Consider the following 111,729-nt stretch of genomic DNA (forward strand, 5'->3'; position numbering starts at 1 on the left):
TCGCGACACGACGCTGGTGCTCGTGCCTCTCGGATACGCCGACGGGGTACCACGGAACGCCTCGGGGAAGCTCCCGGTCTCGATCGGCGGACGCCGCTTCGTGAACGTCGGGCGGATCGCGATGGATCAGTTCGTCGTCGACGTCGGCGACACCCCGGTCTCGATCGGCGACGAGGTGGTCCTGTTCGGCGACCCCACCCTCGGGGTGCCGTCCGCAACGGACTGGGCGGATGCCGCCGACACCATCAACTACGAGATCGTCACCCGCATCGGACCGCGCGTGCCCCGGCGGGCCTCATGAGCGTGGACCCCGCGTTCCTCGGTCGCCGGGAGATCGCGACCGCCGAGGAGATGGAGCAACTGGGCCTGCGGATCGGTGAGCAGCTGGAAGCCGGCGACCTGCTCGTGCTGACGGGTCCGCTCGGTGCGGGGAAGACCACGTTCACCCGCGGACTCGCCGAGGGGCTCGGCGTGCGCGGCCCCGTGCAGAGCCCGACCTTCGTCATTGCCCGAACCCATCCTTCGCTGGTCGGCCGGGCGCCGTTGGTGCACGTCGACGCCTACCGTCTCGGTTCGGCGGCGGAGCTCGATGATCTCGATCTCGACCTCGAGCATTCCGTGGTCGTGGTCGAGTGGGGACGCGGCATGGCCGAGGAGCTGGCCGACTCCTGGTGGGACATCGAAGTGGAGCGACCGGTGGGCTCCTCCGACCTCGACCCGTCAGAGCTCGACGCCGACGCACCGCGGATCGTCACGATCGTGCGCGAGAGCGTCGTATGACCACGGCCACGGATCGCGCCCTGGTCGCCGTGATCATCGAGGACGACCCCGACGTGCGATCCCTCCTGGAAGAGGTGTTCCTCGCCGCCGGCTTCGAGACGATCCTCACGGGCTCTGGGCTGGACGGGCTCGCCGCCATCGAGCAGCACCACCCGGTGATCACGACGCTCGACATCAACCTCCCCGGCATCGACGGCTTCGAGGTCGCGCGACGCATCCGGCGGATCAGCGACACCTTCATCATCATGCTCTCCGCGCTCTCCGAGGAGTCGGATGTGGTTCTCGGGCTCACGTCCGGCGCCGACGAGTATCTGGTGAAGCCGTTCCGTCCTCGTGAGCTCCGCGCACGTATCGAGGCGCTCCTGCGGCGCCCCCGTGTCGACCCCCGCTTCTCCGGACCCCGCTTCACCGACCCCCGGCCCGCGGACATCGGCCGGGCGTCGGCCGAACCCGAACCGGCGGCGGACGGTGCGACCGTCCTCACCTGGCGGGGCCGCGTGCATCGGGACCTCAGCCTCGACCTCGACACGCGTATGGTCCTGATCGGGCAGCGGCGGATCGACCTCACGCCGACCGAGTTCGACCTGCTCGCGATGCTGCTCGGAGCCGGTCTCCGCGTGTGCAGCAAGGCCGATCTCGCCCGTGGGCTGCGCGGGGCGCCCGAGGGGTCGAACGAGTACGTGAGCGAGCCGGACAAGCGGGCGATAGAGACGCACATCGCGAATCTGCGGCGCAAGCTCGGCGACAGCACCACCACGCCGCGCTACGTCGAGACGGTGCGCGGTGTCGGCTATCGCCTCACGCCTGCCGACGGGCCGTGAAGCCGAGGGGCGGGGCCGCGGCTCCCCAGCCGCGGCCCCGGTTGCCTGCGAATCCCCACTCGCGTGGCCCCAGCGTCTGCGTTGTTCCCCAGTCGCAGTGTCGGCCCCCACTCAGAATGCTAGGGGCGGCAGGGCACCTGAAGAGCGGGCTGCACCGATCTTTGAGTAATCTTGCGGCAAAGCTGAGGTTCGACGGGGAGGGTGAGCGCTGATGGTCCGCACTGTGTCTATCTGGCGCTGGCAACTCGTCTTCACCGGCAGCATCGTCGCGATCGTGGTGATGATCACCGCATTCAAACCCCAGACCTTCGCCAACCCGCTCGTCGTCGCCGGTGCCGGTCTCGTGATCGTCACCACGCTCGTCACCCTGGCAGTGCCCTGGCACCGGCTCCCGCGCACCGCGGCGACCGTCGTGCCGCTCCTGGACGCGCTCGCCGTGGGGTTCACGACCAACGCCCCCGACCTTCGGCTCGGCTTCCTCTGGGTCTTTCCGGTCGTCTGGCTGGCCAGCTACTTCACGATGCCCTGGGTGCTCGGCGGCATCGCCTTCATCAGCGCCACCCTCGTGCTGTTCGCCGATCAGAGCGGCACGCCGGCCGACATCCTGCTGCGCCTGCTCACACTCGTGATCACCCTGGGCTTCCTCGGTGTGACGGTGCGCATCGGTGCGCAGCGCTCCCGGGCCGCGCGTCGACTCCTGCAGCGACGTTCCGAGCAGGTCAACCGCGCCGCCGAGCGTGCCGAGGCGAACCAGCGACGCGTCACGCAGATCGTCGATGCGTTGAGCGTGGCACTCGTGGTCGTCACGTCGGGCGGACGCATCCTCCAGATGAACGACGCCTATCGCACGCTCTACGGTCGTGATCGCTTCGGTGCGGCGCTGCCCTCGGCTGCCGTCGAGTACGACGGCAGGCGCGGCACGGCCCTCCCGCCGTCGCGCACCTCGTTGGCTCGGGCCGCCGCGGGCGAGCAGCTGCACGCCGAGCGGGTGTGGCTGTTCGACGGCACGGGCCAATGGCGTGCGCTCGAGGTGAGCACGCAGTCCATGGCCAGCGTGGGGGAGGGGGAGGACATCACGCTCGTCGTGATCGACGACGTGACCGCGCTGCTCGAGGTCGACGAGGAGCGACGCACCTTCAACGCGGTCGTCTCGCATGAACTGCGCAATCCTCTCACCGCGATCATCGGCCACGTCGACCTGCTCCGTGAGCGCGACGACCTGCCCGGGCGGGTACCGGCGCAACTCGACATCATCGCGCACGCGGGCGAGCGTATGCAGGACCTGGTGGCGAGCATCCTGCAGCAGACCAGTCGCGCCGCTCAGGAGCCGTTCGCCCCCGTTGATCTGCGCGAGGTCGTCGAGGCGGCGGCCGCCTCGTACGCGCCGGTCATCTCCGGCAACAGACAGGAGCTCGGGATCGGAGGCGCGGCGAGCCTCGTGATCTCGGGAGACCCCTTCCGGTTGCGACAGGTGCTCGACAACCTCCTCAGCAACGCCGCCAAGTACACTCCCGCCGGTGGACGCATCGACGTCGGCCTCGACACGGCGACCACGGGGCAGGCGGAGGTCACGATCGTCGATGACGGGTTCGGGATGACCCCGGAAGATCTGTCGCGCGTGTTCGAGCCGTACTTCCGCACCGAGAGTGCCGTGCGCGCCGGCATCAGCGGCACGGGGCTGGGAATGGGGATCGTCCGCGAGATCGTCGCCGCGCACGAAGGCAGCATCGACGTGTCCAGCGAGATCGGGGTCGGCACCCGGGTGACGCTCCGCTTCCCGCCGCGTTCCCCGGAGGAGGTGCAGACGTGAACCCGCTCGTTCCCGTCAACGTCGACATCACGACGAGCATGGTGGCCGTCGTCACCGTGCTCACGGTCATGGTCGTGGGTCTGGGCACCCTCGCCCGCCCGACCAGGGCGACCGTGACCTGGGGAGCCGCCTTCGGCCTGGGGATGCTGGGGGCCTACCTCTGGCTCGCGGGGCAGCAGACGGACGAGCCGGTGCTGCGAGGAGCCGCGTCCGCACTGCTGCTGTGCTTCGAGCCACTGGTCTGGATCGGTCTGCGGATGCATCTGGAACGCCGGGCGCGCTGGTGGCCGGTCGTCGTGTTCGTCCTGATCGCACCCACACTCCTGGTGTCCACGGCCGGCAGCGTCTGGTATCTGCCCTCGTTCCAGCTCGTCTTCCTCGGCAGTGCCGTCTTCGCGGGCCTGGTGGCCTACGAGCTGCTGCGCGACAGGTCGACCGTCAAGGACATCGTGCTGCCGCTGGCCCTCGCCTCGTGCGGCTTCGTGGTGGTGGCCGTCGTGAGTGCCGCATCCGCCCTGGTCTCCGGTGGAGCCGGTACCGAAGCGCAACTGAGTGCACTGCGCGGCATGAACGCCGTCGGCACGGTGGTGGTGAGCACCTGCGCGGCGTTCACCCTGGTGCTGATGGTGCGATCGGAGCAGAAGAAGAAGGATGCCGACGACATCGCCGAGCGTGCACGACGCCGGCTTCGCAAGGCCGAGGAGCAGAACGACCTGCCGTGGTCGATCCTCGACATCCGCCTCGACGACCCGGCCGACCTCCGAGAGGCGTCCACGGGTTCTGCGTTCGCCGTGATCGTCGATCGCTTCCACCACGACATCCAGGAGGCTCTGCCGGCGTCGGCCGACGCCGATCGGATCGCAGACGGCCGTGCGATCGTCGTCATCCGCGGCAGCGACGAGTCGGTCCGTCACCACCTGCGCGGCATCCTGACACGCATCTCGGTGATCGACAGGGAGACCGCGGTCACCGGCATCCGTTCCTCGGCGAGCATCGGCTGGGCGACGGCATCCGTGGTCGGATACGACTATGACGCGCTCGTCGACGCAGCGGCCAGGGCGGCGGCCAGGGCGCGGTCCGCCGGCGGCGACCAGTGGAAGCGGGCCACAGCGGCGGATCTGACGCCCGCCTGAGACCGAGCTCCGGTTCTAGGCCAGGCGGGATTCACGGCCGCGCGCGAGGGCAGCGGCGATCGCCCCTTCGGCCGCGGCATCGGTCTCGGCCGCGGCCGACACGTTCTCGGCGACGACCGCCTCGATGATCTCGGTGCGCTGGATGCGCGTCTCACGCGGTGCCTTCACACCGATCCGTACGCTGTCGCCCTTGATCTCGAGCAGCGTGATCTCGATGTCGCCGTCGATGCGCACGCTCTCACCGATCCGCCTCGTCAAAACCAGCATTCGTTCAGCCTAGTGCTGCGGGGACGACGCCGACCGACGGCGCGGGGATGTCTCGCACGACCCCGACGGTCTCGATCGTGAGGGCGGCGGCGGTGGCCTCGGTGTACGACAGCACCGGAAGGCCGTCGGTCTGCGCCGAGACGAGGCGCCGCACGGCAGGCCGCAGCGACGGCGCGCACACCAGCACCGGCTCGCCGCCCTCCTGGACCGAGGCGACGGCCTGCTTCACGGAATCGACCACCGCCTCCATGCGCTGGGGATCGAAGACGATCTGACTGCCGTCGTCGCCCGGGCGCAGGCTCTCGAGCATCGCCTGTTCGAGCATCGGGTTGATCATCACCACGCGCAGGGTCCCGGCGTCCGCGAACCGGGCGGCGATAGCGGGCCCGAGCGCGGCCCGAGCGGCCTCGATCAGGCCCTCGGGGTCGGTGGAGACCCTGGCGCGCAGCGCGAGCGCTTCGTAGATGCGGCTGAGGTCGTTGATCGGCACCCGCTCGGCGAGGAGTCCCTGCAACACGCGCTGGACCTCGGCCAGCGACATCAGCGCGGGCGTGAGCTCCTCGACGGCGGCGGGCGAGACCTGCTTGAGGGCGTCCGTGAGCTGGCGCACGTCCTCGCGGCTGAGCAGACGCGCCGCATGGGCATGGACCACGCTGGAGAGATGGGTGATGATCACGCTCGCCCTGTCGATGACGGTCGCCCCCGCGAACTCGGCGCTGTGGCGCATCTCCATCGGGATCCATTTGCCCTCGAGCCCGAAGACCGGGTCGAGCGTCGCGGTGCCGGGAAGGCTGTCCAGTCCCTGCCCGAGTGCGAGCACGGAGCCCACCGGCGCCGTGCCGCGGCCGGTCTCGACGCCGGCGATGCGGATCACGTAGGTCGCCTGGGGCAGCTCGATGCTGTCGCGGGTGCGCACGGGAGGGGCGATGAGGCCCAGGTCGAGGGCGATCCGGCGCCGGAGGGCCTTCACACGCGCGAGCAGGTCGTCGGGGCCCCCAGTGACCAGATCGATGATGTCGGGGGCCAGCAGGATCTCGAGCGGATGCACGCGCATCTTCTCGATGAGCTCCTCCGGCTGGTCGGTCGGGACGGTCGCCGGGTTCTGCGCTGCGGCGGCCTCCTGGCGCTTCTGCGTCGCCTTGATGCGCTGCGCGATGAGCAGGAGCACCGCGCCGATCGCGACGAACGGCAGCATCGGCATGTGCGGGATGAGCGACATGATGATCGCTGCGCATCCGGCGATGATCAGCGCGTTGCGGGACTGACCGAGCTGTGCGGAGGCCGCCGTCCCCATCTCCGCCTCCGCCGTGGAACGGGTCACGATCATGCCGGTGGAGACCGCCATGAGCAGGGCGGGGATCTGCGTGACCAGGCCGTCGCCGATCGTGAGCAGGCTGTAGGTGCTCACGGCCTCGTCGATGGTCATGCCGTGCTGCACGATGCCGATCGCGATGCCGCCGACGATGTTGATGATGATGATGACGAGTCCGGCGATCGCGTCGCCCTTGACGAACTTGGAGGCACCGTCCATCGCACCGTAGAAGTCGGCTTCGGCGGCCACCTCCGCCCTGCGCTCACGGGCCTCGGCGTCGGTGATGAGTCCGGCGTTGAGGTCGGCGTCGATGGCCATCTGCTTGCCGGGCATCGCATCGAGCGTGAATCGTGCGCCGACCTCGGCGACGCGCTCGGCGCCCTTCGTGACCACGACGAACTGGATGACGACGAGGATGAGGAAGACGACGGCACCGATGATGAGCGAGCCGCCGACCGCGATGGCGCCGAACGCTTCGATCACCTGCCCCGCGTACGCCTCGCCGAGGACCAGACGGGTCGAGGCGACGTTCAGTCCCAACCGGAACAGGGTGGCCACGAGCAGCAGCGAGGGGAAGACCGAGAAGTCGAGCGGCTTCTTCACGAACATCGACGTGAGCAGGATCACGAGCGCGAACATGATGTTCAGGATGATGAGGATGTCGAGCAGGAACGGCGGCACCGGCACGACGAGGAGCATGATGATGCCCACGACGCCGATCGGCACCCCGAGCTTGGGAAGCAGCTGTCTCATGCGGTCCTCCGGTAGGGAAGGGAGTGGATGCCACGGGCGGCCCCGCGTCGTCGCAGCGAGTCGACGAACACGAGCACGCGTGCCACGGCGTTGTAGAGGTCTTCGGGAATCTCATGGCCCAGCTCGCACGCGGCGTGCAGGGCCCGGGCGAGGGTGATCTCGCGCACCAGCGGCACCCCGGCGCGCACGGCCTCGTCGCGGATGCGCTCGGCGATCACGCCGCTGCCCTTCGCGACCACCTTGGGGGCGGCGCGGCCGGGCTCGTATCGCAGCGCGACCGCGATGTGGGTCGGATTGACCACCACGACGTCGGAGCCGGCGACGGCGGCGATCATGCGGTTGCGGCTGACGGCGAGCTGACGCGAGCGTCGCTGCTGGCGGATCAGCGGATCGCCTTCGGAGTTCTTGCTCTCGTCGCGGATCTCGCGCTTGGTCATGCGCGTGTGCTTGCGGTTGCGCCGCATCACCACGAACATGTCGATCGCGGCGAGGGCGAGGCCGACCCCGATCGCAGTCTGTAGCAGTGCGGTCGTGCCTTCGCTCGCGACGCCGAGCAGGCGAGAGATCGAGTGCGCGCCGCTCGCGGTCAGCACAGGCATCAGGCTCGCGATCACGAACCAGAGCGCGATGCCGATGGCCGCGGTCTTCATCAGAGCCTTGGCGCCCTCCCAGAGAGCCTGCATGCCGAACACCCGTCGGATCCCGGTGACGAGGTTGAACTGCTCGAAGCGCCCGGTGAGCGGCTTCAGGTGGACCCCGCCCTGGACGACCGCACCGATCAGGGTGACGATCGCGACGGCTGCCAGCATCACGGCGAGTGTCGGCATCACCGAGGCGAGGCCGCGGCCGAGGGCGGCCAGTGCCGCCTCCGGAGTCGGGGCGTCGACCAGGGAGGTCAGGGTGAGCAGCTGCTCGGTTCCGGCCGACGCTCCCAGCGCGATGGCGGCGGGCATGGTGACGGCTGCCGCGCCGATCCCCAACCAGGCGGTCAGATCCTGGCTGCGCGACAGCCGCCCCTTCTTGCGAGCCTCACTGAGGTGCTTGTCCGTCGCCTTCTCGCTGCGTTCGCCGCTGTCCGTGCCGCTCACTCGTGCACTCCCTGCATCATGCGCAGGGCCTGCGCGGCGAGGGAGTCGACGATGCCGGGGAGCACTGCATACACGGTTCCGGCGAGCAGCAGCGTCAGCAGGATCTTCACCGGGAAGCCCATCGCGAACGCGTTCAGCGCCGGGGCGACGCGGGTGATGAGCCCCAGCCCGACGTCGGCGAGGAACAGCACGAGCACCAGGGGGCCCGCGATCTGCACGGCGGCGAGCACCATCTGCGAGACCCCGTCGACCAGGATCTCTGCCGGACCCGCCGCCTGGAACATGCCGTCGACGGGCACGGCCTCGAAGCTGCGGGCGAGGCCGGCGAGGATCAACTGGTACCCGCCGGAAGCGAACAGCAGCGTCAGCGCTGTCAGGTGGAAGAGCCGGGTGAACTGGGCGCCGTTCACGAGCGAGTGCGGGTCGAAGGCCTGGGCGAGCTGGAACCCGCCGAACACGTCGATCAGGCTGCCCGCCGCCTGCAGTGCCGAGAAGCACAACAGGACGAGGAAGCCGAGCAGGGCACCGGTGACCAGCTGCAGCACCAAGGCGCCGAGGAACGGCCCGGTGTCGAGGTTCTCGTAGCCGGGGGCCACGGCCGTGCCCACCGCGAGGGAGAGCCCGATCGCGAGCATCGCCTTCACGCGCACCGGGATCGCCCCGTACGAGAACGGCGGGGCGATCATGACGAACGCCGTGATGCGAACGGCGGCGAGCATCGTGGCCTCCAACCAGGCGAAGTCGATCGGGATGTACACGCGGTCATCCGCTCAGCAGCGAGGGGATGCGCGCGAACATCTCGTTCGTGAAGGCGATCATCTCTGCGATCATCCAGTTGCCGGCGATGAGCAGGGCGATGCCGACGGCGACGATCTTCGGCACGAACGACAGCGTCACCTCCTGCACCTGGGTGATGGACTGCAGCAGCGAGATGGCGAAGCCGACCACGAGGGCGGTGACCAGCACGGGGGCGGCGAGCTTCGCCGCGATGATCAGCCCCTGTGTTCCGATGTCGATGACGGCTTCGGGACTCATCCGACCCCTCCGTAACTCTCCAGGAGCGCCCGGATGATGAGCCCCCACCCGTCGACGAGGATGAACAGCAGGATCTTGAACGGCAGCGAGATCATCACGGGCGGGAGCATCATCATGCCCATCGACATCAGGGCCGCGGCCACGACGAGGTCGATGACCAGGAACGGGACGAAGATCACGAAGCCGATGATGAACGCGGCCCGCAGCTCGGAGATCATGAACGCGGGGATGAGCGTGTACATCGGGACGCTCGAGGGGTCTTCGGGGTTGGGCTGACCCGCCATCCGGGTCATGAGGGCGAGGTCCTCTTCGCGAGTGAAACGGAGCATCCACTCCTGCAGCGGCAGCTGACCGACGTCGATGGCCTGCGTGAAGGTGAGCGTGCCGTCGATGTAGGGCTGCACAGCGACCGTGTTGATCTCGGTGAGCACCGGCCACATGATGAACAGCGACAGGAACAGCGACAGGCCGGCCAGCACTTGGTTCGGCGGGATGGTCGGCAGCGAGAGGGCGTTCCTGGTCATCGCCAGCACCACGAAGATCTTCGTGAACGACGACATCATCAGCAGGAGTGCGGGGGCGACCGAGAGCAGGGTGATACCCAGCAGGGTCAGGATCGAGCCGGAGGGGCCGCCGTCGACGCCGTTGATGTCGATCGTGACGCCCTCGCCCGGGTCGTCGGGCGTGACCTGCGCCTGGGCAGCGGTGCCCGTCAGGAGCGTCATCACGATGACGAGCGCCGCGGCCGCGGCGACGATCAGCGCGATTCGTCGCAGCGCTCGCCCGTCGACGACCCCACGGGGCGCGCTCATCGCGTGCGCCGGATGGCCTCGGCGGTCTGGCGCCAGGTTTCGGGGGAGAGGATGGATCCGCGCAGCGGGTCGTTCCGGTGGCGTACCCGGCGCTGAGGCGCCGATGATGCGGGAGAGGCGGTCGCCGGCTCGGTCAGGGCGGTGGCGGCGAGGATGCGATCGAACTCCTCGGCGTCGGACGCCGCGTCGGAGGTCGCCTCCGACCACGTCGACCGCGCGGTCTCCTCCGGCTGATCCGTTGGCCTGACCGGCAGACGATCGACGACGTTCACGCCGTGCTCGGTGACGCCGAGCACATACCGGGCGTCCTCCGTCTGGATCACGACGATCTGTGCCTTCGGGCCGACCCCCTGGCGCCCGAGCACCGTGATCGCCTCGCTGTCGCGACGACGTGCCTGCGTGCGCGCGACGCGGCGCTGCAGGAACCACAGCACCCCGAGCACCGCGGCGAGCGAGAGCACGACCCGTAGGCCGAGCAGGAGGTCGTCCAGGGTCAGGCCTCGACGTTCTCGAGGATGCGGGTGATCCGCACCGCATAGTCCTGATCGACGACGACGACCTCGCCGTGCGCGATGATGCGGCCGTTGAGCTTGATGTCGGCGGGAGCACCGGCGGAGCGGTCGAGCTCGACGATGCGCCCCGGCTCCAGATCGAGCACATCGCGAACCGCCATCCTGGTGCGTCCGATCTCGACCGTCAGTTCCATCTCGACGCCGGCGATGCGGTGCAGTCGTCGCGAGGAGTGGGAGACTCCCGCCGGTGCACGGGTGACGACGACGGCGAGGCGGCCGACCGTGTGGTCGGCGTCGTCCTGCAGATCGAAGAGCTGCACCGCCGGGTCGGCGAACAGAGAAGAGGCATCGCCGATCGTGGCTTCGCCCAGAGCCCCGGAACCCAGTGCGCTGGTCGCGCTCTCGAGGGCGTCGCCCAGTCGATCGGCCAGGGGTGTTCCGCCGAGGCCGTCGACCAGGATCTCCGGCTCGAACAGCTGTACAGCCAGTTGCGCGCTCGCCTCGCCCACGAACCGCACGATCAGGGCGTCGCCGGTGTCGCCGGAGACCTGCGAGGCGCGCGCGACGAGAGGGGAGGCCGTGGGCAGCGATGCGGCGAAGGCGGCGGCGACGGCCGACTCGTAGGTGGTGGTGCTGGTCACGCGGGCTCCTCGGCGAAAGCGGGATCGGGGACGGTGGTGGTGACGACGCAGGCCAACCGTGCTCCTGCGCTGCCGACCGCCGCGGTGGCGACGATCTGATCGCCGACGGCGAGGACCATCGGGCGGTCGGCGGAGTGCGGGAACGCGATGACGTCGCCGACGGACAGGTCCAGGACCTCACGGGGCAACACGGCGCGCGGTGAGAGACGCAGCGCCACCTCGACCGGGGCGACCTCGACCTGGCGACGGATCCGTGCGGGGGCGGTGGAGCGCTCGTCGTCGGAGGGGCGCACGGTGAAGCCGGCGAGCACGGAGGCAGGCAGCATCACGCTCGTCGGCACAGTGCGACCGGCGAGGCGCATCGAGAACCGTGCGACGATGACGGGTTCGCCGGATGCCGCCACCTGGGCGAACTGCGAGCTGTACTGGATCCCGCTGAAGGTGACTCCGGCGGGGAGGAGACCGTCGAGTGCACCGGTGAGGTGGTCGATCGCGTCAACGATCAGCGAGCGGATCAGGGCCTGCTCGATCGGGGTGAACGTGCGGTCCTCCGAGGCTGCGGATGCACGTCCGCCCACCATCTGCACGATCCAGGCGGTCGCGGCCGACGTCGGCAGCTGCACGATGAGGCGCTCGTCGGAGTCGGGCAGGGCGCACACGATCATCGTGGTCGTCGTCGGCAGCGACTGGGCGTACTCGCCGTACGTCATCATGCCGACATGTTCGACGGCGATGGTGGCACGCACGTGGATCTTGGCCGAGAGCTGTGCGGACCACTGCCGGGAGAAGGTCTCGAAGGCCAGTTCCAGGGCGCGGGTGTGCTCGCGCGACAGGGTCGCCGAACGACCGAAGTCGTACACCTCGACTTCGGCGCTCTTCGTCGCCGCCCCTGCGCGCACTTCGGAGCGCACGCTGTCCTCGATCACCACGAACCGGACTATCGGGCGGTGAACGGCGTGCGTTAGGTGAGAGCGTGGGTCAGGAGGACGGCTTTCCCGCCTGTGCCTGGGGGATGAGCGCGCGCACCTCCTCGCTCGCTCCGGAGAGCACGACGATGTCGACTCGCCGGTTCTGGGCCAGTGCTTCGGGAGCATCGCCCGCGGCGACCGGCCTGGTGTCGCCGAATCCGACCGACTTCAGGTGCGCCGGCGGAAGCCCGGATGCCTCGACGAGGTGCCGCAGAACCTGGGTGGAGCGACCGGAGGACAGCTCCCAGTTGGTGGGGTAGGGCGCGACTGATCCGCGCACGTCGGCGTGACCCTCGACCGAGATCTCGTTGGTGGTGGTGATCAGCACCGATCCGAGGGCATCGAGCACCAGGACCGCCTTGGCGCTGAGCGTCGTGCTGTTCGTGTCGAAGAAGGTCTCGGCACTCACGAGGCCGATCGTGAGGCCGCGCTCGTCGATCGTGAAGGTGACGTCGGCTTCGAGCCCGTTCTGGGCCAGCACCTGACGCAGGCGCTCGCGCAGGGCCGTCAGCTCGTCGAACTCGGTCTGCGCGGCGGCGAGGTCGATGTCGGCGAAGTCCTCGCCCTTCTCGTCGACCAGTTCCGGGGGCACGACCACGCCCGTCGTCGCGTCGATCTCGTCTGAGGGCTCCTGGCCGAAACCGGTCGCGAGGGAGGCGCTGAGCGCCTCGAACTTCTCCTGGTCGACGGTCGACATGGCGAACAGGACGATGAACATGCACATCAGCACGGTGACCATGTCCATGTAGGACGCCATCCACCGCTCGTCCGGACCGCTGTGCTCCTCCTGCGGCACGCGACGACGGGCACGGACGCTCATGACGCCTGCTCCGTCTCCTCGGCTGCTCGGGTGCGGGCCTTCCGGCCGGAGCGGGCGGAGGAGCGCTCGGACACGAGGGCTCGCAGGCGCTCTCCGACGAACTGCGGCGGTGCGCCGGCCTGGATCGCGAGCATGCCCTCCATGAGCACGGTCATGCGTTCGAGCTCGAGCTCGCCGAGACGCTGGAGGCGTCCGCCGATGGGCAGCCAGATGAAGTTGGCCGAGAGCAGACCCCACAGCGTCGCCACGAATGCTGTCGCGATCATCGGACCGAGCGTGTCGGGTTTGTCGAGCTTCTCCAACACGTGCGTGAGGGAGACGACGGTGCCGATGATGCCGACCGTTGGCGCGAAGCCGCCGAGCGTCATGTAGAAGCGTGAGGCGGTGCGGTTGCGGGCGGCGGTCGAGGTGAGTTCGTCCTCCAGCAGCGTTCGCAGGTCTTCGGCGTCGGTGCCGTCGGCGATGCTCTGCAGTGCCTGGCGCAGGAACGGGTCCTTCTCGTCTTCGAGTCCCTGCTCGAGGGCGAGGAGCCCTTCGGCGCGCGCCTTCTCGGCGTAGCCGACCACCGTGTCGATCATGCTCGACGCAGTGCGGCGCTCGCCGCGGAAGGCGCGGGGGAGCGACTTGACCGCGTGCAGCGCATCGCGCATCGTGCCGCTCGCGATGCCGACGGCGATCGTGGCTCCGAAGACCAGCACCATCGGGGCGGGGATCAGCAGCGATCCGATGGTCGCGCCTTCGAGGTTGATCATGGCGATCAGGGCGCCGAACGCGAGGACCAGTCCGAGGATGAGGGATGGATCCATCAGAGACCGACCTCGGAATCGGGGGCGTCTGAATCCGTTCCGGCGGTGCTGATCAGAGCGGCGGCCGTGGCGAGCACTCCGGCGCGGAACCGGGTGATCTGGGCGATGACGTCATCCATCGTCTCGGTGACGACGAAGGTCGCACCGTCGACCATGATGAGCGTCGTGTCCGGCGTCGCCTGGACACGTTCGATCAGGTCGGGGTTCACCGCGAACCGCGAACGGTTCAGGCGCGTGAGGACGATCATGGGCTCCATCCTGGAAAGATCCGTCCGTGTTCCGGGGAGCACGGACCCGACGGCCCGTCCTGGGCTGTCGGGGGTGACTGTCGGCTGGCGGCGGTCGGACGTTAGTCGAGCCCGGTTCAGGGAGGTGCGCGCGACGAAGTTTCCGTCGGCGGGGGGAGCAGAAGCGCGACCAGTCCGAAATTACTCGTCTTTAATAGATATAAACCTTAGTAACGAGTGCAATACTCGTCTTTGTGGACACTGATGCACGTACGCCGGGAACCGGGTGGCCGGCACATACCGTGGAGACGCTTCCGTGGCGCCAACAGGTCCGTGGCGGCACTCGGGAGGATCGGACGCTGGCATCCGTCGACCCCACGATCCCTCCGATGATCGCGGGTCTCGACTTCGCCGCTCCCACGGCGACGGTCGTCGCCTCGGAGGGTGCTCTGCTTGCTATCGCGCAAGCGGATACCGACGCAGAGGGGCATTCGGCGGCGCTGAGCCGATTCATGATGCGCACAGAATCCGTCGCGTCGTCGAAGATCGAGCGGATCACCGCCAGCGCGACCGACTACGCCAGGGCGCTGGCCGGCAACCGTTCGAACGCGTCGGCCACGAGCATGGTGGCGGCGAGCACGGCGCTGCATGGCCTCGTCGCCGGAGTCGGCGACCGAGGTCGGTTCGCGGTCGAGGACCTTCTCATCGCTCATCACGACTTGATGAAGGACGATCCCGTCGAAGCGGCGTATGCCGGTCGTTTGCGTGACATGCAGAACTGGATCGGGGGAAGCGACCACTCACCGCGAGGTGCGCTTCACGTGCCACCGGCGCCGCAACGAGTCCCCGCGTTGATGGACGACCTGATCACTTTCCTCAACCGAGACGACATCCCGGTGATGGTGCAGGCGGCGATCGGACATGCGCAGTTCGAGTCCATCCATGCGTTCACGGATGGCAACGGTCGTCTCGGCCGCGCTCTCGTGTCGGCCGTGCTTCGTCGCCGTGGCGCTGCCGTCAACGCCGTCGTTCCCCTGGCGAGCGGGCTTCTCGCCAGACGGGACGAGTACTTCGCCGCGCTCGGCGACTATCGGCTGGGTGAGCCGTCGCCGCTCATTGCCCTGTTCGCCCGGGCGGCTCGTGCAGCGGCTTCGTGCTCGCGCGAATCCATCGCCCGCATCAAAGGTCTTCCCGACGAGTGGGCGAACGAGCTGCGCCCGCGGGCCGGTTCTGCGGTCGCTGCGCTGATTCCCGGGTTCTACGATCACCCCGTCATGGCAGCAGGCGAGATCGAGCAGCGCTCAGGTTCGTCGGAGCAACAGGCCTACAAGGCCATCGCTCAGCTCGAAGCGGCAGGATTCGTGCAAGAGATCACCGGACGCAAGCGGGACCGTGTCTGGGTCGCCGCCGAACTGCTCGCGGAGCTCGACGACCTCGACCGGCGGATCCAGGCGGAGATGGGCAACTGAAGGACCAACCGGCGGGACCTGCGCTCACGTGGGCATCTCTCCGAGCTGCTTCGTGCGCGACCGCGACCGCGACGGGTCAGCGGTCGGCGAGCAGGCGGTCGCGCACCTGACGACGCAGTACCTTGCCGATGAGCGAGCGGGGGAGGTCGTCGACGGCCGTGATGCGACGAGGCACCTTGTAGGGGGTGAGGCGGGTGCGGCAGAAGTCGCGCAGCGCATCCACATCGAGAGCGGCGCCTTCGCGGAGCACGACCGCGGCGGCGACCTCTTCACCACCGTGGGGCCGCGGCAGGCCGACGACCGCGGCAGCGACCACATCCGGGTGGGCGACCAGCGCGTCTTCGACTTCGCTGGGCGACACGTTGAAACCGCCGGTGATGATGAGCTCCTTGAGACGGTCGACGATGCTCACGAAGCCGTCGGATGAGACCTGGGCGATGTCGCCGGATCGCAGCCAGCCGTCCGGCAGCAGGGCATCGGCCGTCTCACCAGGACGCCCCCAGTACCCCTGGAAGACCTGCGGCCCGCGGATGAGAAGCTCACCGGGCTCGCCAGGTGGCACGTCGACCGTCGGGTCCGCCGGATCGACGACGCGGATCTCCGTGCTCGGGAAGGGCACCCCGACGGTGCCGGGGCGACGCGTGGGACCCATCGGATTGCCGAGCGCGACCGGTGAGCTCTCGGTCATGCCGTAGCCCTCGACGAGGAGGCCGCCGGTCGCCTCCTCCCAGCGCTTCACCGTGGCGACCGGAAGGCTCATGGCTCCGGAGATCGCGAAGCGGACCGTCGAGAGGTCGATGGTCCCGCGGGCGGCCGCACGCGCGAGCGCGTCGTAGATCGGCGGCACGGCGGGGAGGAAAGTGGGCGGCGTCGAACGTGCCGCCGCGGTGACCAACCCCAGGTCGAATGTCGGGAAGAGGACGAGCCGGGCGCCGATGCTCATCGCGAAGGTGAGGCAAAGGGTCATGCCGTAGGCGTGGAACAGCGGCAGCACGCCGTAGAACGTCTCCTCGCCGTCGACGAGACCCGGCACCCACGCCCGCCCCTGCATCGCATTGGCCCGGAGATTCGCGTGCGTGAGGATCGCCCCCTTCGGAACGCCCGTCGTCCCGCTCGTATACTGCAGCAGGGCGATGTCGTCCAGCCCCGGTCCCGCCACTCGTCGGGAGATGCGACGGTGATCGGCGAGACCTTTCCACGCGATCAGGTGCCGCGCCTTCGGGGTGCCGGTGAGCTTCGCGCGGGCCTCGCGGGCACGGGGCAGGGGCAGGCGCAGCGCGAGGCGCTTCGACAGCGGCATCGCCGCGGTGATGTCGACGCTCACGATGTGCTCCACCCTGACATCGGCGGGGAACCCGGCGACCGTGTCGACCGACTTGTCCCACACGACGGCGACCCGTGCACCGTGATCCTCGAACTGATGCCGCAGTTCGCGCGCGGTGTAGAGCGGATTGTGCTCGACCACGACCGCGCCGAGTCGGAGGATCGCGTAGAAGGCGACGACGTGCTGCGGGCAGTTGGGCAGCACCAGTGCCACCCGGTCACCGTGGCGGACGCCGAGGCGCCGCAGACCCTCGGCCGCCCGTTCGACCTGCTCCCCGAGTTCGCGGTAGGTCGTGACCGCGCCGAAGAAGTCCAGTGCCGGGCGCCGGCCGAACGACTTCACACTCGCCGACAGCATCTCCGGCAGGGTCTGCGACGGATCCGCGATCTCCGCGGGGACACCCTCCGCATAGGAGTCGAGCCAGGGGCGTGAAGCGAGAGGGGAGTCGGACATGTCTCCATCCTGCCCGGGATCCCTCTCAGCGGACACCGTACCCGTCAGCCGACGAACAGGAGCACGATCGACATGGCGACGGCGGCCGCGCCGACACCGGCCAGAGTGATCCCCAGCACCTGGAAGGCATGCAGCAGGGGGCGTCGGGGTTCGAACCGCATCAGGCTCGGGTGCCGCTCACTGAGGAACGCGTCGGCTTCTTCCCGCCCGTGCCAATGGGCCGACTCCTCCGCGCGGAGTGGGCGCTCCCAGAAATCGCCGGCGGCGAACCAGCGTGCACGCGCCCGGCCGCCGCCCTCGTCCACGATGACGACCTCATGAGGTACCCAGGGGCCGTCGTGCACCTTGACCAGGAACACGATCACGAGCAGGGGGAGCCCGAGCCCGAGTCCGATCCACGAGAGGACCTCGGCGATGGTGCCGACAGCGTCGACCGCGTTCATGACCGGCTCCGTTCTCCCTCAGACGACAGTACCGGCGAAACCCGGCGGCCTAGGCTGGCGAGGTGAACGAAGACACGCGGAACGTGCAGGCGGCGCTGGCGACCATCACCGAGCATTGGCAGCCGCACCGGCTGACGAGCATCAACGACTACGACGTCAAGGTGGTGAAACTGCTCGGGGAGTTCGTCTGGCACACCCACCCCGACACCGACGAGCTCTTCATGGTGGTGCACGGGCAGTTGACGATCCAACTGCGCGACCGCGATGTGGTGCTCGGACCGAACGACGTCTTCGTCGTTCCGAAGGGCGTCGAGCACTGCCCGCGCGCGGATGCCGAGGTGCACGCGATCCTCTTCGAGCCGAAGGGCACCGTCAACACGGGCGATGCGGGCGGTGAGCTGACCTCGGAGCTCCGCGAGTTCGGATAGCCGGACGACGCACAACCGCCGTATCGACTGTCAGCTCGGTTCGAAGAGGATCGCGGGGAGCGCTACCCTCGCCTGGCTACTCCCGCGCGAAGGCGGCCTGTGCTTCGAGTTCGAGATCGAGGTACTGCTCCTCACTCACATCGACCGCGACGCCGCGGATCGTTCCGCCTGTGAACGTGAAGGGAGCGCGGTAGGACCGGCTCACCGAATCGGCACTGTCGTACCCGATGCACAGTCCATCCCCGCACAACGTGAACTTCCCCACCTGGGCGCGCATGGGGCCGCTCGCCACCGCCTGGTCGTCGACGTAGAGGGTCGTGGTGCCGATGGACTCCTTGTACTCGCCCGCTCCTTCTCGATCGAACTCCATGCCGAGGGCGTGCTTCCCCGGGCTGAGCTTCTCCGACACGAACGTCTGCTCCGGTTGAATGCCGAGGAAGTTGTAGACGTAGTGCAGCCTTCCGTCCTGGAGGAACAGCGCGTGGCCTCCGAAGCGCGACCCGTGGGCGAAGAGGACGCCTTCGGCACCCTCTTCGATGTCGACGTCGGCGATGATCTTGAACGACCGGCCGCGCACGTTCACGGCGACGCCCTCCGGAACAGCTCCGCTGTCGGGGTAGTAGATGTAGCGGTGACGTGGAGGTTCGGAAGAAGGGCGCTCGATGGTGAGCTGCTCCAACGCGGTGCGGTCGTCGATGGGGAGCCCGTAGTTGACGTCGGCTTCTTCGAACCAGGCGTCGACGAGTTCTCTGACCTTCTCGGGGTGGTCCGCGGCGACGTTCTTCGATTCCGAGCGGTCTTGGTCGACGTGGTACAGCTCCCAGTCATCCTCGTCGAAGTGGCCGTGTCCGCTGATGGGGGCGTGCGTTGCGGCGACCTTCCAACCGTCTTGCCATAGTCCCCTGGTGCCGATCATGTTGTAGTACTGGCGCTTCTTCCGAGTGGGCGCATCGGGGGCCGCGTCGAACGAGTACCGCATGGAAACCCCGGGCAGCGGGGCCTGTTCGACGCCGCGATACACCTCGGGCATCTCCAGGCCCGCGACGTCGAGGATCGTGGGCACGATGTCCGTGGCGTGGTGGTACTGGTGGCGGATCTCGCCCTTCGCCGTGATGCCGGCGGGCCAGTGGATGATCATCGGGTCACAGGTACCGCCGGAGTACTGGCTGTAGCGCTTGAACATCTGGAACGGGGTGGAGAAGGCCGCGGCCCAGCCCGTCGGGTAGTGGTTGTAGGCCTCGGGCCCTCCGAGGTCGTCGATGCGGGTGAGGTTCTCTGCGAGGTCGTCGGGGTAGTTGTTGAAGAACTTGTTCTCGTTCACGGAACCGTCGGATGATCCCTCGCCGGAGGCGCCGTTGTCGGCGCAGTAGAAGATGATCGTGTTGTCGAGCTGGCCGGTCTCCTCCAGGTAGTCGACGATGCGTCCGATCTGAGAGTCGGTGTACTCGCTGAACCCGGCGAAGACCTCCGCCATACGACGGAAGAGCGTCTTCTCGTCCTCGCTGAGCGTGTCCCAGGGCTTGACATGGTCGGCAGCGTTCGCCTGATCCTCGGGCATCGGATTGAACGGCGTCAGATCGGTGTCCGCAGGCATGATGCCGCGCTCGATCATGCGGCCGAGCACCCATTCGCGATAGGCGTCGTATCCGTCATCGAAGGCGCCCTTGTACTTGTCGATGTATTCCTGCGGCGCCTGGTGGGGCGCGTGGTTGGCCCCCGGGCAGAACCACATGTACCAGGGCTTGGACGGGTTCGTCGCCTGCTGGGCGCGCAGCATCTGCAGTGCCTGATCCGCGAGGTCTTTGGAGAGGTGGTAGCCCTCTTCGGGCGTGTACGGCTGCTCGATGAAGTGGTTGTCCTCGGCGAGGTCGGGATACCACTGGTTCGTCTCTCCGCCGAGGAACCCGTAGAAGCGGTCATAGCCCAGCTGCAGCGGCCACTGGTTGCGGCTGCCTCCGGCCGCGTTGTCCTGTTCGGGGACGTTGTGATCCTTGCCGAGCCAGAACGTCGAGTAGCCGTTGTCCTGCAGGATGTGCGCCATCGGTGCGCAGTCATCGGGGATCCGACCGGAGTTCCCGGGGAATCCGTTGGTCGACTCCATCAGTGAGGCGATGCTGTTGCGCGTGTGGTTGCGCCCCGTGAGGAAGACGGAACGCGTCGGCGAGCACAGCGCGGTCGTGTGCCACTGCGTGTAGGTGAGTCCGTTCGCGGCGAGCCGGTCGAGGGTGGGCATGTTGATCCGGCCGCCGTAGGGCGACCACGATGCCATCCCGGTGTCGTCATAGAGGATCACGAGCACATTCGGGGCCTTCTCGGCTGCGGCCGGCAACAGATACGGTTCCCAGTCCGGCACCGAGTCCCGCACATCGAGCGCGATCTTGCCGTTGAACTGTTCAGCCATGCCGATACCCCTGTCTCGAGATGCGGCGGTGAACTCGCCGCCATCGGCGACGCTACCCAGACGACTGCGGCTTGTGGAACGCGCATCACCTCCAGGGGGTGATCCCAACGACCTCCCCTCAGATCTTGATGGGGAAGGTCAGCAGTGTCGCGATTCCGGCGACGACGATGACCCCGCTCAAGCCGAGGAAAACCCAGCGCCGCCACGGAGCCGCCTGGTGCTGCGAGAGAGCAGCGAAGAACAGGACGAGCGCGAAGAGCACCGTGAGCAGGGAGTAGTCATCGCCGCGCTGATTGTTCGCGAGAGCCTCGTCGAATTTCGCGTCGGCGCGGGTGCTCGGTCCTCGGGCGGTGCGACCTTCGGCCGTCCACGCGTCGAACGCGACGGCGAACTCTTCGGTGAATCGTTCCTCGACGAACCGGACCAGGTCGTCGCGTCCCTCGGCTTCGGCCAGCACCCACTCGGTGTAGAGCGTCAGGTCATACTGGCGCGCGGCTTGCGCCGTCGACTGCGCTGAGGCCGCTTGCACGCGGGCGCTCGATGCCTGACTGAAGGCGATGGACATCTCGCCGCCCCATTTCGAGGCTTCGAACCCGCACCACGCCGTCAGCACTGCGGTCACCGAGAGCAGCACGACCGTCACGATATCGAGCACGCGCGTCGTGCGGACGGACTCTTCCCTGGCTTCGTGCGGCATGGCCTGATCCTCGTGCTTTCCGCCGGGGCACGGAAGCGGTCGTTCATCCCGCCCGGGTGAACCGCTTCAGACGCCCTGCTCTCGTGGACGGTTCGCGGCGAGAGGCGTGGACGCTCACCAGGAAAGGGTGAGGGAGTGCGCATGCACACCGTGGCCGCGCGTAACGTGCACCCCGTGGACGAGAGCATGCATGCACCCGGCCCGGAACGAGAGGGCCGACCGAAGCCGTCGCGGCTTCAGCTCGTGCTGCCCGCGAAGCCGCTGGTGTCGGGCTTCTCCGTCGCGGTAGGGGTCCTGCTCGCGATCGCCCTGGCCGCCACCGTCGCTGGAATCTCGACGGTGCTCATCTCGATCTTCCTCGGCATGTTCCTCGCGCTCGGTCTCGACCCGTCGGTTCGCGCCTTCGAGCGTCGGGGGATGAGCCGGGCGGCGGGGGTCACGATCGTGGCCGTGATCGTCCTCCTCGTCGTGGCGGTGATCCTGTTGGTGCTGGTACCGGCGACGGTTCGTCAGATCTCGGCGGCGATCGAGGCAGCCCCGGAGACCATCGCGGCGGTGCAGCAGAGCGGATGGTATCTGTCCCTGGAGGAGAGCCTCGGGATAGATCTCTCGGCCGTGATCGCAGAGGGTATCCGTTCGCTCACGACCCTTTCCTCCTTCCTGGCGATCTCCGGAGGAGTCCTGAAAGCGGGATTCGGTGTGATCGGGGCCGTGTCGAGTTTCGTCATGGTGGTCGTGCTCACCCTGTACTTCGTGTCCTCGCTGCAGAGCATCAAGGCATCGGCAGCGCAACTCGTTCCGCTGTATCGGCGGGCTCGGTTCGCCGAGGTGCTGGAGGAGATCACGCAATCAGTCGGAGGTGTGGTCGCGGGCGGCGTCACCCTGTCGGCGATCAACTCCCTCGTCGTCTTCGTGATCCAACTCGCCGTCGGTTCGTCGGTTCCGGCTGTGATGGCGATCATCGCCTTCTTCGTCACGCTGGTGCCGATGATCGGCTCTCTCGTGTTCCTGATCATCGGCGGTGTCGCGACCCTGTTCGTCAGCCCGACGGCCGCGCTGGTCTTCGTGGTCGCGTACCTCGTGTACATCCAAGTGGAGGCGTACGTCGTCACGCCGCGGATCATGGGCAAGGCGGCCGCAGTGCCCGGCGTCCTCGTGATCATCGGTGCGATGGTGGGGGCGACGCTCCTCGGCCTGCTCGGGGCGCTCGTCGCCATCCCGTTGACAGCGTCGCTTCTCATCGTCATCCGCAAGGTGTGGATTCCGCGCCAGAACAGCCGGGTCGCGCCTCCCGACGACGAAGCGGTCAGGTAAGGGCCGGCCGCTGTCGCCGACGGCGGATCAGGATCCCACCGGCGAGGATGAGCAGCACGCCGATCCCTGCGAACAGAGATACGGCAGGCCCGTCGATCCCGGTGGACGGTAGTGCGCCGCCGTCCGGAGTCGGATCCGGGGGCAGAGCCGGGTACACATTCGTGATCGCCGCGATCTGGGAGGTCGGCGGTTCGCCTCCGGTGCCCGGAGCGGTGATCGTCACGAGCTGACCGTCGTTGAGCCTCGAGGCCTCCCCGAAGGTTCCGACCGCGCCGGCCTCGGACACGCGGCACACCGACCCGAGCGGGAGCCCGTCGAGGCGCGTGCGAAGGTCGCCCGCGTTCGACACGGTGAGGGTGCCGCCAGCGGGCAGCACGAGGGGAACGCCGGCGACCGTGCACTCGATGAGGAAGTCGAAGCTGTCCGGGGCTTGCCCCGTCTCGCCGACCAGCACCTTCTGTACTCCGAGATCGCCGTCGAGCAGGGTGACCCCGGCCTGCACAGGCGCCACGGAGTACTCGCGCCCGCCCGCATCCGTGCCCACGGCGCCCATCTGGTTCCAGGCGAAACCTCCGGCATCGGGAACGGTGATCGGAGCGAGGTCAGGATACTCCGGCGATTCCGGCACGTTCTGCGTCTCGTAGTGCAGCGACAGCACTTGGCCCGGCGCGAACGACCCTGCTGCCGTGGCGGTGAAATCGATCGTGACTCGGATTCCGGTCACTTCCTCCCACGCGCCGGCGTAGGAGAGCACGGGCACCCAGGTCGCGGTGGTCTCGCAGAGCAGGTCGCCGAACCATGCCGAACTCGAACCCGTGCCCACACACGGCGAGGCCGAGGTCGTCACATCCAGCGTGAGCGTCGCTCCGGCAGGCAAGATGTTCGCGGTCAGAGACTCGGGGAGCAGTACCGGGTCGAAGGTGGTGTTGCGGGCAGCGCCGGTCGCCAGCAACCGGTCACCGATCCGCGGCAGGGGATCGACGATCGATACGGTCTCGAAGCCGACCGTGCCGCTGTTCACGACGGAGAGGCGCCAGTCGTCCGTTGCGCCGACCGCGGTGTAGGCGGCGCAGGGCGTGCGGGTGTAGCCATCGGGGTCGAGCGGGCAGGCCGCGTCGGGGTTGTTCAGGTTGACCTCGCCGTCGACGAGGTCGCCGTCGACCTCGCCCTTGACGTACTTGTACGCCGCGAGGGCGCCTCCGGGTGACGGCTGGACGTAGTTGGTCGTTCCGCACTGGTCGACGTCGAGGCCGGACACGGTGCCCTCCCCGTTGCCCGAGGCGTTGGTGCAGGCGGTGAGCTCCTCATCGGTCGTGACGACGAACGTGTTGGTCGTGAACTCATCGAGGGCGAGCCCCGGCGCAAGCACCAGGTTCACGGTGATCGTGAAGACCTCACCCGGCGACATCCTGTTCCCGCCCTCCGGCCACGTGAAGGTCACGTTCTTTCCGGTGTCGTCGATCAGCGCCGACACGTCTGTCGACAACGTGCCGCCCGCCGAGGTCTGGTAGGTCGGCGGGGAGAAGTCCCAGTCGAGGTATTCGGGAAGCGTGTCGACCAGCTGGTCGATCGTGAGGAAGCCGGTGCCCGTGTTCGTGAACTGCAGCGTCCATGGGAGGCTGGCGCCGATGGACACGACGTGGCTGGTTCCGGGCTGCGACTTCACGACGTCGATCTGATGTGTGCCGGGGTCGATCGTCAGGTCGGCATCGGCGTCCGCATCCGCGTCCGCGTACAGTCCGTCGAGTCGCTCGCTCACGACCGTCGCCGTGTTCGGGAGAATCGTCGGCAGAGCCAGATCGGTGCCGTCTCGCCCGGTCGTGAGCGCGACGATGTCGAACGCGAGCTGTGCGGTCCAGTCGTCCGGCGGTGCGTTGCGCGAGAACACTTCTCCCGCGGCGTTGCGGAACACCGCCCGGAGGCCGACGATCGCGGCCGGATCCGCAGCCGCGGGGAGTTCCGCAGTCGCACCGAACGCCCCTTCCACCCAGGCCGATCCCACGAGCGCGTCGATGCGCACCTGGTCGGCACCAGCCGGCAACACGACGCTCAGCGCGGGAACAGGGGCCAGCTGCACGGCGTTCCAGAAGTCGGCGTCCGCATCCGTGATGGTCACCTGCTGAGTCGCCGCGGTGGAGGCGCCGTCCGTAGCATCGAGTGTCACGGTGACCGGGTCTTGCAGCTGGGTCTCGAGAACCGAGTCCGGATCGATGGTCTTCGCGAGGGTCGCGTTGAGCAGCGCGCTGACGAGCACCACGGTGTCGTTCGCGGTGTCGCTCGGCGTCGAGGCGTTGCCGGAAGGGGTCAGGACCGGGTCATAGGACTGGGCGATCACGTCGTTTCTGACGGTGCCGGGCTCCACGAGCTGATCGGCATCCGAGCGCTCGTACTGCCGCACCTTGGTGACGATCCCGATGCTCAGGTCTTCCCCGGCGCGGATGCTGCCGCCCTCGGTCGTGGGGTCGATGCCGTGGAACACGACGCTGACCCCGACCACGGTGGCCAGATCGCCGGCGGCGAGCGTTCCCGCGTCGGTCACAGAGAGCGTGCGGGTGCTGAGGGTGCCATCGGCCGCACGGTCCCAGAGCGTGACGGTCGACGTGGCGGGGTCGACCTGGTCGACCGGGAACGTGAAGGTGAGCGATTGCACGGTGAGGCGCTCGTAGGGATTGGTGTCCGCGTCGTAGTCCGCGTCGTCGAACGGGTCATCCGCCCAGGCGCCGGGAGCGCTCACGCACTGGTCCGCCGCTCCGGCCGCGCAGGGGATCGGATCGGTCACGCGCACGTACGAGGCGCGTGCGGTGCTGTCGTTCCTGGCATCGATGTCGAAGGTCACGTCCGGATAGTTCGCGGGGTCGACGTCGGCGGACTCCGGGATCGTGACGCTCGACGGCGTGACGGTCTTCTCCACCGAGACGAGCGGCGGCTGGTCGATCAGGGTGATGTTGTCCTGCTCGGTGTCGCTGCCGTTCCCCGCAGCCGAGGTCCAGTCGCCGCGGAGGCTGTTCCAGACGATGCCCTGGTCGGGATCGTTGAAGGTCTCATCTGCGCTCACCCAGCGGTCGCTCGTCGCCGTGTCATCGCGCACGACGTTGCGAAGCTCCCAGGTGAGGAAGGTCGGCCGGTACTCTCCGACGGCAGAAGTCGCGAGGCCGGAGCCTGCTTCAGGTCGGGTCGGATCCGTGCTCGCAGTGCGGGCGGCGTCGTCCGGCTCGTACACCAAGCGGACTCCCGTCGTTCCGGCGGTCTGCGCGGGCGTGAGCGTGTAGCCGAGGAATCCGTCCGCTCCCATCCAGCTTCCGCCCGGCGCGGCGATCGGGGCCCATGCGCCGTCGACGAAGAGCCAGACTTCGGTGATGTCGTCCCACGCGAGCAGGGGATCGTCGGCGAGAGTGATCGGGTCGATGCTCAGCAGGTCGAAGGCTTGGAACACCGTGCTCGCCGCGCCAGCGGGATCCGCACCCGGTGCCGTCGCGGGATCGGCGAGGACGAGCGTGTCGATCCCGCGGGTGCCGGTCCGCCACTCGTTGCGCGTGGAGACGATCGCGCCGGACTGTGCATCGAGGAAGTCGACATCCGTGGTCTTGTCGTTCGTCTGGACCCACCGCTTGTTCGCGTCGACGCCCACGCCCTCGCCGGTTGCGGGGGTCTGCACACCGATCGTGTCCTGGTCGGTCACGACGTCGCTGTCGATCCCGTCCGGGAGGCCGTCGACCTCGCCGTGGCTCTGTGCGCTCGCTTCGTTCTCATAGACCGTGGGCTCCTGCGCCGACTGCTCATCCTCGGGGTCATCCCGCGGGTCGGTGGGGCCGGAGCCGTCGCGCAGGTCGGTCCGCGCATCGAAGACGACGTTCGGGACGACGCTGAACCCCTGGGAGAATCCATCGGGGTTGTCGAAGGTGAACCGCACTCCCGTGACGTCGGAGGGGACATCGGGCGGCGTGAGTGCGGCTGCGAACTCCGCACGGCTCATCTGGAACGTCTGCGCGGTATCACCCGTGCTGACCGTGGCGAGCGTCGCCCACGATCCGTCCGGCCGCTGGTACTCCACGGTCGCAGTGGTGTTCGGCGGGACCTGGGTGGGTGCGATCGCCACGATGTCGAACGCGTTCCAGAAGTCGTCCGCCTGGTCGTCGCGCCAGGAGTCCTCGACGACGATCTGGGTCGGATCCACCTGTGCGACGCCGGTCTCCGTGGTCGCGGTCAGGCTGGCGACCACGCTGTTGCCCGGTTCGACCGCGCCGCCAGGTGTGATCCGCTTGTCGAGTGCGACCCCGATCTGGGGGAAATAGACCGTGATGTCATCGGCGGCCTCGTCGTCAGCGGTACCCACGTCGTTGGTCGCCGTGACGTCGATGTTGTTCGTGCGTTGGTGCGTCGGCGCCTCGGTGCTGACGAGCGCGAGCGAGGGCTCGATTGCCACGTCGATCGTCGCGACCGTGCCGGCAGGGATCTGGCCGGTGAAGTCGATGACGAAACCGGTGACGGTTCCCGGGGGCGCAGTCGGTGCGTCCCCATCCGCGAAGGGGACGGCGGGCTGCGCGACGCCGTCGATGTACCAGGTGATCGTGCCGCCGGTGGCTCCCTCCGGGTACGGGATGCCGGAGGGGAAGCCACCGAAGAGCATCTCGGCGTCGAAGAAGCCGAGATCGGAGATGGTGAGGCTCTGCACAGGGCCGTTCGAGGCGTTCGTCGCCGTGAGCTCGGCCAGCGCGTCGGCGCCGGCGGGGAGCTCGGCCGGAGTGATCGTCTTCCCCGCGAGCACGTCGACGGTCAGCGGACCGATCTCGTAGGGCGCGGTCGCCTCGTCACTCGCCGTCGCGCCGCCTGGTGCGTTCACTGTGGACGTGATGCCGTTCGTGACGGAGGCGCCCGTGGCGAGTGAGCTCTCGTCGTTGCGATCCGTCGCTCGCTGCTCCACGGTGAAGTCCGTGGAAGCGGAGGCATCGGAGGCGATCGTGCCACCGGCATAGGTCAGACGGATGCCGCCGACCTCACCGGGGTCGACGCCGGCCGGCAACCCCGGAGTGATGCCCGGTGTGCCGCTCTGCCAGCTCCATGTCCCCGTGCCCTCGTCGTAGACGTATGCGTCGACCTGCACCGTCGTGGCATCCGCGGGAAGGGTCGTGGAGACAAACCCCTGGAAGTCGACGATGCGGAACGGGTTGTCGGCGCTGAGGGTCGCCGCTCCATCGACGGCGCCCGTCGGCTCCTGGATCACGAGCGAGTCGCCGCCGGTGTTCGACTGGTTCTGGGCTCCGATCGTGATCTGCGATGTCGCTCCGGGGTCGAACTGCTGCGAGGCGGGCGACCAGCTCTTGCTGGCCTCGACCCCGATGACGGTGTCGATCGTGACGACCGCGTCCGCCGTGTCGGAGATGGTCGCGGGCACATCTCCCGGCCCGTTGTCCCAGTCCGCCGTCGCGGTGTTCGTCACCGTGTCGCCGTTGTACTCCCAGTCGGCGGGCAGGTCGAGCGGCGCGCGCAGGACCACGCTGAGCTTCAGGGTTCCGCCGGCTTCGAGGCCGACTCCGCCATCCACGGGCTGCTCGAAGACGACACGGATCGAGCAGTTGTCGGTGACCTCGACGGGCACACCGCCTTCTTCCACGCATCCGGTCGTCGTGACCAGCAGCGGCAGAGTGGAGGGGGTGTACGACGAGCCGACGAACTCGAAACCGGCGAACTCGGCCGGAAGGGTGTCGGTGAGGACCACGTTGAGGCAGTCCACGTCGTCGCAGACCAGATCGACCGTGTAGGTGAACTCATCGCCGGGCTGCAGGGTGTCCTGCGTATCGAGCCCGTCGACGAGCTTGTCGATGCGGAGCGAGGACTCTGCGGCCTGAGCGGCGAGGGGCACGACCAGCCCGGCACCGACGAGCCCGAGGATCGCCACGAGAGCCAGGAGAAGGCTGCGCAGCCGGTTGTCGGTGGGTCGAGACGTCCGGGACATGGTGCTCGTTTCCTGAGGAAGCCACAAGGGCAACGAAGGAGTACAGGCTGCCGATGCCGCGTGAGCGGATCAGACGTGGAGCGACATCGGAGCCCACGTGGTTATGTCCTGAGGAGTCTAGAGAGGAGCACATCCCCGGTCCAGGGTTTGCGTCGTCTCTTTCACCCGCAGCGGGTGAGAGAGACGACGCAGACGCGTGGTCCGGCGACGACGTCAGCGCTTGAGGTTCGTCAGCTCCTGCAGCACCTCGTCGCTGGTGGTGATGATGCGGGCGTTCGCCTGGAAGCCGCGCTGCGCGACGATCAGGTTGGTGAACTCCTGCGACAGGTCGACGTTCGACATCTCGAGCGCACCGCTGATGATGCCGCCGAGACCGTCGGTGCCGGCCTGGCCGAGCGTCGGCTCTCCGGAGTTCCCGCTCGGGCGGTACTGCGAGGAGCCGGCCTTCTCGAGTCCGCCGGGGTTGACGAAGCCTGCCAGCGCGACGCGGGCGAGCACCTCGGTGTCGCCGTTGCTGAACGTGCCGACGAGGCTGCCGTCGTTCATCAACGCGTACGAGCTCAGGGTGCCTGCCGGCTTGCCGTTCTGCTCCTTGATCGCGACGTCGCTGACGTCGGCGAACCCGGTGACCGCCGAGAGGTCGACGGTCACACCGCCGGAGACGATGGACGACGCGGCAGGCTGCTTGCCGTCGGTGAACGTGAGGGCGGTGTTCGTCCCACCGGGCTCGGTGACGTTCCACCCCGTGGCGGTGCGGGTGAAGGTGAGGCGGAGCGAGGTGGCCGTGCCCTCGGCGTCATAGGTCTTGATGTCGCGCACCAGCTGCTCGCCGACGGCCGCACCGGAGGGCAGGTTGCCGGTGACGCGGGCCGTGGTGGTGGCCGTGGCGGGGCTCAGCGCTCCGACCGGGAGGCGGATGTCACCGATGCCCTGACCGGGGACGATCACGCCGTTCTGGGCTGTCCAGCCCTGCACCAGTGCGCCGTCGGCCGAGACGAGCTTGCCGCTCGCATCGAACGAGAAGCCGCCGTTGCGGGTGTACAGGGTCTCGCCGCCCGAGCGCACGACGAAGAACCCGTCGCCGGCGATCATGAGGTTGGTCGGCACGCCGGTGGGCTGCGGCGCTCCGGAGGCGAAGTCGGTGCTGATGCCGGCGACCTGCACGCCGAGACCGACCTGGGCGGGGTTCTGACCGCCGGCGGCCTGCTGCGGCATCATCGAGTTGCGCACGAGCTGGGAGAGCGAGTCCTGGAACTGCGCGGCCGAGGCCTTGAACCCGGTCGTGTTGACGTTGGCGATGTTGTTGCCGGTGACGTCGAGCATGGTCTGGTGCGAACGCAGACCCGAGATTCCGGCGAACAGAGAGCGGAGCATGGTGATGCCTTTCTGGAAGGGACTGGTCAGGACTGCGAACGGGGAGCGAGGGCGACGCCGGAGACGGCGTCGAGGGGGATGGAGGCGTCGCCGATGGTGACGAGGGGGACGGCGCCGGCGTAGGACACCGAGGTGACGATGCCCTTCTGCGTGACGCCCTTCTCGTCGACGTACTGCGCCTCGTGGCCGATCAGCGCGGCCGCGGTCTGACGCATGCTGAGCGCGAAGCTCTCGGTCGAGGTCGCCGTGAGCGCGGTCAACTGCTCCATCGAGGCCAGCTGCGTGGTCTGCGAGATCATCTCGTTGGTGTTCATGGGCGAACTCGGATCCTGATTCGTCAGCTGCGTCACCAGCAGCTTCAGGAAGACCTCGGAGTCGAGCGTCTTCTTGCGCTCGGTCGGGGGCGTCGTGCTGCCCGTCTGCACGCCGGAGGGCGGGATCGTGCCGGAGATGGGGTCGACCGTTGTCATGGGTTCCTCTCGGATCAGGCGAAGACTTCGATGCCGCCGTGCGGCGCGACGAGGGAGGGAGGCGATGTCGGGTCCGCGGGCGAGGACGGATCGGAGGGCAGCCCGCCGTCGGGCACCGGGCGCCCGGCGTTCGCGTCTCGCCCGGAGGGGGTTCCGGTTCCCGACTGGCCGTGGGTCCCGGCGGCGGTGCCGCTCGCGGAGCCGTTCCCGTTGCGGGTGCTGTTGCCCGGGCCGGAGTGCTGCGGATTCGACGATGCGGGTCCGTCGTCCGCGCTTGACAGCAGGAGCGAGGCGTGCGGCGCTGCGGCGGCCAGGTCGCGGCGCAGGTCGACGAGGATCGCGCGGAGCGCCTCTCGACCGAGATCGTTCGGCGCGTGCAGCTCGATGTGGATGGCACCGCCGGAGATGTGTGCACGCACAGTCACGGGACCGAGGTTCTCCGGCGATACCGTCAGAGTGAGACTGTGGTCACCGTCCGAAGCCTGGGCGAGCGACACCACGGGCGCGGTGATCTGCGGGAGCAGCGTGGGTCGGACGGCCGGGACCGCGGCCGGAGCCGCGGCAGAGGTGACGGGCGCAGGAGCGGGTGTGCCGCCGACGGCGACCGGGGACACCGGCGTGTCATCCGCCGAGGCTGCCGGGGCGGGAGAGGCCGGGGGAGCGGATGTCGAGGCGACGGGGGCGTGCGTCGCCGGTGACGGCGAGCCGTCGGAGGCCGCCGTGTCGGTCTCCGACGGCCCCGACGTTGCCGCCGGGGGCGCGCCGGTCGGTGCTCCCGTGACGCCTGCGGCGCCAGTCGTGGCTCCGCCCCCGACGCTGATGCGCGTGGCCGTCGAGGCGGACGGGGCGCCGGTCGGCTCCCCGTCGCCCACGGCAGCCGTCGAGGCGAGCGTGGCGCCGTGCGGGGAGGGGGCGCCGGGCGCTTCGGGGGTGGAGGCCGTCACCGCTGCGAGCATGCGGGGCTGCACCGTCTCGGGCGCGGAGAGCCGGGGTCGCGCCGCGCCGGCGGCGGGCGAGACGGCGGTTCCCGCTTCGGAGCCGGGCGCGAGGATCGAACCGGCGTGCAGGGCGAGAGCGACGGCATCGGCCGGGTCGGCGACTGTTCCCGCACCGGGATCCGTCGATATCGCGCCCCCCGGAGTGGGCAGCGGGGCGGCGGGCTCAGCGCCCGTCGCATCGACGACGGCGGTCACGCCCTCGTGCGGGGAGGGCACGGGAGCGGTCTCTGGTGCGGGGAGGGTCACCGGCGGGAAGGCGGCGGTGAGCGCGGAGGGTGTGGTCGGGGTGTCCGCCGGGGCCTCGTCCGTCGATGCGCCGGTGGAGGCGCCATCCGTGTCGTCGGGGGTCACGCGCGAGGCGTCGAGGATCACGTCGGCGAACGCCGCAGCTCCCGGCGTCGCCTGCCGGGAGTGCGACGGGGAACCAGGTGCGCGCTGGACACGCGCATCGAGCAGGTCCACGATGCCGAGATTCGTCATGAGGTGCCCTCCGTGGGGGTGTTCGTGCTGCTGCGCGAACCGATCTCGTCGAGCTCCGCCTGCTCGGCATGCAGCTCGGCCGCCCGCACCTGCAGAGCGTGCGCCTGAGCGAGCCGGTCGAGTCCGCGCATCGCCCGCCGAGCCTGTGCGTGCTCGGTCCGTGCCTGATCGACCGTCTGCTCCTGCAGCTCCGAGAGCGTCGTGAGGTCGGCGAGCAGAGTCCGACCGGCCACTCGGGCCGCAGCGAGAGCGGCGAGGGAGCGGACGTCGACGGCCTCGCTCCCGACACCCGAGAGGTGAGCGCGCAGGGACCGGTCGCGGGCCTCGGTGTGCTGGGCGTCGATTACAGCGCGGGAGAGACGCTGAGCCGCCGCGCGCTCCTGGATCTCGCGCACGCGGAGGAGACCCGCCAGAGAGAAGGAGCGCGTCATGAGACTCCTCCGAACCCGGCGACGAGCTCGTCCAGCCGCCGCCACGATTCGGCGATCTCGCTCGTCTCGTCGAGGGACTGGGTGAGGAAGGAGCTGATGGCCTTCTCATGGGCGATCGCTGCGTCGATGCGTGCGTCCGCTCCGGCCTGATAGGCGCCGATGTCGATGAGGTCGTTCGCGCGACGGCGGGCCGCGAGCACGGCGCGCAGCGCGGCCGCGTGCGCTCGGTGCTCGGGACCGGTGACCTTGCCGGCCACCCGTGACACCGAGCCGAGCACGTCGATCGCGGGGTGGTGCCCCGAGAGGGCGAGGGAGCGGTCGAGCACCACGTGGCCGTCGAGGATCGACCGGACCGTGTCGGCGATGGGTTCGTTGTGGTCGTCGCCGTCGACGAGCACGGTGTAGATGCCGGTGATCGAGCCGCGCGTGTCCGTGCCCGCCCGTTCGAGAAGACCGGCGAGGAGGGAGAACGTGGAGGGCGGATAGCCCCGGGTGGCAGGAGGCTCCCCGGCGGAGAGACCGATCTCGCGTTGCGCCATCGCCACGCGGGTGAGCGAATCCATCATGAGGATGGCGTGGGCGCCGTCGTCGCGGAAGGCCTCGGCGATCCTCGTGGCGGTGTAGGCCGCACGGATGCGAGCCATGGCCGGCTGGTCCGATGTCGATACGACGACGACCGAACGCGCGAGCCCTTCGGGCCCCAGGTCGTCTTCGATGAACTCACGCACCTCGCGCCCGCGCTCGCCGACGAGGGCGATCACGGTGACCTCGGCTTCCGTGCCGCGCGCGATCATCGACAGCAGCGAGGACTTGCCCACACCGGACCCGGCGAAGAGGCCGACGCGCTGCCCGCGTCCGACGCTCACGAGAGTGTCGAGCGCCCGCACCCCGAGCGGCAGGGGAGAGTCGATCCGGTCGCGCCCCATGATCGAGGGGGGAGCGTGATCGAGGCTCACGGGAACGGCGCCAGTGAGGGGACCCTTCCCGTCGATCGGTCGGCCCAGACCATCGAGGACCCGTCCGAGCAGCGCGGCACCGGTCGGTACGCGCAGCGCGCCTCCGCGTGCGCGCACCGGCGCCCCGACCGTGAGACCTGTCACCGGGGCGAGCGGCATGCAGCGAAGCCCGCCTTCGCCGATGGCGACGACCTCGGCGTCGACGCCGTCGAGCGTCACGACGTCGCCGACCGCCCCCTCGAGGCCGCGCACCTGCACGCTCAGCCCTCGTACCTGGGAGACCTCGCCGACCCGCTCCGGTCGCACCGCTTCGCGCACCGCGCCCCAGGCGTTCATGCACGGACCTCGGCCAGGGCGCGTCTGGCGCGTTCGAGCGCGCTGGCGATGCGGGCGTCGATGTGGCCGTGGGCCAGGGTCGCGACGGCGTCGCCCCGGGCGAGAGTCTCGTCGGCGATCAGTGCGACGCCGGCGGGGTCCGCTGCCGAGTCCCTGAGCGTCCGGAGGTCATCCGGATGCAGGCGCACCTCTCGGATCTCGGTCTGATCGACGCCGGTGATCGCTCGTCGGGCGGCGGTCGCAGCGGCAGCACCCGCGTCGGAGAGCTCGCCGACGACGATCAGCTCCGCGAGTTCGATCGCGTACCGCAGCAGCTCGTCCTGCGCGGTGGCGGTCAGCTCGCGTTCGCGCGCGCCCAGCGACCGTGCGGCCGCGTGCAGCGCGTCGACGGCACTCGCGATCTCGCCGGCCTCCGCCGCGTCGCGGGCAGCCCGGGCATCCTCGGCCACGCGCTGCGCGGCTTCCGCCTCGGCGCGGCCGGCACGAAAGCCTTCCGCATGTCCGTCGGCGTAGCCGCGCATCTTCGCCCTGGCATGCTCCTCGCCGCTCTCGCGTCCGTCGAGACGCGGGAACAGCACCGGCGAGAAGGCATCAGTAGACATACTCGTCCTCGTCCGCGCGCTGCACGGTGATGTCGCCCGCCGCCTCGAGGGCACGGATCGTGCGCACGATCTCGGCTCGGGCCTCCTCGACCTGCGACACACGCACCGGTCCGAGCGTGCGGGCCTCCTCGTCGAGGTTCTCCCTGTTGCGCTCGGAGACGTTGCGCCGGATGAGGTCGGCGATCGGCTGGTGTGCGCCCTTCAGCGCCAGAGCCAGGGAGCGGATATCCATGCCCCGCAGCACGCGCTGCGTGTCGCGGTCGTCGAGCTTGACGATGTCCGCGAAGGTGAACATGCGCGAGCGGATGTCTTCCGCCAGGGCGCTGTCCCTGTCCTCGATGCTCGCCAGCAGCGCCTTCTCGACCGTGGCTCCGGAGCGGGCGATGATCTCGACGAGCGGCTCCACGCCGCCGAGCACCTCGGGAGTGTCGCGAGCGGCGAACGTCCCGGTCCGCGCCTTGAGTGCATCCGCCACGATCGCGATGGCCTCCTGCGATGCGGTCCCCATCGTCGCGATCGCATGCGCGACATCGGTTCGGGTGGGGTCTGGCACGGCGGCCAGCACCGCGGCGGCGCGGTCGGTCGGCAGGTGCGCGAGCACCAGGGCGACCGTCTGGGGGAGCTCGCCGTCGAGGAGAGTCGCCAGTTGCGCGGGGTCGGCGGATCCGAGGAACTCGAAGGAGGACGTCATCGAGGCGGAACCGACTCTGCCGAGCACGGCGGCGGCACGCTCGGCGCCGAACGTCGCCTCCAGCAGCCCCGCGGCGATGTCGCGGCCACCGCGGGCGGGCGGCAGGTGTCCTGACGCGATCCGGTGGAACTGTCCGAGCGCCTGGGCGGTGGTCGCCGCATCGAGGTTCTGCAGGTCGATGATCTCGGCGGCGACGGCCTCCGCTTCGGATTCGGAGAGATGCTTCATCACCTCGATCGCCTGTGCGCGATCGAGGTTCATCAGCACCACGGCGGCGGTCTGCCGATCGGTCAGTCCGGTCATACCTGCTGCCTGTCGTCGATGAGGGTGCGCAGCAGGTCGGCGGTGCGCTTCGGGTCCTGTCGGGTGAGGGAGTCGATCTCGGCGCGGCGGCGCTCGAGGCTGACCTGCGCGGGTTCCGGGTCGGGTTCCGGCTCGGGGTCCGGTGTGGTCTCGAGGAAGGCCAGCGGCGTGGTCGGCGACTGATCGATCGCGGCGGTCGCACCGGCGTCGAGGGCGGAGAGCGCCGGCGGGCGCGCGCCGAAGAGCTGGTCGAACTCGGTGTCGGCGCTGCTGCGTCGGCGTGCGCGCATGATGAGGGCGGCCAGGCCGGCGAGCAGAGGGATGGCGATGGCGGCGGCGATGATGATCGTGTTCAGCAGCACGGCCTGACGCTCGGCGCCCTCGGCGTCCTTCGCCGCCTGGAGCGCGGCCTGCGCCGCCTCGGAGCTGGTCTGGTTGAACGACACGAGTTCGACGGCGATCGAGTCTCCGCGCTCGGTGTCGATTCCGGCGGCGCTCTCGACCAGGTCGCTCAACTGCGCGGTGCTCAGATCGCCGCCGGCCCCCGCGTCGACCGCGACCGAGACCGACTGGCGCAGCAGCGATCCGGCCGGTGTGGAGGTGCTCTGCGTGCTCTTGTTGACAGCGTTGGTCTTCGAGGTCTCGGTCGACTCGGAGGTGCCGTCGCCGTCGGCGGACGGCACCGCGATGTTGTCGGGGCCGAGCACTCCGGCGTTCGAGCTCGAACCGTTCTGCCTGTCGGTCCTGGTCTGCTCGGTGAGTGGGGGAGCACCCTCGGCCGGTGTGTAGGTCTCTTCGACGCGCTCGTTGACGGAGTGGTCGATCTCGGCGACGACGGTCACCTTGGCGTTGCCAGGCCCGACGACGGTGTCGAGCATCTGCTGCACGTTCGCCGTCACCCGCGCCTCGTAGTCGCTGGCCTGCTGATCCAGGCCGCCGGTGGTCCCGACGCCCGCGGCCGAGAGCGTCTGACCGCTCTGGTCCACCACGGCGACGTTCTCGGGCTTCATGCCGCTGACCGCTGCCGAAGTCAGGTGCACGATGGCCTCGACCTGCTTCGCTGACAGCGTCGAGCTGCCAGACGTCTCCACGAACACGGAAGCGGTGGGGTCGATGGTCTCCGAGACGAAGACGCTCTCCTCGGGGATCGCGAGCTGCACCGATGCGGCGGTCACGCCCTTGATCGAGGAGATCGTCGCGGCGAGTTCGCCCTCGATCGCGCGCTTGAAGGTCACCGACTGCTGGAACTCGCTCGTCGTGACGCCCATCTTGTCCAACAGGGAGTAGCCACCAGAGCTCGAGCCGGGCAGCCCTGCCGAGGCGGCGGCGAGCCGCTGGTCGTAGACGTCCTTCTCGGGGACGAGCACGGTCGCTCCGCCGTCGGCGAGCTCGTAGGGCACCGACGACGATCGCAACTGCTCGACGACGGCGTTCGCGTCGGAGGCGCTCATGCCGGAGAACAGCGGAGTGTACGTCGGGCGGCTGAGCCAGCTGGAGAGCGCGACGATCCCGAGGGCGAGCACGGCGACGCCGATGATGGCGATCGTTCGCTGCGCGAGCGAGAAGCCCGCGATCACGCGTCCGATCCGCTGGAACACGTTGGTGACAGCCTGAGGCATCAGGCCTGCATCCGCATGATCTCGTTGAACGCGTCGACGCCCTTGTTCCGCACCGCGGCGACGAGTTCGAGCGTGACGGACGCGCGTGACGACGCGATCATCGCGGAGTGGATGTCGTCGAGGTCGCCGGTGACGGCTGCGACCTTGAGCTTGTCGGACTCGGACTGCAGGGATCGCAGCTCGTCGATGGCACCGGTCACGCTGTTCGCGAAGGCGGTGTCGTCGGCGGCCTTCGGGGTCGCGGGGGCGGGCGGGGCGAGTGTGAAACCGGACGAGATGGCGTCGATGCCGGGGAGTGAGGCCATCAGCTGCGTCCGATCTGCAGGGCGGATTCGTAGGAGTTGCGCGCGCGGTCGACGATGGCCGCGCTGGCCTGGTAGCCGCGCTGGGCGAGGATGAGCTGGCTCATCTGGTCGCCGAGGTCGATGTCCGGATAGCGCACGTAGCCGTCCGCGTCCGCGAGGGGATGATCGGGTTGGTGCACGAGGCGTCCCTGCGCGCTTCCCTGCACGGTGCCGGCCACGTACACGCCGGGGGACTGGTCGCTCGTCTGGGCGAGGATGTACCTCGCGCGGAAGGCCGCCCCGTTGCTCGGAGCGGCGGTGTTGATGTTGGCGATGTTGTCGCTGATGGCATCGAGCCACTTGCGGTGCACGGTCAGGCCGGTGCCGGCGATGCCGATCGCGTCGAAGGTCATGAGGTCCTCATCGCGGTGCGCATCGACGTGAACGACCCGTTCACGGCCTGCGTCGCGAACTGATAGCGCAGCATCGTGTCGATGCTGGACAGGGTTTCGGTGTCGAGGTTGACGTTGTTGCCGTTCAGACGTGTGGGCTCGAGCGAGGTGCCGACCGTCGCCCCCACACGTCCGTCACCCGCATCGATCGAGCGGGCGAGTGCCGCTTCGAACTGCACACGCTTGGCGTGATAGTTCGGGGTGTTGATGTTGGCGATGTTGTCGGAGATCGCGCGCTGGCGCTGCGCGAGGCCGTCGAGCGCACTCGTCAGTGCGTTGATGGTCACAGAATCGAACACGAACCGGCTCCCCGTGTGTGGCTGGTATGGCCGATCCATGGCCGAGTCTTGCGAGCCATCCGTGCTCTCCCTGCTCTATCGGCAGGATCTTCCGCGATGTTAGGGAGCGGTCTCACCCGTCGACGTCGAGGTAGGCGGGCTCTTCGGGGCGACGCGTGCTCGGCACGCGGCTCACGGCTCCGAGATGCTGGCGGAGTCCCTCGAGATCCGCGCGGGTGCGCTCCATCGCCGAACGCTGCAGCTCGACCACGTGCCTGGCGCGGTCGGCGAGTGCGGCCGGAAGGGGGGTGGCCGGAGGGGTCCACGGGGCGATGTCGGCGTCGGCCGCAGTGCCGGGGGCTGCGGCGAGGATGCGTCCGGCGTCCTGCTCGAGCCGGTCGAGCATCGCAGTCCACTCGTCGAGGCTCACGACCGCGCCTCGGCCACCGTGCGCGCGGCTTCGTGCCAGGCATCCCGCAGGGGGGAGATGATCTCGTGGCAGGCGTGCGTGCGCTCCGGATCGCGACCGATGTTGGCGCCGATCAGCGTCTGCGACAGGAAGAGGTACAGCGAGCGCAGGCCCGCACTGCCGTTCCAGTCGTCGGTGAGCGACGACGACAGCTCGGAGACGATCGCCTGCGCGTGCTGCAGCTGGGTGTTCGCCTCTTCCCAGTCCTGGGCGCGCTGGGCGATCTCGCCGCGTTCGATGTCGAGCAGCAGGCGGTCGTAGAGCATCGTCACCAGGCGCTCGGGCGGTGCCGACAGCACGGCGTCGTCACGGTAGCGCTGCTGGGCGCGCAGGGCGGCGTTCATGTTCACTTCCCCGAGTTCGAGCTCGAGCCCGGAAGGGCGGCGATCTGCGACGACAGGTACGACGACTGCGACTGCAGTTGCGACAGCATGACCTCGAGGCGGGCGTAGGTGCGTTCGAGGGTGGTCTTGCGCTGCGCGAGACGAACGTCCCAGCGCTCCATCTGCTCGCCGAGACCCTTGACCTCGCTCTCCTGTCCGGTGATGCGCGTGGTGAGCAGGCCGTCGTACTTGTCGGAGTAGACCTTCGAGGTGTCCTGCACACGCGAGGCGATGTCGGAGAACAGCCCGGCGACGGCGTCCGGATCCTTCGCGAGCGCCTCGGCGAACTTCTCCTCATCGAAGCTCAGCACACCGTACATGTCTGTCGAGATGCCGATCGACGAGGGCGAGACGCCGTTCACCGGGTGCTGCACCGCATCGGCGAGGGCCGTGCGGAGTCCTCGGACCGCGCTGTCGCCGGTGAAGACGCCCAGGGTTGTCTTGTCACCCTGCTTGGCGGCGACGGTCGCTTTCGAGCCGTTGTCGATACGGGTCAGGATGTCTTTGACCGCGGCGATGAAGTCAGCGGAGGCTTTCGTGCGAGCGGCGGTGTCCACGGCGACGCCGATGGTGACGGGCGCGGTGGAGACGGCGGAGACGGTCACGTCGACGCCGTCGAACAGGTCCGTGAAGGTGTTGCTCGACGAGGTCAGCACCTGCTCGGCGCTGGTGCCGGCCCACAGTCGCACCTGGGCGTCGGCGCCCACATCGATGACGGCGGCTCCCGTCTCGGTGGAGATGTCGGAGGCGGTGCCCGCAGCGACCGCGGCGGCGTCCCCGCGGTAGGCGCGGAACTGTCCTGCTTCGCCCGAATCGGCGGCGCGCAGCTGCAGGCGGTGCATCAGGTTGCCGTCGGCGTCGCGTCCGGCGGGGACGGCAGCGGCGACGATGCCGAAGCCAGCTTCGTTCACGGCCCGCGCGACGTCCTGCATCGAGGTGGAGTCGGCGGTGACCTGCACCCGCTCGCCCTTCGCGTTCTCGAGGGTGATGACCGGCGGGTCTGATGGCCAGCCCTTCGAGGCGGCGGAGACGATGGTGTGGTTCTTGGCGACCTTGTCGACGACGATGTCGGCGGAGAGCGGAGCAGCACCGGTGCGGGTGGCGACGGTGACGGTGGGCGACGACGATGTGGTCGTGAAGCGGGCCAGTCCGTCGCGCGTCGCGGCCTTCTCCGCCGCTGTGGCGAGGTTCTGCACCGCGGTGTTCAGGGTTCGCAGCTGGGTGACGATGCCGTTCTTGTCATCCATCTTCGCCTTGAGCAGCGAACGGGGGATGGCCGCGACATCCATCAGCGCCTTGATGACCTCGGTGGTCTTCAGGCCGGAGACGAGGCCGTCGAGCGAGAGGGACATGGTCGCCTTTCCAGGTCGGGAGCGGACAGGGTCCGGGCGCCGGTGGGCGCCCGGACCCTATGACGTGGTTCAGCGCAGGAGCTGGAGCACGCCCTGGTTGGCCTGGTTGGCCTGGGCCAGCATCGCCGTACCTGCCTGGGACAGGATGTTCTTCGACGTGAACTTGACCATCTCGGACGCCATGTCGGTGTCGCGGATACGGCTCTCGGCAGCGGCGAGGTTCTCCGCCGACACGTTGAGGCTGTTGATGGTCGACTCGAAGCGGTTCTGCAGCGCACCGTAGCCGGCACGTGCGGTCGAGACCGCCTGGATCTGCGTGTCGATACCCGCCAGCGCGGTACCGTACGTCGCTGCGTCCGTCATGGTCGCCGCGAGCGTCTTGATGTCGGCACCGAGGGTGGCGAAGTCGGTCAGGGCGACCGAGATCTGGTCCTCGGCGGCGACGGAGCCCGCACCGACCTGGAACGTCAGCGTGTCGCCGCCCGAGAGCAGCTTGATGCCGTTGAAGTTCGTGCTGCCGGCGATCCGGGTGAGCTCATCACCGAGGGTGTTGATCTCCTTCTGGATCGCGTCGCGCGACTTCGCGTTGTTCGAGTCGTTCGCACCCTGAGCGGTCAGGTCGCGAACGCGCTGCAGGATCGAGTGGACCTCGGTCAGGGCGCCTTCCGCGGTCTGGATGACCGAGATGCCGTCCTGGGCGTTGCGAGCCGCGACGTTCAGACCGTTGACCTGCGAACGCAGGCCCTCGGAGATCGCGAGGCCTGCAGCGTCGTCGGCCGCGCGGTTGATGCGGAAGCCGCTGGACAGCTTCTCGAGCGACTTCGACAGGTCGTTCTGGGTGTTGGACAGGTTGCGGTAGGCGTTGAGGGCCGACACGTTCGTGCTGATCTGCATACCCATAAGGGTTCTCCTCCGTGAATGGTGTTGTGCGGGAGACCATCCGTGGTCTCCCGGTCACACCTATCGGCGGAGGAACGGCTCGCGTTAGCCGTGCGTGCGGGGAACGGATTCAGGCCGGTGCCGATTCACGGAAGACATCCGCGATCCGGGCGCCGGCAGCATCGGCGATCCGTGTGAAGTACGCATCGCGGGCGCCGACGGAGACGCGCGTGGTCGTTGCCGGTGCCGGGCCCTCGGCGAAGTACCGGTCCAGTGCATCGCGCAGAAGCCGGATCGCCTCGGACCGCTGCTGCGACACTGCGGAGTGCGTCACACCCAGCTCCTCGGCGATCTCCTTGACCGGTCGCTCGTCGAAGTAGACAGCCTGGACGATTCGGCGCATGCGTTCGGGAAGGGCGGCGACGGCCTGTTCGAGCACCTCGCGCCGTTCCCCGACGAGTGCCGATTCCTCGGGCAGGGGGATGTCGGCGGCGACGTCACGGGCAGTGGGGTCGTCGATGGTCGTGAGCGTCCTGGCGGCATCACCGAGCGCCTCGACGACCACGTCTTTGGGGACGCCCATCGCCGTGGCGACCTCGGAGGCGGTGGCGGTGCGGCCGAGTCCGGCGGTCAGGGTCTCGCGAACGGCGACGGTCTCCTTGATGCGTTTGCGGATACCGCGCGACGCCCAGTCCATCGAGCGCATCTCATCGGCGAAAGCGCCGAGGATGCGACGACGGGCATAGGCGCCGAAGGGCACGCCGAGGTCGGGGTCGAAGGCCTCGGCCGCGGTCACGAGCGCGAGCGCTCCGACGGCGGCGAGTTCGTCGCGGGGGATGTGGGTGGCACGGGCATGGGTCTCGGCGGCGAGGTATCCGACGAGAGGGAGGTTGCTCTCGATGAGCAGATTGCGCTCAGCGCGCGACGGCATGGGGGATGATCCACCTCTCTGGATGCACTCCGGAAGTTCCAAGGAGATGAACAGATGCACATATCACACTTCTTGTGATCCGTACATGGGGAGAACCGTCCACCGCCGTTCCACATAGTAACGTTAGGCGCGCGCTGGCCGATAGTGACGTTTGGCCGCGTTGACAGGCGTGGCGATCACTGGGGAAAAGGGGATCATGGGAGCCAACGAACTATCGATACAGCTGTGGCGTGAGCGTGAACTGCTCGAGATGCTGCTCTTCAAGCTCGACGAACAGCAGCTGCTGCTCGCCGCCGGGCGGTCCCAGTGGATCCAGTTCGCCGCGCGGGAGATCGATCAGGTGCTCGACAGGCTGCGTGGCGCGGGACTCGCCCGCACCGTCGAGGTCGCGACCGTCGCCGAGGAGTGGGGAGCTCCCGAGGCGACGACGATCCGCGAACTGATCGAGCACGCGCCCGAAGGCGCATGGCAGGAGGTCTTCGCCGATCACCTCCGCGCACTCACGAAACTCGCCGCCGAGGTGGAGCAGATGCGCGACGCCAATGCCGAACAGCTCAGCGGGGTGCTCCGTGCCACGCAGGAGACCATCGCCGCGCTCGGACACGACACCGGCGAGTACACGACCAAGGGTGACCGCGCACGCGACGACGCTGCGCGCATCATCGACACCGAGATGTGACCGAGAGGGGATCATGTCGACCTTCAGCGGACTGAACACGGCGGCCAGCGGACTGGCGGCCGCCCGGCGCGGCATGGACGTGGTCGGGCAGAACATCGCCAACCAGAAGACCGAGGGGTACACGCGCCAGCGAGTGACGACCTCGGCGGTCGCCGCGATTGCGCAGACCGGCCGGTTCAGCGTCGGGGCCCTCCCGGGGCACGGCGTCTCGATCGACGGCGTGGCGCGACTGGGCGATGCCCTCCTCGACGCCAGGGTGCGCGACGCCCTCGGCGCCTCGGGCTACTGGTCCACCAGGGCCGTTGCCGCGACCACGATCGAGGCATCCCTGGCCGAGCCCACCGCGAACGGACTCGCGGCGCGGCTGTCGAAGTTCTGGTCAGGCTGGCAGGACCTCGCGAACACTCCGGATTCCGGCGCTGCGGCATCGAGCATCCTCGAATCGGCGAAGGAGCTCGCCTCGCACATCGCCGGCGGGTACCGCAACGTCGCCACGCAGTGGAGCAACGCACGCGATACCGCCGATCGCACGGTCTCGCAGGTCAACGCGACCGCCGACCAGATCGCCGTGCTCAACGACGAGATCCGCGATGCGCTCGCCTCCGGCCGCTCGGCGAACGAGCTGATGGATCAGCGCAGCGTCCTCGCGCAGAATGTGGCGAGGATGTCCGGGGCCGCGGCGACGATCGAGGCCGATGGCACGATGACGGTCCGACTCGGAGGCAACGCGCTGGTCTCCGGTTCCGATTCCCGCCACCTCGTGCTGGCGGGTCCGGCCTCGATCGACTCCGGTCAGCGATTCAGCCTCTCCTGGGCGTCGGCGCCCGATCTTCCCGTGTCGATCGACGGCGGCGAGCTCGGCGCCTCGCTCTCGGTTCTCGCGCCGGCCGCCGAAGGCGGAATGCTCGCCGGTCTCGCTGCGACGTACGACAAGGTGGCGACGGCCCTGGCCGATGCGATGAACGCTCAGCACCGGGCAGGCGTCACCTCCTCGGGGCAGGCCGGCGGAGACTTCTTCACCGTCCCCGCCACCGGGTCCGCAGCGCTTGGCCTGAAGGTCGCCGTCGGATCGGCGTCCGAACTGGCGCTCGCCGCGCCGGGGTCGGGGGCGCTGGACGCGACGAACGCCGACCTGATCTCCCAGATCGGCCGGCGTGCCGGCTCTCCCGATGCGCTCTGGTCCGATCAGGTCACCCGGTTCGGGGTCGCCACGGCCGCCGACGTGCAGCGTGCGAAGCTCTCCGATTCCGCCGCGGTCGCCGCTGTCGGCGCGCAGCAGTCCGTCGCGGCCGTCGACGGCGACGAGGAGACGATCAGCCTGCTCACCTACCAGACCGCCTATCAGGCCGCAGCCCGCGTGATGACCGCGGTCGATGAGGCGCTCGACGTGCTCATCAACCGCACGGGTCTCGTCGGGCGCTGAGCGAAGGAGCACCGTGATCTCTCGAGTGACGTCATCCGCCATGACGCAGACGGCCATGCGCCAGCTGCAGTCCAACCTCTCGGAGCTGGCGCGTCTGCAGGAGCAGGCGACGTCTCAGCGCGCGTTCGCCGCCCCGTCCGACGACCCGGCTGCCGCTGCCGCCGCACTGGCGCTGCACGCCGAACAGCGCCGCACCGAGCAGTACGCGCGCAACATCGACGACGGTCTGGCGTGGGTCACGGCCGCCGACACCGCTATCACCGCGAGCACCGCTCTGTTGGGGCGCGTCCGCGACCTCACCGCGCAGGGCGCGAACGACGGTGCGCTCGACGCCACCGCCAAGGAGGCCCTCGCGGTCGAGCTCGAGGGCATTCGCAAGGAGCTCCTCTCCCAGGCCAACACCCGGCTGCTCGGCCGCTCCGTGTTCGCCGGCACCTCCGACACCGCAGCTTTCGCCGCGGACTACAGCCACAGCGGGGTGCCGGGAGCCGAGGTCACCCGGCGGGTGTCCGACGCAGCATCCGTGCGCGTCGACACCGACGGCGCCGCCGTCTTCGGCACCGGAGACGACTCGGTCTTCGCCCTCGTCGACAAGATCGTCGCCGACCTCCGTTCCGGCACGAACGTCGGTCCCCGTCTCGGCGAGATCGACAGCCGCCGCACGGCCATGCTCGGCGTGCAGGGCTCCGTTGGTACCAGACAGGCCCAGATCGAACGCGCCAAGGAGGCGGCAGTGCAGAATTCCGTGTCCCTCGAGTCCCGCAGGACGGCGGTGGAGGACGTCGATTCGATCGAGGTGCTCGTGCGCCTGCAGGCGCAGGAGCTCGTGTACCGCTCGGCGCTCGCCGTGAACGCTCGCGTGCTCCAGCCCTCGCTCATGGACTTCCTCCGATGACCGCCGCGCTGACCTTCCTCGCTCCGCCGCCGGGACTCGCGCCGCACGTCGACTTCGCCCTCGCGCCAGTGGAAGGCTCCGACGGACTGTTCTCGATGCGGGCCGTCGACGACTCCGCGTTGCGTCTGTACCTCGTCGACCCCCGGACCGTGCTGAGCGAGTACGCGCCGATCCTCACCGACGAGCAGGCCGACGGGCTCGCCCTGGATTCGCCGGAAGACGCGCTCATCCTCGTCGTCGCCCATCCCTCCTCCGAGGGTGTGAGCGTGAACCTCCTCGCCCCCGTGATCGTGAATCAGACGACGGGAGCCGCCTCGCAGGTGATCCTCGAGGATCAGGACTACCCCCTGCGCGCTCCCCTCGGCTGACCCGCGGACTTCGGCTCGTGCTGGCCGCTCTCCCCGGGAGACGGCGGCTAATCTGGAGTCGTGATCCTTGCCGTCGATACTTCCCTGGGCACGGCTGTCGCCCTCATCGATGCCGACGGGGCGCGACGCGCCGAAGCCGGTGCCGTCGACCCGCTCGGCCATGCGGAGGTCATCGGCGACCTTCTCGTCAGTGCTCTCCGTGAGGCGGGCGATGCGCAGATCACCCACGTGGTCGCGGGCATGGGGCCCGGTCCCTTCACCGGGTTGCGCATCGGCATCGCCGCGGCGCGTGCCTTCGCCCTCGGACGCGGCATCCCGGTGATCCCCGTCCCCAGCCACCTCGCAGCCGCACTCACGGCTCTGGAGACCGAGACAGCGCCCTTCGCGATCGTCACGGACGCCCGCCGTCGCGAAGTCGCCATCACCGTGTTCGACGGCCTCGACGACGATGGCATCCCGGTGACCGTCGCCGATACCGTGCTGGTGCGAGCCGCCGACGCCGACGTGCACCTCGGCGGCATCCGACGCATCGACGTGGCGACGCTCTCCGGGGCGGATCTGGCCCGGGTCGGGGCGCGCGCGCTCGCTGCCGGTCGTACTCTCACCGGTGACGAGCCCCTCTACATGCGCCACCCCGACGTGACGCTCCCCGGTGCCCCGAAGAGGGTGGGCACATGACGCTCCGCGACGCCACCATCGAAGACCTCCACGCGATCATGGCGATCGAGAACCGATCCTTCCCGACCGACGCCTGGAGCCCGGAGACCATGGCCGCCGAGCTCGCGAGCCCGCACGGCCGGTACCTGGTCGACGAGCATGAGGGCACGGTGGTCGGGTACGGCGGGGTGCGCGCCTTGCGGGGAAGCGCCGACGCCGACATCCAGACCATCGCCCTCCTCGCCGAGCACCGCGGGCAGGGGAGGGGCCGGATCCTGCTGCGCGCGCTGCTCGCGGCGGCCGCGGAGCGCGGTGCGCGAGAGATCTTCCTCGAGGTGAGGGCGGACAATCCGTCGGCGGAGGGACTCTACCTCGCCGAGGGGTTCGAGGAGATCGCGCGCCGACCGCACTACTATCAGCCCGACGACGTCGACGCGATCGTGATGCGTCGGGAACTGCGCGGTCACCCGGTGCCGGGCACCACGACCGAGGAGGCGAAGGCATGAGCGAACCTCTGGTCCTCGGCATCGAGACGAGCTGCGATGAGACGGGCATCGGCATCGTGCGCGGACGCACCCTGCTGTCGAACACCATCGCCTCGAGCATGGACGAGCATGCGCGATACGGCGGCGTCGTGCCCGAGGTCGCCGCGCGGGCACACCTCGAGGCGCTGCAGCCTGCGATCGACGCGGCGCTCGCCGAGGCCGGTGTGCGCCTGGACGACCTCGATGCGGTCGCCGTCACCAGCGGCCCGGGGCTCGCGGGCGCCCTGATGGTCGGTGTCGGCGCGGCGAAGGGCCTGGCCGTCTCCCTCGACAAACCGCTGTATGCGGTGAACCACCTCGTCGGGCACATCGCCGCCGACATCCTCACCGCCGACTCGGCTCCGCTGGAATACCCGACCATCGCACTGCTCGTCTCGGGTGGACACACGTCGTTGCTGCATGTGCGCGACCTCACCACCGATGTCGAGCTGTTGGGGGAGACGATGGACGACGCGGCGGGAGAGGCCTTCGACAAGGTCGCCCGCCTCCTCTCGCTGCCGTACCCCGGTGGTCCGGAGATCGATCGCGCGGCGGCCGACGGCGACCCGAACGCGATCCGGTTCCCCCGCGGACTGTCCCGTGCCTCCGACCTGGCGAAGCACCGCTACGACTTCTCGTTCTCCGGGCTGAAGACGGCGGTGGCCCGCTGGGTCGAGCGCTGTGAGGCCGAGGGGATCGACGTCCCGATCGCCGACGTCGCCGCGAGCTTCCGCGAGGCGGTCGTCGACGTCCTGGTCACGAAGGCGCTCGCCGCCTGCGCCGACCTCGGCGTGCCGCGCCTGCTGCTCGGCGGAGGAGTGATCGCCAACCGGCGTCTGCGCGAGGTCGCCCTGGAGCGTGCCGAAGCAGCCGGCGTCACGGTGCGCATCCCGCCGCTCTCGCTGTGCACCGACAACGGCGCGATGATCGCCGCGCTCGCCTCCGAGCTGATCTCCTCCGGTCGCCGCCCGTCGACCCTGGCATTCGGCGCGGACTCGACGCTCCCCGTGACCGAGATCCAGATCGCGGAGGCGGTGTCGGCATGAGCGACGTTCCCGGCTCCTCCGAGGCGACGCCCTCGACGACGCCGGCGGCGCGCATCGAACGTCCCAGCGGCGAGGTCGAGCACCCGGCAGGGACCGCCCGACTTCCCGGCGCCCCCCGTGACGGCTACACGAAGCTGCCGACGGGCCCGGTCGGCATCGAGCCGGTCGTCGTGACCGGTCCCGACATCGACGCTCCCGACGACACCGAGTGGGAGCCGTCGACGGGATCCGTGCCGATCGATGACACCCGCCTCGCGCCGTGGGCGCTGTTGGCCGCGATCGTGGCGCTCGGGGCGTCGTTCTTCGTCGGATGGGGGATCCCGGTCGCGGTGGTCGCGGTCATCGCGGCGATCATGTCGCTGCGTCGCCCCGTCGAGAACCGTGCGATCGCGCGCTGGGCGCTCGTGCTCGGTCTGTGCGCGACGGTGTACAGCCTGGGTTGGCTGGTCTGGGCGGGCATGCAGTTCGAGAAGCTCGGCTGATCCGATGCTCGACCCGGCCGAGCTCGAGGAACTGCCTTCCCTGCAGGCACGGGCCTACGGGCGCGAGGCCGCGCTCACTGACGCAGACGCCGTTCGACTGCGCGAGCTGGAGCGTCGCCGGGTCGCGGGCGTCGCCGAGCTCGGGGACCACGACGCCGCGGATCCCGACCGCGCGGATCCCGACCGCGCGGATCCCGACCGCGCGGATCCCGACCCCGCACCGATCCCTGGACCCGCACCGATCCCTGGACCCGTGATCGGACAGGGGCGCGAGGTCGGCGGCCGAGAACGCGACGCGGAGGGATACGCCTCCGAATCCACGGATGCCGAGGTGGCTCTCTCGCCGCTGTCATTCCCCCTCCGGTCGCATTGGCGCCTTCTCGCAGGTCTGGCGGTGACAATCCTCGTGGTCGGTTTGGGGGTCGGCTGGCTGGCCACCGGTATCACCGGGATCACGTCCGTCGAGTTGACCGCCGAGCAACATGATTGGCAGCGGGAGTTGGAGAGCGGCGGTGACTTCGATGCGGGCTCCGTCCGTGCGCTCGCGGTCGAGGAGGGGGCCGTGATCTGGACGGCCACCAAGGAGAAGCAGCAGCGCACCTGTCTGATCCTGCGCGCCGGAGAGGTCGTGGTGCCGAGCTGTGACCGCACCGAAGCGGTCGAAGAGGCGGGGATCTACGGGGTCATCACCGTCAGCGGCACCGCGTCCACGCAGCGGCAGGTCGCCGCGCAGATGCTGCTCGCTCCCTCGGGCGACCCCGCCGTCGCCGTCAACGCGTATGACTACGACACGGGCCCCGGAGGCGTCACGTACTCCACGCAGGCGGAGTCGCAGACCGCGGTGCGCCTCGTGGACGAGGGCTTCCAGGGCGACTCGCTCTGGGTGGTCGGTTACGACGGTGACGTTCCGGTCTGGATGGCGACGCAGCGGGAATCGCAGAGCCGATGCCTGATCCATGGCGGGTCGAGCCCGGATTCGCCGATGACCTGCGTGGATCCGGAGACGATGCAGGATCAGGACGCGAGCCTGGTGCTCAACGTCGTCGATGCCGACACCGGCGCCGTGACGCACCTGGAGCTCGCGGCGCGCCAGGGCCCGTCGTTCCTGGTCATCACACGGGCGGGAGGTATGAGCGGTGCTGGGTGAGGGGGAGGCTCAGGAACTGCGCGTATTGCAGCAGCGGGCCTATGGTCGTGACGGGGCGCTGACCGAGGCGGAGTCCGAGCGTCTGGACGTGCTCGAACGGGCGCGTCGCGCAGTTGTCCGTCCCGTTCACGCGGGCGCTCCGCCGAACGCCGCTCCTCCGTCGGAACCGATCGCCGATCACGCCGACGCCGCTGCGGAGCCCGACTCGAGTGGCCAGGACGCGGTGCAGACGCCGGATCAGTCCCTCTCCTCCGATCGGCCGGAGACGCTCGCTCGCTCGCTCGCTCATCACGCGCCGCGGCTTCTCGTCGTCGCGGCGGTGCTGCTCCTTGCCGGCATCGCCGCCGGATGGGCACTGTTCGCTCCGCGACCCGAGGGTATTCCCCTCACCGGTGAGCAACAGGAGCGCCGGGCGGCGCTGCAGGCGGACCCCGAGGTGTTCGATCCCGGTTCCGTGCGCGCAGTGGCGCAGAGCGACGTGGCACTCGCCTGGTACGCGACCCAGGACGACGGGAAGAGCCGGTGCCTGGTCCTGGACGTCGGCTCCCAGTCGCAGACGACATGTCTTCCGCAGGATCAGATCCGTAGCGGGCTCTCTGCGTCGCTGCCCGTGCCACCCGACACCGGCGAAGAAGAGGAGGACGCGAGCGAGGTGGTGAACGCCAGCCTGGTGCTCTCCACCACCGGAGAACCGATGGTGACTCTTCAACGGTGGGGTATGGCTTCCTCGATCCTGGGGTGGTTCGAGGGCGCTGAACGCGAACGCGCCGAGGCGCTTGTCGAGGAAGGCTACGAGCTCGGCCTCTCGCTGGTCGGTCGATTCCGCGGCGGTGACGTCTGGGTCGCCGACCGCGTGGCCGAAGAAGGCGCGACGGAGCGATGTCTGATCGTCGACGCCGAGGCTGCGGTGTCGTGCTCGCGGTTCGAGACTGCTCTGCAGGAGGGACTCGGGGTACAGGTCGCCGATGCCGGCCCGGACGGCGTCGTGTCGCGGGTCGTGCTGCTCGAACTGCGCTACACGCCGCAGCAGACGCCCTACCTGACCATCACCGATGCGCCGGTGACCGAGGTGGGGTCGGGCGACACCGTCCGAGTCGACGCGCCCCCCGGTGACCCCATCGTGGTCGAGCCGCCGGGTCGCGACGCGGAGCGTTGAGCGGGGGTCAGTTCGCCGCGGGCACCCGGTCGGCGAGGATCGCACGGCGCTGATCGCCGATGCGGGCCAGGATGAGCGTCGCCTCCTGGTCCCCACGCAGCGTGAGCTTCTTGCGGAACGCGGCGGGATCGACGTCGACTCCGCGCTTCTTGATCTCCAGGCGCCCGATGCCCTGCGCCTGGAGCGCGGCGCTGATCGCCTTGGCGTTCGCCGGCAGGGTCTCGCGCACCCGGAACGACTGCACGAACGGGCTCGTCAACGCCGCGTCGGAGGTCAGATAGGCGATGTGCTCGTCGAGCATCCCCGCCTCCAGACTCCGGGCGACCTCGCCGATCAGCCGCGCACGGATCACGGCGCCGTCCGGTTCGTGCAGGAACGCGCCGAGCTCGCGCACGGATTCGTCGGGGGCGTCAGCCGGTGCCGTGAGCTCGTGCGAGCGCTCGTCGCGGATCACGAGGGCCGCGCGGCGCACTCCTTCCCGGGCGAGAGCACCGCTCCAGACGACGAGCTCGACGACGCTGCCGTCGGCGCTGACCCACTGCGCCTCGGCGTCGGCGGGAAGCGTGTCACGGTCGTGCGCCGGTCCGAGCTTGATGCCGGTCGCATGGCGGTCCGCCACGTCGAACGCCCAGTCCAGCGAGGGGGAGTAGTCGTCGGCGGAGACGCGTCGGGTCTCGCTGTGCCCCGAAGTGCGTCTGGCCGGGTCCATCCAGACCGCGCCTCCCGGCTCCAGCGAGGAGAAGGCATCTTCGGCCGTGCGGTGGTCCACGACCGCGCTGCCGCCGAACGGGGCCAGGTTGTAGGCGGCGATCGCCGAGGTCACCTCGTCGGCGTCGACGGCACGCACATCGAGTCCGGCACCGGCGAAGGCGAGGGCGTCCCCGCCGATGCCGCAGCCGAGGTCGGCGACACGGGTGAACCCGGCGTGACGGATCCGCTGCGCGTGCCGGGCCGCGACCCCGAGCCTCGTCGCCTGCTCCAGCCCCGCGCGGGTGAACAGCATGCGTGCGGCGAAGGGTCCGAACTTCGCCGCGGCCTTGGACCGCAGGTGGGCCTGGCCGACGACGGCGGAGACCAGCTCGGGGGAGTGCCCGGCCGCGCGCAACCGGGAGACGGCGCGGGCGACGTCGGCGGTCGATCCGATGGTCCCGACCGCGTCGAGCAGCTCGAGACCGGCGGGGGTCAGCAGGGCGCGCAGCTCGGAGATCTCCACGTGCTCAGCCTAATTGCCCGTGCAACGGGCCGAACCGCAGCGGGCACTGGCACTCGCATTGCGTGAGTGCCAGCCGAGCGCCTAGACTGGATTAGCACTCTCGGGTTGAGAGTGCGAACAAGTCTTTCGTGTCAGCGTCAAGAAAGAAGAGGTAGACCGTGTCGGTTTCCATCAAGCCGCTCGAGGACCGCATCGTCATCAAGCAGGTCGAGGCCGAGCAGACCACCGCGAGTGGCCTGGTCATCCCCGACACCGCCAAGGAGAAGCCCCAGGAGGGCGAGGTCGTGGCGGTCGGCCCCGGCCGCATCGACGACAACGGCAACCGTGTTCCGCTCGACGTCGCCGTCGGCGACCGCGTGCTCTACAGCAAGTACGGCGGCACCGAGGTGAAGTTCGGCGCAGACGAGTTCCTCGTCCTGTCGGCTCGCGACGTCCTGGCGGTCGTCGTCCGCTGATCTGCGGAACCTGATTCCCGCCTCTCGTGAGGGGCGGAGCAAGGTCCTCGAGGGGCCCGGATGCGCATCGCATCCGGGCCCCTCTGCGTCCGCCAGCGGGCATCCGATTCCTGCCAAACTGCGACCGAGGGGTCGGGCGGCGCCGTTCGTCAGGGCACCGCGGGCATAGGGTTGTGCGGTGCCCCCAGAGTCGACTACCCGCGCCACGCAGTCCGCCGGAGTCGCCTACGCCGGTGGGGCGTACCTCCTCTGGGGTGTTCTACCGCTCTACTTCCTCCTCCTGGTTCCGACGGGGCCGTGGGAGGTCGTGGCCTGGCGGGTGCTGCTGTCGTTCGTCTTCTGCCTCCTGCTGCTCACGGTCATGCGCGGATGGGCGGCGTTCGGCGCCATCATCCGACAGCCGAAGCTGCTGGCCTGGACAGCGCTTGCCGGGCTGCTGATCTACGTCAACTGGCAGGTGTTCCTGATCGGAACCCTCAGCGGCAACGTGGTCGAGACGAGCTTGGGCTACTTCATCAACCCGATCACGACCGTGCTGCTGGGCGTCTTCGTGCTGAAGGAGCGCATCCGCCGGCTGCAGTGGGCCGCCATCGCCATCGCCGCGATCGCCGTCATCGTGATCGTCGTCGCCTACGGGGAGTTCCCGTGGATCGCGCTGTCGCTCACCGCGTCCTTCGGGGTCTACGGGCTCATCAAGAAGAAGATCGGTCCTGCCGTCGATGCGGTCAGCGGTCTGACGCTGGAGTCGTTCTGGCTGATCCCCATCGCCGTGGTGCAGTTGATCCTCGTGGCACAGACCACGGGGATCACGATGGGTGCGAACGGGTGGGCGCACGCGCTGCTGCTGGCTTTCGCCGGTGTCGCCACGGCGGTTCCACTGCTGCTCTTCGCCGCAGGGACGCGTCGCATCAACCTCACCGTGATCGGGATGATCCAGTTCATCACCCCCGTTATGCAGTTCCTCATCGGTGTCCTGGTCCTGTACGAACCGATGCCGGCCGAACGCTGGGCGGGTTTCATCATCGTGTGGGTCGCGATCGGCATCTTCATCGTCGACCTCCTCCTCGCCGCGCGTCGGGGCCGCAGGATTCCGCGGGTCGAACCGGCCTGATTCCGGGGCTCATCAGGTGGGGAACCCGGTGTCGGATCGTTAACGCACCGAGATACTTGCGACCCCTGCGCGCGGGGCTCACGCCCTAGTGTTAGAGCACCCGATTGTGGCCACAATCCACGTTCAGTTACGCAAGGGAGCATCATGAACGCATTGAAGGGCTCGCGCACAGCGAAGGTCTTCGCCGGGATCGCACTGATCAGTGCATCCGCCATCGTCATCGCCGGCTGCAGCAGCACTCCGAGCTCGGAGAGCGGCGGCAGCGACAAGCCAGCCGCCGACCTGACGCTCAAGCTCGGTTCGCTGCTTCCGCAGACCGGTTCGCTGGCGTTCCTCGGTCCGCCCATGGAATCCGGTGTCGGACTCGCAGTCCAGGAGGTCAACGACGCCGCCGCCGGTGTCACGATCGACCTGACGGCCGAAGACGAGGGCGACACCGACACCAAGGCCTACGAGACCTCGATCACCAAGCTGCAGGGCGCCGGCGTCTCCGCCATCGTCGGTGCGGCCGCTTCGGGCGTCTCCAAGCTCATCCTCGACGGCAACGTGAGCGCAGGGATCCTCCAGATCTCGGCATCGAACACGTCGCCCGACTTCACCACGTGGGATGACGACGGTCTGTACTTCCGCACGGCCCCCAGCGACCTGCTGCAGGGCGAGGTGCTCGGCAACCTGATCGCCGAGGACGGCGCGAAGACGCTCGGCATCATCTACCAGAACGACGCGTACGGCACCGGCCTCAACGACGCCATCACGAAGACGTTCGAGAGCACCGGAGGCGAGGTCGTCGAGTCGGTCTCGTTCAACGTCGGCGATGCGCAGTTCGACGCGCAGGTCGAGTCGATCAAGGCCCAGAACCCCGACGCGGTCGCGATCGTGTCGTTCGACCAGTTCAAGACCATCGCGCCGCTGCTGGTGAACGCCGGCATCTCGGCCGACAAGTTCTACATGGTCGACGGCAACCTGTCCGACTACGGCACGGAGATCCCGGTCTCGCTCGAGGGCGCGCAGGGAACCAAGGCCGGTCCTGCTCTGGCGGATGACTTCACCTCGCGTCTGCAGGACTACTGGACGGGCGAGGGCAACCCCGAGGTCAAGGACTTCACCTACGCGGCTGAGGCGTACGACGCCGTCATCCTCGTGGCTCTGGCCTCGCTCGCGGCCGGCTCCACCGAGGGCGCGGACATCGCGGCCAAGATGCAGGAGGTCTCCGGTGGTTCCGGCGACGGCAAGAAGTGCACCAGCTTCGCCGATTGCGCCAAGATCATCAACGACGGCGGCACGGCCGACTACGACGGCTACTCCGGCGACATCACGTTCGATGAGGCCGGCGACCCGCAGGGCGCATCGATCGGCATCTACAAGTACGGTGCCGACAACATGATCACCCGCACCAACTGATCGATCGATCACATGACGAAGGCCCCGGATCCGATCCGGGGCCTTTGTCGTGTGTCGTCCTGTCGTGGTGTCGCCGCGTCGTGTCGGCGCTTCAGGCCGCGTCGTGTCGGCGCTTCAGGCCGCGTCGGTGCCGAGGGTTCCCAGGTAGAGGCCGATCACCTTCGGGTCGTTCAGCAGATCCCGCCCGGTGCCCTCATGGGCGTCCTTGCCCTGGTCGAGCACGTACCCCCGGTCGCAGATCTGCAGGCAGCGGCGAGCGTTCTGTTCCACCATGATCGTCGTGACGCCGGCCTTGTTGATGTCGGACACCCGGATGAACGCGTCGTCCTGTCGCACGGGGGAGAGGCCGGCCGACGGCTCGTCGAGCAGCAGCACCGAAGGGTCCATCATCAGGGCGCGTGACATCGCGACCATCTGCCGCTCACCACCGGAGAGGGAGCCTGCGCGCTGCTTGAGCCGCTTTCCCAGCTCGGCGAAGATGCCGGTCACGAACTCGAGCCGCTCCGTGTAGATCTTGGGGTTCTGATAGAGCCCCATCTGCAGGTTCTCCTCGATCGAGAGAGAGGGGAAGACGTTGTTCGTCTGCGGCACGAACGCGACCCCGCGCCGGACGAGCTTGTCGGCCTTCAGGCCGACGATGCTCTCGCCCTTCACCGTGATGTCACCGCTGCGCACGTTCACCAGGCCGAAGATCGCCTTCAGCAGGGTCGACTTGCCGGCGCCGTTCGGGCCGATGATCCCGATCAGCTCTCCCTGCCGGGCGACGAGGTTCGCGCCGTTGAGGATGTTCACGCCGGGGAGGTATCCGGCGTGGACATCGGTCAGCTCGACGACGATGTCGTCCTGCGGCACGGTCTGCGGTGCGTTCGTCGGCGTCTCCGCGCTCATGCGCTGCCCTTCCCCTCGGTACCGGAGACGGGATCGCTCGCTTCGAGCTCGGCCTCCGCTTCTGCTTCGATCTTCTCGCGGAGACGGATCGCCGCGGCGTCCTCGAGCACGGGGATGCGCCCGGTGACCGCTCCCAGGTCGAGGTCCTGATGCGCGCCGAGGTAGGCGTCGACGACGGCCGGGTTCTCCATGACCTCGTCGGGAGGCCCTTCCGCGACGACGCGGCCCTCGGCCATCACGATCACCCAGTCCGCGATGTGGCGGACCATGTGCATGTCGTGCTCGACGAACAGCACGGTCATCCCCTGCTCCTTCAGATCGAGGATGTGGTCGAGGAGGGACTGTGTGAGGGCGGGGTTGACGCCGGCCATCGGCTCGTCGAGCATCACCAGCGTCGGGTCGCTCATCAGCGCCCTGGCCATCTCGAGAAGCTTGCGCTGACCGCCCGAGAGCGAGGCGGCGAAGTCCTTCTCCTTGGCGTCGAGCTTGAAGCGCGTCAGCAGCTCGCGTGCCTTGCCCTCGATCTCGGTGTCCTGTGCGCGCCAGAGGAAGGGGAACAGGCTCGACCAGAATCCCTCCCCGCGCTGATGGGGAGCACCGAGCTTCATGTTCTCGAGGACCGTGAGCAGCGAGAGCGACTTGGTCAGCTGGAACGTGCGCACCTGGCCCATCCTGGCCACCTTGAACGACGGCACTCCGGAGAGGCTCGTGCCGTCGAACGACCAGGTGCCGCTGTTGGGCTTGTCGAATCCGCAGAGCAGGTTGAAGAGCGTCGTCTTGCCGGCGCCGTTCGGGCCGATCAGTGCGGTGATGGCGCCGCGGGGCACTTCGAGGTGATCGACGTCGACGGCGGTCAGACCACCGAAACGACGTTGGACCGCGTCGACCACGAGGATCGGGTCCACCTTGGCGACGCCGGGCTTCACCTCGCCCTTGGTCAGACCGGTCGTCTTCGGGCGGCGGATGCTCCCGGTGGACGGCGCGGCCGTCGCGGCATCGTCACCGGGGCCGGGCACCTGCTCGGGGGTCAGTTCATTTGACAAAGGTCATCTCCCTCTTGTCGCCGAGGATGCCCTGTGGGCGGAAGATCACGAGCAGCATGAGCGCGATGCCGACGAAGACGAACACCAGCGTCGACGCCTGGCTGTCCGACATCGGCAGCAGGCCGGCTTTCGCCATCGAGGGGAGCAGGTTGGCCATGAAGGCGAACACCACCCAGAACAGCACTGCGCCCAGAGTGGGCCCGAACACCGTGGCCGCGCCACCGAGAAGGAGGATGGTCCACAGGAAGAACGTCAGCGACGTCGAGTAGCTGCCCGGGACGACCGCGGAGGGGAGGACGAAGATGATCCCGCCTGCGGCGCCGATCACACCACCAACGACGAGCGCCTGCATCTTGTAGGCGAAGACGTTCTTGCCGAGCGAGCGCACGGCGTCCTCGTCCTCGCGGATGCCTTTGAGGACCCGGCCCCACGGACTGCGCATCAGGGCCCACACGAGCAGGATGGCGACTGCCAGGACGATCACGCCGAAGACACGGTTCCAGAGGTCGTTCGCACTGTACATCCAGGGGCCGAACCCGTAGGTGCCCGGCGGGATGGGGTTCGCATCGCGGAACCCTCCGTTGTACTGCGCGAGGCCGTCGGCGCTGTTGGTCCATTCGTCGAACAGCTGCGTCGTGAAAAGGAGGCGGATGATCTCGCCGGCCGCGATCGTCGCGATCGCGAGATAGTCGGCGCGCAGACGCAGCGTCGGGATGCCCAGGAGCACGGCGAAGAACGCGCCGCCGAGCAGACCGATGAGCATGCCGATCCACCAGGGCAGGCCGAAGCTCAGCACCGAGATGGCGTAGCCGTAACCGCCGATGGCCATGAAAGCGGCCATGCCGAAGTTGAGAAGACCCGCGTAGCCGAAGTGCACGGCGAGGCCGGTCGCCGCGAGGGCGTAGGCGATGGTGACGGGGCTGAACAGGTAGACGGCCGTGTTCGAGAAGATGCTTCCGAAGTCCATGGTGATCAGCCCAACCTTTCCCTGCGTCCGAGCAGACCCTGCGGTCTCACGAGGAGGATGACGATGAGCACCACGAGGGCGCTCGCGTACTTCAGGTCGGACGGGATCCAGAGGGTCGAGACCTCGACCGCGATGCCGACGATGAGGGAGCCGACGAGAGCGCCGAACGCCGTGCCGAGACCGCCGAGCGTGATGGCGGCGAAGATCAGCAGCAGCATCTGCATCCCCATGTCCCACTTCACACCCGGGCGGAAGTAGGCCCAGAGGATACCGGAGATCGCGGCCAATGTGCCGGAGAGGATCCAGACGTAGCGGATCACCCTGTCGACATCGATGCCGGAGGCGGCGGCGAGCTGCGGATTGTCGGAGATCGCGCGCGTCGCCTTGCCGATGCGGGTGCGCGTCAGGAAGAACGCCACGGCCAGGATGACGACGATGCTCACGCCCATCGCGATCATGTCGATGTAGGACAGCGAGATCGGTCCGAACTGGATCGGGGTGGGGCTGGCACCGGGGAGCTGGTACGTGCCTCCGCCGATCATGAACTGGAAGGCGTAGCGCAGCGCGAGCGAGAGGCCGATGCTGACGATCATCAGCTGGACGACCCCGAGGCCCCGTCGTCGCAGAGGGCGCCAGATGCCCGCATCCAGCGCCCACCCGAACAGGCCACCGCCGATCACGGCCGCGGCGATGCCGAGCCAGAGCGGGAGATGCCAGAACGTGGTCGTGACGAGGGCGACGAGACCACCCCACGTCACCATCTCGGCGTGCGCGAAGTTCGATAGCCGCGTGGTGCCGTAGATGAGAGCGGCACCCATCGAGGCGAGGGCGAGCAGGAGTCCGAAGTTCAGGCCGCCGACCAGTCGCGAGAGCAGCTGATCGATGAATGACACCGTGACCCGCTGCCCTTCGCCGAGGAAGAGGTTCATGATCTTGGTCCCGGTGAGACCGAACTCGACCTCGAAGGAGGCGGTCGTCCCCGCGATCGGCTGGGTTCCCTCCGGCAGCTGGGTCGCATCGACGATCACGCCCTCGGGCAGGGTCGACTCGTCGACCGTCAGGGTGTACTTCTCCTTCTCGGGCACGTAGAGACGCCACTTGCCGTCGGCGTCGGTCTCGGTCTCACCCTTGAAGCCCTTGCCCTCGATGGACATGACGACGCCTTCGACCGGTTGATCGTCGAAGGTGACGACACCGGCGAAGTAGAACTCCGTGACCTCCTGCCCGTCGTCCGTCGTCTCGGCCGAAGCCGATGAGGGGGGCATGAGAACGAACGCGGTGAGCGCCATGAGGATAGCGAGCAGCGCGACCACCCAGGGGCGCTTTCGCTGCACGGCGATTGTTGTGGGTCCCACGCAACCTCCACTTTGAGTGCTGTGTCTCCGCGGTGTCGGGTCGACCGCGGGGATGGACGACGCACTTGAGCGTAATGCGCGATCGGCGATTCGCCTACGGTCGCTGCCAACAGTCCGGTAACGACGGGGCTCTGGGAATGTTCTCGGGCGTGTCTCGCTTAGAATCTTCATACGGGCCGCGGCCCCGCACCGGCCGACGTCGACCACCCCCTCGCACTCGGACATGCGCGACTCGCGCAGAAGGAGAATCCATGGAACAGCACGATCCCTTCGGCTTCGTCGGACTGACGTACGATGACGTGCTGCTGCTGCCCGGGCACACCGATGTGATCCCCAGCGAGGCCGACACCTCGTCGCGGATCACGCGCCGCATCTCGGTCGCCACTCCGCTGCTGTCGAGCGCGATGGACACGGTCACCGAGTCCCGCATGGCGATCGCCATGGCCCGTGAGGGCGGCATCGGCATCCTGCACCGCAACCTCTCCATCGCCGATCAGGCCGCGCACGTCGACCGTGTCAAGCGCAGCGAGTCGGGCATGATCACCGACCCCATCACGACGACGCAGGACGCTACCGTCGAAGAGGTCGACAACCTCTGCGCGAAGTACCGCATCTCCGGTCTTCCCGTCGTCGACGACGAGGGCAAGCTCGTCGGCATCATCACGAACCGCGATATGCGGTTCGTCTCGGGCTTCGAGCGTCAGACCACCTTCGTCAAGGACGTCATGACGCGCGAGAACCTCGTCACCGCCCCCGTGGGCGTCGCAGCCGGCGAGGTCATCGCGCTGTTCGCCAAGCACCGCGTCGAGAAGCTGCCGCTCATCGACGGCGACGGCAAGCTCGCCGGTCTCATCACGATCAAGGACTTCGACAAGAGCGAGAAGTATCCGCTCGCCACCAAGGACGACCAGGGCCGCCTCCGAGTCGGCGCCGCGATCGGGTTCTTCGGCGACGCCTGGGAGCGTGCAGAGGCGCTGCGCGACGCCGGCGTCGACGTGCTCGTGGTCGACACCGCCAACGGCCAGTCGCAGGGCGTCATCGATCTCGTCCGCCGCCTCAAGGCCGACACCACGTTCGAGCACATCGACATCATCGGCGGAAACGTCGCGACCCGCGAGGGCGCCCAGGCGCTCGTCGATGCCGGTGTCGACGCGGTCAAGGTCGGCGTCGGTCCCGGGTCCATCTGCACCACGCGCGTCGTCGCAGGCGTGGGCGTTCCCCAGGTGACCGCGGTCTACGAGGCGTCGCTCGCCGCGCGTCCCGCCGGGGTGCCGGTGATCGCCGACGGCGGGCTGCAGTACTCCGGCGACATCGCCAAAGCCCTGGTCGCCGGCGCCGATGCCGTGATGCTGGGCTCGCTCCTGGCCGGGACCGACGAGTCCCCGGGCGAGATCGTCTTCCAGTCGGGCAAGCAGTTCAAGCAGTACCGCGGCATGGGTTCGCTGGGGGCCATGCAGACCCGTGGGAAGCAGACCTCGTACTCCAAGGACCGCTACTTCCAGGCCGACGTCCCCAGCGACGACAAGCTGATCCCCGAGGGCATCGAAGGACAGGTGCCCTACCGTGGACCGCTCTCCGCCGTCGCCTATCAGCTGGTCGGCGGGCTGCGTCAGTCGATGTTCTACGTCGGCGCGCGCACCATCGAAGAGCTCAAGGCGCGCGGCAAGTTCGTGCGCATCACCTCGGCGGGGCTCAAGGAGTCGCACCCGCACGACGTGCAGATCGTGGTCGAGGCTCCGAACTACAAGAAGTAGCCGTCACGGACGGCGAGAGGGACCGGATGCGTGTCGCATCCGGTCCCTCTCGCTTTCCCGCCGAGTGCGGGTCAGCCGCACCGGTAGGTGACGCCGTTGACCTCCCAGACCCCGGTGCCCAGTTCGGCGCACATGCCGACGAGGCCGGCGATGACGGTCGCGAACAGGATGATCCCGATGATGCCGGCGATGGTCAGGATCGCACCGATGATGATCCCGGCGATCGCGAGTCCCTTCGGCTGCCCGGCCTTGCCGAGCTTCACAGCGGCGACGATGCTCAGGATGAGGCCGATCGGTGCCGCCACGAATGCGAGGACGAGGCCGACGATCGACAGCACACGTCCCGGCGGGGTCGGCTCGGGTTGCGGATACGCGGGCGCTGCGGGAGCCGGGTAGCCGGCGGCGGGCGCCGAACCGGGCGCGGCATCCCAGGTCGGGGCCGCAGCGGGCGCGGCCGGAGGCGGCGTGGGTGCCGCGGCGGGCGGCGGCGCGGGGTTCGAGGAATCGGGAGCAGGCGGTTCGGGGAACGGGGGGTTCGTCATGTGCTGTCCTGTCGACGGGGCGGGAGGGAACGCACGGGCGGTCCCGGTTGCCCCCGAGCGTAGCGACCGCCCCGCGACCGCACCATCCCCACCCGAGCACGGACCCCGGTCGGCCTCTTCCGTCTGTCTGCGCGGCGGCGTAGCGTGCCGGTATGTGCCGGAACATCGTCCCGTTGAACAACCTCGAGCCCGCAGCGACCGATGAGGAATGCCACGACGCCGCTCTGCAGTTCGTGCGCAAGATAGCCGGAACCACAGCGCCGTCCAGAGCCAATCAGCCGGCTTTCGACAGTGCCGTCGGTGAGATCGCGGTGGTCGTCAGTCGTCTGCTGAGCGAGCTCGTCACCACGGCGCCGCCGAAGAATCGCGAAGACGAAGCGGCGAAGAGGAGAGCTCGATCCGCCGAGCGCTACGAGGCGATCCGGGTCTTCCAGCAGGAGAAGCGCGCCGCCCGCGCGGGAGCGTAGGAGAGACGCCGTCGCGCGGGCGGCGCCGTATGCCAGAATCGACATACCCCGCTCGACTTTCCCTGCGGACCCGGTGTTGAAGGGCACCGAGATCGCGTGACCGATCCCCATCGGCCAGGGAACCTCCCCAAGGAGAGCTGTACATGGAGGAATCCCCTCGCGTTCTCGTCGTCGACGATGATCCCGATGTCGCCCTGCTGGTCAGAACCGTGCTCGAGCGGCGCGCCGGGTGCATCGTCGACGTCGCCGAAGATGGCCTGTCGGCTGTCGAGCGCGTCGCCGCCGTGCGTCCGGACGTCGTCGTCACCGACATCGAGATGCCGGGGCTCAACGGCCTCGAACTGCTCGCCGAGCTGCGCAGGACGGTGCCCTCGGTGCCGGTCGTGGTGATGACCGCCCATGTCTCGGTCGAGTACGCGGTCTCTGCTCTTCGGGCGCAGGCGGATGAGTTCCTTACCAAGCCGCTCGACAACGGCAAGCTCGTCGAGGCCGTCACCCGGCTCGTCGAAGTGGGGCGCCGACGCCGTGAAGAGGCGCGCAAGCCGGAGCGGGTGCTCGCGATCGGCGCACACCCCGACGATGTCGAGATCGGCGTCGGCGGGTTGCTCGCGGCGCATGCGGCGGCTCACGATGAGATCACGATCCTCACGCTCTCCCGCGGCGCCAGAGGAGGAGATGCCGACAGCCGACAGAACGAGTCCCTTGCAGCGGCCGACATGCTGGGCGCCCGACTGTTCCTGAAGGATCTCGTCGACACGGAGATCTCCGGAGGCGGCTCCACCGTACGCATCATCGAGGAGGTCGTGCAGGAGATCCAGCCGACGATCGTGTACACCCACTCGAGTCACGACCGCCATCAGGACCACCGGGCCGTCAGCGAGGCGACCATCGTGGCGACTCGGCGCGTGGGCACCGTCGCCTGTTATCAGAGCCCGTCAGCGACCATCGACTTCCGCCCCACGAGGTTCGTGCGCATCGATCAGTACCTCGACGAGAAGCTGCGGCTTCTGGAGCGCTTCGGATCGCAGACCGCGAGCCGCGAGTACCTGGCGCCCGAGTTCGTGACCGCGACTGCCCGGTACTGGTCGAGGTTCGGCGGGGGCACCGCGGTCGAACCTCTCGAAGTGGTCCGCGAGACCGCTGAGTTCATCGGCGCCCACGAACTCACGCGACGGGAGAGCTGATGACCAAGCGGGTGCTGGTGACCGGTGCCGGGGGACCGGCAGGAGTGGCCGTGATCCGGTCGCTGCTGCGCCGATCCGACCTGACCGTGTTCGCCGCCGATATGGACGGCTGGGCGAGCGGCATCTACCTGGTGCCTCCGGCGCAGCGGCGTCTGGTGCCGCCGGGGAGGGACGCCGACTTCGTGCCGGCGATCGCCAGCATGGTCGCAGACGACGATCTCGACCTGGTGATCTCGACCGTCGACGTCGAGCTCATCGCCCTCGCGGAGCGTCGGGAGGAGCTGGCCCCCGCGGTCCTGGCCGCTCCGTCGGCGGACACCCTGAACACCGCGCTCGACAAGCTCGCCCTCGCCGAGCGCTGCGCACCGACAGGGCACACCCCGCGCACGGTTCTCGCCGGGCGCGACGCCGAGGCTGTCGACTGGGAGTTCCCGGTCTTCGCCAAACCACGCCAGGGCGCGGGGAGTCGCGGTGTGCGTCTCGTGCCCGATCGCGCGGCTCTCGAGGCGCTGCCGACAGATGAGGGACTCATCGTGCAGGACTTCCTTCCGGGGGAGGAGTACTCCGTCGACGTCATCGCCGATGCCGCGGGCAACGTCGTCGCCGCCGTGCCGCGCACCCGTGCCCGAGTCGACTCCGGTGTGGCGATCGCCGGGCGCACTCTCCGCGACCCGGAGCTCGAGGAGACGGCGGCATCGATCGCGCGGGCGATCGGTCTGGTCGGCGTCGCCAACGTGCAGCTGCGGCGCGATCGCACCGGTCGCGCCGTGCTGCTCGAGGTCAATCCGCGCTTCCCCGGGGCTCTGCCCCTGACGATCGCCGCGGGCGTCGACATCCCGTCGCTCGTGGCCGACCTGTTCCTCGGCCGCGAACTGCCGGTGCAGATCCCGTTCCGCGAGATCGCCTCCGTGCGCTTCCTGGAAGACGTGATCGTGGAGATCGAAGACGTACTGGTCTCCGACCACGCGGGGCATCAGGAGGAGCTGTGAGCCACGCACTGCTCCGCGGCGACCACCACGTCCACTCGACGTTCTCGGACGACGCCGTGTCGACGCTCGCCCAGAACGTCCACGCCGCAGCGGCCGCGGGGCTCACCACCCTGCGTCTGGTCGATCACGTGCGTCAGAGCACCACCTGGGTGCCGGAGTACGTCTCCGCGGTGCGGGCTCTCCGGGTGCCCGACGGGCTCACTGTGTTCACGGGCGTGGAGGCGAAGATCCTCGACGTCGCGGGAACGCTGGACATCCCGGCGCTTGCAGAGGGGATCGACCGGATCCTCATCGCCGACCATCAGTTCCCCGGTGCAGACGGCCCTCTCGGTCCCACGGCGGTGCGGGAGCGGATCGCCGCCGGCTGGGCGACCGACGACGTGCTCGATCAGTTCGTCGAGGCCGTCGTCGCCACGATGCGCCGGTACCCCGGGAACCAGCTTGCGCACTGCTTCTCGATCCTCCCGAAGATCGGCCTGTCGGAGGACGATCTCGGCCAGGAGCGGACGGATGCCTGGGCGCGTGCCGCCGTCGACACCGACACCCTCGTCGAGGTGAACGAGAAGTGGGGCTGCCCCGGAGTTCCGGCACTGACCGCGCTGCGCCGCGTGGGCGGGGAGATCGTCGCCTCCACCGACAGCCATGACGCCTCGGAGGTCGGTCGATACTCCCGGGTCGTCGCGTTGCTCGACGCGGTGGAGGTGTCGTGATGACGGATCTCTCCGTGCTGGAGACCGTCCTGGTCATCGTCCTCCTGCTCTGCGTCCTGGTGGGAACGCTGCCCGTGATCAACACCGGGCTGCAGTTCCTCGTGCTGCCATTGCACGCGTTCCGCAATCACTACGGCAAGGCTGCTCCTTACCACCCGAACGTCGCCGTCATCATCCCGGCCTGGAACGAAGGGGCGGTGATCGGTCCGGCCATCGAGCGATTGCTGCAGCTTGAGTATCCCGCCGAGCGCCTGCGGGTCTTCGTCGTCGACGACGCGTCCACGGACGACACTCCGGCGATCGTCACCGCGAAGGCACAGGCCCACCCGGGGCGCGTCGTGCATCTGCGCCGCGAGAAGGGCGGCGAGGGCAAGGCGCACACCCTCAACCACGGTCTCGACGTGGTTCTCGCCGACGCCTGGACCGAGGCCGTTCTGATCATGGACGCGGACGTGATCTTCGCGCGCGACTCGCTGCGCAAGCTCACCAGGCACCTCGCCGATGAGAAGGTCGGCGCGGTGACGGCGTACATCGCGGAGGGCAGCCGTGACCGCAACTACCTCACCCGGTTCATCGCGATCGAGTACGTGATCGGCCAGCTCTCGGCGCGTCGGGTGCAGAACGTGGGCGGTGCGATCGCCTGCCTCGCCGGCGGTGCGCAACTGCATTCGCGGGCGAACCTCGAGGCCATCGGCGGGCGGATCCCGACGGGCACCCTCGCCGAAGACACCATGACGACCTTCGAGAGCCAGCTCAAGGGGCGTCGTATGGTCTTCGAGCCGCACGCGGTGGTGCTGGCCGAGGAGCCGCGCACGATCGACAGCCTGTGGAAGCAGCGGTTGCGCTGGGCGCGGGGCAACGTGCAGTTGACCTCGATCTACCGCAAGCTCTGGTTCCGTCCGAGCCGCGATCACAACCTGGGCAGCTTCGGGTTCGGGCTCGCCTGGTTCACGATCCTGCTGTTGCCCGCGTTCATGCTCCTCGCGGCGGCGGGGATGCTCGCCCTGCTCGTCCTGCACAGCGACATCGCCGAGTTCGTCTTCCGCTTCATGTGGATCTCCGCGGCCTGCATCTACCTCTTCTCGATGCTGTACTCCGTGCAGCTCGATCCACGGACCGGCCGGCATTCCTGGCGCGAGGCGATCATGTTCCCGGGGCTCGGTGCCCTGATCCTGATGGCGATCGCCCTCTTCCCCTGGGCGTTCGAATCGCTCCTGAGCGCGGTCGGGCTGGGGCTGACGGATCAGTCCCGCCTCATCTGGGCCGTGATCTTCTATCTGTGGGGACCGATCTCGATGCTCGGCATCTGGCTGGCGCGGGCGGTGGAGCCCCTCCCCGGTGGGCGGTTCTTCGCCGGTCTTCTGCTCTACATCTGCGGCTACGGCTCGTTGCTGTGCGCGATCACCGTGGATTCCTACATCAAAGAATGGCGTCGAGCCGATGCCTCCTGGATCAAGACCGAGAAGATCGGACGTGTCGACTCATGACCGCAACCCCGTCGCACGATGCCGAAGTGGAGGAGATCGCCGCGGATGCCCGACGAGAGCGGCGGCTGATCCCTCAGGCGCTGCTCGCCCTGGCCGTCGTCGTCGTCATCGTCGTCGTGCGAGAGCTGTTCCTTCGATGACCGGGAGGCCGCTGGCCCTCGTCGTCGAGGATGCGCCCGATCAGGCCGCCCTGCTGCGTCGGTACCTCGATCGCGAGGGTTTCGATGTGTTCATCGCCCGTGACGCCGAGTCGGCGATCGCGGCGTTCGCCGAGATCGATCCCGTGCTGGCGGTGCTCGACCTCATCCTTCCCGGCATCTCGGGCCAGGAGTGCGCGCGTCTGGTCCAGGAGCGGTTCCCCGACTGCTTCCTCGTGATCAGCTCGGTCCTCGACGCCGCCGACTATCCGCCGGCCGATGCCGCTCTGCCGAAGCCGATCACCGGTTCCGACCTGCATGCCATCGTGGGGAAGGTGCAGCGATGAGGGCGACTCCTCTCGACCGCGCGGAGAACCGCTGGTATCAGGTCTTCGACAACCCGAGTCCGCTGCTCAAGCAGGCGCCCACGGTCATCGCGACGGTCATCGCGGCGATTCTGACCTGGTGGGTCCCCGACCTGCCGATCACTCACGTCGCCCCGGCTGTGGGGGGAATCGCGGTGGTCCTCGCGGCGACCGCGCTCGCCGCTGTGCTCACGGCGCGCGGGATGATCGACGGCTGGGCCGTGCTGCTCATCCCCATCGTCGACATCGTCGGGCTCGGCCTGTTCCGCACCGGCACCGGCGGCGCCACGTCGCTCTTCTCCTCGCTCGTGCTCCTGCCCGTGGTCTGGCTGGCGGCGGCCCCCGGTATCCGCTGGGTGTTCGTGGTCGGCGGGCTGACCTCGGTCGCCCTGCTCATGCCGTACTTCACCGACCCGCCCGAGACTTCGGTCGAATGGCTGCGCGGCGTGGTCGGGCCGCTGGTGTTCTCGGCGGTGGCCGCGGTCATCAATCAGCTCTCGAGACAACAGCGCATGCGGGTCGAACAGGCCGAGGAACTCGTCGCCGAGCGCACCAGGGCCCTGTCGGAGAACGTCGCCATGATCGTGCAGCTGCGCGACAAGGAGCGTCAGTACCGCGAACTGCTCGATTCGTTCGAGAGCCTGTGGTCGTCGATCACGGCACAGGCGGTGATCGCCACCGACTGCAGCGGTGTCGTGACGGCGTGGAACCCCGGGGCGGTGCGGCTTCTCGGGCTGACGGTCGATGAGGCGCTGCGCGACGTGCGCATCGATCGCTTCTTCTCCACCGCCGTGCTCTCGATGTTGGCCGCGGAGAACGCCCAGCCCGCGCAGCCGGTGCCCGGATTCCCGCCGGCATATGCCGAGCTCGCCCCCGGTATCAAGTCGCTGTTCGCGCAGGCCGATGCCGGGTCGACGGTCGACGGCGACATCGAGGTGATCACCGCAGGGGGCACCACCGTTCCGGCCCGTGTGACGGTCAGCCCGCACAAGGACGGCGCCGGCGCGCAGCAGGGATACCTCTTCGTGCTCACCGACGAGACCAGGGCCGTCGAGGTCGCTCGCATGAAGGACGAGTTCGTCGGGATGATCTCGCACGAGCTCCGCACACCGCTCAGCGCGATCATCGGCTTCCTCGATCTGCTCCAGAACGATCCGGGTCAGCCGCTCACCGACGACCAGCAGGAGTTCGTCGGCATCATCGAACGCAATGCGCAGCGTCTGCTCAACCTCGTCGGCGATCTGCTCTTCACCGCTCAGGTCGAATCCGGACGATTCCCGCTCGAGCGCGAGGACGCCGATGTCGCCGAGCTGGTGCGGTCGGCCGTCGTGTCGGCCGGACCGCATGCGCAGCGTGAGGGCATCGATCTCGTCGCCGAGGTCGGGACGGATGCGATCCCGGTGTTCGTCGACGCGGGTCGAGTCGGGCAGGCCATCGACAATCTGCTCTCGAACGCCATCAAGTTCACGCCGCGAGGTGGCACGGTCACCGCTCGGGTGCGGACGGTCGACGGGGGAGTGGAGTTCTCGATCGCGGACACAGGAGTCGGCATCCCCGAGGACGAACAGGGGATGCTCTTCACCCGCTTCTTCCGTGCCTCGACGGCGACGCGCAACGCGGTGCCGGGGGTGGGACTCGGCCTCACGATCACTCGGGCGATCGTGCTGGCGCATGGCGGGACGATGGATGTGACGAGCCAGGAAGGCGTCGGCACGGAGTTCCGCTTCCTCTTGCCGGCGGCGCCCCGTACCGAAGTGCTGATGAGCCTGAGCCGGGCCGACTGAGTCTCGCATCGCTGCGCTCACGGCGGACCGCGCGTGGGGCGAGTCGGAGCGCATCGAGCAGGGGCGGCGCTGACACGAGCGCAGCACGCGCTGTGACGCTGCGTGTCCGGCTGTGAAGCCGGATGACGGACGGCGGGCGGCGTGAGCGGCCTGATCGCTACCGTCGGGCCATGACTCTTCTCCAGGACCAGCTCGCCGGTGTCGCCGACGTCACTCCGGCCGAGCGCGCGCAGCGCCTCACCGACGCCGGATCGGCGTGGAACGAGCGGATCGCAGCGGACGACGCGAACGCCCAGCTGACCTATCGGGTCAGCGGTCGTGGCATCGGCTCCGTCGCGACCGAGATCCGCGCAGGCAAGCACCGCTTCCTCGTCGACGAGCCGGGCGCGCTCGCCGGTGACGACGCGGCGGCCAGCCCGGTCGAGTATGCGCTGGGTGCGCTCGTCTCGTGTCAGGTGGTCGTGTACCGGCTCTATGCCCAGGCTCTCGGACTCACGATCGACGAGATCGAGATCACCGCGGAGGGCGACCTCGATGTGCGCAAGCTCTTCGGCATCGACGAGTCGGGGCGCGCCGGTTTCCACGATGTGCGGGTGACGGTCGACATCACCGGTCCGAACACCCCGGAGGAATACGAGAACCTGCGCAGTGTCGTCGACGCACACTGCCCTGTCCTCGATCTCTTCGCCGCTCCCGTGCCGACGTCGAGCGCTCTCGCCTGATCGCTCGCAGCGTCTCCGAACACGGTGCGGCGCAGGTCTGCTCCTGCTGATAGCCTGGTCGGCTCGGCATGTGCGGGCGGAAGGACGGCCACGCACCGTGGGCTCTATCGATGTATCCAGCGTCTCCTTGACGCTTCCCGACGGCAGACCGCTTCTCGATGAGGCGAGCTTCCGGGTCGGCGCCGGCTCGACGAGCGCTCTGATCGGCCCGAACGGCGCGGGCAAGACCACCCTGCTGCGCATCATCCGCGGCGATCAGGCCGCAGACGACGGTGTCGTCACGATCGACGGCGGACTCGGCGTCATGGACCAGTTCGTCGGTCATGGCGGGCCGGGTGAGACGGTGCAGCAGCTGCTCGTGCGGGTCGCCCCCGCGCGCATCCGCACGGCGGCCGAGGGGCTCGAGGCGGCCGAGAACGCGCTGATCGAACGCGATGAGCACGACACGCAGATGGCCTACGCGTCGGCGATCGCCGAGTATGCGGACGCCGGCGGCTACGAGCACGAGACCGTCTGGGATCAGTGCACGATCGCCGCCCTCGGGGTCCCGTACGAGCGTGCACGATATCGCGAGCTCACCACGCTCTCGGGCGGGGAGCAGAAGCGGCTCGCCCTCGAGGCGCTGCTGCGCGGACCAGACGAGGTGCTGCTGCTCGACGAGCCGGACAACTACCTCGACGTGCCCACCAAGCGCTGGCTCGAGGAGCAGCTGCGTCAGACGCCCAAGACCGTGCTGCTGGTGTCGCACGACCGCGAGCTGCTCGCGCGTGCGGCCGATCGGCTCATCACGCTCGAACCCGGGGGAGCGGGAGCGACGGCATGGGTGCACGGTGGCGGCTTCGGCACCTATCAGCAGGCGAGGACCGACCGGATGGACCGGCTCGACGAGTTGCGCCGGCGCTGGGACGAGCAGCACGAGAAGCTGCGTACCCTGGTGGCGAACCTCAAGGTGAAGGCCTCGGCGAACGACGGCTTCGCATCGCGGTATCAGGCGGCGCAGACCCGCCTGCGCAAGTTCGAGGAGGCCGGTCCGCCCGAGGAGCGTCCGCCCGCTCAGGAGTTCGACATGCGACTGCGCGGTGCGCGCACGGGTAAGCGTGCCGTGGTCGCGCAGCGGCTGGAGCTGACCGGGCTCATGCGTCCGTTCGATGCCGAGGTCTGGTACGGCGACCGGGTCGCGGTGCTCGGCTCGAACGGATCGGGCAAATCGCACTTCCTGCGGCTGCTGGCGCGTGGCGGCAGCGACCCCGATTCGACTCTGGGTCATGTCACGTCGACGGGCGAGCAGCTCGACCCCGTGGAGCACACCGGTACGGCGGCGCTCGGCGCGCGGGTCGTGCCCGGCCTGTTCGCCCAGACGCACGCGCATCCCGAGTTCGTCGGACGCACGCTGCTCGAGATCCTGCACCGCGGCGACGATCGTCGCGCCGGGATGCCGCGCGACGCCGCGAGCTCGGCGCTCGACCGCTACGGTCTCGTCCGCCAGGCTCAGCAGACGTTCGACTCGCTCTCGGGAGGACAGCAGGCGCGTTTCCAGGTGCTGCTGCTGGAGCTCTCCGGGGCGACGCTGCTGCTGTTGGACGAGCCGACCGACAACCTCGACCTGGAGTCGGCCGAGGCGCTCGAACAGGCGCTGGCGCGGTTCGAGGGCACCGTGCTCGCCGTCACCCACGACCGCTGGTTCGCGCGGTCGTTCGATCGATTCCTGGTGTTCGGATCCGACGGCGAGGTCTACGAATCCGACGAACCGGTGTGGGACGAGAAGCGGGTGGCGCGCACGCGCTGAGGTCCGGCGATGGTCAGGGCAGCCGGAAGGGCGCAGCGGCGCGCGCGGCGGGGTCGATCGCGAGGTCGGCGAGGACCCCGCCGACGCCTGGGGCGAACTTGAAGCCGTGCCCGGAGAATCCGGCGCCCACCACGATCCGGCCCCGGCGATCGAGCACGAACGTCCCGTCGTCGGTCGAGGTGTAGGTGCAGCTGATCGGCACGGCGGATGCGGCGTCGAGCCCCGGTATCCACTCGCGCACGTAGTCCGCCAGCGCACGCTGATGCGTGGGCAGGTGCGGTCGGGCGTCCGGGTCGACCTCCTCTCCCACGCGGTGAAAGCCGACCTTCACGCCTTCGCCGGGCGTGGGCATGCCGTAGACAGTCGCGGGGTATGCCGCGGGATCGACGTAGTGGTTGAACGAGGGCCAGGTCGCGTCGGCCAGCGGCCGGAAGTGCGCCGGCGTCTCTTCGGTGACGGTGAGCCGCGGCAGGCCGAAGCGGGCGAGGAGCTGCTGTGTCCACGCACCGGCGGTCACGACGACGGTCTCCGCACGCAGCCGGCTGCCGTCGGCGAGGCCGACCACGGCGCCGTCCTCGTCCTCGTCGATGTGCGCGGCCGGAGTGTTCCAGCGCACTTCTCCACCGCCGGCGTCGATCCGTCGCTCCAGCTCTCGCAGCGTCTCGACGGCGCGCACGACCCCGGCGTCCGAGGACCACAGCACGTCGCCGTCGAAGCGCATCCCCGACCACCGGGTACTCGCCTCGGCAGGGGAGAGCGCAGCGCTCGGGATACCGCGGGCGTCGAGACCCGCGTGCACGGCGCCGATATCGAGGTGGCCGTGTGTGACGAGCCCGTGCAGGCGCAGGAGCGGCTCGCCGTCGACGTCCCCGAGGGCTTCCCACCCGTTACGGGCGCGCACGAGCAGATCGAGGTAGTGCTCCTCGTCGTAGGCGTTGTTGAAGTTGCGGGTCGCCCCGTGCGACGCGCCTTCCCGGTGCCCGCGGGCGAAGCGCTCGATCACGACGGGATGCAGACCCCGCCGCACCAGCTCCCACGCCGTCGCCAGTCCCATGACGCCACCGCCCACCACCACGATGTCCACGGTCTCGGTCCTCATGCTGCCTCCCGTTCGGAACCAGTCTCCCAGCACGGGCCCGTCCGGCCGCCGGGTAGGCTGGTGGGGTGACCATGGAGATCGAGCTCGGCCGAGGAAAGCGTGCACGCCGCGCGTACACGTTCGATGACATCGCGGTGGTGCCTTCCCGGCGCACGCGCAACCCGGAGGACGTGTCCACCGCCTGGACGATCGACGCCTTCGGCTTCGAGATCCCGGTGCTCGGCGCACCGATGGACTCGGTCGTGAGCCCGCAGACCGCGATCATGCTCGGTCAGCTCGGCGGACTCGGTGTGCTCGACCTCGAGGGTCTGTGGACGCGGTACGAGAATCCGGAGCCACTGCTGGCGGAGATCGCGGGTCTCGACGATGCCAAGGCCACGGTGCGGATGCAAGAGCTGTACTCCGAACCCATCAAGCCCGAGCTCATCACCCGCCGCCTCGCCGAGGTCCGCGAAGCCGGCGTCACGGTCGCCGGATCCCTCACCCCGCAGCGCACCCAGGAGTACTACGACACCGTCGCCGCCGCCGGTGTCGACCTCTTCGTGATCCGCGGTACCACGGTGTCTGCCGAGCACGTGTCGAGTGTCGCCGAGCCCCTCAACCTCAAGAAGTTCATCTACGACCTCGACGTGCCCGTCATCGTCGGCGGCGCCGCGACCTACACCGCGGCCCTCCACCTGATGCGCACGGGCGCGGCCGGTGTGCTCGTCGGGTTCGGCGGGGGAGCCGCATCGACCACGCGCGCGACCCTCGGCATCCACGCACCCATGGCGACGGCCGTCTCCGACGTCGCCGCCGCGCGCCGCGACTACCTCGACGAGTCCGGTGGACGCTACGTGCACGTGATCGCCGACGGCGGCGTCGGCACCTCCGGTGACATCGTCAAGGCGCTCGCGATGGGGGCCGACGCGGTCATGCTCGGTGTCGCGCTCGCCCGGGCCACCGACGCGCCGGGCCGCGGATTCCACTGGGGCCCCGAGGCGCATCACCCCAAACTGCCGCGCGGCCACCGTGTCGAGGTCGGCGGCATCGGCACGCTCGAGGAGATCCTCTACGGCCCGGCCCCCGTGGCAGACGGCACCGCGAACCTCATCGGCGCGCTGCGCAAGTCGATGGCGACCACCGGGTACTCCGACCTCAAGGAGTTCCAGCGGGTCGAGGTCGTGCTCGCACCGTACGAGGCCTGAGGGTCCTGCGCTCCACCGTGACCACTCCTGCTCTGTTCCCCCCGACTCTCCGTGAGGTCATGCTCCGGGGACGCTGGATCGGGATGCTCCTGCTCTGCCTCCTCGTGGCCGGTGTCTTCGCCTGGCTCGGGCAGTGGCAGTTGGAGCGCGCGATCGAGACGGATCCGCCCGCTCCCGGCGCCACCGAGCAGGTTCAGCAACTCACCGACGTCCTCGAGCCGGGTACCTATCTTCCCGAGCCGCTCGTTGGCCAGCGGGTCGAGACCACTGGCGCCTGGGTTCCCGGGGACTTCATCGTGGTGTCGAGCCGTTTCAACGACGATGTCGAGGGTTACTGGGTCACCGGTCAGCTGCGGGTCGCCGAGCGCACCTCCATCGCCGTCGCGATCGGCTGGGCACCCGATCGGACGACGGCGGACGCGGCCGTGAAGGAGCTGGAAGCCGGCGCCGACGGGTCAGCGGTCGATGTCACCGGACGCATCATCTCGGATGAGGGCCCGCGCGTGCCTCCGCACGCCGATCCGCAGCAGTTAGATCGCATGTCGCCCGCCGCCCTCCTCAGCCGTTGGCACGATGTCGAGGAGCTCGCCGTCTACCGCCCCTACCTCGCCTCGACCTCTGCGACGGCAGGATTGGTCGACATCTCCTCACCGGCGCCCGATGAGATGTCTCCGGTCAACTGGCTCAACGTCTTCTACGCGGTCGAGTGGGCGATCTTCGCCGGCTTCGCGTTCTACCTCTGGTACCGACTGGCCAAGGACGCCTGGGAGCGCGAGGTCGAAGAGTTCGAGGACGAGGCGCAGGCCGATACCGTCGCCTGATCTGCCGCGCATCCGCGCGCGTTCCGATGCGCAATTGTGCGCCATCGGGCGTGAGTAGCGACCTTCGTCAGGGGTGGCTCCGGCCATCCGGTGATCGCTCGATGACGAATCGGAAAACTCCGTTGAGGATGTCGGGACCGCTCCGTATGCTCGCAACCATGTGAGCACGCTGGGAGTTTCCCCTGTGTGCCGTGACAGTCCTGAGAAGTGTCGAACCCGACCGAGGAGACAGCACCGATGATGTCCGCTCCAGACGAGGGGAACCGCATGGCTCCCGTCTCGCACCGTAGAAGTCGGGGGCGCATCGGCGCTCTCGCCGTGACCTGCGTCGCCGCGCTGAGCTTCGGCTCGCTGGCCGCCGTTCCCGCCACAGCCGACACCTCGGGCACGGGGGTGGTGATCAACGAGGCGTATCTCTCCGGCGGCAGCGCCGGAGCGGCGTTCAAGAACAAGTTCGTCGAGCTGTACAACCCCACCTCTGCCCCGGTCACGCTCGACGGCATGTCGCTGCAGTACCGCTCGGCGAACGGTACGGCCGCGTTCAACGGTGTGGCGCCGCTCACCGGCGTCATCCCCGCCGGGGGCTACTACCTGGTGCAGGGAAACAGCAACGGCGCGAACGGTGCCGAACTGCCCGCTCCGGATGCCGTCAGCACCCTGACGCCGAGCGGCACCAACGGCACGCTCGCCCTCGTCGAAGGCACTGCCGCCGTGTCGCTCGCACCCGGTTCGGCCGTGGGCGTCGACGGCGTCGTCGACCTGCTCGGCTACGGCACCTCCAACACCTTCGAGGGCACGGCGGCCACCGCACCCTCCGGCAACACCGACGTCAAGTCCCTGAACCGCACCGGTGGCGTCGACACCGACGTCAACAGCGCCGACTTCACGCTCTCCGCCACGATCACCCCGCAGAACTCCGGCGACACCGACCCGGGCACAGGTCCCGGCACCGACCCGACCACGGCCACCATCGCCGAAGTCCAGGGCACGACCGACGTCTCTCCGTTGAACGGTCAGACTGTGCAGGTCGAGGGTGTCGTCACCGCCGACTACCGCACCGGCGGTTACAAGGGCATCGTCATCCAGACCCAGGGCTCCGGCGGCACGACGGACGCGACGCCCGGCGCCTCGGACGGCGTCTTCGTCTTCCTGAACGCCCTGAATCCCACCCTCGCGATCGGCGACCTCGTCTCGGTGACGGGCTCTGTGAGCGAGTACTTCGGACAGACGCAGATCAACCCGGCTGCGGCCGCCGATGTCTCCGTCGTCACCGCCGGTGTCGGGGTTCCCGCCGTCACACCGCTGCCCGCCACCCTGCAGGGTGCCGACCGCGAGCAGTACGAGAACATGTACGTGGCTCCGGAAGGCACCTACCGTCTCGCTTCCAGCCACCAGCTCTTCAACTTCGGAACGCTCTGGCTGAACGCCGGCGACGCACTCGCCGTGAAGAGCACCGAGACCACCCGTCCGGGTGACGCGGCGGCAGCGATCGCCGCGGCCAACCGGGCCAACCGCATCCTGCTCGACGACGGCTGGTCGATCCAGGTGTCCAACAGTGGACACCCCGGTGAGCAGCCGTACTTCACGAAGGACACGGTGGTCCGCAACGGCGACACCGTCGACTTCGGCGACAACGGGTACGTGCTGCAGTGGGGCTTCAACGACTGGCGCCTGCAGCCGGTCGTGCCGATCGACGACTCCTCGTCGGCCGACCTCAAGGTCGGCTTCGAGGCGACGAACCCGCGCACCGACAGTGCGCCGTCCGTGGGCGGCGACGTCCAGGTCGCGTCCTTCAACGTCTACAACTACTTCACGACGCTGAAGAGCGAGAACTCCAACGCCCGAGGCGCGGCGAACGCGGCGCAGTTCGCGATCCAGAAGTCCAAGATCGTCGCGGCGATCAACGGACTGGATGCCGAGATCGTGTCGCTCATGGAGATCGAGAACTCGGTGAAGCTGGGCAAGCCCATCGACACGGCCCTCAAAGACCTGGTCGCCGGGCTCAACGCCGACGCCGGAAGCGATGTGTGGGGCTACGTGCCCACGCCCGCCGCTCTGAACGACGCGGCGACGACCGACTTCATCACCAACGCGATCATCTACAAGAAGGATGCGGTCAAGCGCGTCGGCGACAGCGTCACCGTCACCGACGAGACGGTGTGGGGCAACGCCCGCGAGCCGATCGCGCAGGCGTTCGACATCGACGGCCGCGTCGTCACGGTCGTGGCGAACCACCTCAAGTCGAAGTCGCCGCCCGAGGGCGCGGGAGCCGAGCCGGCCGACGGACAGGGCTTCTTCAACGCCGACCGCGTGAAGCAGGCGAATGCGATCCTCGCCTTCACCGCCGAGATCGAGAAGACCACCGGCAGCGGCGACATGCTGCTGATCGGCGACTTCAACGCCTACGGCAAGGAAGACCCGATCGACGTGTTCACCTCGAACGGGTGGAGCGACCTGGTCGCCGACAAGGCTGCCGGCCAGTACACGTACTCGTTCGACGGCGAGCTCGGCTCGCTCGACCACGTGATCGCGTCGCCGTCGCTCGCCTCGTCGATCACGGGCGCCGGAGTGTGGGGCATCAACTCCCCGGAGTGGAGCGACCGCGGCTACGCGTTCGGCGCCACCGAGCAGGGAACGCCCTACCGTTCCAGCGACCACGACCCCATCATCGTCGGCGTCTCCTCGGAGATCCCGCCGGTGAGCATCGACGTCGTCACGGTGAACGACTTCCACGGTCGGATCGAGGCCGACGGCGCTGCCGCAGGTGCGGCGGTCCTGGCCGGTGCGGTCAAGCAGTTCCGTGAGGCGAACCCGAACACGATCTTCGCCGGTGCCGGCGACCTGATCGGCGCATCGACGTTCACCTCGTTCATCAACGACGACAACCCCACGATCGACGCCCTCAACGCGGCCGGCCTCGACGTCAGTGCTGCGGGCAACCACGAGTTCGATCAGGGCTGGGAAGACCTGCGCGATCGTGTGCAGGAGCGCGCGGACTGGGAGTACATCTCCTCGAACGTGTTCGTCACCGAGACCGGCGAGCCCGCGCTCGCTCCGGCCTGGGTGAAGGAGCTCGACGGTGTGCGGGTCGGATTCGTCGGTGCGGTCACCGAAGACCTCGACTCGCTCGTCTCGCCCGAGGGCATCAAGGACCTCGAGGTCCGCAGCATCGTCGACTCCGTGAACGCGGTGGCCGACGACCTGCGTGACGGCGACGAGTCCAACGGCGAGGCGGATGTGGTCATCCTGCTCGTCCACGAGGGCGCATCCAGCGTCGAACTCTCCAGCATCACTCCGGACTCGCCCCTCGGCGAGATCGTCTACGGGGTCGACGACGACGTGGACGCCATCGTGTCGGCGCACACCCACCTCGCCTACAACCACGTGATCGACGGCCGCCCGGTCGTCTCGGCGGGGCAGTACGGCGAGAACCTGGGCCTGATGAACATCAAGGTCGACCCGAAGACGAAGGACCTGATCTCGATCACCAACGAGATCAAGCCCCTCACCGCTGCGGGCAAGCCGCTGTACCCGGCCGTCCCCGAGGTCGCAGAAATCGTGGCCAAGGCGAAGGCCGAGGCCGATGTGCTGGGCGCGATCAAGGTCGGCGACATCACGGCCGACTTCAACCGTGCGCGTCAGAGCGACGGAAAGACGGAGAACCGCGGTGGCGAGTCCACCATCGGCAACTTCGTCGCCGATGTGCAGAAGTGGTCCACGGGCGCCGATGTGGCGATCATGAACCCGGGCGGCATCCGTGCGAACCTCACGTACGCCTCGGCCGGCGCCTCCGACCCAGACGGCAACGTCACCTACCGCGAGGCGGCGACGGTGCAGCCCTTCGCGAACACGCTGGTGACGCTGACCCTCACCGGTGCGCAGCTGAAGGGCGTCCTCGAGGAGCAGTGGCAGCCGGCGGGTTCCGCTCGTCCGTTCCTGAAGCTCGGAGTCTCGGAGGGGCTGGTCTACACCTATGATCCCACCGCGGCGCAGGGTTCGAGGATCACCTCGATCACGCTCAACGGCACAGCGCTCGACCCGGCCGCGAACTACACGGTCGCCGCCAACTCGTTCCTCGCGGCGGGTGGAGACAACTTCTTCACCTTCAAGGAGGGCACGGGCAAGCGCGACACCGGCAAGGTCGATCTGCAGTCCATGGTCGACTGGTTCGACGCGAACAAGACCGCGAGCCCCGACTACGCCCAGCGTGCGGTCGGTGTGGCGGTCAGCCCCGCGGATGCCGACGGCTACAGTGCCGGCGACCAGGTGACCGTGTCGCTCTCCTCGCTGGCGTTCAGCGCGGGCGAGCCGGCTCCGGGCGAGGTGTCGCTGTCGCTCGGCGGCACGCAGCTCGCGGCTGGTGCGGTCGACCCGGCGGTCGTCGACACCACCGACGAGGGCGGGCGTGCCAGCCTGACCTTCACGGTGCCGTCCGGCGTCTTCGGCGAGCAGGTGCTCACCGTGAACGTCGCCGGCACCGGAACCACGGTGCAGGTGCCGTTCACGATCGCGGGAGAAGCCGAGTTCGCCGGCACGATCGCCCTCGGCTCGTCGAAGGTGACCGCGGGCAAGACCCTCAAGGTCACCGGCGAGGGCTACGTGCCCGGCGAGACCGTGAGCATCGAGCTGCGTCCGAAGAAGGGCAAGCCGGTGCAGGTCGGTACCGTCCAGGTCGGCGCAGACGGCACGTTCAGCACCTCGGTCACCGTGCCGAAGAGCGCTCCGTCGGGCAAGTACACCGTTGCTGCGGCTCAGGCCGATGGAGACGCGGCCACCGCCACCGTCACCGTCAACCGCGCCGGCGGCATCATCGGGGCGATCCTCGACTGGCTCTGGGAACTCCTGACCCGGTGGTTCTGATCGGGGAAGAGCGGTTCTGATCCGGTAGACGGATGACACAGGCGAAGGCCGTCGGGAGCGATCCCGGCGGCCTTCGTCGTCGGATGCCGCCGAGGCCGATGCTAGATTTCCCCGATGGGAGACACGGTGAGCACCGCCATGCCGACCGCCGCCGGCTGGTACGAGGTCGCACGTCAGACGCAGCGGTGGTGGGACGGTCATCGCTGGGGCGAGGATGTCATGCGGCAGGGACGACGGACGACGGTGACGGCGGTGCGACAGGCGGCGATCCGGATGCAATGGGCTGCGGTGGTGATCGGCACCGTCGCGTGGGTGGCGTTCCTGGTGTTGTCGTTCAGCTTCGGAGCGAGCGCGGCCTTCGCGCTCGCGGGGCTGCCGCTCTTCGGCAGCGCGGCGATCGTCTTCGCGGCGATCGCTGGTTCGCGGCTGATCGCCGCCCTTCCTCCCACCTCGGGCGAGGCGACGCCACCGCAGCAGGCGCCATAACCCTCAAGCGCTCACGGCGACCGGAGCCCACACGAAGCCGTCGGGATCCACGGCAGCGCCGAGTACGCCGTTGACCGTGATCCGGTGCGAGCCGGAGCCGTCCGCCGGCACTCCCGCGTCCTTCGCGAGAGAGGCGTGGCGGTACAGGCCGAGTCCGATGGGGCTCGCTCCCGTGTCGAACTGCACGTAGCTGCGCCCGAAGCTCTTGCCCACGGGGATGCCGCGCTCGGCGTAGAAGGTCTTCGAGGCGACCACGTCGTCCGCACCGAGCAGGAGGATGATCTCGTCGACAGTGCGGCTCGGGGGAGCGGCGTCCTTCTTCGCCGAGGTGGCGACCTTCCAGATCGCGCCGTCCGGCGCCTGGATCGTGCCGCCGACGCCCCAGAGAGACTTCGACACCGGCTTGATGATGGTGGCACCGCCCGCGACCGCTGCATCGACGAGGGCGTGCACGTTCGCCGGCTGCGAGACGACGAGCGACAGGGTGTAGCCGCGGAAGCCCGAGGTCTCGGTGTCCGCGGTGCGGAACCGCAGGCGATCGCCGAGGTCGAAGGCCTGCGTGTAGAAGGAGCGGGCGGCGTCCACATCGGGGACGTCGAGGGTGAGGGAATCGATGGTGGTGTTCATGTCGACGACGCTACGAGCGTGGCTTCGCGCGCGCTTCTCGATTCCTGACCGATGCGTCTGCGACCGGAATCGACACGAATTCCCGGCGGCTAGACTGGACGCATGCCCGAACCGAAAGTCGCCAGCTTTCCGGCGATCCGCGGTGCGCTGAAGTTCTACCAGATCGCGTCGATCATCACAGGAGTCATGCTGCTCCTGCTGCTGACCGAGATGGTGCTGAAGTACACGCCGATCCACCTCGAGCTCTTCATGGGAGGCTCCGGAGGACCGCTCTGGTTCGCCGGAGTGCTCGCCGGGCCCGACTGCCAGTGGTGGTCGCTCTTCGCCCCGATGACCAACTCCTGCGAGATGACCTCGCTGGGCGACGGGTTCAACCTGTCGCTGTTCATCCTGGTGGCGCACGGCTGGTTCTACGTCGTCTACCTCTTCGCGTGTTTCCGCATGTGGAGTCTGATGCGCTGGCGCTTCCCGCGCTTCATCCTGCTCGCGCTCGGCGGTGTCGTGCCGCTGCTGTCGTTCTTCATGGAGGCTGTCGTCGCCCGTGAAGTCAAGACCTATCTCGCCACCAGAGAGGCCGCCGAGGCCTCCACCCCCGCCCCGGAAGGTGTCCGTTGACCGAACAGTCCGAGACCCAGCAGCGTCCTGCGCTCGTCGTCGACTTCGGCGCGCAGTACGCGCAGCTGATCGCCCGTCGAGTCCGCGAAGCGGGCGTCTACAGCGAGATCGTGCCCCACACGGCCACGGCCGAGGAGATCGCCGCCAAGAACCCGGTGGCCATCATCCTCTCCGGCGGCCCTTCGTCGGTGTACGAGGAGGGCGCACCGAAGCTCGACCCGGCGGTCTTCGACCTCGGGGTCCCGACGCTCGGCATCTGCTACGGCTTCCAGTACATGGCGCAGACGCTCGGCGGCGAGGTCGCGAACACCGGCCTGCGCGAGTACGGCGCGACGGACGCCGTCATCACGGGTGACGGTGGAACGCTGCTCGGCGGCCAACCCGCAGCGCAGAACGTCTGGATGAGCCATGGTGACCAGGTCGCCAAGGCACCAGAGGGCTTCGACGTGCTCGCGACGACGGATGCGACCAAGGTCGCGGCCTTCGCCAACGAGGAGCGCGGCTTCTACGGCGTGCAGTGGCACCCCGAGGTCAAGCACTCCGACCACGGCCAGCGCGTGCTCGAGAACTTCCTGCACAAGGGAGCGGGCCTCGCCTCCGACTGGAACAGCGGCAACGTGATCGCCGAGCAGATCGAGCGCATCCGCGAGCAGGTGGGCGACGCCCGCGTCATCTCCGCTCTCTCCGGCGGCGTCGACTCCGCGGTCTCCACCGCGCTCGTGCACAAGGCGATCGGCGACCAGCTGACGGCCGTCTTCGTCGACCACGGGCTTCTCCGCAAGGGCGAGCGCGAGCAGGTCGAGACGGACTACGTGGAGTCCACGGGTGTGCGTCTGATCACGGTCGACGCGGCAGAGACCTTCCTCGGACACCTCGAGGGCGTGACCGACCCCGAGGAGAAGCGCAAGATCATCGGTCGCGAGTTCATCCGCGCGTTCGAGAAGGTGCAGCTCGACCTGGTCGCCGAGGCCAAGGCATCGGGCGGCGCTCCCGTGAAGTTCCTGGTGCAGGGCACGCTCTACCCGGACGTCGTCGAGTCCGGTGGTGGCGCCGGCACCGCGAACATCAAGTCGCACCACAACGTGGGCGGCCTTCCCGACGACCTCGACTTCGAGCTGATCGAACCGCTGCGCGCCCTGTTCAAGGACGAGGTGCGAGCGATCGGCCGCGAGCTCGGCATTCCCGAGGCGATCGTCGGACGCCAGCCGTTTCCGGGGCCCGGCCTCGGTATCCGGATCATCGGTGAGGTCACCGCTGACCGTCTCGAGATTCTGCGTGAGGCCGACGCCATCGCCCGCGAGGAGCTGACGAAGGCCGGCCTCGACCAGGAGATCTGGCAGTGCCCTGTCGTGCTGCTGGCCGACGTGCGCTCGGTGGGCGTGCAGGGCGATGGCCGCACCTACGGCCACCCGATCGTGCTGCGTCCGGTGTCGAGTGAAGACGCCATGACCGCCGACTGGACGCGCCTGCCGTACGACGTGCTGTCGAAGATCTCGAACCGCATCACGAACGGTGTCCGCGACGTCAACCGCGTCGTGCTCGACGTCACGTCGAAGCCGCCGGGGACGATCGAGTGGGAGTAGGGAGCGCGATGCTCCCAGACGCGGCGCCGGTGCTTCCCGACGCCGAGTACGTGGTGCTGTCCAGCCGGCTCATCCCCGGCATGGACGGCGGGTACACGATCGCGACGCTCACCCGTGCACGCCAGCTCGCTGCCGCCGGGGTGGGCGGCGGTGCGGGTCCGCAGCTGCTCACGTTCGACCCGGGGACCGCGGCCGACCACGCTGTGCACCGACAGACCTTCGTCGAGCAGGGTGCACTCGTCGACCCGTCGCGGATGCGCAACCTCTTCGACGAGGCCGTGGCTCCTGACGGGGGAGCGGCCGACTGGCTGCGTGCTGCCGCCGACGCCGCGGTGAGCGCCGATCCTGACGTGGAGTACCGGGTGCTGACCGACTCCGAGGGGCGACCGTTCGCGGCGCTTCCGGTGATCCCTGGCAACCCGGACTGGCACCTGACCGAGGAGCCCGTCCTCGTCTACGGTGCCTCGGGCGAGGTCGTCGGCGCGCTGCACGGGTTCCGCGGGCTCTACCTGGCATGGCTCGAGAAGGTCACGGCGGCGTTCGGCGACCGTCAGATCATCGTGATCTGCGAGTCCCGACAACTGGGCGAGCTCATCGCCGACTGGTCCGACCCGCGAGTGCGCATCCTGCACACGATCCACACCATGCACGTGGAGGCGCCGTACACTCCGGACGCCCCGATGAACACGCTCTGGACGCGCTGGTTCCGCCTGGCCGATCGCTTCGATGCCGTGATCTGGCCGACCGCCACGCAGCGCGACGACGTCGTGGCACGCTTCGGATCCGCGGCCTCCCACGTCCTGGTGCCGAACCCCATCGCCCCGGTCGAGCGCCGCGACGATCTGCGCGAACCCGGCCTGGTGGTCGTGCTCGGCCGCCTCGCTCCGGGCAAGCGCATCGATCAGGCCATCCGTGCGTTCCTCGCCGCAGACGTCGACGGCGCACGGATGGAGATCTGGGGCGGCGGGCCCGAAGAGGATCGGCTGCGCGCACTGATCGAGGAGCTCGACGCGGGAGACCGTGTGCTGCTCGCGGGCTACACCGATTCGCCCGGTACCGTGCTCGATCGGGCGTCGATGATCGTCACGGCCACCGCTTACGAAGGCCAGCCGCTGTCGATCGTCGAGTCGCTGCTGCACGGGACTCCCGTCGTGTCGTACGACGCCCGCTACGGCATCCGTGACGTGCTGGCACAGGGCGGTGGCGTCCTGGTCCCGAGCGGTGACGTCGATGCGCTGGGGGAGGCGATCCACGCGCTGCTGACCGATCCCGATCGCCTCGCTGCGCTGAGCGCTGAGGCCCCGTCGGTTGCTGCAGCCTGGAGCCCGCAGCGTTCGCTCGACGCCCTCACCGCGGTGATCGCCGACGTCGCCGCGCGCCCGTCCCGTCGCGCCTGAGACGTCCGCGAGCGACGCGCTCCGGTTGCAGTTCCTGCCGCCTCTGCGTAACCGGAGCGACAGCAAGTGCGACCGGAGCGACAGCAAGTGCGACCGGAGCGCCGTCTAGAGCAGTTTCAGCGCCTCGCGGCGGGAGAGCGGCGACAGCTCGTGCGACTCGACGAAGGTGCGCACCCACGCCGGGTCGGTCTTGCCGAGCTCGCGCAGCGCCCAGCCGATGGCCTTGCGAATGAAGAACTCGGCATCGGCGAGATTCGGTTCGATCACCGTGGCGAGCAGCTCGCGATCGGTGGCGTCTCTGCGTCCGAGCTGTGAGATGATGCTCGCCCGGCGCACCCAGAAGTCGTCGTCGCGCGACCACGTCCGCAACACCGGCGTCATCTCGGCTGGGTGCGCATCGAGCGTCTCGGTGAGCCGATGAGAGACCTCGTCGACGTGATCCCACCACGCTCCTGTGCGGATCATCTCCTCGTGCACATCGAGCATGTCGAGTCGGGCGCGCACCGGCCGCAGGGCCATCAGAGCACTCGCGGCGTAGCGCTCCTCGCGGAACGCCGCCTCCCGCCACAGCACGAGTGCCGTACCGCGCAGCACCGCCGCCTGCTTCACCTCGCGCGCGAGACCACGCGTGACCGCTCGCACGCGGGGAACGCGCGCGCCGAGAAACGGCAGCGCCGACTTCATGTACGCCTGCTGGGCGGGTGCCAGAGTCGGATCGGCCTCTTGACGGAGTGCGGATCGGATGCTCTGCACGAGGTCTGCGGCGGTCACGGGAGCGAGTCTACGACCGCCCCGAGAGCTTCTTCAGAGAGAATTCCGGGATGATGTCGATCCGGGCCGTTCCCGTTCGACGTCATTGATGAGAGGGTCGAGAGACGACCCCTCGAACAAGGAGAACATCATGAAGTTCATGCTCATCATGCGCGCGACCGACGAGGCTGTCGAGGCGTACAAGGAGACCCCGTTCGAGCAGGTCATCGAGGCCATGGGGCGGTACAACGAGTCGATGATCAAGGCCGGTGTGCTCGTGGCGGGCGAAGGTCTGACCGACGCGTCCGAAGGCTTCGTCGTCGACTTCAGCACCGAGAAGCCGCTCATCACCGACGGCCCCTACGGCGAGACCAAGGAGCTCTTCAACGGCTTCTGGATCGTCGAGGTCCCGACGCGCGAAGAGGCCGCCGAGTGGGCCAGTCGTGCGCCGCTCGGACGCGGCTCGTACCTCGAGGTGCGTCGGGTGACCGGCGTCGAGGACTTCCCCGCCGACAACGAGTGGATCCAGAAGGAGGCGGGCTGGCGCGAGGAAGCGGAACAGCGCGCCCAGCAGTGACGGAACGACCGCGATGACCTCTCCCGCGCACAGCGAAGCGGCGCGCTCGGCACCCGACTCCGGGTCTGCGGAGCGCGCCGTCGCCGCTGTCTGGCGCATCGAGTCCGCGCGCATCGTCGGTGCGCTCACCCGTATGGTCGGCGACTTCGGTCTCGCGGAAGATCTGGCGCAGGAGGCGTTGGTCGACGCACTGCGGCAGTGGCCCGTCGACGGCGTACCGCGCAACGCCGGGGCGTGGCTCACCGCGGTCGCGAAGCGCAAGGCCATCGACCGGTGGCGACGACAGGAGCGTCTGGACGAGAGGGTCGCTCTGCTCGCGCACGACCTGGAGCAGGAACAGCGAGAGGGGGACGACCTGCTGTGGGACCCGGATGCCGTCGACGACGACGTGCTGCGTCTGATCTTCATCTCCTGTCACCCGGTGCTCTCGAAGGAGGCGCAGGTGGCTCTGACGCTGCGGGTGGTGGGTGGGCTGTCCAGCGAGGAGATCGCCCGCGCGTTCCTCGTGCCCACCGCCACCGTGCAGCAGCGCATCGTACGGGCGAAGAAGACGCTCGCCGCCGCGAACGCCCCGTTCGAGGTGCCCCCTCGCGAGGAACGCGGGCACCGCATCGGGGCGATCCTCGGTGTGCTGTATCTGATCTTCAACGAGGCTCATGCCGCGAGCAGCGGCCCCGAGTGGATGCGCCCCGAGCTGAGCGACGAGGCCATCCGCCTCAGCCGGGTGCTTGCCGCGCTCATGCCGCAGGAGCCCGAGGTGCACGGCCTGCTGGCGCTGATGGAACTGACGGCCGCGCGGTTCGCGGCGCGTGTGGATCGACACGGCGACCCCGTACTGCTGGCCGATCAGGACCGCCGGCGCTGGGATCGTGGCCGCATCACGCGTGGACGAGCGTCGCTGGCGATCGCCGACGCTCTCGGACGCGGGCGCGGTGCCTACTGCCTGCAGGCGGCGATCGCCGAGTGCCATGCGGTGGCGCCGTCTGTCGAGGAGACCGACTGGGAACGGATCGTGCTGCTCTACGAGGCGCTCGGACGGATCTCCCCGTCACCGGTCGTGGAACTCAACCGGGCCGCGGCTGTGGCTATGGCTACGGGACCGGCGTCGGCCCTGCGCGTCATCGATGAGCTGTCGAGCTCGGGAGCGCTGCGGGGCTACCACCTGCTGCCCGCGACGCGCGGCGAACTGCTTCGTCGACTCGGGCGGGAGGAAGAGGCTCGGAGCGAGTTCACCGTCGCTGCTGGACTCGCCGGCAATGATCGGGAACGTTCGCTGCTCGAGCGGAAGGCGCGCGGGGAAGACAGATGACCCGTCCCCAACGGATGCACGAGGCAGCCGTTGGGGACGGGCATCCAGGCGACGCGCGTGGCGTCGACGGTCGGTGGCGTCAGTCGTTGACCTTCTGGCCGCGACCGGTGATCAGGCCGTAGATCAGGAGCACGATGATGGAACCGGCGATGGCGAGGAGCCACGTGCCCAGGTCCCAGAACTCGGTGAGCGGACGGTTGAGGATCAGACTGCCGAGCCATCCGCCGAGCAGTGCGCCCACGACGCCGAGGAGCAGTGTGATGAACCAGCCACCGCCCTGCTTGCCGGGAAGGATCAGCTTGGCGATAGCCCCGGCGATGAGGCCGAGAAGAAGAAAGCCGAGAAAACTCATGGTCAGCTCCTGTGGATCGGGAGCCCCGGGGTGCCGGGGCTTCTGGCTTCTACAGTGCCGACTTCGCGGATCGAGTGCCAACCCCTTGCGCGCATGCCCCCGGATATGCCACGAGGTCCGCCTCCCGGGGGAGACGGACCTCGTGAAGCGGTCGGATCGGTTCGCGGTCAGTTGTTGCCGCGGACGATCGCGATGATGCGCAGGATCTCGACGTAGAGCCAGACGACCGTGACCATGATGCCGAAGGCGCCGAGCCAGCCGTACTTGCGGGGAGCACCGTTGCGGACGCCCTGCTGGATCTGATCGAAGTCGAGCACGAGCGAGTACGCGGCCATGATGACGACGAGCACGCCGATGATGACACCGAGCGGGATGCCGAAGATGTTGGCGCTCAGCAGGCCGAAGGCCTGGCCCTGGGGCAGCACGCCGGTCCACATGAGGACCAGGTTCAGCAGCGAGAAGACGAGGTAGCCGATCATCGCGATCATGAAGATCTTCGTCGCCTTCTTCGACGCGCGGATCTTGCCGCTCGCGAAGAGAGCCAAGGTCACCCCGACGACCGAGACGGTCGCGAGCGTTGCCTGGAAGACGATGCCGGGGTAGATGACCTCGAAGAACGCCGAGATGCCACCGATGAAGAGGCCCTCGAACGCGGCGTAGGCGAAGATCAGCGCGGGCCGGACCTTCTTGCGCGACGTGAAGGTGATGACCATCGCGAGCACGAAGCCGCCGAGCGCGCCGACGATCCACGGCAGCATGCTGACGGGAGCGGGGTTGTACGGGTCATAGCGCGGCACGTCGAGGCCGCCGAGCGTCAGCACCCAGCCGATCGCGGCGGTGACGAGCAGGATGCCGAAGAGGCCGGCGGTCTTCCAGACCGTGTCCTCGACCGACATGCGGTCGGTCTCGATCGCTCCGGCCGGCGGGGCGGCGTACATGCCCTCGAGCTGTGCGTTGGCCGCAGCGTCCATCGCACCGTGCTGGAGCGAGGCGTTCTGCGCGCCCTGGGCAGCCTGAGGTCCGCCCGGGTACGTCGCGACGTTGCGCGGGTCCTGCTGCTGGAAAGCAGGGTTGTTGAAAGCGAAGTTGCTCATTGGTGGGCCTCACTCCAAAGGGGGGTAGTAGGTCTCTTTCCTCCACGATACTCGGGAGGGCGCACCGCCGGGGTGTTCTACGCTGAGAGCGTGCCCAGGAAATCACCCCTCGTCATCGGGCACCGCGGTGCGCCCGGCTATCGCCCGGAGCACAGCCGCTCCTCGTACGAGCTCGCTCTCGCCATGGGGGTGGATGCGGTCGAACCCGACGTCGTGGCGACCAAGGACGGCGTTCTCATCGTGCGGCACGAGAACGAGATCTCGGGCACGACCGACGTGGCAGAGCATCCGGAGTTCGCCGACCGCAAGACGACGAAGCGCGTCGACGGGCAGGCCCTGACCGGATGGTTCAGCGAGGACTTCACCTGGGACGAGCTGTCGACCCTGCGCATCCGCGAGCGGCTGCCGGAGGTGCGGGCGTCGAGCGCGAGCTTCGACGGCGCCCAGCAGATCCTGCGCCTGCGCGACGTGCTCGACATCGTGCGCGACGGGTCTGCGGAGCACGGACGTGAGATCGGCGTTGTGCTCGAGGTCAAGCACGCCACGTACTTCGCGAGCATCGGCCTCGACCTGGCCCCGCTCATCGACCGCGAGCTGCGCGACGCCGGATGGGCTGAGGGCGAGCTGCCGCTGGTGATCGAGTGCTTCGAGTCGACGGTGCTCGGGCAGTTGCGCGAACGCGGGATCTCCGCGTCGTACATCTATCTGATCGAGGCGTCGGGGCGTCCGTACGACCTCCTGGCGGCTGAGGGCAAGCACGCCCGCACGTACAAGGAGACCGTCACCCCGCAGGGACTCGACGACCTCGTCGGTCGGGTCGACGGCATCAGCGTGAGCAAGAAGATGCTGCTCGACCGGGGAAACACGATCGTCGCCGATGCACATGCACGCGGCCTCCTGGTCTTCACGTGGACGTGTCGGCCGGAGAACGCCTTCCTTGCGGCAGAGTTCCGCGGGCCGGGCGGACGCGATGTCTACGGCGACTACGAAGCGGAGTGGGGCGTCATCGCACGCCAGGGCATCGACGGCGTGTTCGTCGACCATCCTGATCTGGGCGTCGCGTTCTTCCGCGGTTGACCTGACCGCGGCAGCCTCGCGGGGCTCAGAGCGGGCCGAGCACGCTCTTCACGTCGCCGACGAGCGTCATCGCGCGCAGCGGTTCGAGGATCTCGCGCTCCTCGAAGCGGAAGTGCGACTCCATGATGGCGGCGACCCCGTCGAGGTGCCCGCCGATCGTCGCGGCGTCGTCGCCGCGCTCGGCCGCACTGCGCAGCGAGGCGAGCAGGTGGGCGAGCATCGAATGGTCCTGCATGAGCTTGTCGATGATTCCGCCGAGCTCGGGGTGTTCCGCCCTCAGAGCCGGGAAGAGCCTGTGATCCTCCGCGCCGTGGTGGCCGTCGAGGGCGGCACAGAATCCGATGCAGTAGAGCAGAAGCTCCGACGTGGCATCGGGGACGTCGGTGCCCTGCTCGAGAGCCTCGCGCGTGGCGGCGAGGGCCGCACGCAGACGGGAATGCGCCGACCGGAGCTCGTGATCCCAGGCGATCAGGCGGGCGGCATCCATCGGGCCAGTGTAGATCGGACCAGTGTAGATCGGGCCAGTGCAGATCGATCCGGTGCAGATCGGATCGATGGAGATCGGGCTCTGCTCAGAGGGTGCGGTCGAAGGCGCCACGGCGGGTGGAGACGATCTCCTTGCCGAGCGGCATGAGCGAGATCGGGACCATTTTGAAGTCGGCGATGCCCATCGGGATGCCGATGATCGTGATGCAGAGCAGAATGCCCGAGACGATGTGTCCGATGGCGAGCCACCATCCGGCCAGGATCACCCACAGCACATTGCCGAGGAACGACCCGACGCCCGCGGTGGGCTTGCTGATGACCTCGCGGCCGAACGGCCAGATCGCGTAGGCGGCGATGCGGAACGAGGCGATCGCCCAGGGGATCGTGATGATCGGGATGCACAGCAGGATGCCGGCCAGGACGTACCCGAGGAACAGGGCCCAGCCGGCGAGGATGACCCAGATGATGTTGAGGATCGTGCGCATGAGCTGATTGTGTCACCCCGGTGCGGCCGGGCCTGAGCATCCGCCCCGAGGTCCCGGAGACGACGGACTCCGGATGCCAGACTGACCGCATGACCGGAATCGTGGTGCAAGACGTCAGCAGAGCGTTCGGGACGGTGCAGGCGGTGAGGGGAGCCACTCTTCGGGCCGAGCCCGGCCGTGTGACCGGCCTCGTGGGGCCGAACGGTGCGGGCAAGACCACCCTTCTGCTGATGCTCGCCTCCCTTCTCGCTCCGGACGCAGGGACGATCCGCGTCGGTGGTGTCGACCCCGCCGTCGATCCGCTCGCCGCACGACGTCTGCTCGGCTGGATGCCGGACGCTCTCGGCGCGTGGCCGTCGCTCACGGCACGGGAGACGATCGTCACGACCGCCCGTCTGTACGGCATCGAGAAGCCGGAGGCCGCGGTCCGTGCGGAGCAGCTGCTCGCCCTCGTCGGTTTGGCCGACCTCGCCGACTCGCCGGCCAAGGTGCTGTCGCGGGGGCAGAAACAGAAGCTGGGCCTGGCCCGCGCCCTGGTGAACGACCCGCAGGTACTGCTCCTCGACGAGCCGGCTTCCGGTCTCGACCCGGAGGCGCGGGTGCAGTTGCGCGTGCTGTTGCGCCGATTCGCGGCAGAGGGGCGCACCGTGCTGATCTCGAGCCACATCCTCTCGGAACTCGAGGAGGTCGTCGACGACGCGGTGTTCCTCGTCGCCGGTGCGGTCGTCGACGCGGCACCGGCGCGGAGCATGCTGCGCGCGTGGCGGGTGCGTCTGGCTGGTGCGACGGAGGAACGGATGAAGGCCGATGCCTGGCAGGTGGCCTCGACCCTCGGTATCGCTCCCGAGTCCCTCTCGCAGGATCGTGGAGCGGTGCTCGTCGGTTTCGAGGGAGAGGACGCCGCTGCACAGTCCCTGCGGCATCTCATCGAGGCGGGGCTCCCGGTCGTGGAGTTCGCTCCGGCGCAGAACCAGCTGGAGCACACATTCTTGAACCTGCAGCATGCGATACCGCCCCAGGCGCCCACGGGAACGGAGGCGGGCGCATGAGCCTCGCGAACATCGGCATCATCGCCCGGCTCGAACTGACCCAGCGCCTGCGCAGCGTGGGTTGGTACGTGCTGCTCGGCGTCTTCGCCCTGGTGCTGCTCGGTGTCACCGGCCTCTCTTTCGCCGTGTACTCCTGGGGCGATGCCGTCGGTGCCGGCGTGTACTCGATCGTCGTCAACGTCGTGCTGCTGCTGGTCGTGCTGGTGTCGCCGACGCTCAGTGGCAACGCGATCAACGGGGATCGGGAGGCCGCGACGCTCGCCGCCGTGCAGGTGACCGCCGCGTCGACCGGTGACATCATGCTCGGCAAGCTCGTGGCTGCCGTTGCGACCGGCGGCGCCTTCCTGGTGGTCGCGGTGCCGTTCCTCGCCTTGTCGCTGCTGGGCGGGGGAGCGAACCTGGCCGTGCTGCTCGTCTCGCTGCTGGTGCTCGCGGCCGAGATCATCATCGTGGCCGCGATCGGGGTCGGACTGAGTGGACTGATCGCGCGTCCGCTGTTCTCCGTCGCGACGACGTACCTGGTGGTCGCCGCCCTCGTGTTCGGAACGCTCATCGCGTTCGGACTCGGCGGCATGGCGGTGCGCAGCGAAGCGACCGTGTACTCGCGCCCGTACGACATGAACGGCGATCCGGACTGCGATCGCTGGGAGGTGAACAGCACCCGGGAGGTGCCTCGGTTCGACCTCGTGTGGTGGACGCTCGCGGCGAATCCCTTCGTCGTGCTCGCCGATGCGACGCCCACCGAGTACGCGACCGGTGGCTACCCTGCCGACCTGTTCGGCCAGATCAAGTACGGACTGCGCAGCGCCCAGCTGTCGCCGCTGGAACAGCGCTGGGACGAGTGCGACCCCGGTGGCGACTACCGCACACCACGCGAGGTGATCGACTCGACGGTGCCGAGTTGGTTCGTCGGCCTCGGAGTGCAGGTCGTCATCGCCGGCTCGCTGTTCGCCGGGGCATGGGCGCGCACGCGGACTCCGGCTCGACGTCTGCCTCCGGGCACGCGTATCGCCTGAGGCCGTTCCCGGGCATGCTCCGGTCGCATTTCCTGCCGTTCCGGACGCTCTCAGGCGGCAGGAAGTGAGACCTGATCGAACCGGATCACGGTGAGGAGGTCGTGGCGGCAGATCGCCACCTCCCGTTCATCTGCTGTGCACTCGGGAGATTCTCCGCGGCCACGCGGGATCGGTGGTCTGGGCTGGTACCCGACTGAGTCCCCTCCGGACCGGCCCCGCGTCCAGCGGGGTCCGCCGGCCCAGCCACAGGAGTCCTCCATGCCCCGCCTGCACAGTGCAGCGGCACTCGCGGCGGTATGCGCCGTGAGCGCATCCGCCCTGCTCGCCACTCCCGCCGCCGCGATCGGCGCCGATCCCGGCATCCGTCCGTCCGAGGTGCTCTCGGCTGCTCCGAGTCTCGTCCTGAACGAGATCGTCTATGACGACGCGGCGACGGGCCTCGCCGATCAGGTCGAGATCTACAACGCCGGAGCCGAGACGGTCGACCTCACCGGATGGACCATCGCCGATGAGAAGCGCGACAGCTTCGGCAAGGCTCCGGATGGTACCTCGCTCGCCCCGGGGGAGTTCCTGGTGCTGGTGAAGGACGTCGACTTCGCCTTCGGGCTTGGCAAGGGCGACGAGGTCGTGCTCTTCGACCCGAGCAGCGCCGAAGTCGACTCCTACGCTTATGCGAACACCGCGCCGCTGTCGGTGTGGGCGCGCTGCCCCGACGGCACGGGCGCCTGGGCGCCGGCGACGCGGGTGACGCCCGGAGCTCCGAACGACTGCGCGGTCGCTCCTGTCGCCGGTTCCATCGTGATCAACGAGGTCGACTCGCAGCCGGCCGACTGGGTGGAGTTCTACAACCCCGGCACCGGACCACTCGATATCTCGGGCTACGAGATCCGAGACAACTCCGACGATCACCGCTGGCAGTTCCTCCCGGGAACGCAGATCGGAGCGGGACAGTTCCTCGTGGTCGAGGAAGGCACGGTCGGACTCTCGGGAGGCGTCGAGGCCGCATTCCGCGAGCCGATCGGCATCGGCAGCGCCGACCGCATCCGCCTCTACGATCCCTCGGGCGCGATGATCGACGACACTCTCCCGTGGCAGGGTCACGCGGCGATCGATGGCGACTTCGCCGCGGCCACCCTGGCACGCTGCCCGGACGGCGTCGGCTCCTTCCTGCTCGCGCACCCGACCCCCGGCGCCTCGAACTCGTGCGTCCTGCCCGACGTCGTGATCAACGAGATCGAGTCGAACGGCGACACCACCGACTGGGTCGAGGTCGTGAACACGGGCGGCACGGCGGTGGACCTCTCCGGCTGGACGGTGATGGACGACGACCCGACCGGTCACGCGTCCGAGACCACTCCGCTCCCAGCCGGCACGATCCTGCAGCCCGGGGGCTACTTCGTCTTCGATCAGCCGGCGAACTTCATCTTCGGTCTCGGCAACGGCGACACCGTGACGATCCGCGATGCGAACGGCAACACCGTCGACGAACAGGTGTACGCCGCGCATGCCGCGGGCGTCCTCGCGCGTTGTGCTGATGCCACCGGCGACTTCGTCGACATCGCGGTCTCGACCAAGGGGCTGCGCAACGCGTGCGGCAACCCGGTGCGCATCAACGAGGTCGAATCCGACGGCGGCTCGCCCGACGATTGGGTGGAGCTCGTGAACCCGACGGGCACGGCGCTCGACATCTCGGGCATCGTGGTCAAGGACGACGACGACACCCACGCGTACGTGATCCCGGCCGGTACGTCGATCGGTGCGGGGGAGTACCTCGTGATCGAGCGGCCTCAGCTCGGGTTCGGACTCGGCGCCGGAGATGCGGTGCGGGTCTTCGACGGCGACCTGCTCGTCGATGAGACCTCATGGGGCGCGGGCCACTCAGCCACGACCTGGGGGCGCTGCCCCGACACCACCGGAACCTTCGCGGCCACGGCAGCGGCCACGAAGGGCACCGCGAACGTGTGCCCCGGTGAGGTCACCGTGTCGCCGTGGCCCGGCTCTGCCGAAGTACGCGTGGTGGACGACATCCCGATGTTCCTCGAGGACAGCTCGGGCCTCGACGTGCAGGAGACCGACGACGGGGCGTTCCTCTGGGCTGTCGACAACGGCGAAGGCCGCATCTGGAAACTCGAGGCTCATGCCGACGGCTCGGTCGAGAAGGTGGACGGCTGGGATGCGGGCAAGCGCGTGCGTTTCCAGAAGGATGCCGCGAATCCCTCAGCCGCCGGCCCCGACACCGAAGGCATCACGGTCGACGACGACGGCTTCGTGTACGTGGCCTCCGAGCGTGACAACAGTGCCAAGGGTGTGAACCAGAACGTGGTGCTGAAGGTCGACCCCGAGGCCGCGAACGGCGACCTGGTCGCTCAGCAGGAATGGGACCTGACCACGCTGCTTCCCGCTGTGGGCGCGAACCTGGGCATGGAGGCCGTGCAGTGGGTGCCGGACGCCGCGCTCGCCGGAAAGCTCTTCGACGACAGGACGGGTGCGGCGTACGACCCGAAGGGCTACCCCGGTCACGGCGACGGGCTGTTCTTCGTGGCCGTCGAGGACAACGGCCACGTCTACGCATTCGCCCTCGGGTCCGACGGCTCCGCCACGCTCGTGTCGGAGATGGCACCGGGCCTCACCGGAGTCATGGCGCTCGACTACGACACCGTGCGCAACACCCTGTGGGCCGTGTGCGACGACGGCTGCCAGGGCCGCTCGGCCGAGATCACATTGAACGGCACCGCGCAGCCGACCCTCGCGCACTACGCCCGCCCCGCCGGTATGCCCGACATCAACAACGAGGGCTTCGCGACCGCGCCGGCCTCGCTGACGGTCGACGGACAGCGCCCGGTGTGGTGGTTCGCCGACGGGTTCGCCTCCGAGGCGCTGCGTACGGGGACGCTGCCGGGGTCTGACCCCGGCACTCCCGGAGGAGAGAATCCCGGCACCCCCGGCAGCGGGACCCCGCCGCTTCCCGGCGCCGGTCTCCTCGACGGCAACCGCAACGGCGTCACGGTGGACCCGCCGGTCGCAACACGCGGACAGCAGGTCACCGTCACGGTCGGAGCGGGCAGCGCGGGGGAGGACGCGGAGGTGTGGATGTACTCCGACCCCGCACGGATCGCGTCCGGAACGCTGACCGCGCGTGGCGCGATCACGGTGACGATCCCGTCCGACGCGCCGCTCGGAGCGCACCGGATCGCGGTGTTCGACGCGGACGGCGCGCTCCTCGGCTGGACGGGCATCCGCATCGCGGCGGCCGCAGGCGGGCTCGCCGCGACCGGGGCCGGGCTTCCCGTCGCGGCGGTGGCTGTCGCGCTGATGCTCGTGACGGTCGGTCTGCTCATGGTGCGCCGACGCAGGCAGACGATCTGACACCTGCCCGATCGGGAGACGGGGAGGGACGCGCGGATCGCGGTCCCTCCCCGTCCGCACACAGACGGGGCGCGGTCGACGCCGAAGAGGGACGGGCTGTCAGAGTCCCAGCACCGCACGTGCCCCGTCGGCGTCGGCCTGCCGGTACTCCTCGGCGAGTCGCGCTGCGCGTTCCGAAGCGAGACGCAGGGTTCCGGCGTGCAGGCGCCACTGCGCGTCGAGGGCGGAGGAGCGCCGGGTGAACGCGTTCTGCGCCTCGCCCTCCCAGCGGGATCGGAGGTCGCCGGCGGCGCCAGCCAGGGCGTCGAGCGACTCCACGATGGCTGTGGCGGTGGCCAGCCCGCTCGCAGCGGTCTCGGCGAGCCGGTCGGGATCGATCGTGAGGTCCATGGCGCGTCAGCTCTCCAGGCCGGTCGTCGGATAGCCGCGTCGCGCATCCGACTTCAGGCTCGTCGCGATGTCGGACTCGGCGCCGAACAGCTCGGCGCTCCGATCGGCGAGCACCGACATCGCCTTGTGCTGCGCCTCTGCGATCGTCTCGAGCGTCAGCTGCGCGAGCACCGGCAGCGCGAGTCCCTCGGCCGCCGGACCGAAGTCGAGGGCGGCGAGCTTGCCGCCGACCCTGGCGCGCACCGTCACTTCACCACGAGGGCTGCGCACCGATTCGGTGATGCTCTCGACATCGGCGGCGAGGGCCTGCGCGCGTTCGCGGTTCTGCTGCGCCTGGCGGTTGATGTCGTCGAGCTGCCGCCGCGCCGCGGCGAAGCCGTCGTCGATGCCGAACGTATCGTCGGTCACGTCGTCCTCCGTCATTCCTGCTCGGTCACGCCGGAGGGGAGTTCCGGCGCCGCACCCGGCCACGTGCCGAGTCGTTCGACATTGCGTGCGCCCTGTTCCTTGTTCTGGGCCACCTCGATGGATGCGGAGCTGTAGGCGGTCGCCGCGGTCGCCGCATCCTGGACCCACCCGGCCTGTGCCGCGGCCGCCGCCACGTCGAAGCCCTGGGGCGACGTGGTGCGCACGCTGATGTCGATCCGGGAGTTGGGCATGTAGCCCTCGCGTACCGACCAGACCGAGGCGACGACGAAGTCGACGAGCGCCGCGCCGTCGGCGATCGCGTAGCCCGGCTCGACCTCGAGGGCGACGGCGTACCCGGTGTTGCCCTTGACGTTCGGTCGGTCGCCGCCCGTGATCTCGGCGACAGAGATGCCAGGGAGCGCGTCGAGGGAATCGCGCATCTCGGCGAGGGTCTGGCCGCCGGATGCCGCATCGTGGGGGATGCCTTCCCCCACGCCGCCGCCGATCGTGCACCCCGTGAGGGCTAGCATGCTCACGGCGACGAGGGAGAGGGCGAACCAGCGCTTAGCGGCCATAATGCATCATGTCCTCGAGTCGGTACTGCATGTCGGACCAGATGCTGACATCGGCGATGCCGGCGTAGGCCGGGTTGGTGTTGCCGGGAAAGCCCATGCCGGACAGGATCGTCTCGTCGTAGGCACCCGTGACCTCGAACACCCCGCGACCGTCGACGTTGCGCAGTCGGAAGGCCACCTCACCCGGGTACTCCGGGTGTCCCGGCTTCGCGGCGATCACGAACCCGTCGTTCGTCACCTGCTGCACGACGATGTCGCCGGAGGTGACCCCGGGGATGCCCATGCCGAACAGCGAGGTCTTGATGGTCTGCCCCTCGCCGCTGAGCTGCATGTTGAGCTGAGAGTTGTCGCCTTCGCGCGACGGGAGGAAGACGTGACCGAATTCCTGCTGGAGCATCTGGTTGAGCTGCTCGGTGGTCATGTCGGTGGCTCCGAGGTCGAACTGATGGGAGTAGCCCAGGTCGTAGTCGCCGACGAATCGGTGGTCCGAGCCGGGGTAGGGGGTGGGGCCGGGATCGTACGTGTCTCCCATGCCGCCGGGAGGGATCGCTCCGGGCAGGCCGCCCAGGGGGCCGAGGAGCTGTCCAGGGGGAAACTGCTCCAGGAGTTCGCCGAGTAGGTTCTCGAGGCGCTGATGGAACGGGACGATCGCCCGGTAGAGGTCGGTCGCCAGTCGCAGCATCTCCCGCAGCGCCTGCAGGGCGCGGTCGATGTTGGAGGTGACCTCGGCGATGACCTGCGCGCAGTTGTCGGCGAAGTCCTGGATCACCTGCGCCTTCTTGTCGAGTTCCCAGGGCCAGCTGCCGAACAGGAAGTCCTTGATGCTGCCGCCCACGGTCGACAGCAGCTCGAATCCGGCGCACACCAGAGAGCGCATGACCTCGACGGCGCGCACGCACAGCTGCAGCGCCTGGCTCATCACCTTCGACCAGTCGGCGATCGAATGCGTCGCAGCGGTCAGCACCCGCAGGGAGCCCTCCACGACCAGGGCGGTCAGCCCCTGCACCTGCCCGCTGATCTGCGAGAGCGCCTGCTGATAGAGCGCGGAGACCGATTGCACGTCGCCTGCGTACGTCTCCCAGGTGTGGGACGCCTGATACAGCCCCGCCGGGTCACCCGTCACCTGCTCGAGAAGCTGCTCCAGTGGTCGGACGAAACGCATGATCTCGGAGGCGAAGCCATGCAGTCCGCCGCCGCAGTCGTCGCCGGCGCCGCCACGGGCGGGGAGCTGACTGCTCCAGCTTCCCGAGGCGAGGGCGGACGCGGCTGCGTCCGCGTCCGGCAGGATGGCGGTGCTCACCTCAGCCCCCCGCGGCGATGCGCTCGAGATCGGCGCGGCCGTCGTCGTCGACGGTGCGGAAACCCGCCACGGCCTTCTCCACGCCGTCGGCGGTGCGCTGCGAGACCGTCCCGACGAAGCCGGTCGCTCCCTCGACGACGGCCCCGACCGAGTTGAGCACCGGGGGGATGAACGCGCCGATCGGCCCGAAGGCCATACCGGGCACCGCGGACGAGATGCTGTTCCGCGCGGACGCGAGCTTCGCCGCGGCCTCCGTCAGCGTGCTTCGCGCGGCGGCATAGGCCTCGCTGTGGACTTCGATCTCCGCCATCTGGTCGGCTCCCCCCCGGAATCTGCGCGTCCGATCGACCGGATGGATGAACGGACAGAGTCCACGATAGGTCGGGCGCCTGGGGATGCCAAGCGGCGGCGGTCTCCGTCGGGGTCGGGCTCAGCCTGGTGTTCATGGTGCTCGCCTTCGTCGTGTTCGCGCTGTACGGAGTCTTCGCGGCGACCATGCGCGTCCAGGTTCTGGGGCGTGCGAAGGTCATGATGCGAGTGCGCCGCTCCTTCGCCGCGACATACGTGCTCCCGGCCGGACGTCTCGCGCTGGAGACCCGGTGGCTCCCGCGGGACACCGTGTCGTGAGCAGGCCTCCGGCGGGCACGATCCCGTGCCGTGGTGTCGGTGCCGACGCCTAGACTCATAAGGCCATGACCGAAGCTCCTCTCATCGTCCCCTCCACCGCCGGTCCTCGCTCGTCGGGAACCCCGGAGCACGACGATCTCCTCGCCGGACTCAACCCTCAGCAGCTCGAGGCCGTCACCTATCGCGGCCCCGCGCTGCTCATCGTCGCGGGTGCCGGATCGGGCAAGACGAGCGTGCTCACCCGACGCATCGCCTCGCTGTTGCGCGCCCGCGAGGCATGGCCGAGTCAGATCCTCGCGATCACCTTCACGAACAAGGCAGCCGGAGAGATGCGCGAGCGCGTCGAAGGACTGATCGGCGACGCCGCCCGTGGCATGTGGATCTCCACGTTCCACTCCGCGTGCGTGCGCATCCTGCGCCGCGAGGCCGAGCAGTTCGGGTACACGAAGTCGTTCACCATCTACGATTCCGGCGATTCTCGGGCCCTGCTCAAGCGACTGGTCAAGGAGCACGAGGCCGACGCCTACGGGCTCACGCCTGCTTCCGTGCAGTCGCGCATCTCGAAGCTGAAGAACGAGCTGTCGGACGCCGAGTCGTATGCGCGTCAGGCCAACATGAGCGACCCGGCCGAGCGCGTCTTCGTCGAGGTGTTCGCCGACTACCAGCGACAGCTGCAGAAGGCCAACGCCTTCGACTTCGACGATCTCATCGGACAGACCGTGTACCTGTTCCGGGCGTTCCCGCAGGTCGCCGACACCTACCGCCGTCGCTTCCGCCACATCCTGGTCGACGAGTACCAGGACACGAACCACGCGCAGTACTCGCTGATCCACGAGCTCACGCGCCCTGTGTCCGGAGCGGCCGGTGCCGCGCCGGATCCGTATGCCTCCAACGGCATGATGATCTTCGAGCCCGACCCCGCGCCCACGGCAGACGCCGGAGAGCCCGGTGCCTCGCTCACCGTGGTCGGCGACTCCGACCAATCGATCTACGCGTTCCGCGGTGCGGACATCCGCAACATCAGCGAGTTCGAACGCGATTTCCCCGGCGCCCGCGTGGTTCTGCTCGAGCAGAACTACCGCTCCACGCAGAACATCCTGTCCGCAGCGAACGCGGTGATCGGCAACAACTTCGATCGCAAGGACAAGAAGCTCTGGAGCGACCGCGGCGAGGGCGATCTCATCGTCGGCTTCACCGGCTACTCGCAGCACGACGAGGCGCAGTTCGTGGCTGACGAGGTCGAGGCGCTGCATCGAGCCGGCATGCCCTACTCCGAGATGGCGGTCTTCTACCGCACGAACTCGCAGTCCCGTGCGCTCGAAGAGATCTTCATCCGCTCGGCGGTGCCCTACAAGATCATGGGCGGCACCAAGTTCTACGATCGCGCCGAGATCAAGGACGCGCTCGCGTACCTCGTCGCCGTGGCGAACCCGGCCGACGAGATGTCGGTGCGGCGCATTCTGAACAAGCCGCGACGCGGCATCGGCGATGTGACCGAGACCGCCATCGCGCGGTTCGCGGAAGAGCACGGCATCAGCTTCCGCGACGCGCTGTCGATGCCGGGCCAGCTCGGCGTCGGTCCGAAGATCCAGGCGGCGATCGCCAAGCTCGATGCGGTGCTCGCCGAAGCCACCGCGATCATGATCCCGGCCACCGGGGAGCTGCCCCCGCCCACGACCGTCGCCGACGGCCTGAGCGTGCTGCTGGGCAAGAGCGGATACCTCGACGCCCTGCGCGCGAGCCGCGACCCGCAGGACGAGGCGCGGGTGGAGAACCTCGACGAGTTCGTGGCCGTCGCCCGCGACTTCGCCCGCAACAACCCCGAGGGCACGATCGTCGACTTCCTCACCGAAGTCGCCCTGGTCTCCGACGCCGACGACCTCGACGACGAATCGGGCTCGGTCTCCCTCATGACCATGCACACGGCCAAGGGCCTGGAGTACGACGCTGTTTTCGTCACGGGGGTCGAGGAAGACCTCATCCCGCACCGCATCTCGGCTGGCGAGCCCGGGGGGCCGCAAGAGGAACGACGACTCTTCTACGTCGGCATCACGCGTGCCCGCAAGCGTCTGCATCTGTCCCTCGCGATGACGAGGGCGCAGTTCGGTGAGGTCACGGTCGCGATGCCCAGTCGCTTCCTGCAGGAGATCCCCGCGAGCCTGATCGATTGGCGGCAGTCGCCGGGAGATGTGAACTCGCGCGGCGGAATGCAGTCGCGCGCGCTGAACGCGCGTCGCCAGGGCAGTTTCGGTGGCTCGGGCTCGGGCGACCGTTTCGCGGTGAAATCGCTGCCGGGACGTGACTCCCTCAAGCCGCTGTCGACGGCGATGGACAAGTTCCCCAACCGGGTCACGGCCAAGATGCGCGACAACGGCGACCTCGAGCTCGCAGCCGGCGACCGCATCCGTCACGTCGACTTCGGTGAGGGCCGGGTGGACGCGGTGACCGGCGAGGGGGCGAAGCGCATCGCCCATGTGCGATTCGACTCGGCGGGGCAGAAGAAGCTCCTCATCAAGGTCGCTCCGATCGAGAAGATCTGACGTCACCGCGCCTGTTCCCGTTTCGACGGAACACCGGCGGGATTGCCGGTTAGGCTGGCTCATATGGCCCTCTTCTCCCGCCGCAAGAAGTCCGGTGACGATGCCGTCGCCCCCACCGCCGAGGATGTCGCGAACGACACCGCCCATGCCGAAGCCGCGCAGGCTGACGCCGCGCAGGCCCGCTTCGAGCAGGCCGAGGTCGGTGCCGTCGCCCCCGAGGAGCTGACCGGTGCGAGCCCTGCCGCGGAGAGCGCGGCCGGCGAGCAGTCCGTCGAAGCGCCATCGATCGCGATCTCCGTACAGGCGTTCCGGGGTGTCGGTGCCGAGGCCGGCCCCGAGGTCGCCCTCCCGACCGCTGAGGGTCTTCCGACCTCCGACGCCCCGTCCGATGCGACCCCGCCGGCCGCACCGCAGGCTTCTGCGCGTCCGGCCGTTCAGCCCGAGACGTCTCAGGAGCGGCGCCTGCCGCTGGCTTCCGCGCTGCCGCCGGAGCAGACCGAGACGGTCGCCGGGATGAAGGACAACGTGCTCCTGCGTGAGGCCCTCACCGAGATCGAAGCGGGCGCAACCAACGACCAGCTGCTCGGCGTGATGCGTCAGGCGCTCCAGGGGCACCTGTACATCCGCGTGAACGGCGATGCGCGTGCACAGATCAGCGAGGGCAAGGCGCTCTCCGTCGCCGTCGTCCGCGACAGCGAAGACCGTCAGTACATGCTGGCGTTCAGCTCGGCCGGCGCAGTGCGCGATTCCGTACAGCTCGAGGCGGATCCGTCTGCGACATCGGCGGTGGCGCAGCCCGTCACCTCGGTGCTGCAGCAAGTCGTTTCCGGTGACTTCGCCGGCCTCATCGTCGACAACGCCTCGGCCCCGCACCGGGTGGTGTTCCCGACCGAGCTGCTGCAGAAGACGCTCGAGCAGGCTGATGTCGACATGACGGTGAAGAGCATCCTCGCTGCGCCCCGCGAACAGGACTCCGTCGTCAAGGTCGGCGAAGCCCTCGCGACCACGCGGATGTGGGTCGCGGTCAACGACGGTTCCGGCGGTGGTCCCGTCGGCATCGCCGAGGCGCAGACCACCGACGGACGCCGGTTCCTGCAGCTGTTCTCGCACCCGCTCGAGGTCATCGCGCTCGGACGCGGCGACCGTCCGCTCCCGTTCGCGCCGGAGCAGCTGGCGAAGGTGCTCACGAGCCACGCCGACATCGCCGGAGTGATCGTGGACTCCGCCGGTCCCTCGATCGTCGTCGAGCGGGCCGCGCTCACACCGGTCCTCGTGCTCGCGGTCGACCTCGGCGACTGATACGACTCGACCACGCGGCCCGACTCGAACCCCGCGCACTGACGACGTGCGCGGGGTTCCGTCTGTCCGGGCTGCGCTCTAGGGTCGGAGCATGGCCTCAGAACGTGTGACCCTGACCGTCGCCGACTCCGATGGGGAGCGCGAGGTCGCGCTGTCCAGCCCGAACCGCGTGGTGTGGCCCGACCTCGGCATCACCAAGGCAGAACTGGCCGAGTACGTGCAGCTCGTCGCGGCGCCCTTCCTGACAGCGAACGGCAACCGCCCGGTCTCGCTCGAGCGGTTCCGCGACGGCATCGGTCCGGCCGGTGGAGCGCGAGCCGAGGGCTTCTTCTCGAAGAACCCGCCCAAGGGCACCCCCGACTTCGTCGACGCCGAGACGGTGACCTACAACAGTGGGCGCCAGCATCCGCAGATCGTGTTGAACCGTGCGAGCGCGATCGTGTGGGCCGTGCAGATGAACACGATCGTGTTCCACCCCTGGGCATCGCTCGCCACCGACCCCGACAACCCCATCGAGCTGCGCATCGACCTCGATCCGCAGCCGGGCACAGATTTCGCGGATGCTGTCACAGCCGCGCATACCCTGCGTGAGGTGTTGCGCGAGGCCGGACTGGAAGCCTTCGCCAAGACCAGCGGCAACCGCGGACTCCACGTGTTCGCGCCGATCGAGCCGACCCACGAGTTCCTGGACGTGCGGCATGCCGTGATCGCCGCCGGGCGCGAGCTGGAGCGACGGATGCCGGATCAGGTGACGACGAACTGGTGGAAGGAGGAGCGGGGTGAGCGCATCTTCGTCGACTTCAACCAGGCCAACCGCGACCGAACGATGGCCGGTGCCTACAGTCCTCGTGCGCTTCCCGGGGCGACGGTCTCGACGCCGGTCTCATGGGAAGAGCTCGACGGGCTCGACCCGAAGACGTTCACGGTGCGCAGCATCCCGAGCCGTCTGGACGAGGTCGGCGATCCGTGGGCGTCGATGCAGCACAGCCCGGGACGCATCGACACACTGCTGAAGTGGTGGGAGCGCGACAAGGAGAACGGGCTCGGCGAGCTGCCCTTCCCTCCTGAGTTCCCGAAGATGCCGGGTGAGCCGCCACGCGTGCAGCCGAGCAAGAAGGTCGCAGCGAACTGGGACGAGGACGGCACCCCGGCCGAGAAGGAGTGACGGCTCCCGCTCCGCACAGGAGAGCTCAGCTCAGGACATCGGCGAGGTCGTAGCCTGCGACGGTCTCCAGCTGCTCGTAGGTGCACGAGCGGGCATCGCGATCGGGGCGCCATCGCTCGAACTGCACGGTGTGGCGGAAACGGGAGCCTTCGAGCTGGTCGTAACGCACCTCGAGCACCCGCTCGGGGCGCAGCCGCACGAACGACACATCCTTCGATCCGCTGAATCTCGACCGTTCGCCCTCGGCTGTCACGGCGTCGCCCGACTCGTCGCGCTCGACCAGCGGGGCGAGCTCCTCGACGAGTTGCTGCCGCCGGGCATCGCTCCACGCCGCCACACCGCCGACCTGGTGGAGCACCCCATCGTCGCCGTACAGCCCGACCAGGAGCGACCCGACTCCCGAGCCCGACTTGTGGATGCGATAGCCGAGCGCGACGACGTCCGCTGTGCGGGCGTGCTTGATCTTGAACAGGGTGCGCTTGCCCGGGGCATAGGGCTGGTCGAGGGGCTTCGCGACGACGCCATCGAGCCCGGCACCCTCGAACTCGGAGAGCCAGCGAACAGCGGCATCGCGATCGCGGGTCGTGCGGGTGATGTGCAGTGGGTGTCCGACGCCCTCCATGAGGGTCTCGAGGCGTGCGCGCCTGGTCTCGAACGATTGAGTGAGCAGATCGTCGTCCCCGGCGGCGAGAAGGTCGAAGGCGATGAACATCGCCGGTGTCTCGACGGCGAGTTTGGCGACGCGTGAGGCGGCGGGATGGATGCGCTGGCTGAGGGCCTCCCAGTCCAGGCGCTGCGACCCGTGCGGTCCGGTGGCGACGACGATCTCGCCGTCGAGCAGGCACGGTTCCGGCAGCAGCTGGGGGATCGCGTCGACCAGCTCAGGGAAGTAGCGGGTCAGCGGCTTGGCGCCGCGCGACCCGATCTCCACCGTCTCGCCGTCCCAGGCGATGAGTCCACGGAAGCCGTCCCACTTGGGCTCGTACAGGAGTCCGGCCGGTGTCTTCGCGGGGTCGGGGACCGCCGGGACCGCCTTGGCGAGCATCGGCGCGGGGATGTCGTAGCGCATGGTCCCATCCTGGCCGCCGGGGATCCGCGACGGAAGGGGAGGCGATCAGTCGAAGAGGTCGGACAGCGTCGCGGGCTCTCCGGCATCCCGCAACGCCGTGCGGGCGGCATGCCAACCGGCCATGCCGTTCACGGAGGGCCCGGGAGGCGTCGAGGCGGACGCCAGGTACACGCCGCGCATCGGCGTGCGCCAGGGGGCGGGGGAGAGGGCGGGACGCCGCAGCGCTTGACGCATGTCGAACACGCCACCGGAGATGTCGCCGCCGATCTCCGTCGGGTTGATCGCCTCGCGTGACGACGCCGGGACCGCGTGGTGCGCGAGGACGAGGTCGCGGAAGCCCGGGGCGAAGCGCTCGACCTGTGCGGTGATGAGCGCGGTCGGGTCGAGGTCCGACCCCGGGGGCACATGGATGTACGCCCAGAGAACGGCCTTCCCCTCGGGGGCGCGCGAGTCGTCGAGCACCGATGGCTGCACGGCGAGCACATACGGTCGCTCGCTCACGCGTCCGGCGGCGACAGCGTTCTCGCTCGCCCACACCTCGGCGCGGGTGCCGCCCAGATGCACGGTCGGGGCTGCTGCCACGTCGGGGGTCGCCCACGGGATCGGTCCGTCGAGGGCGAAGTCGACCTTCGCAGCTCCCGGACCGTAACGGTACGAGCGGAGTGCCCGTGCATAGCCCGCGGGCACGTCGGGGTGCGTGAGCGCGAGCCGCGGCGACGTGTTCAGCAGCAGCAGGTCGCCCCGCCGAGGGTCGCCCCAGTCCAGTGTCCCGAGATCGGTGACGGGAGTGCCCGCTTCGATCGTGCCACCGTGCTGCTCGATGTCGGCGACCATGGCGTCGGCGATGCGCTGTGCGCCTCCGCGGGGGTACGGCCAGCCCCCCGCGTGTCCGAGAGCGGCGAGCAGCAGCCCGGCGGCCGCACCCGCGAGGGAGGGCTGCGGGGAGTTCGCGTGCGCGACGACCCCGGAGATCAGCGCCGCCGCCTCTTCCGTGCGGAACGCGTGAGCGGCGAGCGGCGTGCCCTGATCGAGCATCCGGATCGCGAAGCGTGCGGCGGTCACCGGGTCGTGGGGGATGCGCAGCAGCTGGTTGCCGGTGAAGTCGACGACCCCGTCGATGTGGCGGCTGAGTGGACGCAGGCGAGAGATCCAGGCGGATCCGTCTACTCCGAGGTCCGCCGCCGTGCGCTCGATGTCGCGCCAGGCGATCGCTGCGCGCCCGTCGTCGAGCGGATGCGCGTACGAGGCGTCGGGACGGATCCACTCGATCCGCCGGTCGAGGCCGAACGCCTGGAAGAATGGCGAGGCGAGGGCAGCCGGATGCACGGCGGAGCAGACGTCGTGCCGGAACCCCGGAAGCGTGGCTTCACGTGTGCGCACACCGCCGCCGATGGTGTCGGCGCCCTCCAGCACTCGCACCCGATAGCCGGCGCGCGCGAGCGTCACTGCGGCAGCGAGCCCGTTCGGGCCGGAGCCGATGATCGTCGCCTGCGCCATGACGTCAGTTTGGCACGTATACGAGCGGAAAACGGTCGGCCGTACCCCTCTGGGCGTGCGATCCTGGAACTGATGAAAGAAGTACAGGGGCCGACCCCCGCAGGCACCTCCCGTCCATACCGTTCGCTCGCGGAAGCGTTGCGCGCGCACCGCATCGATCCGTCCAACCACGCGTTCATCACCGCCATCGTCGAAGCGATCGGGATCAGCTCGTTCATCGACCGTGGTCGCTACATCGAAGCGATCCGTCGTGGTGAGGGCGCTCCTCTGCACATCGGTCGCACCTACACGAACGGCTTCACTGAAGACGAGCGTCTCGTCGTCGGTTCCGCTCCGCTGCGTCTGCAGCCGAGTGAAGGCCGCGCTCCGTACTACTACGTCAGCCACCCGAGCGAGTTCATCCCGCTGACCCCGCCGCGCGCGGCGAAGCGCACGACGACTCCTCGCGTCTCCGCACCCCGGGCGGAGAAGGCGCCGAAGCCTGTCGAGGAGCGCGACTACGGCGTGTGCGAGGTGTGCTTCATGGTGAAGACGCCCTCCGGCGGCTGCGGCTGCGACTGACGTGAGCGTCGATGCCGGATCAGGAGCCGACCGGCCGTCGATACGGCTCGCCGACCTGACGGGCCCCGACGCGCTCGAGGTCGGTGCGGCCGTGCGTGCGTATCTGCTGCAGACCGAGCGGGAGAAGAGTCTGCACGAGCACGGATCCGAGAGCGATCCTGCCGTGCCGCTGCCCGACCGCTATCTCCGCGAGGTCGATGACCCGGCCGTGGCGTACTCCGAGCATCGCGTACGAGTCGCTCAGCTCGGCGATCGCGTCGTCGGGGTCGTGGTGCTCTCCGTGCACGACGGTGTGGCCGAGATCAAGCGACTGTGGGCGCAGCCCGAGGTGCGCGGTCGCGGGGTCGGTTCGGCGCTGCTGGATGCCGCCCTCCGCGATGCGGCCGATCTCGGCGCTGATCGGGTGCGGCTGTCGGTGTGGGACTGGCGTGATGGTCCCGTGCGTCTGTATGAATCGCGGGGATTCGAGCGCGTGCCCTCGTGGGACGCTCGTGAACGGCTCGTGTGCATGGTGCGCGCGGTCTGAGCATCTGCGCCGAGCCGACGTTGACGGTGTCCTCGCGTGTCATTCCACGGGCTGGGACAGCCGGTATCGGCCGGGGGTCATTCCGACGAGCGGTGTGAACTGCTCGATGAACTGACTTGTCGTGGCCCACCCGCACGCGGCGGCCGTGTCGGTCACCGAGGTGCCGTCGGCGAGCAGGACGAGCGCGCGGTGCACGCGCAGCTGCAGACGCCACTGCCGATATCCCATGCCGGTCTCCTGCTGGAACAGGCGACTCAGTGTCCGCTCGGCGGTGCCGGTGCGCACGCTGAGCTCGCCGAGCGCCACGGGCTGGGCGAGGTCGTCCTCGACGATGCGGGCCGCCCGACGCAGACGCGGATCGTGGGGCTCGGGCAGGTGCAGGGGCTGCTCCGGCGCGGTGATCGCCTCGTCGACGATCACGCGGCGCAGGTGGTCCAGTGCGGTGATGCTGCGTGTGGAGTCGGACGTCATCGCCAGCACGGCCTCACGTGCCAGCGGTGTCGCGACGAGCACGGCAGGGGTGGTCGGGAGAGACGCGGCGAGCTCGCCGGTCAGATGGACGATGCGCATGTCCGTGCGACCATGCGCGCGATGACGATGCTCGGCGCCGGCGGGCACCCAGGCCATGCGGGTCGACGGCGCGATCCAGGCGCCCTCGTCGGTGAGCAGCGACAGCACCCCCGATGCCGCGTGCACCAAATGCCCCAGGGGGTGGGCGTGACGCGGCGACGTCTCGGCGTGCGCGAAGCGGTAGGCGCCCTCCATGGGCAGCGCGGCGAGGGAGTCGAAGTCGACCAGGTTCAGGTCGACCGTTCGGGATGATTGGCGAGTATTCGACATCACGATGCAGTGTACGTGTTTCCTGACACCCCGGGCAGGTGCTGGACTCGAGGCATGAGCACGATGCACGAGCCGTTCGACACCGCCCCGACACCCCTGACCACGCCGTCCACCCGCCGAGGTGGCGTCCTCACCGGGGTCTACGTGGGCATCGGTCTGCTGATGATCGCCCTGAACCTCCGCATGGGGGTCGCGTCCGTCGGACCGGTGCTCCCCGCGATCGAGCACGACCTCGGCATCCCCGCCGCCGCGGCCGGGCTGCTGACGACGATCCCCGTGTTCGCCTTCGGTGCCTTCGCGTTCCTCACTCCGGCGCTGACGCGGTGGATCGGGCTGCATCGGCTGCTCGCACTCACGATGGTCGTGGTGGCGGTCGGCATCGGCGTCCGTCTCGTGCCCTCGCCGGTGGCGCTCTTCGGCGGTACGGTGCTGGTCGGTGCGGGCATCGCGGTGGCGAACGTCTGCATGCCTGCCGTGATCAAGCAGGACTTCGCGCACCGCGTCGGGCTGATGATGGGGCTGTACTCCACATCACTGTTCCTCGGCGCGGCCGCGGCGGCCGCGTTCACGGTGCCGTTCATGACTGCCCTGGACGGGTCGTGGCGCGGCGCCCTCGCGATCTGGGCGATTCCCGCCGTGCTCGCGCTCCTGGTGTGGCTGCCCCGGGCGATGCGCACGGTCGCCGACGCGCCGACGGTCGCCGGCGTGCCGGTCGACGCGATCGTGGAACGGCGGGATGAGCCGCGGATGTCGGCGCTGCTGCGCGACCCCGTCGCGTGGGCCGTCACCGGGTTCATGGGATTGCAGAGCCTGAGCTACTACGCCGCCCTCACCTGGATTCCGACGATGCTGCACGACGGCGGCGTCTCGGTGTCCGATGCCGGGCTGCTGCTGTCGTACTCCAGCTTTCCCGGGATCGCTGCGGCGCTCCTCGTGCCGACGATGATGCGACGCCTGCGGCCGACGTGGCTCCCGGTCGTGCTGTCCGCGGTCCTCTGCGCGACAGGGCTGATCGGCCTTCTCGTAGCACCCGGCGGAGCCGCACCCTGGCTGTGGATGACGCTGCTCGGCCTCGGGCAGGGGGCCGCCATCTCGCTGTCGCTGACGTACATCGTGCTCCGTGCGCCGGACGCGCAGCACACGGCGCACCTGTCGACGATGGCGCAGGGAGTCGGCTACCTGTTGGCCGGCTTCGGTCCGATCGGCCTCGGCATTCTGCACGCCGCGGTCGGTGGGTGGGTCTTGCCGGTGGTCGCGCTCGTCCTGCTCCTCGCCGTGCAGGCCTTCGCCGGGTCGGCGGCGAGTCGAGATCGCCATGTGAGCGCCCGACGCCGGTGAGTCGACCCCGAGGTTCCTGTCTCAGGCGAACGCGCTCATCCCGGTGATGTCGCGTCCGAGCAGCAGCGCCTGCACGCTCTCGGTGCCCTCGTAGGTGTGGATGGCTTCGATGTCGGCCATGTGCTGCATCACGCCGTTCTCGAGCAGGATGCCGTTGCCGCCGAGCAGGTCGCGGGCGGTCGAGGCGATCCGGCGCGCGGCACGCGTGTTGTGGAACTTCGCGAGCGAGGCCTGGGTCGGGCGCAGCTCGCCCGCTGTCTCGAGGTCGGCCATGCGCCGGCAGTACAGCTGCATGGCGGTGAGGTCTTCGAGCATGTGGGTGAGCCGCTCCTGGACCATCTGGAACTTCGCGAGGGGCTTTCCGAACTGCACTCGCTGAGTCGCGTAGGCCAGCGCCGCCTCGTAGCAGGCGGTCGCGTGTCCGAGCGCCGACCATGCGACACCGGAACGCGTCGCGTACAGCACGATCGAGGCGTCCTTGAAGCTCTTCGTCCCCGGCAGCACGGCGTCGAGTGGCACCCGCACATCGTCGAGCACGATGTGCGCCTGGTGGATCGCGCGCAGCGAAGCCTTCCCGCGGATGACGCTTCCGGTGTAGCCGGGGGTCTCCTGCTCCACGAGGAAGCACCGCACCGCGCCGTGTTCGTCGGTGCCCTCGTCGTCGATACGCGCCCAGACGAACGTTATGCCGCCGGACGCGCCGTTGCCGATCCACTTCTTCGTGCCGCGGATGACCCACCCGTCGCCGTCGCGGCGGGCCACGGTCTCCAGCGACACCGAGTCGGAGCCGTGATCGGGCTCGGTCAGGGCGAATGAGCCGAGCACCGAGCTGTCTGCGAGCGCGGTGAGCCACTTCTCCTGCTGTGCGGGGGAGCCGAACAGGGCCAGGGTGCGCAGCGCGAGTCCGCCCTGCACCGCGAGGATCGTGCCCAGCGAGCCGTCCCCGCGGGAGATCTCCATGTTCACGAGGCCCGCCGCCAGCGGTGACAGGCTCGTGAGCGACGGGTGCTGGACACCGTCGACGACGAGGTCCATCTCGCCCATCCGGCGCGCGGCCTCGAGCGGGTACTCGGCGCGGTCCCAGGCGTCCGCCATCTGCGGGGCGACCTCGTCGACGTAGGCCTTCGCGCGATCCCATGCCTCACGGTCGGCGGTGGGGATGTCGGTGAAGACCGCGTAGTAGTCGCTGTCCTGACGTCCGGTGATGTCGTACGACGAGACGCGCTCGCCGGGGAAGGGGGAGGCTGCAGTGCTCATTGGGCTCCTTCGTGGCACCAAGTATCGTACTCCTCGACACTCGGTTCCACGACCCCGCAAGCGGCAGAGAGCTCGTGCGGCTAGTCGAGCTGGGACTGCAGTCGGCGACTGACCTCGGCGATCGGCATGGAGCGCGGGAACACCGCGACGACCATGTCATCCGGAGCGGTGGTCGACTCGCCCGCGACCCCGTAGCGGCGACGCACATCGGCCAGCGCGTTCTGCAGCGTCGCCAGCGGCACCTTCTTGCGGCCGCGCAGCAGCTGACGCAGCACGTGGTTGTGCACCGCCGTCACGAGCGCGGCGAAACCCACCGCATCCAGGGGGTCGACGCCGGGGAGCGCGCTGCGCAGGTAGTCGTCGAAGAGGCGCTCATAGCGGAACACCGTGATGATCTCGCGTTCGCGCAGCACGGGGACCTGACGCACGATCTGGTAGCGGCGTCTGGCGAGCTCCGGGTCGTGGGCGAAGTGGGCGAAGACCGACTCCGAAGCCGCGCATACCGCGCCCCACGGATCGTCGTGGCCCTCGTCGAGGAATTCTCTGAGCTGCTCCAGGAGCACTTCGTGATCAGCGAAGACCACGTCCTCCTTTCCGCCGAACTGGCGGAAGAAGGTGGATCGGGAGACGCCCGCCGCCTTGGCGATCTGCTCCACCGACGTCTGGTCGAACCCCTGGGCGCTGAAGAGTTCGAGCGCCGCGGCGACGACGCCGGTGCGCAGTTCTGCGGATTCGTGCATGGCGAAAGCCTAGACCTCGCCGTGCGGAGACGCCGATCCGCCGCCGTCATACTGAGGGGCGTGAGCGATGACAGGGTGGGCGCCGGATGGTACGAGACGCGACGACGCGGCACCCTGCGCTGGTGGGACGGCACGCAGTGGACTCCTCGCATCGAGGTGCGGGGTCGGGAGACGACACTGGCCGCGGACAGCGCTTCGGTGCGCAGACAGCTTGTCGTGACCGAGACCGTCCTCGTCGCCGTCTTGGCAGGCGCGATCCTCATCGCCCTGTGGGGTTCCCTTCCGGTGGTCGTGGTGCGCCCCGTGATCATCGCCTCGGGCGGCGCTCTTGTGGTCATGCCGCTCATGGTCGCTCGGCAGCTCCGACTGGTGGCCCTCCCCGCACGTCGCGCCGGAGTGCAGACCCGACGCTGACCGATCGGGGTACCGAGGCCGCAGGAGTCCTCAGACCGAGGTAGTAGGCTGGGGGACTGGTCGATGTCTCGACATCGAGAGAATTACCAGACAGCAGCCCAGTGAAGGAACCACAGTGGATCTGTACGAGTACCAGGCACGAGACGTTTTCGAAAAGTACGGAGTGCCGGTTCTCGCCGGCATCGTCGCGGACACCCCTGAAGAGGTGAGGGCGGCTGCCGAGAAGATCGGCGGAGTGGTCGTCGTCAAGGCTCAGGTGAAGACCGGCGGCCGTGGAAAGGCGGGCGGCGTCAAGGTCGCCAAGACCCCCGACGAGGCGTACGAGGCGGCGAAGGCCATCCTCGGCCTCGACATCAAGGGCCACGTCGTCAAGCGCGTCATGGTCGCGCAGGGTGCGCGCATCGCCGAGGAGTTCTACTTCTCCGTGCTGCTCGACCGCGCCAACCGTTCCTACCTGAGCCTCTGCTCGGTCGAGGGCGGCATGGAGATCGAAGAGCTCGCGGTCGAGCGTCCCGAGGCGCTCGCGCGCGTCGAGGTCAACCCGCTCACGGGCATCGACAAGGCGAAGGCCGTCGAGATCGCCCGCGCGGCGAACTTCCCCGAAGACCTCGTCGAGAAGGTCTCCGACGTCTTCGTGAAGCTCTTCGACGTCTAC

The 111,729-nt window shown here is 68.9% G+C and carries 110 protein-coding genes (2 of these 110 cut by a window edge); 54 read left to right on the forward strand and 56 right to left on the reverse strand.

The features are described 5' to 3' along the window. The 5 genes from alr to ACIQLD_RS16320 all read left to right on the forward strand — a co-directional run. A protein-coding gene (alr, locus tag ACIQLD_RS16300) for an alanine racemase (RefSeq protein ID WP_402609623.1) crosses the window boundary here: on the forward strand, window positions 1-301 show its 3' portion. The gene continues 806 nt to the left of window position 1, outside the view; only the last 301 of its 1,107 coding nucleotides appear in the window; its start codon lies off the left edge, out of view; it ends in the stop codon at window positions 299-301. Then, on the forward strand, window positions 298-780 hold the full coding sequence (tsaE, locus tag ACIQLD_RS16305; protein WP_402609625.1) for a tRNA (adenosine(37)-N6)-threonylcarbamoyltransferase complex ATPase subunit type 1 TsaE: 483 nt from the start codon (window positions 298-300) through the stop codon (window positions 778-780). The genes alr and tsaE overlap by 4 nt, the downstream gene beginning before the upstream one ends. Then, window positions 777-1,601: a response regulator transcription factor gene (locus tag ACIQLD_RS16310; RefSeq protein ID WP_402609627.1), complete on the forward strand. Its 825-nt coding sequence runs from the start codon at window positions 777-779 to the stop codon at window positions 1,599-1,601. Before tsaE ends, ACIQLD_RS16310 begins: the two co-directional genes overlap by 4 nt. Window positions 1,602-1,812: 211 nt before the next feature. Continuing rightward, the gene (locus tag ACIQLD_RS16315; protein ID WP_402609629.1) at window positions 1,813-3,411 is read left to right on the forward strand and encodes a sensor histidine kinase; all 1,599 of its coding nucleotides are present in this window, start codon (window positions 1,813-1,815) and stop codon (window positions 3,409-3,411) included. Next, complete coding sequence (locus ACIQLD_RS16320) at window positions 3,408-4,544, forward strand: hypothetical protein (protein ID WP_402609631.1); 1,137 nt, start codon at window positions 3,408-3,410, stop codon at window positions 4,542-4,544. Before ACIQLD_RS16315 ends, ACIQLD_RS16320 begins: the two co-directional genes overlap by 4 nt. Before the next feature lie 15 nt (window positions 4,545-4,559). On the opposite strand, the gene csrA is transcribed toward ACIQLD_RS16320, so the two are convergent. Genes csrA through ACIQLD_RS16380 form a run of 12 tightly spaced genes read right to left on the reverse strand, consistent with a single transcriptional unit; the run spans window position 4,560 to window position 13,806 of the window. Beyond that, window positions 4,560-4,811: a carbon storage regulator CsrA gene (gene csrA, locus ACIQLD_RS16325; protein ID WP_402609633.1), complete on the reverse strand. Its 252-nt coding sequence runs from the start codon at window positions 4,809-4,811 to the stop codon at window positions 4,560-4,562. 4 nt (window positions 4,812-4,815) lie between these two features. Further along, window positions 4,816-6,876 carry a flagellar biosynthesis protein FlhA gene (locus ACIQLD_RS16330; protein ID WP_402609635.1) on the reverse strand — a complete coding sequence of 687 codons (2,061 nt, stop codon included), beginning with the start codon at window positions 6,874-6,876 and terminating at the stop codon, window positions 4,816-4,818. Beyond that, entirely contained in the window at window positions 6,873-7,964 is a 1,092-nt protein-coding gene (locus tag ACIQLD_RS16335; RefSeq protein ID WP_402609637.1) for a flagellar biosynthesis protein FlhB, read from the reverse strand. The genes ACIQLD_RS16330 and ACIQLD_RS16335 overlap by 4 nt, the downstream gene beginning before the upstream one ends. Next, window positions 7,961-8,722: a flagellar biosynthetic protein FliR gene (locus ACIQLD_RS16340; protein ID WP_402609639.1), complete on the reverse strand. Its 762-nt coding sequence runs from the start codon at window positions 8,720-8,722 to the stop codon at window positions 7,961-7,963. Before ACIQLD_RS16340 ends, ACIQLD_RS16335 begins: the two co-directional genes overlap by 4 nt. Before the next feature lie 4 nt (window positions 8,723-8,726). Beyond that, complete coding sequence (fliQ, locus tag ACIQLD_RS16345; RefSeq protein WP_017828226.1) at window positions 8,727-8,999, reverse strand: flagellar biosynthesis protein FliQ; 273 nt, start codon at window positions 8,997-8,999, stop codon at window positions 8,727-8,729. After that, window positions 8,996-9,811, reverse strand: a complete 816-nt coding sequence (gene fliP / locus ACIQLD_RS16350; RefSeq protein WP_402609641.1) for a flagellar type III secretion system pore protein FliP — start codon at window positions 9,809-9,811, stop codon at window positions 8,996-8,998. The genes fliQ and fliP overlap by 4 nt, the downstream gene beginning before the upstream one ends. After that, window positions 9,808-10,272 carry a FliO/MopB family protein gene (locus ACIQLD_RS16355; protein ID WP_402609643.1) on the reverse strand — a complete coding sequence of 155 codons (465 nt, stop codon included), beginning with the start codon at window positions 10,270-10,272 and terminating at the stop codon, window positions 9,808-9,810. Before ACIQLD_RS16355 ends, fliP begins: the two co-directional genes overlap by 4 nt. 32 nt (window positions 10,273-10,304) lie before the next feature. Then, window positions 10,305-10,964, reverse strand: a complete 660-nt coding sequence (fliN, locus tag ACIQLD_RS16360; protein WP_402609645.1) for a flagellar motor switch protein FliN — start codon at window positions 10,962-10,964, stop codon at window positions 10,305-10,307. Further along, on the reverse strand, window positions 10,961-11,893 hold the full coding sequence (locus ACIQLD_RS16365; RefSeq protein ID WP_402609647.1) for a flagellar motor switch protein FliM: 933 nt from the start codon (window positions 11,891-11,893) through the stop codon (window positions 10,961-10,963). Before ACIQLD_RS16365 ends, fliN begins: the two co-directional genes overlap by 4 nt. Before the next feature lie 49 nt (window positions 11,894-11,942). Beyond that, window positions 11,943-12,752: a flagellar motor protein MotB gene (locus ACIQLD_RS16370; RefSeq protein ID WP_402609649.1), complete on the reverse strand. Its 810-nt coding sequence runs from the start codon at window positions 12,750-12,752 to the stop codon at window positions 11,943-11,945. Beyond that, window positions 12,749-13,558 (reverse strand): motility protein A, encoded by an 810-nt coding sequence (locus ACIQLD_RS16375; protein WP_402609651.1) that lies wholly within the window; start codon window positions 13,556-13,558, stop codon window positions 12,749-12,751. Before ACIQLD_RS16375 ends, ACIQLD_RS16370 begins: the two co-directional genes overlap by 4 nt. Then, window positions 13,558-13,806, reverse strand: coding sequence for a flagellar FlbD family protein (locus ACIQLD_RS16380; protein WP_402609653.1), 249 nt, complete (start codon window positions 13,804-13,806; stop codon window positions 13,558-13,560). The genes ACIQLD_RS16375 and ACIQLD_RS16380 overlap by 1 nt, the downstream gene beginning before the upstream one ends. Window positions 13,807-14,039: 233 nt before the next feature. On the opposite strand from ACIQLD_RS16380, the gene ACIQLD_RS16385 reads away from it, so the two are divergent. Next, complete coding sequence (locus ACIQLD_RS16385; RefSeq protein WP_402609655.1) at window positions 14,040-15,254, forward strand: Fic family protein; 1,215 nt, start codon at window positions 14,040-14,042, stop codon at window positions 15,252-15,254. A gap of 76 nt (window positions 15,255-15,330) precedes the next feature. Here the strand turns inward: ACIQLD_RS16385 and ACIQLD_RS16390 are convergent, their stop codons facing one another. Next, the gene (locus ACIQLD_RS16390) at window positions 15,331-17,031 is read right to left on the reverse strand and encodes a long-chain-fatty-acid--CoA ligase (RefSeq protein WP_402609657.1); all 1,701 of its coding nucleotides are present in this window, start codon (window positions 17,029-17,031) and stop codon (window positions 15,331-15,333) included. 44 nt (window positions 17,032-17,075) lie between these two features. After that, a complete protein-coding gene (locus ACIQLD_RS16395; RefSeq protein ID WP_402609659.1) occupies window positions 17,076-17,474 on the reverse strand; it encodes a hypothetical protein in 399 nt (132 codons plus the stop codon). A 62-nt stretch (window positions 17,475-17,536) separates the two neighbouring features. Between ACIQLD_RS16395 and ACIQLD_RS16400 the strand changes: the two genes are divergently transcribed. Next, on the forward strand, window positions 17,537-17,902 hold the full coding sequence (locus tag ACIQLD_RS16400; protein WP_402609661.1) for a cupin domain-containing protein: 366 nt from the start codon (window positions 17,537-17,539) through the stop codon (window positions 17,900-17,902). A 76-nt stretch (window positions 17,903-17,978) separates the two neighbouring features. Here ACIQLD_RS16400 and ACIQLD_RS16405 read toward each other — a convergent pair whose 3' ends face one another. Then, on the reverse strand, window positions 17,979-20,303 hold the full coding sequence (locus ACIQLD_RS16405; RefSeq protein ID WP_402609664.1) for a sulfatase-like hydrolase/transferase: 2,325 nt from the start codon (window positions 20,301-20,303) through the stop codon (window positions 17,979-17,981). 118 nt (window positions 20,304-20,421) lie between these two features. Beyond that, entirely contained in the window at window positions 20,422-21,000 is a 579-nt protein-coding gene (locus ACIQLD_RS16410) for a hypothetical protein (protein WP_402609666.1), read from the reverse strand. Between the two features lie 141 nt (window positions 21,001-21,141). Here ACIQLD_RS16410 and ACIQLD_RS16415 point away from each other — a divergent pair, with 141 nt between their 5' ends. After that, window positions 21,142-22,314 carry an AI-2E family transporter gene (locus tag ACIQLD_RS16415; RefSeq protein WP_402610292.1) on the forward strand — a complete coding sequence of 391 codons (1,173 nt, stop codon included), beginning with the start codon at window positions 21,142-21,144 and terminating at the stop codon, window positions 22,312-22,314. Here ACIQLD_RS16415 and ACIQLD_RS16420 read toward each other — a convergent pair. The 17 genes from ACIQLD_RS16420 to ACIQLD_RS16500 all read right to left on the reverse strand — a co-directional run bounded on the left by ACIQLD_RS16420 (window position 22,307) and on the right by ACIQLD_RS16500 (window position 41,555). Next, the gene (locus ACIQLD_RS16420) at window positions 22,307-28,267 is read right to left on the reverse strand and encodes an LPXTG cell wall anchor domain-containing protein (protein ID WP_402609668.1); all 5,961 of its coding nucleotides are present in this window, start codon (window positions 28,265-28,267) and stop codon (window positions 22,307-22,309) included. The two genes, ACIQLD_RS16415 and ACIQLD_RS16420, sit on opposite strands and share 8 nt — an antisense overlap. A 213-nt stretch (window positions 28,268-28,480) precedes the next feature. Continuing rightward, on the reverse strand, window positions 28,481-29,641 hold the full coding sequence (locus ACIQLD_RS16425) for a flagellar hook protein FlgE (protein ID WP_402609670.1): 1,161 nt from the start codon (window positions 29,639-29,641) through the stop codon (window positions 28,481-28,483). 26 nt (window positions 29,642-29,667) lie between these two features. Further along, entirely contained in the window at window positions 29,668-30,111 is a 444-nt protein-coding gene (locus tag ACIQLD_RS16430) for a flagellar hook assembly protein FlgD (protein WP_021198940.1), read from the reverse strand. 14 nt (window positions 30,112-30,125) lie between these two features. After that, window positions 30,126-31,589: a flagellar hook-length control protein FliK gene (locus ACIQLD_RS16435; RefSeq protein ID WP_402609672.1), complete on the reverse strand. Its 1,464-nt coding sequence runs from the start codon at window positions 31,587-31,589 to the stop codon at window positions 30,126-30,128. Further along, entirely contained in the window at window positions 31,586-32,020 is a 435-nt protein-coding gene (locus ACIQLD_RS16440; protein ID WP_402609674.1) for a hypothetical protein, read from the reverse strand. Before ACIQLD_RS16440 ends, ACIQLD_RS16435 begins: the two co-directional genes overlap by 4 nt. Continuing rightward, complete coding sequence (locus ACIQLD_RS16445) at window positions 32,017-33,312, reverse strand: FliI/YscN family ATPase (RefSeq protein WP_402609676.1); 1,296 nt, start codon at window positions 33,310-33,312, stop codon at window positions 32,017-32,019. The genes ACIQLD_RS16440 and ACIQLD_RS16445 overlap by 4 nt, the downstream gene beginning before the upstream one ends. Further along, window positions 33,309-33,914 carry a FliH/SctL family protein gene (locus ACIQLD_RS16450; RefSeq protein ID WP_402609677.1) on the reverse strand — a complete coding sequence of 202 codons (606 nt, stop codon included), beginning with the start codon at window positions 33,912-33,914 and terminating at the stop codon, window positions 33,309-33,311. Before ACIQLD_RS16450 ends, ACIQLD_RS16445 begins: the two co-directional genes overlap by 4 nt. Then, on the reverse strand, window positions 33,904-34,908 hold the full coding sequence (gene fliG / locus ACIQLD_RS16455) for a flagellar motor switch protein FliG (RefSeq protein WP_402609679.1): 1,005 nt from the start codon (window positions 34,906-34,908) through the stop codon (window positions 33,904-33,906). Before fliG ends, ACIQLD_RS16450 begins: the two co-directional genes overlap by 11 nt. After that, entirely contained in the window at window positions 34,905-36,527 is a 1,623-nt protein-coding gene (gene fliF / locus ACIQLD_RS16460) for a flagellar basal-body MS-ring/collar protein FliF (protein WP_402609681.1), read from the reverse strand. The genes fliG and fliF overlap by 4 nt, the downstream gene beginning before the upstream one ends. After that, complete coding sequence (gene fliE / locus ACIQLD_RS16465) at window positions 36,527-36,832, reverse strand: flagellar hook-basal body complex protein FliE (protein ID WP_402609683.1); 306 nt, start codon at window positions 36,830-36,832, stop codon at window positions 36,527-36,529. The genes fliF and fliE overlap by 1 nt, the downstream gene beginning before the upstream one ends. Further along, window positions 36,832-37,224, reverse strand: coding sequence for a flagellar basal body rod protein FlgC (locus ACIQLD_RS16470; protein WP_402609685.1), 393 nt, complete (start codon window positions 37,222-37,224; stop codon window positions 36,832-36,834). Before ACIQLD_RS16470 ends, fliE begins: the two co-directional genes overlap by 1 nt. Next, window positions 37,221-37,562, reverse strand: a complete 342-nt coding sequence (locus tag ACIQLD_RS16475) for a flagellar basal body rod protein FlgB (protein WP_402609687.1) — start codon at window positions 37,560-37,562, stop codon at window positions 37,221-37,223. Before ACIQLD_RS16475 ends, ACIQLD_RS16470 begins: the two co-directional genes overlap by 4 nt. Before the next feature lie 112 nt (window positions 37,563-37,674). Continuing rightward, the gene (locus ACIQLD_RS16480) at window positions 37,675-37,971 is read right to left on the reverse strand and encodes a hypothetical protein (protein ID WP_402609689.1); all 297 of its coding nucleotides are present in this window, start codon (window positions 37,969-37,971) and stop codon (window positions 37,675-37,677) included. Further along, window positions 37,968-38,354: a flagellar export chaperone FliS gene (gene fliS / locus ACIQLD_RS16485; RefSeq protein WP_402609692.1), complete on the reverse strand. Its 387-nt coding sequence runs from the start codon at window positions 38,352-38,354 to the stop codon at window positions 37,968-37,970. The genes ACIQLD_RS16480 and fliS overlap by 4 nt, the downstream gene beginning before the upstream one ends. A gap of 2 nt (window positions 38,355-38,356) precedes the next feature. Beyond that, on the reverse strand, window positions 38,357-39,745 hold the full coding sequence (gene fliD, locus ACIQLD_RS16490) for a flagellar filament capping protein FliD (protein WP_402609694.1): 1,389 nt from the start codon (window positions 39,743-39,745) through the stop codon (window positions 38,357-38,359). A 69-nt stretch (window positions 39,746-39,814) separates the two neighbouring features. Further along, a complete protein-coding gene (locus ACIQLD_RS16495) occupies window positions 39,815-40,645 on the reverse strand; it encodes a flagellin (RefSeq protein WP_021198928.1) in 831 nt (276 codons plus the stop codon). A 109-nt stretch (window positions 40,646-40,754) separates the two neighbouring features. Beyond that, window positions 40,755-41,555 carry a sigma-70 family RNA polymerase sigma factor gene (locus tag ACIQLD_RS16500; protein WP_402609696.1) on the reverse strand — a complete coding sequence of 267 codons (801 nt, stop codon included), beginning with the start codon at window positions 41,553-41,555 and terminating at the stop codon, window positions 40,755-40,757. Window positions 41,556-41,751: 196 nt separating this feature from the next. Here ACIQLD_RS16500 and ACIQLD_RS16505 point away from each other — a divergent pair, with 196 nt between their 5' ends. From ACIQLD_RS16505 to ACIQLD_RS16550, 10 genes are read left to right on the forward strand one after another with little or no spacing between them, the layout of a single operon-like run. Beyond that, window positions 41,752-42,234, forward strand: coding sequence for a flagellar protein FlgN (locus tag ACIQLD_RS16505; RefSeq protein ID WP_402609698.1), 483 nt, complete (start codon window positions 41,752-41,754; stop codon window positions 42,232-42,234). 13 nt (window positions 42,235-42,247) lie between these two features. Then, complete coding sequence (gene flgK, locus ACIQLD_RS16510) at window positions 42,248-43,657, forward strand: flagellar hook-associated protein FlgK (protein WP_402609700.1); 1,410 nt, start codon at window positions 42,248-42,250, stop codon at window positions 43,655-43,657. 13 nt (window positions 43,658-43,670) lie between these two features. Next, complete coding sequence (gene flgL / locus ACIQLD_RS16515) at window positions 43,671-44,552, forward strand: flagellar hook-associated protein FlgL (RefSeq protein ID WP_402609702.1); 882 nt, start codon at window positions 43,671-43,673, stop codon at window positions 44,550-44,552. Next, a complete protein-coding gene (locus ACIQLD_RS16520; RefSeq protein ID WP_402609704.1) occupies window positions 44,549-44,920 on the forward strand; it encodes a flagellar assembly protein FliW in 372 nt (123 codons plus the stop codon). The genes flgL and ACIQLD_RS16520 overlap by 4 nt, the downstream gene beginning before the upstream one ends. A 60-nt stretch (window positions 44,921-44,980) precedes the next feature. Further along, window positions 44,981-45,598: a tRNA (adenosine(37)-N6)-threonylcarbamoyltransferase complex dimerization subunit type 1 TsaB gene (gene tsaB / locus ACIQLD_RS16525; RefSeq protein ID WP_402609706.1), complete on the forward strand. Its 618-nt coding sequence runs from the start codon at window positions 44,981-44,983 to the stop codon at window positions 45,596-45,598. Continuing rightward, complete coding sequence (gene rimI / locus ACIQLD_RS16530; protein WP_402609708.1) at window positions 45,595-46,083, forward strand: ribosomal protein S18-alanine N-acetyltransferase; 489 nt, start codon at window positions 45,595-45,597, stop codon at window positions 46,081-46,083. Before tsaB ends, rimI begins: the two co-directional genes overlap by 4 nt. After that, window positions 46,080-47,147: a tRNA (adenosine(37)-N6)-threonylcarbamoyltransferase complex transferase subunit TsaD gene (gene tsaD, locus ACIQLD_RS16535; RefSeq protein ID WP_402609710.1), complete on the forward strand. Its 1,068-nt coding sequence runs from the start codon at window positions 46,080-46,082 to the stop codon at window positions 47,145-47,147. The genes rimI and tsaD overlap by 4 nt, the downstream gene beginning before the upstream one ends. After that, on the forward strand, window positions 47,144-47,629 hold the full coding sequence (locus ACIQLD_RS16540; protein WP_402609712.1) for a hypothetical protein: 486 nt from the start codon (window positions 47,144-47,146) through the stop codon (window positions 47,627-47,629). Before tsaD ends, ACIQLD_RS16540 begins: the two co-directional genes overlap by 4 nt. 4 nt (window positions 47,630-47,633) lie before the next feature. Next, window positions 47,634-48,776, forward strand: a complete 1,143-nt coding sequence (locus tag ACIQLD_RS16545; protein WP_402609714.1) for a hypothetical protein — start codon at window positions 47,634-47,636, stop codon at window positions 48,774-48,776. Beyond that, window positions 48,766-49,932 carry a hypothetical protein gene (locus tag ACIQLD_RS16550; protein ID WP_402609716.1) on the forward strand — a complete coding sequence of 389 codons (1,167 nt, stop codon included), beginning with the start codon at window positions 48,766-48,768 and terminating at the stop codon, window positions 49,930-49,932. The genes ACIQLD_RS16545 and ACIQLD_RS16550 overlap by 11 nt, the downstream gene beginning before the upstream one ends. Window positions 49,933-49,939: 7 nt before the next feature. Here ACIQLD_RS16550 and ACIQLD_RS16555 read toward each other — a convergent pair whose 3' ends face one another. Beyond that, entirely contained in the window at window positions 49,940-51,145 is a 1,206-nt protein-coding gene (locus tag ACIQLD_RS16555) for an SAM-dependent methyltransferase (RefSeq protein ID WP_402609718.1), read from the reverse strand. A gap of 158 nt (window positions 51,146-51,303) precedes the next feature. Here ACIQLD_RS16555 and groES point away from each other — a divergent pair, with 158 nt between their 5' ends. The 3 genes from groES (at window position 51,304) to ACIQLD_RS16570 (ending at window position 54,112) form a co-directional block, all read left to right on the forward strand. Continuing rightward, entirely contained in the window at window positions 51,304-51,600 is a 297-nt protein-coding gene (groES, locus tag ACIQLD_RS16560; protein WP_017203655.1) for a co-chaperone GroES, read from the forward strand. A gap of 178 nt (window positions 51,601-51,778) precedes the next feature. After that, window positions 51,779-52,711: an EamA family transporter RarD gene (rarD, locus tag ACIQLD_RS16565; RefSeq protein WP_402609720.1), complete on the forward strand. Its 933-nt coding sequence runs from the start codon at window positions 51,779-51,781 to the stop codon at window positions 52,709-52,711. A 144-nt stretch (window positions 52,712-52,855) separates the two neighbouring features. Continuing rightward, window positions 52,856-54,112, forward strand: a complete 1,257-nt coding sequence (locus ACIQLD_RS16570) for an ABC transporter substrate-binding protein (RefSeq protein WP_402609722.1) — start codon at window positions 52,856-52,858, stop codon at window positions 54,110-54,112. Window positions 54,113-54,226: 114 nt separating this feature from the next. On the opposite strand, the gene ACIQLD_RS16575 is transcribed toward ACIQLD_RS16570, so the two are convergent. From ACIQLD_RS16575 to ACIQLD_RS16590, 4 genes are all read right to left on the reverse strand, one after another. Then, window positions 54,227-55,000, reverse strand: a complete 774-nt coding sequence (locus tag ACIQLD_RS16575) for an ABC transporter ATP-binding protein (protein WP_402609724.1) — start codon at window positions 54,998-55,000, stop codon at window positions 54,227-54,229. Then, on the reverse strand, window positions 54,997-55,965 hold the full coding sequence (locus ACIQLD_RS16580; RefSeq protein WP_051668050.1) for an ABC transporter ATP-binding protein: 969 nt from the start codon (window positions 55,963-55,965) through the stop codon (window positions 54,997-54,999). Before ACIQLD_RS16580 ends, ACIQLD_RS16575 begins: the two co-directional genes overlap by 4 nt. Before the next feature lie 67 nt (window positions 55,966-56,032). Continuing rightward, entirely contained in the window at window positions 56,033-57,010 is a 978-nt protein-coding gene (locus tag ACIQLD_RS16585) for a branched-chain amino acid ABC transporter permease (RefSeq protein WP_402609726.1), read from the reverse strand. Window positions 57,011-57,015: 5 nt separating this feature from the next. Further along, window positions 57,016-58,299 carry a branched-chain amino acid ABC transporter permease gene (locus tag ACIQLD_RS16590; protein WP_402610294.1) on the reverse strand — a complete coding sequence of 428 codons (1,284 nt, stop codon included), beginning with the start codon at window positions 58,297-58,299 and terminating at the stop codon, window positions 57,016-57,018. 317 nt (window positions 58,300-58,616) lie between these two features. Here ACIQLD_RS16590 and guaB point away from each other — a divergent pair, with 317 nt between their 5' ends. Further along, the gene (gene guaB, locus ACIQLD_RS16595) at window positions 58,617-60,119 is read left to right on the forward strand and encodes an IMP dehydrogenase (RefSeq protein ID WP_402609728.1); all 1,503 of its coding nucleotides are present in this window, start codon (window positions 58,617-58,619) and stop codon (window positions 60,117-60,119) included. A gap of 71 nt (window positions 60,120-60,190) precedes the next feature. Here guaB and ACIQLD_RS16600 read toward each other — a convergent pair whose 3' ends face one another. Further along, window positions 60,191-60,661, reverse strand: a complete 471-nt coding sequence (locus ACIQLD_RS16600; RefSeq protein ID WP_402609730.1) for a DUF4190 domain-containing protein — start codon at window positions 60,659-60,661, stop codon at window positions 60,191-60,193. Window positions 60,662-60,813: 152 nt separating this feature from the next. Between ACIQLD_RS16600 and ACIQLD_RS16605 the strand changes: the two genes are divergently transcribed. The 10 genes from ACIQLD_RS16605 to ACIQLD_RS16650 all read left to right on the forward strand — a co-directional run bounded on the left by ACIQLD_RS16605 (window position 60,814) and on the right by ACIQLD_RS16650 (window position 70,292). After that, window positions 60,814-61,128 (forward strand): DUF2277 domain-containing protein, encoded by a 315-nt coding sequence (locus ACIQLD_RS16605; RefSeq protein ID WP_402609732.1) that lies wholly within the window; start codon window positions 60,814-60,816, stop codon window positions 61,126-61,128. 143 nt (window positions 61,129-61,271) lie between these two features. Further along, window positions 61,272-62,312: a response regulator gene (locus ACIQLD_RS16610; protein ID WP_402609734.1), complete on the forward strand. Its 1,041-nt coding sequence runs from the start codon at window positions 61,272-61,274 to the stop codon at window positions 62,310-62,312. Further along, entirely contained in the window at window positions 62,312-63,301 is a 990-nt protein-coding gene (locus tag ACIQLD_RS16615; RefSeq protein WP_402609736.1) for an ATP-grasp domain-containing protein, read from the forward strand. Before ACIQLD_RS16610 ends, ACIQLD_RS16615 begins: the two co-directional genes overlap by 1 nt. After that, window positions 63,298-64,011, forward strand: coding sequence for a PHP domain-containing protein (locus tag ACIQLD_RS16620; protein ID WP_402609737.1), 714 nt, complete (start codon window positions 63,298-63,300; stop codon window positions 64,009-64,011). Before ACIQLD_RS16615 ends, ACIQLD_RS16620 begins: the two co-directional genes overlap by 4 nt. Beyond that, window positions 64,011-65,498: a glycosyltransferase gene (locus ACIQLD_RS16625; RefSeq protein WP_402609739.1), complete on the forward strand. Its 1,488-nt coding sequence runs from the start codon at window positions 64,011-64,013 to the stop codon at window positions 65,496-65,498. The genes ACIQLD_RS16620 and ACIQLD_RS16625 overlap by 1 nt, the downstream gene beginning before the upstream one ends. Further along, window positions 65,495-65,638: a hypothetical protein gene (locus ACIQLD_RS16630; protein ID WP_402609741.1), complete on the forward strand. Its 144-nt coding sequence runs from the start codon at window positions 65,495-65,497 to the stop codon at window positions 65,636-65,638. Before ACIQLD_RS16625 ends, ACIQLD_RS16630 begins: the two co-directional genes overlap by 4 nt. Then, complete coding sequence (locus tag ACIQLD_RS16635) at window positions 65,635-65,982, forward strand: response regulator (RefSeq protein WP_402609743.1); 348 nt, start codon at window positions 65,635-65,637, stop codon at window positions 65,980-65,982. Before ACIQLD_RS16630 ends, ACIQLD_RS16635 begins: the two co-directional genes overlap by 4 nt. Continuing rightward, on the forward strand, window positions 65,979-67,784 hold the full coding sequence (locus tag ACIQLD_RS16640; RefSeq protein WP_402609745.1) for an ATP-binding protein: 1,806 nt from the start codon (window positions 65,979-65,981) through the stop codon (window positions 67,782-67,784). The genes ACIQLD_RS16635 and ACIQLD_RS16640 overlap by 4 nt, the downstream gene beginning before the upstream one ends. A 170-nt stretch (window positions 67,785-67,954) precedes the next feature. After that, entirely contained in the window at window positions 67,955-68,506 is a 552-nt protein-coding gene (locus tag ACIQLD_RS16645; RefSeq protein WP_402609747.1) for an OsmC family protein, read from the forward strand. Window positions 68,507-68,603: 97 nt separating this feature from the next. Continuing rightward, on the forward strand, window positions 68,604-70,292 hold the full coding sequence (locus ACIQLD_RS16650; RefSeq protein WP_402609749.1) for an ABC-F family ATP-binding cassette domain-containing protein: 1,689 nt from the start codon (window positions 68,604-68,606) through the stop codon (window positions 70,290-70,292). Between the two features lie 13 nt (window positions 70,293-70,305). Here ACIQLD_RS16650 and ACIQLD_RS16655 read toward each other — a convergent pair whose 3' ends face one another. Next, window positions 70,306-71,391, reverse strand: a complete 1,086-nt coding sequence (locus ACIQLD_RS16655) for an FAD-dependent oxidoreductase (protein WP_402609751.1) — start codon at window positions 71,389-71,391, stop codon at window positions 70,306-70,308. A gap of 71 nt (window positions 71,392-71,462) precedes the next feature. Between ACIQLD_RS16655 and ACIQLD_RS16660 the strand changes: the two genes are divergently transcribed. The 4 genes from ACIQLD_RS16660 (at window position 71,463) to ACIQLD_RS16675 (ending at window position 78,745) form a co-directional block, all read left to right on the forward strand. After that, window positions 71,463-72,578, forward strand: a complete 1,116-nt coding sequence (locus ACIQLD_RS16660) for a GuaB3 family IMP dehydrogenase-related protein (RefSeq protein ID WP_402610296.1) — start codon at window positions 71,463-71,465, stop codon at window positions 72,576-72,578. A 59-nt stretch (window positions 72,579-72,637) separates the two neighbouring features. Continuing rightward, the gene (locus tag ACIQLD_RS16665; RefSeq protein WP_402610298.1) at window positions 72,638-73,399 is read left to right on the forward strand and encodes an SURF1 family protein; all 762 of its coding nucleotides are present in this window, start codon (window positions 72,638-72,640) and stop codon (window positions 73,397-73,399) included. A 267-nt stretch (window positions 73,400-73,666) separates the two neighbouring features. Then, a complete protein-coding gene (locus tag ACIQLD_RS16670) occupies window positions 73,667-78,259 on the forward strand; it encodes an ExeM/NucH family extracellular endonuclease (RefSeq protein ID WP_402609753.1) in 4,593 nt (1,530 codons plus the stop codon). 114 nt (window positions 78,260-78,373) lie between these two features. Beyond that, window positions 78,374-78,745: a hypothetical protein gene (locus ACIQLD_RS16675; RefSeq protein ID WP_402609755.1), complete on the forward strand. Its 372-nt coding sequence runs from the start codon at window positions 78,374-78,376 to the stop codon at window positions 78,743-78,745. A 3-nt stretch (window positions 78,746-78,748) separates the two neighbouring features. Here ACIQLD_RS16675 and ACIQLD_RS16680 read toward each other — a convergent pair whose 3' ends face one another. Beyond that, on the reverse strand, window positions 78,749-79,372 hold the full coding sequence (locus ACIQLD_RS16680) for a glyoxalase (RefSeq protein ID WP_402609757.1): 624 nt from the start codon (window positions 79,370-79,372) through the stop codon (window positions 78,749-78,751). Between the two features lie 102 nt (window positions 79,373-79,474). Between ACIQLD_RS16680 and ACIQLD_RS16685 the strand changes: the two genes are divergently transcribed. The 3 genes from ACIQLD_RS16685 to ACIQLD_RS16695 are packed head-to-tail and all read left to right on the forward strand — an operon-like array spanning window position 79,475 to window position 82,967. Beyond that, a complete protein-coding gene (locus ACIQLD_RS16685; RefSeq protein WP_387182917.1) occupies window positions 79,475-79,987 on the forward strand; it encodes a DUF3817 domain-containing protein in 513 nt (170 codons plus the stop codon). Beyond that, window positions 79,984-81,570: a glutamine-hydrolyzing GMP synthase gene (guaA, locus tag ACIQLD_RS16690; RefSeq protein WP_402609759.1), complete on the forward strand. Its 1,587-nt coding sequence runs from the start codon at window positions 79,984-79,986 to the stop codon at window positions 81,568-81,570. The genes ACIQLD_RS16685 and guaA overlap by 4 nt, the downstream gene beginning before the upstream one ends. Before the next feature lie 8 nt (window positions 81,571-81,578). Beyond that, complete coding sequence (locus ACIQLD_RS16695) at window positions 81,579-82,967, forward strand: glycosyltransferase (RefSeq protein ID WP_402609761.1); 1,389 nt, start codon at window positions 81,579-81,581, stop codon at window positions 82,965-82,967. A gap of 105 nt (window positions 82,968-83,072) precedes the next feature. Here ACIQLD_RS16695 and ACIQLD_RS16700 read toward each other — a convergent pair whose 3' ends face one another. Beyond that, window positions 83,073-83,738, reverse strand: a complete 666-nt coding sequence (locus ACIQLD_RS16700; RefSeq protein ID WP_402609763.1) for a DNA alkylation repair protein — start codon at window positions 83,736-83,738, stop codon at window positions 83,073-83,075. 130 nt (window positions 83,739-83,868) lie between these two features. On the opposite strand from ACIQLD_RS16700, the gene ACIQLD_RS16705 reads away from it, so the two are divergent. Continuing rightward, a complete protein-coding gene (locus ACIQLD_RS16705; protein WP_402609765.1) occupies window positions 83,869-84,294 on the forward strand; it encodes a YciI family protein in 426 nt (141 codons plus the stop codon). Window positions 84,295-84,307: 13 nt separating this feature from the next. Further along, complete coding sequence (locus ACIQLD_RS16710; RefSeq protein WP_402609767.1) at window positions 84,308-85,603, forward strand: RNA polymerase sigma factor; 1,296 nt, start codon at window positions 84,308-84,310, stop codon at window positions 85,601-85,603. A 79-nt stretch (window positions 85,604-85,682) separates the two neighbouring features. Here the strand turns inward: ACIQLD_RS16710 and ACIQLD_RS16715 are convergent, their stop codons facing one another. Then, a complete protein-coding gene (locus tag ACIQLD_RS16715) occupies window positions 85,683-85,955 on the reverse strand; it encodes a GlsB/YeaQ/YmgE family stress response membrane protein (protein WP_402609769.1) in 273 nt (90 codons plus the stop codon). A gap of 167 nt (window positions 85,956-86,122) precedes the next feature. Then, window positions 86,123-87,049, reverse strand: coding sequence for a Bax inhibitor-1/YccA family protein (locus ACIQLD_RS16720; protein ID WP_021198884.1), 927 nt, complete (start codon window positions 87,047-87,049; stop codon window positions 86,123-86,125). 90 nt (window positions 87,050-87,139) lie between these two features. On the opposite strand from ACIQLD_RS16720, the gene ACIQLD_RS16725 reads away from it, so the two are divergent. Further along, window positions 87,140-88,126: a glycerophosphodiester phosphodiesterase family protein gene (locus ACIQLD_RS16725; protein ID WP_402609773.1), complete on the forward strand. Its 987-nt coding sequence runs from the start codon at window positions 87,140-87,142 to the stop codon at window positions 88,124-88,126. A 25-nt stretch (window positions 88,127-88,151) separates the two neighbouring features. Here ACIQLD_RS16725 and ACIQLD_RS16730 read toward each other — a convergent pair whose 3' ends face one another. Together ACIQLD_RS16730 and ACIQLD_RS16735 are read right to left on the reverse strand one after the other, a co-directional pair. After that, a complete protein-coding gene (locus ACIQLD_RS16730; protein ID WP_402609775.1) occupies window positions 88,152-88,613 on the reverse strand; it encodes a hemerythrin domain-containing protein in 462 nt (153 codons plus the stop codon). An 85-nt stretch (window positions 88,614-88,698) separates the two neighbouring features. Continuing rightward, window positions 88,699-89,097, reverse strand: coding sequence for a YccF domain-containing protein (locus tag ACIQLD_RS16735; protein ID WP_021198881.1), 399 nt, complete (start codon window positions 89,095-89,097; stop codon window positions 88,699-88,701). Between the two features lie 89 nt (window positions 89,098-89,186). On the opposite strand from ACIQLD_RS16735, the gene ACIQLD_RS16740 reads away from it, so the two are divergent. From ACIQLD_RS16740 to ACIQLD_RS16750, 3 genes are all read left to right on the forward strand, one after another. After that, window positions 89,187-90,146, forward strand: coding sequence for an ABC transporter ATP-binding protein (locus ACIQLD_RS16740; protein ID WP_402609778.1), 960 nt, complete (start codon window positions 89,187-89,189; stop codon window positions 90,144-90,146). Further along, complete coding sequence (locus ACIQLD_RS16745) at window positions 90,143-91,162, forward strand: ABC transporter permease (RefSeq protein ID WP_402609780.1); 1,020 nt, start codon at window positions 90,143-90,145, stop codon at window positions 91,160-91,162. The genes ACIQLD_RS16740 and ACIQLD_RS16745 overlap by 4 nt, the downstream gene beginning before the upstream one ends. A gap of 258 nt (window positions 91,163-91,420) precedes the next feature. Then, window positions 91,421-94,528, forward strand: a complete 3,108-nt coding sequence (locus tag ACIQLD_RS16750; protein WP_402609782.1) for a lamin tail domain-containing protein — start codon at window positions 91,421-91,423, stop codon at window positions 94,526-94,528. A gap of 99 nt (window positions 94,529-94,627) precedes the next feature. On the opposite strand, the gene ACIQLD_RS16755 is transcribed toward ACIQLD_RS16750, so the two are convergent. Genes ACIQLD_RS16755 through ACIQLD_RS16775 form a run of 5 tightly spaced genes read right to left on the reverse strand, consistent with a single transcriptional unit; the run spans window position 94,628 to window position 97,511 of the window. Continuing rightward, the gene (locus ACIQLD_RS16755) at window positions 94,628-94,918 is read right to left on the reverse strand and encodes a hypothetical protein (protein WP_402609784.1); all 291 of its coding nucleotides are present in this window, start codon (window positions 94,916-94,918) and stop codon (window positions 94,628-94,630) included. A 6-nt stretch (window positions 94,919-94,924) separates the two neighbouring features. Beyond that, window positions 94,925-95,326 (reverse strand): YbaB/EbfC family nucleoid-associated protein, encoded by a 402-nt coding sequence (locus ACIQLD_RS16760; protein ID WP_402609786.1) that lies wholly within the window; start codon window positions 95,324-95,326, stop codon window positions 94,925-94,927. Between the two features lie 11 nt (window positions 95,327-95,337). Beyond that, complete coding sequence (locus tag ACIQLD_RS16765) at window positions 95,338-95,901, reverse strand: hypothetical protein (protein WP_402609788.1); 564 nt, start codon at window positions 95,899-95,901, stop codon at window positions 95,338-95,340. Beyond that, entirely contained in the window at window positions 95,891-97,201 is a 1,311-nt protein-coding gene (locus ACIQLD_RS16770) for a hypothetical protein (RefSeq protein ID WP_402609790.1), read from the reverse strand. Before ACIQLD_RS16770 ends, ACIQLD_RS16765 begins: the two co-directional genes overlap by 11 nt. Before the next feature lies 1 nt (window position 97,202). Next, complete coding sequence (locus ACIQLD_RS16775) at window positions 97,203-97,511, reverse strand: hypothetical protein (RefSeq protein ID WP_402609792.1); 309 nt, start codon at window positions 97,509-97,511, stop codon at window positions 97,203-97,205. 134 nt (window positions 97,512-97,645) lie between these two features. Here ACIQLD_RS16775 and ACIQLD_RS16780 point away from each other — a divergent pair, with 134 nt between their 5' ends. The 4 genes from ACIQLD_RS16780 to ligD all read left to right on the forward strand — a co-directional run bounded on the left by ACIQLD_RS16780 (window position 97,646) and on the right by ligD (window position 102,832). Then, window positions 97,646-97,828: a hypothetical protein gene (locus ACIQLD_RS16780; RefSeq protein ID WP_402609794.1), complete on the forward strand. Its 183-nt coding sequence runs from the start codon at window positions 97,646-97,648 to the stop codon at window positions 97,826-97,828. A gap of 65 nt (window positions 97,829-97,893) precedes the next feature. Continuing rightward, the gene (locus ACIQLD_RS16785) at window positions 97,894-100,368 is read left to right on the forward strand and encodes an ATP-dependent helicase (RefSeq protein ID WP_402609797.1); all 2,475 of its coding nucleotides are present in this window, start codon (window positions 97,894-97,896) and stop codon (window positions 100,366-100,368) included. 63 nt (window positions 100,369-100,431) lie between these two features. Beyond that, window positions 100,432-101,667, forward strand: coding sequence for an SseB family protein (locus ACIQLD_RS16790; RefSeq protein WP_402609799.1), 1,236 nt, complete (start codon window positions 100,432-100,434; stop codon window positions 101,665-101,667). A 91-nt stretch (window positions 101,668-101,758) separates the two neighbouring features. Beyond that, window positions 101,759-102,832 (forward strand): non-homologous end-joining DNA ligase, encoded by a 1,074-nt coding sequence (gene ligD / locus ACIQLD_RS16795; RefSeq protein WP_402609801.1) that lies wholly within the window; start codon window positions 101,759-101,761, stop codon window positions 102,830-102,832. A gap of 25 nt (window positions 102,833-102,857) precedes the next feature. Here the strand turns inward: ligD and ACIQLD_RS16800 are convergent, their stop codons facing one another. Both ACIQLD_RS16800 and ACIQLD_RS16805 read right to left on the reverse strand, forming a co-directional pair. Continuing rightward, window positions 102,858-103,901 carry an ATP-dependent DNA ligase gene (locus tag ACIQLD_RS16800; protein WP_402609803.1) on the reverse strand — a complete coding sequence of 348 codons (1,044 nt, stop codon included), beginning with the start codon at window positions 103,899-103,901 and terminating at the stop codon, window positions 102,858-102,860. A gap of 45 nt (window positions 103,902-103,946) precedes the next feature. Then, window positions 103,947-105,398: a phytoene desaturase family protein gene (locus ACIQLD_RS16805; protein ID WP_402609805.1), complete on the reverse strand. Its 1,452-nt coding sequence runs from the start codon at window positions 105,396-105,398 to the stop codon at window positions 103,947-103,949. A gap of 72 nt (window positions 105,399-105,470) precedes the next feature. On the opposite strand from ACIQLD_RS16805, the gene ACIQLD_RS16810 reads away from it, so the two are divergent. Both ACIQLD_RS16810 and ACIQLD_RS16815 read left to right on the forward strand, forming a co-directional pair. Next, window positions 105,471-105,959, forward strand: a complete 489-nt coding sequence (locus ACIQLD_RS16810) for a hypothetical protein (RefSeq protein ID WP_402609807.1) — start codon at window positions 105,471-105,473, stop codon at window positions 105,957-105,959. A gap of 1 nt (window position 105,960) precedes the next feature. Beyond that, entirely contained in the window at window positions 105,961-106,485 is a 525-nt protein-coding gene (locus ACIQLD_RS16815; RefSeq protein WP_402609809.1) for a GNAT family N-acetyltransferase, read from the forward strand. Between the two features lie 39 nt (window positions 106,486-106,524). Here the strand turns inward: ACIQLD_RS16815 and ACIQLD_RS16820 are convergent, their stop codons facing one another. Continuing rightward, window positions 106,525-107,325, reverse strand: a complete 801-nt coding sequence (locus tag ACIQLD_RS16820; RefSeq protein WP_402609811.1) for a helix-turn-helix domain-containing protein — start codon at window positions 107,323-107,325, stop codon at window positions 106,525-106,527. Between the two features lie 54 nt (window positions 107,326-107,379). On the opposite strand from ACIQLD_RS16820, the gene ACIQLD_RS16825 reads away from it, so the two are divergent. Beyond that, window positions 107,380-108,663, forward strand: coding sequence for a CynX/NimT family MFS transporter (locus ACIQLD_RS16825; protein WP_402609813.1), 1,284 nt, complete (start codon window positions 107,380-107,382; stop codon window positions 108,661-108,663). Between the two features lie 21 nt (window positions 108,664-108,684). Here the strand turns inward: ACIQLD_RS16825 and ACIQLD_RS16830 are convergent, their stop codons facing one another. Together ACIQLD_RS16830 and ACIQLD_RS16835 are read right to left on the reverse strand one after the other, a co-directional pair. Further along, a complete protein-coding gene (locus ACIQLD_RS16830) occupies window positions 108,685-109,920 on the reverse strand; it encodes an acyl-CoA dehydrogenase family protein (RefSeq protein ID WP_402609815.1) in 1,236 nt (411 codons plus the stop codon). 80 nt (window positions 109,921-110,000) lie between these two features. Continuing rightward, entirely contained in the window at window positions 110,001-110,660 is a 660-nt protein-coding gene (locus ACIQLD_RS16835) for a TetR/AcrR family transcriptional regulator (RefSeq protein WP_402609817.1), read from the reverse strand. A 60-nt stretch (window positions 110,661-110,720) separates the two neighbouring features. Between ACIQLD_RS16835 and ACIQLD_RS16840 the strand changes: the two genes are divergently transcribed. Continuing rightward, window positions 110,721-111,074: a DUF2510 domain-containing protein gene (locus tag ACIQLD_RS16840; RefSeq protein ID WP_402609819.1), complete on the forward strand. Its 354-nt coding sequence runs from the start codon at window positions 110,721-110,723 to the stop codon at window positions 111,072-111,074. 115 nt (window positions 111,075-111,189) lie between these two features. Further along, on the forward strand, window positions 111,190-111,729 hold the start of the coding sequence (gene sucC / locus ACIQLD_RS16845; RefSeq protein WP_136056175.1) for an ADP-forming succinate--CoA ligase subunit beta. 627 nt of this gene lie beyond the right edge of the window; 540 of the gene's 1,167 nt are visible here — the first part of the coding sequence; its start codon is at window positions 111,190-111,192; the stop codon falls past the right edge of the window.

Source organism: Microbacterium sp. NPDC091662, from assembly GCF_044756705.1.
Taxonomy (GTDB): domain Bacteria; phylum Actinomycetota; class Actinomycetes; order Actinomycetales; family Microbacteriaceae; genus Microbacterium.

Bases quoted from the DNA above. Each gene is read 5' to 3' on its own strand.
- tsaE (WP_402609625.1), top strand. From the start codon at position 298: ATGAGCGTGGACCCCGCGTTCCTCGGTCGCCGGGAGATCGCGACCGCC.
- ACIQLD_RS16310 (WP_402609627.1), top strand. From the start codon at position 777: ATGACCACGGCCACGGATCGCGCCCTGGTCGCCGTGATCATCGAGGAC.
- ACIQLD_RS16315 (WP_402609629.1), top strand. From the start codon at position 1,813: ATGGTCCGCACTGTGTCTATCTGGCGCTGGCAACTCGTCTTCACCGGC.
- csrA (WP_402609633.1), bottom strand. From the start codon at position 4,811: ATGCTGGTTTTGACGAGGCGGATCGGTGAGAGCGTGCGCATCGACGGC.
- ACIQLD_RS16330 (WP_402609635.1), bottom strand. From the start codon at position 6,876: ATGAGACAGCTGCTTCCCAAGCTCGGGGTGCCGATCGGCGTCGTGGGC.
- fliQ (WP_017828226.1), bottom strand. From the start codon at position 8,999: ATGAGTCCCGAAGCCGTCATCGACATCGGAACACAGGGGCTGATCATC.
- fliP (WP_402609641.1), bottom strand. From the start codon at position 9,811: ATGAGCGCGCCCCGTGGGGTCGTCGACGGGCGAGCGCTGCGACGAATC.
- ACIQLD_RS16370 (WP_402609649.1), bottom strand. From the start codon at position 12,752: ATGAGCGTCCGTGCCCGTCGTCGCGTGCCGCAGGAGGAGCACAGCGGT.
- ACIQLD_RS16375 (WP_402609651.1), bottom strand. From the start codon at position 13,558: ATGGATCCATCCCTCATCCTCGGACTGGTCCTCGCGTTCGGCGCCCTG.
- ACIQLD_RS16380 (WP_402609653.1), bottom strand. From the start codon at position 13,806: ATGATCGTCCTCACGCGCCTGAACCGTTCGCGGTTCGCGGTGAACCCC.
- ACIQLD_RS16390 (WP_402609657.1), bottom strand. From the start codon at position 17,031: ATGTCCGACTCCCCTCTCGCTTCACGCCCCTGGCTCGACTCCTATGCG.
- ACIQLD_RS16395 (WP_402609659.1), bottom strand. From the start codon at position 17,474: ATGAACGCGGTCGACGCTGTCGGCACCATCGCCGAGGTCCTCTCGTGG.
- ACIQLD_RS16405 (WP_402609664.1), bottom strand. From the start codon at position 20,303: ATGGCTGAACAGTTCAACGGCAAGATCGCGCTCGATGTGCGGGACTCG.
- ACIQLD_RS16410 (WP_402609666.1), bottom strand. From the start codon at position 21,000: ATGCCGCACGAAGCCAGGGAAGAGTCCGTCCGCACGACGCGCGTGCTC.
- ACIQLD_RS16415 (WP_402610292.1), top strand. From the start codon at position 21,142: ATGCACACCGTGGCCGCGCGTAACGTGCACCCCGTGGACGAGAGCATG.
- ACIQLD_RS16420 (WP_402609668.1), bottom strand. From the start codon at position 28,267: ATGTCCCGGACGTCTCGACCCACCGACAACCGGCTGCGCAGCCTTCTC.
- ACIQLD_RS16425 (WP_402609670.1), bottom strand. From the start codon at position 29,641: ATGCTCCGCTCTCTGTTCGCCGGAATCTCGGGTCTGCGTTCGCACCAG.
- ACIQLD_RS16430 (WP_021198940.1), bottom strand. From the start codon at position 30,111: ATGACAACGGTCGACCCCATCTCCGGCACGATCCCGCCCTCCGGCGTG.
- ACIQLD_RS16435 (WP_402609672.1), bottom strand. From the start codon at position 31,589: ATGACGAATCTCGGCATCGTGGACCTGCTCGATGCGCGTGTCCAGCGC.
- ACIQLD_RS16440 (WP_402609674.1), bottom strand. From the start codon at position 32,020: ATGACGCGCTCCTTCTCTCTGGCGGGTCTCCTCCGCGTGCGCGAGATC.
- ACIQLD_RS16445 (WP_402609676.1), bottom strand. From the start codon at position 33,312: ATGAACGCCTGGGGCGCGGTGCGCGAAGCGGTGCGACCGGAGCGGGTC.
- ACIQLD_RS16450 (WP_402609677.1), bottom strand. From the start codon at position 33,914: ATGTCTACTGATGCCTTCTCGCCGGTGCTGTTCCCGCGTCTCGACGGA.
- fliG (WP_402609679.1), bottom strand. From the start codon at position 34,908: ATGACCGGACTGACCGATCGGCAGACCGCCGCCGTGGTGCTGATGAAC.
- fliF (WP_402609681.1), bottom strand. From the start codon at position 36,527: ATGCCTCAGGCTGTCACCAACGTGTTCCAGCGGATCGGACGCGTGATC.
- fliE (WP_402609683.1), bottom strand. From the start codon at position 36,832: ATGGCCTCACTCCCCGGCATCGACGCCATCTCGTCCGGTTTCACACTC.
- ACIQLD_RS16470 (WP_402609685.1), bottom strand. From the start codon at position 37,224: ATGACCTTCGACGCGATCGGCATCGCCGGCACCGGCCTGACCGTGCAC.
- fliS (WP_402609692.1), bottom strand. From the start codon at position 38,354: ATGAACGCCGCCCTGCGCGCCCAGCAGCGCTACCGTGACGACGCCGTG.
- fliD (WP_402609694.1), bottom strand. From the start codon at position 39,745: ATGTCCCTCTCGCTCGACGGCCTCGTCTCCGGCCTGAAGACCACCGAG.
- ACIQLD_RS16495 (WP_021198928.1), bottom strand. From the start codon at position 40,645: ATGGGTATGCAGATCAGCACGAACGTGTCGGCCCTCAACGCCTACCGC.
- ACIQLD_RS16500 (WP_402609696.1), bottom strand. From the start codon at position 41,555: ATGCCGTCGCGCGCTGAGCGCAATCTGCTCATCGAGAGCAACCTCCCT.
- ACIQLD_RS16505 (WP_402609698.1), top strand. From the start codon at position 41,752: ATGGGAGCCAACGAACTATCGATACAGCTGTGGCGTGAGCGTGAACTG.
- flgK (WP_402609700.1), top strand. From the start codon at position 42,248: ATGTCGACCTTCAGCGGACTGAACACGGCGGCCAGCGGACTGGCGGCC.
- ACIQLD_RS16520 (WP_402609704.1), top strand. From the start codon at position 44,549: ATGACCGCCGCGCTGACCTTCCTCGCTCCGCCGCCGGGACTCGCGCCG.
- rimI (WP_402609708.1), top strand. From the start codon at position 45,595: ATGACGCTCCGCGACGCCACCATCGAAGACCTCCACGCGATCATGGCG.
- tsaD (WP_402609710.1), top strand. From the start codon at position 46,080: ATGAGCGAACCTCTGGTCCTCGGCATCGAGACGAGCTGCGATGAGACG.
- ACIQLD_RS16540 (WP_402609712.1), top strand. From the start codon at position 47,144: ATGAGCGACGTTCCCGGCTCCTCCGAGGCGACGCCCTCGACGACGCCG.
- ACIQLD_RS16545 (WP_402609714.1), top strand. From the start codon at position 47,634: ATGCTCGACCCGGCCGAGCTCGAGGAACTGCCTTCCCTGCAGGCACGG.
- ACIQLD_RS16570 (WP_402609722.1), top strand. From the start codon at position 52,856: ATGAACGCATTGAAGGGCTCGCGCACAGCGAAGGTCTTCGCCGGGATC.
- ACIQLD_RS16575 (WP_402609724.1), bottom strand. From the start codon at position 55,000: ATGAGCGCGGAGACGCCGACGAACGCACCGCAGACCGTGCCGCAGGAC.
- ACIQLD_RS16585 (WP_402609726.1), bottom strand. From the start codon at position 57,010: ATGGACTTCGGAAGCATCTTCTCGAACACGGCCGTCTACCTGTTCAGC.
- ACIQLD_RS16590 (WP_402610294.1), bottom strand. From the start codon at position 58,299: ATGGCGCTCACCGCGTTCGTTCTCATGCCCCCCTCATCGGCTTCGGCC.
- guaB (WP_402609728.1), top strand. From the start codon at position 58,617: ATGGAACAGCACGATCCCTTCGGCTTCGTCGGACTGACGTACGATGAC.
- ACIQLD_RS16600 (WP_402609730.1), bottom strand. From the start codon at position 60,661: ATGACGAACCCCCCGTTCCCCGAACCGCCTGCTCCCGATTCCTCGAAC.
- ACIQLD_RS16605 (WP_402609732.1), top strand. From the start codon at position 60,814: ATGTGCCGGAACATCGTCCCGTTGAACAACCTCGAGCCCGCAGCGACC.
- ACIQLD_RS16610 (WP_402609734.1), top strand. From the start codon at position 61,272: ATGGAGGAATCCCCTCGCGTTCTCGTCGTCGACGATGATCCCGATGTC.
- ACIQLD_RS16615 (WP_402609736.1), top strand. From the start codon at position 62,312: ATGACCAAGCGGGTGCTGGTGACCGGTGCCGGGGGACCGGCAGGAGTG.
- ACIQLD_RS16625 (WP_402609739.1), top strand. From the start codon at position 64,011: ATGACGGATCTCTCCGTGCTGGAGACCGTCCTGGTCATCGTCCTCCTG.
- ACIQLD_RS16630 (WP_402609741.1), top strand. From the start codon at position 65,495: ATGACCGCAACCCCGTCGCACGATGCCGAAGTGGAGGAGATCGCCGCG.
- ACIQLD_RS16635 (WP_402609743.1), top strand. From the start codon at position 65,635: ATGACCGGGAGGCCGCTGGCCCTCGTCGTCGAGGATGCGCCCGATCAG.
- ACIQLD_RS16640 (WP_402609745.1), top strand. From the start codon at position 65,979: ATGAGGGCGACTCCTCTCGACCGCGCGGAGAACCGCTGGTATCAGGTC.
- ACIQLD_RS16645 (WP_402609747.1), top strand. From the start codon at position 67,955: ATGACTCTTCTCCAGGACCAGCTCGCCGGTGTCGCCGACGTCACTCCG.
- ACIQLD_RS16655 (WP_402609751.1), bottom strand. From the start codon at position 71,391: ATGAGGACCGAGACCGTGGACATCGTGGTGGTGGGCGGTGGCGTCATG.
- ACIQLD_RS16660 (WP_402610296.1), top strand. From the start codon at position 71,463: ATGGAGATCGAGCTCGGCCGAGGAAAGCGTGCACGCCGCGCGTACACG.
- ACIQLD_RS16665 (WP_402610298.1), top strand. From the start codon at position 72,638: ATGCTCCGGGGACGCTGGATCGGGATGCTCCTGCTCTGCCTCCTCGTG.
- ACIQLD_RS16670 (WP_402609753.1), top strand. From the start codon at position 73,667: ATGGCTCCCGTCTCGCACCGTAGAAGTCGGGGGCGCATCGGCGCTCTC.
- ACIQLD_RS16675 (WP_402609755.1), top strand. From the start codon at position 78,374: ATGGGAGACACGGTGAGCACCGCCATGCCGACCGCCGCCGGCTGGTAC.
- ACIQLD_RS16680 (WP_402609757.1), bottom strand. From the start codon at position 79,372: ATGAACACCACCATCGATTCCCTCACCCTCGACGTCCCCGATGTGGAC.
- ACIQLD_RS16685 (WP_387182917.1), top strand. From the start codon at position 79,475: ATGCCCGAACCGAAAGTCGCCAGCTTTCCGGCGATCCGCGGTGCGCTG.
- ACIQLD_RS16695 (WP_402609761.1), top strand. From the start codon at position 81,579: ATGCTCCCAGACGCGGCGCCGGTGCTTCCCGACGCCGAGTACGTGGTG.
- ACIQLD_RS16705 (WP_402609765.1), top strand. From the start codon at position 83,869: ATGAAGTTCATGCTCATCATGCGCGCGACCGACGAGGCTGTCGAGGCG.
- ACIQLD_RS16710 (WP_402609767.1), top strand. From the start codon at position 84,308: ATGACCTCTCCCGCGCACAGCGAAGCGGCGCGCTCGGCACCCGACTCC.
- ACIQLD_RS16715 (WP_402609769.1), bottom strand. From the start codon at position 85,955: ATGAGTTTTCTCGGCTTTCTTCTTCTCGGCCTCATCGCCGGGGCTATC.
- ACIQLD_RS16720 (WP_021198884.1), bottom strand. From the start codon at position 87,049: ATGAGCAACTTCGCTTTCAACAACCCTGCTTTCCAGCAGCAGGACCCG.
- ACIQLD_RS16730 (WP_402609775.1), bottom strand. From the start codon at position 88,613: ATGGATGCCGCCCGCCTGATCGCCTGGGATCACGAGCTCCGGTCGGCG.
- ACIQLD_RS16735 (WP_021198881.1), bottom strand. From the start codon at position 89,097: ATGCGCACGATCCTCAACATCATCTGGGTCATCCTCGCCGGCTGGGCC.
- ACIQLD_RS16740 (WP_402609778.1), top strand. From the start codon at position 89,187: ATGACCGGAATCGTGGTGCAAGACGTCAGCAGAGCGTTCGGGACGGTG.
- ACIQLD_RS16745 (WP_402609780.1), top strand. From the start codon at position 90,143: ATGAGCCTCGCGAACATCGGCATCATCGCCCGGCTCGAACTGACCCAG.
- ACIQLD_RS16750 (WP_402609782.1), top strand. From the start codon at position 91,421: ATGCCCCGCCTGCACAGTGCAGCGGCACTCGCGGCGGTATGCGCCGTG.
- ACIQLD_RS16755 (WP_402609784.1), bottom strand. From the start codon at position 94,918: ATGGACCTCACGATCGATCCCGACCGGCTCGCCGAGACCGCTGCGAGC.
- ACIQLD_RS16765 (WP_402609788.1), bottom strand. From the start codon at position 95,901: ATGGCCGCTAAGCGCTGGTTCGCCCTCTCCCTCGTCGCCGTGAGCATG.
- ACIQLD_RS16775 (WP_402609792.1), bottom strand. From the start codon at position 97,511: ATGGCGGAGATCGAAGTCCACAGCGAGGCCTATGCCGCCGCGCGAAGC.
- ACIQLD_RS16780 (WP_402609794.1), top strand. From the start codon at position 97,646: ATGGTGCTCGCCTTCGTCGTGTTCGCGCTGTACGGAGTCTTCGCGGCG.
- ACIQLD_RS16785 (WP_402609797.1), top strand. From the start codon at position 97,894: ATGACCGAAGCTCCTCTCATCGTCCCCTCCACCGCCGGTCCTCGCTCG.
- ACIQLD_RS16790 (WP_402609799.1), top strand. From the start codon at position 100,432: ATGGCCCTCTTCTCCCGCCGCAAGAAGTCCGGTGACGATGCCGTCGCC.
- ligD (WP_402609801.1), top strand. From the start codon at position 101,759: ATGGCCTCAGAACGTGTGACCCTGACCGTCGCCGACTCCGATGGGGAG.
- ACIQLD_RS16800 (WP_402609803.1), bottom strand. From the start codon at position 103,901: ATGCGCTACGACATCCCCGCGCCGATGCTCGCCAAGGCGGTCCCGGCG.
- ACIQLD_RS16805 (WP_402609805.1), bottom strand. From the start codon at position 105,398: ATGGCGCAGGCGACGATCATCGGCTCCGGCCCGAACGGGCTCGCTGCC.
- ACIQLD_RS16810 (WP_402609807.1), top strand. From the start codon at position 105,471: ATGAAAGAAGTACAGGGGCCGACCCCCGCAGGCACCTCCCGTCCATAC.
- ACIQLD_RS16820 (WP_402609811.1), bottom strand. From the start codon at position 107,325: ATGTCGAATACTCGCCAATCATCCCGAACGGTCGACCTGAACCTGGTC.
- ACIQLD_RS16825 (WP_402609813.1), top strand. From the start codon at position 107,380: ATGAGCACGATGCACGAGCCGTTCGACACCGCCCCGACACCCCTGACC.
- ACIQLD_RS16830 (WP_402609815.1), bottom strand. From the start codon at position 109,920: ATGAGCACTGCAGCCTCCCCCTTCCCCGGCGAGCGCGTCTCGTCGTAC.
- ACIQLD_RS16835 (WP_402609817.1), bottom strand. From the start codon at position 110,660: ATGCACGAATCCGCAGAACTGCGCACCGGCGTCGTCGCCGCGGCGCTC.